We start from the raw sequence: 113,713 nt of genomic DNA on the forward strand, positions 1-113,713 counted from the left end.
GCCGGTGCCCAACCTGCAGACCGCCGACATCGACTGGTCGGTCGAGGGCCCCAAGTACCGCGACCGCATCCTGGCCTATCTGGAAAAGCACTACATTCCGGGGCTTTCGGCGGATCTGGTCACCAGCCGCTTCATCACGCCGGACGATTTCGTGAAGGACCTCAACGCCTGGAAGGGCGCGGCCTTCTCGCTGGAGCCGATCCTGACCCAGAGCGCCTTCTTCCGCACCCACAACCGTGACGACGTGATCCCCAACCTCTATTTCGTCGGGGCCGGCACCCATCCGGGCGCGGGCATCCCGGGCGTGGTCGGCAGCGCCAAGGCCACGGCCGGGCTGATGATCGACGACTTCGCCACCCTGGCCCCGGCCGCCGAATGAGCGCGCTCGAAGCCCAGGATATCGAGGCGCAAAGCCGCGAGGCGATCCAGAAGGGCAGCAAGAGCTTCGCCGCCGCCGCGGCGCTGTTCGACGCCGAGACACGCGCCGACGCCGAGATGCTCTACGCCTGGTGCCGGCACTGCGACGACGTCATCGACGGCCAGACGCTGGGCCACGGCATGAGCCCGGTCGCCGACGCCCCGGCGCGGCTGGAGGCCCTGTACGCCCAGACCCGCGCCGCCCTGGCCGGCGAGACGCCCACCGATCCGGTGTTCGCCGCCTTCCAGGCCGTGGCCCTAGGGCGCAGCATCCCCGAACGCTACGCGCTGGATCTGATCGACGGCTTCGCCATGGACGTCGAGGGCCGCCGCTACGAGACGCTGGAAGACCTGCTGGCCTATTGCTGGGGCGTGGCCGGGGTGGTCGGCGCGATGATGGCCATCGTCATGGGCGTGCCGGCCGAGGACCTGCCGACGCTGCGCCGCGCCCAGGACCTGGGCCTGGGCTTCCAGCTGACCAACATCGCCCGCGACATCGTCGAGGACGCCCGCAACGACCGCGTCTACGTGCCCCGCGCTTGGCTGGCGGAACTGGACCTGCGGGTCGAACAGCTGACCGACCCCGCCCGCCGCGCCGATGTCGCCGCCCTCGCCCGTCGCCTCGTGGACGCGGCGGAGCCCTACTACGCCTCGGCCCGCTGGGGATTGCGCGACCTGCCCGTCCGCTCGGCCTGGGCCATCGCGGCGGCACGCGGCGTCTACCGCCAGATCGGCCTCGACGTGGTCGCCGCCGGCCCCTCGGCCTGGGACGAGCGCGTGGTCGTCAGTGGACGGATGAAGGCCTGGCGAGCGCTGGAGGGCGGGATCGTCGCCCTGCGCTCGGCGACCCTGGACCGGCTGGGACCGCCGCCACAGCGGCCTGCGATGTGGTCGAAGATCTAGGGCCATCGCCACCAACCGATCCCCTCTCTCTTAGAGAGAGGGAGGGGCCCATCGCGGAGCGATGGGAGGGTGAGTGGTTACACCTTCAGCCGGCGTGCCGGCACATCGCCCGCAACAGCGCCAAGATCGTCCAGGGGCTTCGCCTACCCACTCACCCTCCCACGCCTACGGCGCGGGCCCCTCCCTCTCTCCATGAGAGAGGGGCCGCGAGAAACGTCCCCTACCGCTCCAGCTCCCGATCCGGGAACGCCAGCTTGGCCGCCAGGGCCACGAACAGCACCCAGCGGAAGTCGTTGTAGGCCACCGCGATGCTCTCGGTCAGGGCCACCAGGCTGTAGACGACGAGGAACGGGAAGGCGAGCAAGGCGCCCCGGTCGCGGAACACGGCCAGCAGGGCCAGGGCCATGGTCTGGATGTAGAACAGCCCCCAGGCGGCCAGGCCGAACAGGCCCATGCCCAGCCACTGCTCCAGCCAGGAATTGTGGGCGTGCTGGGCCTGGAAGCCGGCGTTCTTGCTGATCCAGGCGAACGGCCCCCAGCCGCTCTTGTCGCCCCAGACGGCGTGATAGCCATAGCCTAGCCAGGGCCGGTCCTGGATCTCGACCATGGCCGCGCTCCAGATCTTGGTGCGGCCGGTCAGGGTGGCGTCCTTGCCCAGGATGGCGAAGAAGACGTCCGAGGCCAGCAGCAGGAAGGCCGCCAGCAGCACGACGCCGGTCACCGCCGTCCAGGTCGCCGCCGCCCCCGCCGCCGGCCCGCGCCGGGCGATCAGCACGAAGCCCAGGGCCGCCACGCCCAGCATCAACGAGACCAGCGAGGTCTTGGAGGTCGACATCAGCACCAGGCCCACCGCCAGGCCCGCGAAACCCCACCACAGCTTGGCCCGCGGCGGGTTCAGCAGGGCCGCCGCCGACAGGATGCAGAAGCCGAAGGCCATCATGCCGCCCAGGCCGTTCTTCTCACGCCACAGGCCGCGCCAGGCGCCGGGGAAGAGCTCGGTCATCACCCCGATGCGCGGCACGGCGATACAGACCACGTAGGAGGCCACGATCAGCACCGCGAAGGTAGCCGCCATCACCTCGGCCAGTTCCCGCCAGCGGAAGCGTCCGGCCAGGGCGACGCCGCACAGGGTGGTGCAGGTCACGGCGAAGGCCCGGCGCGTGGTGACGTCCGGCGCGATCGACCACAGCACCGACAGGCAGACGATGCCGATCAAAGCGAACAGGAACGGCTGGCGCACGGAGACGCGCAGGCTGTTGCGCGGGTCCAGGGCGATCAGGGCGAAGCCCGCGGCATAGGCCGGCAGATAGGCCACGCGCAGGATGGCCGAACCGGCCTCGTCGGCGTTCTCGCCCACCAGCGGCAGTTCCCAGCCGCCGCTGAACAGCAGGAGCAGCAGCACCGAGCCGACGAAGATGGCGATCTGGGGGAAGAGGAGCCTCGGCGGCGCGACGCTGACCGGCCCGCCGTAGGACGAAGTCACGGCAGGATGGCCCGCAGGAAGCTCGGCGGGGTCACCGAGGCCTGGTTGAAGAACACCCCGGCGCAGCGGCCGCCCGCCGAGGCCAGGGCGTCGCGCAGCAGGCCCGGCGGCCGCACGTCGGCCTCCTGGGCGCTGACCACCAGCACGGTCTGGTCCATGTGCTGGGCGATGGTCAGGGCCGCCTGCGAGCGGTCCGCCGACGGGCAGTCGACGACGATGATCTCGGCGTGCCGGCGCAAGCTAGCCCAGTATTCGACGCCGGGCAGGATGTGGGCCTTCTGGCGGCCGCGCAGGGCCTCGCGCTTGAAGCGGGTCACCCAGAAGCGCGGCCCGCCGACGCTGTGGGCGGCCACGTACTTGGCGTCGGGCCACACCCCGCCGTCCGGCTTCGGCGCCGGCGGCTGGACGGTGAAGAACATCGAGCCGTCGGGGCTGGCGGCCGCGCCCGAGCCCAGCGGGCCGTAGCGCTCGGGATCGGCGGCGATGGCCTGGTATTGCGGCGAGGTGGTGAGATCCAGGTCGATCAGCCAGGTGCGGCGGCCGGCGCGCTTGGCGGCGAAGCGAGCGAACTCGCGGGCGGCCGTCGAGGTCCCCTCCCCCCGCCGGGCCGAGACAAATTGGACGACGTGCGCACGGCCGGCCGCGGGGGCGCCAAGCGACCCCCACAGTTCAGCCATCTCGACGTTCAAATCCACCATTCGTCCGAATCGCCGCGCGTTGAAGACCGTAGAAACTAATGCCTAACCATGTTCGCGCGAAAGGCGACCAAATCGCCCATGCCGGAACGAACCTCTAGGCCGCTCGCTTGACGCCGGCCGTGGCCAGCACCGGCAGGCCCAGGGTGCGCGAGGCGGAGGCCGGGGTCTGAAGACCCGGGCGCAGCAGCATCCGCACCAGGCCCGCGCAGGCGGCGGTGAAGGCGGCGAACAGGATGGCCAGCACCAGCACCGGCTTCTTCAGACTCTTGCCCTCCGACGGCGCGACGGCGCGCTGGACGATGCGGATGTTGTCGCTGCTCTCGGCCGACATCTGCCGCTGGGCCTCGTCCTGCTGTTCCTTGACCGTGAAGTCGCGGACGTTGGACGACAGCACGTCGCGGTCGCGGGTCAGCTGGTTGAACTCCGGCTCCAACTCGGACAGGCGCAGCAGGCGCTGGTTCACTTCCTGGGCCTGCAGGGCGTAGGCGCCCTGCGACTGCTTCAGGGCCGCGACCTCGGCGGCCAGGTCGTTGCGGGTCGAGGCCAGGGTCTGCCAGATCGGGTTGGGGCCGCTGCGGCGCGCGCCCTCGCCGTTGGTACGGCCGCTGGCCACGCCCTGCTCCAGCTGTGCGATCTGGGCTTCGATGTCGCGCACCGGCTGGGCGGTCGGCAGGTAGCGCGACAGCAGGTTCTCGCGATCGAGCTTCAGCTGGGCCAGCTTGGTAGAGGCCGACATGTCCTGGTCGCGATAGAGCACGGCCTCAGAAGGCGTGCGCGAAAGTTCCGACTGCACCGAGGCCAGACGGCCCTCGCGGTCCTGGAGTTGGGCCTCGATCGAATACTTCTGGCCCTCGACCTGGGCCTGGAGCTGGGTCAGGGCCGTCTTCTGGGCGGTGAAGTCGCCGATGTCGTTGCTTTGCAGGAAGGCCTGGTAGGCGGTGTCGGTCTCGGCCAGGCGCTGCTGGAAGCTGTCGCGCTGGCGCGACAGCACCTTGTCGTCATCGTTGATCAGCAGGCTGCGGCGATAGATCAGGTACTCTTCGAGCAGGGTGTTGAGCACCTTCTCGGCCGTTTCCGGATCCTGGTGCTGGTAGGCCAGCCGGATGATCGAGTTGTCGGGCGCGGTCTCGATCTTCAGGCTGCGGCCGACGCTGTCGCGCCCCTGGGCGATCATCTTGCGCTTCTGCTCGGGATTGGCCGCGGCGAACTTGCCGGCGGCGTCCGGGAACACGGTGGCGAAGCCCAGCTTGCGGATCACCCGCTCGCGCAGTTCGCCGCTGCCCAGGATCTCGCTTTCCGACTGGATCACCTGGTCGACGTCGGGCACCGCGCCGCGGGCGGCGTCGCCGGCACGCGGCTCGTAGACGTATTCCTGGCCAAGGCGCACGAACAGGCTGGAGCTGGCGGTGTAGGTCTTCTTCAGGGTGAAGGCGAAGGCCGCCCCCAGGAACAGGATCACCAGGAACACGCCGAGCATGAGCCAGCGCTCACGCCATAGCAGCGTGATGAAGTCCGTCGGCGCATAGCGGGCCCGGGCCGCCCAGTCGCGTCGCGACGGCGGGTCGTGCGGCACGCTGGTCCAGGCGCTCGTCGACATGCGAATCCAATGGGTCCAATCTTCAATCGAACCCTGGGGCTTCCGGGCTTAAGGTTTGGTTACCTATGTTTGGTAAGAACCGTCGCATGGATCGGCGCATCGCTCTCTCCACCGCCTTGGCCCTGACGCTCGCGAGCGGCGGCCTATCGGCTTGCGGCCACATCGACGGCGAGCCGATCACGCCCGCCGCGCGGCCCACCGGCCAGTTTCCCAATATCGGTTACGCCGACTGGAGCGAGGCCGAGCCCGCCTACCGGTTCTATCCGGGCGACGAGATCGAGGTGAGCGTACCTTCGGCCACGGAGCTTAATAAGTCGGCCGTGATTCAGCCGGACGGCCGCGTCGCTTTGCCGCTGGTCGGACCGGTCATGGCCGCCGACCGCACGATCGAGGAACTGGAAACCTCGCTGACCCAGGCCTATGGCCGCCAGCTGCTGCGACCGCAGGTGCAGGTCTCGGTCAAGAGCACGGCGCCGCTCAAGGTGTTCGTCGGCGGCGAGGTCGGCAATCCCGGCGTCTACGACATGACCGGCGACGGCGACGCCCTGCGGGCCGTCATCCAGGCCGGCGGCTTCAAGAGCTCGTCCAAGCGCAGCCAGGTGATCATCATCCGGCGGGGCCCCGACGGCCGGGCCATGATGCGTACGGCCAACCTGTTGCAGGGTCTGACCGATCCGCGCGGCGTGGACCTGGTGCCTCTTCGCCGCTTCGACATCGTCTATGTGCCCCGGAGCGGTGCGTCCGAGGCGGGTCTCTTCATGCAGCAGTATCTGCGCGACCTGCTGCCGATCAGCTTCAGCTACGCCATCAACGGCTTAAGCAACTAGTCTCGGAAATCACGGCCGGATCCAGAGGCGTCCGGCCCGAGAAGGTAGAACGGCTGAACCGTGGTTCAGCCGTGAGCCAGCCATTCGCGCGCCTGGCGTTGAGCTTCGGCGACTTCTTCGCTGGCCATCTCTTGCGACAGTTCCTTGCGATAGACCTTGGCTTCGACCGAACCGCGCATGGCGGCCAGGTTGAACAGCATGTGCGCCGAGACGTAGTCCAGCGGCGCGCCGCCCTGGCCGGTCGAATACAGCATGCCCATGCGGAACAGTTCGTCGCCGGTCGACTCGGCGCTCGGCAGCGGCAGGCCCATCACGGCGGCGGGCGGTTCGATGCTCATCATCATGACTTCAATTCCCCAGTCCTCCCGAGCTCACCCCAGTGGTTCAGCTCGGCCATGAACACAGAGAAAACCTCGCTCGCTGAACATATAGTTAAGCGCGCAGAGATCATGAATCGAGGCGCGAATACACGCCTCGTTCATTGAAGTTACGGCTGATAAACTCCGGTATATGGTTGGTTAACGAGCCCGCTGACCAAACAGAACACTGCGGGCCTGTTCCGCAGCTTTTCCAGACGCTTGCAGGCCTCCGGCGCGAAGCTCCGCCCCCAGCTTGAAGCCGCGCTGGACGGCGTCACGCTCGCCGACCCGGTCGAACCAGGCCTTCAAATCCGGAAATTCCTCGATCTGGATGCCCTGATTTTTCCACGGCACGACCCACGGCCAGATCGCGAAGTCGGCGATGGACAATTGGCCGCAGACGAAATCCTTCCCCGCCAGCTGCTTGTTGAGCACGCCGTACAGGCGGTGGGTCTCGTTGGTGTAGCGGATCGCGCCATAGGCCAGCTGCCTCTGGTCGGCGATGATGGCGGGGGCGTACTGGCGGAAATGGTGGGTCTGGCCGGCCATCGGGCCAAGGCCGCCCATCTGCCACATCACCCACTGGTCGATGCCGACCCGGTCGCGCTCGCTGTCGCCATAGAACTGGCCGGTCTTGCGACCCAGGTACTGCAGGATCGCGCCGGACTCGAAGATCGAGAGCGGCTGGCCGTCGGGTCCCTGCGGATCGACGATGGCCGGCATGCGGTTGTTGGGGCTGATGGCCAGGAACTGCGGCTTGAACTGCTCGCCCGTGCCGATGTTCACCGGGATCATCTCGTAGGGCAGCCCCATCTCCTCCAGGGCGATCGAGATCTTCCAGCCGTTCGGCGTGGGCCAATAGTGCAGTTCGATGGGGCTGGTCATGCGCGTCTCCCGAGAACCTCTGTTCTTGCGCGCCAACATGGCCATGCGGGTGCGCGACGCCAAGACGCATCCTGACATGACCGTTCAGCGAGGGTTCAGACGGCGGAGCTCATCGTGGTCATCAAGGTCGAGGGACTTGGCCGCCGGAAGGCGACCGCTGACCACAAGGAGACGTCCACATGAAACGTCTGTTGCTCACCATCGCCGCCGTGGCCTCGGTCGCCGGCCCGATGGCCGCCATGGCCACCGACGCCTCGGCGCAGGGCCGCGGCGGCTGGGACCGTCATGACGACCGCGGCGACCGCCGCGATGATCGTCGGGACGATCGTAGGGATGGCCGCTGGGATCGCCGCGACGATAGGCGCGATGACCGCCGCGACAGCCGCTGGGATCGACGTGACGACCGTCGCGACAACCGCGGCTGGGATGACCGTCGCTACAACGGCTACTACTACCAGAACCGCTGGTACTACGGCGCCCCGCCGGCCCACTACTACGGCCGTCAGGACTATCGCCCCGGCTACAGCGCCTGGCGCCGCGGCGGCTACCTGCCGCCCTACTATCGCGGCGGCGGCTATGTGGTTCACGACTACGGCCGCTACCACCTGCGTCACCCGCCGCGCGGCTACTACTGGTACCGCACCGGCAACGACTACGTGCTGGCGGCTATCGCCACCGGCCTGATCTTCGAGATCATCAACAACTAGATTCCCGTTCACTGAACGGCATTTAGAAGCTTTTGCGGCGCCCCGGGAACTCCACCTGGGGCGCCGTTTTTGCGCCATGCTCGCCGCGCGCGCGTCATGCATGCGGCCGCAAAGCCCGATTGCGGGGTCATTTCGGCCGCAAGCCGCCCCCAGCGTTCGCTCCGCGTCACAGTCCGACGCCGCAGCCACGAAGGCGCTTACCGATGAAGAGCTTGCGCATTACCGCCGCCGTCCTCGCCCTCGCCGCCGCCGGTTACGCCGGATCGGCCCTCGCCCAGCAGGCCCCCGCCGATCCGTCGTCCCAGACCCCGCCCTCGACCGGCGCCGGCAGCTGGGGCTCATCGACCACGACCACCACCGATCCGTCGGCCTCGACCACCGCTCCGGCTACAACCGACAGCACGACGCCGCAGGCCGACAGCGCCACGGGCGCGGCTTCGCCCAGTTCGGCCACCGCGCCGGGCGACACCTCGACCACCACCGCCCCGGCGGCCGAGGACGCGGCCAAGCCCGCCAAGAAGGCCAAGAAGCACAAGAAGTCGGCCGACGACGCGGCCGCCTCCTCGTCCGCGACGCCGCAGGACCCGTCCACGCCTCAATAGAGCGCGTCTGTTCGAGTCCCCCAAAAGAGAAGGGCCCGCCGCTTGCGCGACGGGCCCTTTCATTTTGTCCGCAAGGCTTGAGGATCAGAGACCCAGCTTGGCCTTCAGCAGGTCGTTGACCGTGCCCGGATTGGCCTTGCCGCCGGTGGCCTTCATCACCTGGCCGACGAACCAGCCGATGGCCTGGGGCTTTTCCTTCACCGCCGCGGCCTTGTCGGGGTTGGCGCCGATCAGCTCGTCGATCGCCGCCTCGATGGCGCCGGTGTCGTTGATCTGCACCAGGCCGCGCTTCTCGACGATCTCAGCGGGACGGCCTTCGCCTGCCCACATGTGCTCGAAGACCTCCTTGGCGATCTTCGACGAGATCGTGCCGTTCTCGATCAGCTCGACCAGCTGGGCGATGTCCGACGACGGCAGCGGCGAAGCGGCGATCTCGTGGCCGCCCGACGACAGCTTCGACAGCAGCTCGTTGGTCACCCAGTTCGACACCAGCTTGGCGTCGCGGCCTTTCGCGGCGGCCTCGAAGTAGTCGGCGCGGTCGCTCTCGATGATCAGCACGCCGGCGTCGTAGGCCGACAGGCCGTACTGGCTCTGCAGACGGGCCTTCTTGGCGTCCGGCAGTTCCGGCAGGGTCTCTTCGATCGACTTCACCCAGGCCGGGTCCAGCACCAGCGGCAGCAGATCCGGATCGGGGAAGTAGCGATAGTCGTGCGCCTCTTCCTTCGAACGCATCGAGCGGGTCTCGCCCTTGGTCGGGTCGAACAGGCGGGTCTCCTGGTCGATCACGCCGCCGTCCTCCAGGATCTCGATCTGGCGACGGGCCTCGTACTCGATGGCCTGCTGGATGTAGCGGTAGGAGTTGACGTTCTTGATCTCGCAGCGCGTGCCCAGGTGCTTGAAGCTGCCGGTCTCGCGGAACTTCTCGTAGTCGCCCGGACGGCAGACCGACACGTTGACGTCGGCGCGCAGGTTGCCCTTCTCCATGTCGCCGTCGCAGGTGCCCAGATAGACGAGGATCGTGCGCAGCTTCTTGACGTAGGCGGCCGCCTCTTCCGAGGTGCGCATGTCGGGCTTGGAGACGATCTCCATCAGCGCCGTGCCCGCGCGGTTCAGGTCCACATAGGTCGCGTTCGGGTCCTGATCGTGCAGCGACTTGCCGGCGTCCTGCTCCAGGTGCAGGCGCTCGATGCGCACGTCGAAGGTCGTGCCGTCGTCGCGCTCGACCACCACCACGCCCTCGCCGACGATCGGCTGGTCGAACTGGCTGATCTGATAGCCCTGCGGCAGGTCGGGATAGAAGTAGTTCTTGCGGTCGAAGCGGCTCTTCAGGTTGATCTGCGCCTTCAGGCCCAGGCCCGTCTTCACCGCCTGCTCGACGCAGAAGCCGTTCAGCACCGGCAGCATGCCCGGCATGGCCGCGTCGACGAGGCTGACCTGCTCGTTGGGACCGGCGCCGAAGCCGACGGCCGCGCCCGAGAACAGCTTGGACTTGCTGGCCACCTGGGCGTGGACCTCGAGGCCCAGCACGATTTCCCAGTCGCCGGTGCGACCCTTGATGGTCTTGGAAGCAGCTTCGGTCATGTCTCTTGTCCTCCCTCCGTCGCCGGAAGGCCGGTTAGTGCGGGACAGCGAAGCAGGCCTCGCCGTTTCAGGGGTTCCTCATGCACCGTGGGGGTCGGGGAAGGCAAGGCTGGCGGGGTGGTTTGTTGCGGGGGGGAGTTGATTGCCCTCCATTCTCCGCCTTCATCGCTTCCCTAGTAGATTCCGTCGCCGAAAACGGGCGGCTCGAACGGCAGCAACGCGCCAGTTGCGGACTTTCAGATCGCTCAGAAACTGGACGGGGGCCGCCGCGCGCGCAGGCGGATAGCCGTCGCTTCTTCCTTCGAAGCCCGCCAAAAATCCGACCGCCGAGGGATTGTATTCATGACCATAGTGGATGTGGCGATCTTCCATATCGCGCGCCAATCGCCCATTCCTTGCGCTAAGCTTAGCCGAAAACTATGAGTCGATCTGGAGATCACTAGGGCATGACCCTGGACGGGGTTTTGACTGTGCTGGGTTTGGCTGCGGCAATCTACGCTGTCGTGCCGGCCGTGCCGAGGTTACGCGCTCGGTTGGCGCTTTGGATTCAGCTACCGGTGGCGGTGGCGGCCCTTGGCTTGGTTCTCTATCTTGAGTTCTTCGACGTCGTCGCTCGGCCTTGCGTCTTGCCCTGGTCGAACATCTGCGCGGCGGTGATCATCCCGGAGACGGGCGGCGTGCGGCCGCCGCAAGCCGCTTTCCTAGTCGTGCTGGTCTGGATGGCGGTTGCCTGGACGTTGCACCACCTAGCTAGGCCGGGGGCGGGCGCGCTTAAGGCCATCGCGCGCTTGTCCGAGACGCTGATCTATGAACAGCGCTATGCCGAACTTATCGCCTTCATCGAACCGTACCTGCCGTTCGTCGATGCGGCGGCTCGGCGGAAACTTTACCTCCAGCGACTGGCCGACCAGTGCTCCGTCTGGCGACTGCGCTATACGGAGAAAGGCCGTAGGCAGGCGATCTTCGATCACCGCCCCCAGAAGCCCGACATCGGTTGGGCGTCTTGGCGTCGAGTCTTGCCCATCGTCGGCTGGCTGGGCGTCCTTACACCTCGCCAAAACGGCGCGCAGGAAGCGGCCGAAGCCGTCGTGCGTATACTTTTCAATAGTCCTGGCCTTCGGACCTACCTGATCGAGATGCGGCCCTATTTTGGGATCGCCCTGTTGCGCATGCAGACCTTCACGCCGGTCGACTTTTCCGACCTCTATCTTGGCGGCCTGATCGAAAGGCCCGGCAGCGCACTACACCAAGAACTGGAGCAGACCCAGCAGACCCGCGGTCCCTGCCGGTATGTAATTCCCGACAGCGCTCGCCTGCTTCAGTACCTGTTTGGCGACATCGAGCGAGCCGATAGGCTGGGTGCCTGGAAGCCGATTGGTGATCATGCGCTGGCTGTCCTGCGGGTCGATCCCCAAAATGCTTATCTAGGAAGCCTGCGGAGCAAACCCGACGAGCGGTTCAATGAGACCTGCTGGCGCGACCCGGTTTTCGCTGCTTTTAGCTTCTTCAACCTCATGGTGACCGAGGCCGCGCACCAGGCGCACGGCTACAACATGTGGCTCGACTATGTGCCTATGATCGTCGACCGCCTGGCTCAAGCCTATGACGAGACTGGCCCCGGTGTGGACATCGATGACGAGTTCCCGACCTTGGCGGCGCGCTTGATCTATTCGGCATTCAACATGTTGGGTGAATGGGCAAAGATGGTTCGTCACCTGCCCGAGGATTCCATACACCGCCGGACCGCGCCCGGCCTGCAGCCCGACTCTGGCCACATCCCTAAGTCGGCGGCTATTGCGCTTGGCCGCAGCCTGCGCGCGGTCTTGGCATCGAACGCCATAGGCGATGGCTTTGCCCGGTATATGGTCGAGGTCGTAGCGCGCGACATCAAAGCCTTGCCAGCGGACGGAGAGCTGGGCTGGATGCGCGAGCTGCTCGTACGCGCGGCCTCGTCAGGCGGCGCGCAGCATCGGCGACGACTTCACCTGCTGTTCGAACAGCTCGATCCAGGTTTACGTTACGACGTTCCCGATCTGCAGGCGGTTGTGGCGGCACGCTAACCGCCTTCCAAAGGCGGCGTTGGCCCGACTGGAGTCACCAAAGCGTCAGCCTGGGGCTGAGGCCCGATGCGGTGCAATTCCTGACCCCGCGCCTCAACCCACACTCGCTCCGAGGTGGAAGCCAGCGCCAGGCTGATTGTCGCGATTGGACACTTTGTCCACGACACCTGAACGGACAAAATTGATAGACAGCCCGCGCGTCAGAAAAGCGACCCGCGCGTTTTCGAAAATCTTTGTGGAGTGAAGTCGTGGACTGGGAAAACCTGTTTCCTATCGTTTTCTTCCCACTCAAGATCATCGTGCTGGGCGTCGGCATGTTCTTCTCGATCAAGTGGCATCACGATCAAGCCAAGAAGGACAAGCAGAAAGAGGCCGATCGCCGCGACGCCATGGCCGGCGCTCCGGACGCCAGCGTGAAGACGGCGCTGACCGCCGATCAAGCGCAATAGCGTAGGCGTTCACCTGGGCCGGCGCCGCCAGCCGCCCCTCACGTCCCCCGAGGCTTAGCCCGTGTCGTCGGCGCGGCGCTGGCCGGGTCGTCCGGCCACACATGCCGGGGATAGCGGCCCTTCATTTCCACCTTCACGTCGCGCCAGGAGCCCTTCCAGAAGCCCGGCAGGTCCTTGGTGATCTGGATCGGGCGGTGGGCGGGCGACAGCAGGGCGAGAGTCAGGGGGACCTTGCCGTGGGCCACGGCCGGGTGTTCGGCGATTCCGTACAGTTCCTGCACCCGCACCTCGACGCGCGGACCGCCCTCGGCGGCGTAGTCGATGGCGAAGCTGGAGCCGGTCGGGGCGGTGAAGCGCGCCGGGGCCTGGGCTTCGATCCTGCCCTGCATGTCCCACGGGATCAGCGTCTTGATCGCCGCTTCCAGCGTGCCCTCGTCGAGGCTGGCCAATGACGAGCGGCCGGCCAGCAGCGGCTCCAGCCATTCGTCCAGCCGCGCGACCAGGGCCGCTTCCGACAGGTCCGGCCAGGCCTCGCCGTCATTGGCGCGCAGGAAGGCCACGCGGTCGAGCAGCCCCCTGCCCCGCTCGCCCAGCTTCAGGGCCGCGAGGCCGTCGGCCCGCACCTGGTCGGCCAGGGCGCCGGCGATCAGGGCGGGGTCGGGCTTGTCGATGATCTTCTCGTCGACCACCAGCTTGCCCAGGCGCAGCAGGCGCTTGGCGCGCAGCTTGCCGCCGCCGCTGGTCTCCAGCCGGTCCTCGGCGAGCAGGCGGTCGGCGAAGGCGGCGCGCAAGGCGTCCTCGTCTAGCGGTGCGGCCAGCAGGATGCGGTCGCGGGCCTCGCCGCCGCCCAGCTCGCCCACCGCCAGCCAGGTCTCGCGGGCCAGGGCGTCGGTCGGCTCCAGATAGACGCCGCGGCCGCTGGCCATCTGGTATTCGCCCGACTTGCCCCGCGCCCGGGCCACCCGCTCGGGATAGGCCTCGGCCAGCAGCAGGGCGTCATCCAGCGGATCGGCCCCGCTCGGCTTGCCCGCCTGACGCGACCAGCGCTCGGCCAGGGCGCGGGCGTCACGCGCCCGAGGCGTGCGGTCGCGGCCAAAGCCCTCCAGCCGCTGGCGCAGATCCACGCTGCGCCCGCCCAGCCCCTGCTCGCTGAGCACGGCGGCGATCTCGGCGGCGCGGTGGGCTTGGCCCGAAGCGGCGGCGCGAGCGACCATATGGGCCAGACGCGGGGCCAGCGGCATGTTCGACAGCGCCTTGCCGTGCGCCGTCAGCCCGCCGGCCGCGTCCAGCGCCTGCAAGCGCGTCAGCAGCGACCGCGCCTCGGTGAAGGCCGCGCGCGGCGGCGGATCGAGGAACGCAAGGCCCTCGGCGTCCTTGGCGCCCCAGCGGGCCAGGTCCAGGGCCAGACGCGACAGGTCGGCCTCCAGGATTTCGGGCCGGGCGAAGGGCGTCAGGGCCCGGGTTTCCGGCTCGTCCCACAGGCGGTAGCAGACGCCCGGCTCGGTGCGGCCGGCGCGGCCCCGGCGCTGGTCGGCGGCGGCGCGGGCCACGCGCACGGTCTCAAGCCGGGTCAGGCCACTGGAGGGATCGAAGCGCGGCACGCGCGAGAGCCCTGCGTCGATCACCACCCGCACGCCCTCGATGGTCAGGCTGGTCTCGGCGATCGAGGTGGCCAGCACCACCTTGCGGCGGCCGGCGGGCGCGGGCTGCACGGCGCGGTCCTGCTCGGCCGGATCCAGCGCGCCATATAGAGGGGCCAGATCGACGTCGGGCCGGCGCAGGCGCTCGGCCAGCCAGCTCTCGGCCCGGCGGATCTCGCCCTGGCCCGGCAGGAAGACCAGCACGCTGCCGGTCTCCTCGGCCAGCGCCCGCTCGACGGCGCGGCCGACCCGCTCCTCTAGCCGCAGGCGGTCGTCGCGGCCCAGATAGCGGGTCTCGACCGGGAACATCCGCCCCTGGCTCTCGACCACCGGCGCATCGCCGAGCAGGGCCGAGACGCGGGCGCCGTCCAGCGTGGCCGACATCACGAGGATCTTCAGGTCGTCGCGCAGCAGGCCTTGAGAGTCGCGCGCCAGGGCCAGGCCCAGGTCGGCGTCGAGGCTGCGCTCGTGGAACTCGTCGAAGATCACGCAGGCCACGCCGTCCAGGCCCGGATCGTCGAGAATCATCCGCGTGAAGACGCCCTCGGTGACCACCTCGACGCGCGTTTTGGCCGACACCTTCGACTGCAGGCGCACGCGGAAGCCCACCGTCTCGCCGACGGCCTCGCCCAGGGTCTGGGCCATGCGCGCGGCGGCCGCGCGGGCGGCCAGGCGGCGCGGCTCCAGCATGACGATCTTGCCCTCGCCGACCCAGGATTCCCCCAGCAGCGCCAAGGGAACGGCCGTGGTCTTGCCCGCCCCGGGCGGGGCGACGAGAACGGCGGTCTCGCGGTTGCTCAAGGCGCCTTTGAGCGCGGGAATGGCCTGAAAAATGGGCAGCATCGCGCCGGCTTTAGCTGGGCTGGGGATCAACGCCAAGCAGGACTGGACTAGCCCGCCCACGGGAGAACATTTACGCGCTTCGGCGGCGCGGCCTTGACCCCATGCTCATAAACGGGTCACCGTCCGCAAAATTTTCTAAAGGCGACCCCCGGGGGGGAGTCTTGCCTATCCAGGAGGAACTATGTGGCGCGTAAAATCGCTTGATGCGATCCTAGCGACGGCTGAGAAAAAATCCCTTCATCGCTCGCTCGGACCGATCCAGCTGACGCTGCTGGGGGTAGGCGCGATCATCGGCACCGGGATCTTCGTTCTGACCGCTGCGGCCGCCCAGAAGGCGGGCCCCGGGATGATCTGGAGCTTCGTGATCGCCGGCGCCGTCTGCGCCATCGCCGCGCTCTGCTACTCCGAACTGGCCTCGATGGTCCCCGTCTCGGGCTCGGCCTACACCTACTCCTACGCCGTGATGGGCGAGCCGCTGGCCTGGATGGTCGGCTGGGCGCTGATCCTGGAATACGCCGTCGCCGCCAGCGCCGTGTCGGCCGGCTGGTCGGGCTACTTCCTCGGCCTTATCGAGAACGCCCTGGGCTTCCAGTGGCCAGCCCTGCTTAGAGCCGGTCCGGCCTGGTCGATGCACGGCTTCATCCCGGTCGCCGACTTCAGCGCCGGCATCGTCAACATCCCGGCCATCGTCGTGGCCCTGGCCGTGACCGCCCTGCTGGTCATCGGCACCACCGAAAGCGCCCGCGTCAACGCCGTGCTCGTGGCCATCAAGGTCACCGCCCTGACCGCCTTCATCGTGCTGACCATCCCGGCCATCAAGAGCGGCAACTTCTCGCCCTTCGCCCCCAACGGCTGGTTCGGCCCCGAGGGCACCAGCGGCATGGGCATCGTCGGCGCCGCGGCCTCGATCTTCTTCGCCTATGTAGGCTTCGACGCCGTTTCGACGGCCGCCGAAGAGACCAAGAACCCGCAGCGCAACGTCCCGATCGGCCTGATCGGCAGCCTGGCGCTCTGCACCGTCTTCTACCTGCTGGTGGCCTCCGGCGCGATCGGCGCCATCGGCGCCCAGCCGGTGCTCGGCGCCGACGGTTCGGCCATCCAGCCCGGCTCGGCCGCCTTCCAGGCCGCCTGCTCGCTGGCCGCCAACAAGGACAGCCTGGTCTGCTCGAACGAAGCCCTCGCCCACGTGCTGCGCGAGATCAACTGGCCCGTCGTCGGCAACCTGCTGGGCCTGGCCGCCAACCTGGCCCTGCCCTCGGTCATCCTGATGATGATCTACGGCCAGACCCGCATCTTCTTCGTCATGGCCCGCGACGGCCTGCTGCCGGAGAAGCTCGCGGCCATCCACCCGAAGTTCAAGACGCCGCACATCGTGACCATGGTCACGGGCGTGTTCGTCGCGATCGCGGCCGCCTTCTTCCCGGTCGGCCAGCTGGCCGACATCTCCAACTCCGGCACCCTGTTCGCCTTCTTCATGGTGGCGATCGCGGTGATGGTGCTGCGGGTGAAGGATCCCAAGCGCCACCGTCCGTTCAAGACGCCGCTGGTCTGGGTCGTGGGTCCGCTGGCCATGGTTGGCTGCGCGGCGCTCTACTTCAACCTGCCGCTGGAAGCGATGTTGGTGCTGCCGATCTGGGGCGCCCTGGGCCTGGTGATCTACCTGGCCTACGGCATCCGCAAGAGCCACCTGGGCCGCGGCCTGATCGACGTGCCGGAACTGGCCGCCGAGGCGCCGGGCACCTCGGTTCCGCCGATGCCGGGCGCTCCGGCCCCGGGTTCGCCCGAGGAACGGTCTTGATCTTGAGGCCATAGCCTCTAGTTCAGACGGGCGGGATCTTCGGGTCCCGCCCGTTTTCGTTTGGAGCCCGCCCCCGTGACCAACCCGTCGCCGATCAGCGCCGTCATCGCCCCGGTCACGCCGCTGCAGCAGAACTGCACGATCGTCTGGTGCTCCAAGACCAAGAAGGCCGCCGTCATCGATCCGGGCGGCGAGGTCGACCGCCTGCTGCGCGCCCTGGCCGACCAGGGTCTGACGCTGGAGAAGATCTGGATCACCCACGGCCACATGGACCACGCCGGCGGCGCGGCCGAGCTGAAGGCCAGGACCGGCGTTCCGATCGAAGGCCCGCACAAGGACGACCAGTTCTGGATCGACCGCATCCAGGAGAGCGGCGAGATGTACGGCGTGCCCGAGGCCCGCATCTTCGTGCCCGACCGCTGGCTGGAGGACGGCGACGTCGTCACCCTGGGCGAGACCCAGTTCGAGGTCCTGCACTGCCCGGGCCACACGCCGGGCCACGTGATCTTCTTCCACCGCGAGACCAAGTTCGCCCAGGTCGGCGACGTGCTGTTCCAGGGCTCGATCGGCCGCACCGACTTTCCGCGCGGCAACCACCAGGACCTGATCGACGCCATCACCGGCAAGCTGTGGCCGCTGGGCGACGACGTGCGCTTCGTGCCGGGCCACGGCCCGATGTCGAGCTTCGGCGCCGAGCGCCGCAACAATCCCTTTGTCGGCGACCGTGCGGTCGCCGCCATGAAGGGACCCGGCTACGCGGCTCCGGTGAACCGCTCGCCGGGGTAGCTGCGTGGTCCTCGTCCTTCGACAAGCTCAGGATGAGGACCAATCTGACGACAGTGCAGTAGAAACCTCACCCTGAGCCTGTCGAAGGGCGAGGTTTCGCTTGAACCCTACCGCTGAGGCGGCGGTCCCATGCGGTACTCGTCGCCGGTCAGCTTGCCGTCGTGATTGTTGTCGGCCTTGGCGAACTGGGCGCGGGCGGCGGCAAGAGCCTCGTCCTTGGTGATCTTGCCGTCCTGGTCGGCGTCCTGCGCGGCCAGCTGGGCCAGCATCCGGCCGCCGAAGCCCCCGGGCGGACCCCCGCTCGGGCCGCCATTGCCGCCTTCGCGTTCCTCGAAGCGCTTCTTGAGCGCCTCGATCTCAGCCGCGTCGACGACGGCGTCCTTGTTGGCGTCCAGACGCTCGAAGCGCTGCAGGGCGGAGGCCTCGAACTCGGCGGCGGTGACGACGCCGTCGCCGTCGGCGTCCGGGCCGCGCCCAGGTCCGCCCTGGCCTGGCTGGGCATGGACCGCCCCGGCGGCCAGCAGGGACAAGCCGAAGACGGCGGTAGCGAGTCGGTTCATGGAAAATGCTCCGTGGCGATTTGACGCTAGGGAGTCACGATCAGGTTGCGCGCCTGTTGCAAGCGTGAAATCTGACGGTGACAGGGGCATGAAAGGACGACCGTCATGGACACCTCCCCGACCACAGCACAGTCCGCCGCTGTCGCGGACACCACCAAGGGCGCCGGCGCCCGCATCCTGATCGTCGATGACGATCCGGGCATTCGCGACGTCGTGTCCGACTTCCTCGTCCGCCATGGCTATGTCGTCGACAGCGCCCAGGACGCCCGCACGATGGAACAGGCCCTCGCAAAGGGTCCGGTCGATCTCGTCGTGCTCGACGTCATGCTGCCGGGCGAAGACGGCCTGGCCATCTGCCGCCGCCTCGCGGCGCAGGACGGCCCCGCCATCATCATGCTCTCGGCCATGGGCGAAGAGACCGACCGCATCGTCGGCCTCGAACTCGGCGCCGACGACTACCTGCCCAAGCCGTGCAACCCGCGCGAACTGCTGGCCCGCGTCCGCGCCGTCCTGCGTCGCCGCGCCGAGCCGCGCTCGAGCGACGACACCATGGGCGCGGCCTGCGAATTCGCCGGCTGGCGTCTCGACCTCGTCCGCCGCGAACTGCGCTCGCCGCAGTCGGTGGTCGTGAACCTGTCCAGCGGCGAGTTCTCGCTGCTGCGCGCCTTCGTCGAGCGTCCGCAACGGGTCCTGACCCGCGACCAACTGCTGGACCTGGCCCGCGGCCGCGACAGCGACGCCTACGACCGCGCGATCGACGTCCAGATCAGCCGTCTGCGGCGCAAGCTGGACGACGGCGGCGGCGGCGAACTGATCCGCACGATCCGCAGCGAGGGCTACATGTTCACGCCCAAGGTCACTCGCACGCCATGAAGTTCGCAGTCCCGGGGCGACGCGACGCTCCCCTGTTCGCCCAGGCCCTGGGACTTGTGATCGTCACCCTGGTGGCGGCGCAGCTGATCGCCATCGGGGTCATCTTCACGCTTCCGCCGCCCCCGCCCGAGTTCTATCGCCTCAGCGAGATCACCCGGGCGCTGAAGACCGGCCAGATCGTGCACCCGCGCGACGGACGCCCCCTGGTCATCCGTCATCGCTCGGGCATGAAGCTCGACAACGACGACTCCCCGCGCCGGGCCGAGTTCAAGGCCGCCATCGGCCGCGAGCTCAACCTGCCGGTCGAGCGCATCTCGATCCTCACCGACAACGGTCCGCGCTTCTTCGTGCGCACCCAGCGGCAGAAGTCGCCGCCGCCCCAGGGCGGTCCTGGCGGCGGCCCTGGCGGTCCCGGTGGCCCCGGTCCTGGACCCGGCCCTGGGCCGGACGGCGTGGGCGGCATGCCCGGCCCGGGCGGTCCCCCGCCCGGCATGTCCCCGCGAATGTCTTCGTCGGTCGAACGCCTGGCGGCGATCATGCGCGACGAGCCGTTCCTGTTCGGCGACTTCGAGCTGGGCGTGCGCCAGGCCGACGGCCGCTGGATGGTGGTCGAGCCCAAGCCCACCTTCCGCTTCGACAGCTGGCAGCAGCGCATCCTGCTGATCCTGGCCCTGTCGGTGCTGGCCGTCTCGCCGCTGGCTTGGCTGTTCGCCCGCCGCCTGGCCGGCCCGATCACCGCCTTCGCCGCCGCCGCCGAGCGCCTGGGCCGCGACCCGCGCGCGCCGCCGCTCAGCCTGTTCGGCTCGGCCGAGGTCAACGCCGCCTCCAGCGCCTTCAACAACATGCAGGAGCGCCTGCGCCGCTACGTCGAGGACCGCACCGCCATGATCGGCGCGATCGCCCACGACCTGCGCACGCCGCTCACCCGCCTGCGCTTCCGCATCGAGGCCGCGCCGGAAGACGTGCGCAACAAGCTCGAAGTCGACATCGACCAGATGGAGGCGATGATCTCGGCCACCCTGGCCTTCGTCCGCGACACCAGCCGGGAAGCCGAGCGCACCAAGCTCGAACTGGCCTCGCTGCTGGAAAGCGTCATGGACGAGACCGCCGAGACGGGTGGAAACGCCACGGCCGAGGAAGGCGAGAAGATCGTCGTCGAAGGCGACCCGATCGCCCTCAAGCGCCTGGTCACCAACCTGGTCGAGAACGCCCTGAAGTACGGCGGCGCGGCCCGCGGCCGGGTCTATCGCGAGAACGACTGCGCCGTGATCGAGATCGACGACGACGGTCCCGGCGTGCCGGCCGCCGAGTTGGAGCGGGTGTTCGAGCCCTTCTTCCGCGGCGAGCCCTCGCGCAACCGCGAGACCGGCGGCATCGGCCTTGGCTTGGCCGTCGTGCGCTCGCTGGCCCGCGCCCACGGCGGCGACGTGTCGCTGTCGAACCGTCCCGAAGGCGGCCTGCGCGCCAAGGTCACCCTGCCCGCCTAGACTAGACTGTTGCGGCGGCGACATCAGAGCGCAACGCGGCGCGGCTTCAAGCGGTGGGAAGGAGTTCTTCCATGACCGCACGCGCCTTGCCTCTTCTGGCCCTCGCCGCCTTGTCGCTCGCCGCCTGCGCCAGCGCGCCCCCCAAGGGCGGTCCAGGCGGTACCGGCGGTCGCCCCGGCTTCGGCCCGCCTCCGGGCGAGGACGGACGCGGTCCCGGCGGCCCGGGCGGCGGTCCCGGCGGCAAGCAGGTGTTCATCAGCCCGGCGGGCGAGCCGTTCCGCGCCGACCCCGGCCAGCCCTATCCGGTCGTGGCCTGGTTCGCCGGCGCCGACGCCAACCATGACGGCGCCCTGACCCGCGAAGAGTTCGTCGCCGACTCCCTGCGCTTCTTCGACCGCCTCGACGTCGACAAGTCGGGCGTCGTCGACGGCTTCGAGGTCTCGGCCTACGAGCGCAACATCGCGCCCGAGATCGTCCAGGCCTCGGCCATGCCGCAACAGGCCATGGAAGCCCCGAGCGGCGGCGAAGGCGGCGGTCCGGACGGCGACGGCCCGCGCCGGCGTCCCAACGGCCTTGGCAACATGCTGCTGGGCGCCACGCCCTTCGCCCTGCTGGCCGAACCCCAGCCGGTGATGGGCGCCGACGCCGACTTCAACCGCCGCATCACCCGCGACGAGGCGACCAAGGCGGCGATCTCGCGCTTCAAGCTGCTCGACAAGGACGGCGACGGTCGCCTGACCCTGGCCGAACTGCCCAAGACGGCGATGCAGAAGATCCTCGACGGCGAAGGCGACGAGCGCGGCGGCAAGGGTCGTGGTCGGGGCCGCGGCGGCCCGCCGCCCCGCGGCTAGGGCCGGTCCACAAAACCGTTCCTCCCCGCGAAGGCGGGGATCCAAGCTGGCTTTCAGGATGTGGCGTGGCCGTGGATCATCTCTAACCTCCGCTTGGATCCCCGCCTTCGCGGGGACACTCGGGTAAAGGAGGCCAGAACCCCGGAATGTCGATGAGCTCTAACCGCTCACCACCCCGGCGATGATGTTGATCCCCAGCGCCAGGATCGCGGTGTTGTAGAAATAGGCCGTCACCGCGTGGGCGGTGACGAGGTTGCGCAGGCTCCCGGTGCGCACGTCGTTGTCGGAGACCTGGAAGGTCGCCCCGATGCTGAAGGCCAGATAGACGAAGTCCTTGTAGGTGCGGGCCGGCTCTCCGGGAAAGCCGAACCCGCCCTTCCCCGGCCCGCCGCCGAAATGGCGGTGGGCGTAGTGCAGCACGAACACCGAGTGCAGCACGATCCATGACAAGAGCAGGGTCACCCCCGCGCAGGCCGCCGTCAGGTCCTTGACAGACGCCGCCGCGGAGCGCGCGCCGATCATCGCCGCCACCACCGCCGCCAGGCTGGCGGCGATCGCCGACAGCACGATCAGCAGCATGATCGAGCGCCCCTCGTCCTCGGCCGCGGCCTTGGCGCGAACCTTCGCCTCGTCGGCGGTGAGGAACAGGCGCCACAGCAAAACGGCGTAGATCAGCGCCCCAACGTCCCAGCCGATCAAAATATGCGTGCTTCCGGGCAGATTCATTTGGCGGGCCAAACCCCACCCCAAAAGCCCCGCCAGGGAGCCCGCGAGAAGCTTCCAATGCCTTGTAAACACTGAGGTCTTTTCCACCTTCAAGGCGCCTTTGCTCATCACTCTCAACCTAGCTTTTCGCGCGACAATCGTCCTTAACGCCGCATTTGTCTCGCCTGACACGTGAAACCGAACTCGGCTTCACCGGTTACTTCACCGGAACACCGGAACGACGCCATGACCGACCCCGACTCCCCGCCGCCTCTGGAGCCGCAAACGCCGGACGAACCGCCGGGCTCTCCGCCCGACGAAGTCCCGCAGCAGCCGCCTCCGGTGCAGCCGGGCGACGATCGGCCATACGGCGCCGCGCCGGGCCTGTTTCCTCCCGTGACCAGTCCCGATTAGGAGCAAGACATGGACCTCGACAGCGAACGGCCCCGGGGCCGCCGAGGCTTCGCCGCCATGGATCCGGAACGCCGCCGCGAGATAGCTCGCAAAGGCGGCGCCAGCGTCCCCAGCGAGAAACGCAGCTTCGCCAAGGACCGCGACCTGGCCGCTAACGCCGGCCGCAAGGGCGGTTCCTCGTCGCGCGGCGGCGGCCGCCTCGGCGCTCGCGACCTCTAGCAATGCCGCGGCCGAGGGGGGGACGGGCGGCGCGGCAGAGCGTAGCGGCGCACGTATCAGGATTTTAGAGCCCGGATCGGCTGACCGATCCGGGCTCTTGGGCTGTCCGCCATCCAGCGGCCGGCCGCAGTTTGCTATTCTTCGTAGTGAGGCCGTTTTTCCGGCCAATCCTCAGGACCGCAGCGCGAAGACGCCGAAGGCGGGGTTCTCGCTGATCCAGCGCACCTCGACGCGCCAGCCGGCCCGGCCCGCCATCTCGGCGAAGGCCTCGGGGTCGTACTTGTAGGAATTCTCGGTGTGGATGGTCTCGCCGGCCGCGAAGACGATCGACCGGCCCGCAACCTCCACCGTCTGGTCCTTCAGGCTGACCAGATGCATCTCGATCCGGCTCTCGGCGGCGTTCCACACCGCCCGGTGCGCGAAGGCGTCGAGGTCGAACCGCCCGCCCAGCTCGCGATTGATCCGGACCAGCAGGTTCTTGTTGAAGTCCGCCGTCACCCCGGCCGCGTCGTCATAGGCCGGGATCAGCACGTCCTGCCCCTTGGCGATGTCGGCCCCGACCACGAACAGCGCCCCCGGCCCCAGCAGGCCACGCGCGGCCTTCAGGAACTCGATCGCTTCGTCCGTCGGGAAGTTGCCGATCGTCGAGCCCGGGAAGAAGCCGACCGCGGGACGTCCCCGCGCCGCCGCCGGCAGGCCCAGCGGATGGGTGAAGTCGCCCAGGGCCGGCGCCACCTCCAGGTCCGGATAGTCGGCGCGGATCGCCGCGGCGGCGGCGTCCAGGGCCGAGGCGCTGATGTCCATCGGCGCGTAGACCGCCAGTTGCGGCGCGGCGTCCAGCACGATCCGCGTCTTGGTGCTGGCCCCGCTGCCGAACTCGATCATCGCCGCGCCCCGCGGAATGCGGGCGGCGATCTCCGGCGCGATGGCGCGCAGCAGCGCCGTCTCGGTGCGGGTCGGATAGTATTCGGGAAGCTCGGTGATCGCCTCGAACAGGCGCGAGCCCTCGGCGTCGTAGAAGTACTTGCTGGACAGGCTCTTGGGGCTGGCGCCCAGGCCGGTCAGAACGTCGTCTCGAAAGCTCTTGTCCATCGTCCGCTCACGCCCGCCGGCCCCGTCGCGCGCCAGGCGCACGCCGGCGAACATCCAGCGCTGGCCAGGATGGAAGAAATTGCGATAGCTGGCCCGCGCATGGCCCGGCGGCGTGCCGGCGGCCCCGCCGCGCAGCACCATCTGGCCGACCATGAACTTGCCATTGTACTCGCCCAGCGCCCCGGCGCCGGGCCGGAAGCCGGGATAGGCCGCATAGGCGCTGGCCGTCCACTGCCAGGCCTCGCCCGACATCTGCTCCAGCCGCTCGTCAGAGCGCGCGGCCAGCTCCCACTCGGCCTCGGTCGGCAGCCGCGCGCCCGACCACAGGGCGAAGGCGGCGGCCTCGTAATAGCTGATATGCGCCACCGGCGCGGCCGGATCCACCGGGCGACGACCGGAGAGACCAAACTCGGTCCAGCCGCCGTCCTCTTCCCGGCGCCAATAGAGCGGCGCCTCCCAGCCCTGGACCTGGACCATGGCCCAGCCGTCCGACAGCCAGAACTCCGGTCGCTCGTAGCCGCCGTCCTCCATGAAACCCAGCCACTCGCCGTTGGTCGACAGCCGGTCGGCCAGGCGGAAGGGCTCGATGAACACCCGGTGGCGCGGGCGTTCGTTGTCGAAGGCGAAGCCGCCCTCCTCGGCGCCGATCGTCGCCAGCCCGCCTTCGAAGCCGACGAAGCCCAGGCTTTTGGCCGCCGGACGCGGCGGATCGGGCCGCTCACGATAGGCCGGCTGCAGCGGCGACTGGGCGAAGAGGTGCTGGATGTCCATCAGCAGCAGCTCCTGGTGCTGCTCCTCGTGGGCCAGGCCCAGCTCCAGCCGCTCCAGCATCTCCGGCGACAGCGGACCCGACAGCAGGCGGGCCATGGCCGCGTCGACATGGCGGCGATAGGCCCCGACCTCGGCGCAGGACGGCCGGGTGATCAGGCCGCGCTGCGGCCTCGGCTGACGCGGTCCCAGGGCCTCGTAATAGGAGTTGAAGATGTAGCCGAAGGCGGGGTCGTACGGCTTGTAGCCAGGCTGGAACGGCGCCAGCAGGAAGGTCTCGAAGAACCAGGTCGTATGGCCCCGATGCCATTTGACCGGGCTGGCGTCCGGCATCGACTGCGCCGCCTGATCCTCGGGCGACAGCGGCGCGGCCAGGGCCTCGGTCCGCTCGCGCACGGCGCGGAAACGAGCCAGGGGCGTGTCGGCGGTCGCGGCGACGGCGGACAGGACCAGGGTGTCGTCGGGACTCATGCACGCTCCTGGCGAGGACGCTCCGCTCGCGCGGACAGTTGTTCACAACGGACCGGGAGCTTGGGCGTTCCGCGGGACGAGGGCAATGCGGTCTGCTGCCAGCATGGTGTCATCAGCAGTTCTCAATTCCTATTGAATTGATCTGGATTGCTCCACGCGGCCTGCGAGAGCGACAAGCGGACAAAACCCGCTCCGGCGGCGCCCCGTCTTGAAGAGTTTAGCGATGTCCTTCGCCTCGCCGCCCTTTCCTCACTCGCCCCGCCCCGGCGACACGCCGTCGTCATCAACCCCGGACGATCCGCCGATCCTGATCGTGCCGGGCCTCTACAACTCCGGTCCCGACCATTGGCAGAGCCACTGGGAGCGCGCCCTGCCCAACGCCGAGCGGGTGGACCAGACCGACTGGGAGCGCCCAACCCTCGGCGACTGGACCATCAGCCTGGCCGAGGCCGTGCGCAGCCGTCCCGGCGCGATCCTGGTGGCCCACAGCCTGGGCTGCGCCCTGGTCGGCCACCTGGCCCAGGTCACCGGCGGACGCGGCGTGCGGGGCGCCCTGCTGGTGGCGCCGGCCGACGTCAATCGCGAGGGGCCGGCGGGCCGGCTGCTGATCGGCTTCTCGCCCATTCCCCGCAGCCGCCTGCCCTTCCCCAGCCTGGTGGTCGCCAGCCGCGACGACCCCTATGTCGCCATCGACCGCGCCGAGGCCTTTGCTCGCGGCTGGGGCTCGCGCTTCGTCGATCTGGGCCGGGCGGGCCACATCAACGTCGAGTCCGGCCACGGCGCCTGGCCGCGCGGCCGCACCCTGCTGTCGGAGCTGATCCGCGCCACGGCCGGACACTCGAGCGCGCAGGCGCGGGACAATCCCGCATAGATTGCATTTCCGAAACATTGCGGCATAGTCGAACCCAACGACCGCAAAAACGGGGGGATCGGCCATGGCCACGCGCCGCAACATGCTCAAACTTGTCGGCTTCGGCGGCGGCGCCGTCTTCGCCGGAACCGCGCCGGGCCTGTCGGCCCTCGCCGCACCGCTGCCGGTGCGCAAGGAAATCAATTCGCTGAAGCTGAACGACCCGACGGTCGTGGCCCTGCGCGACGGGGTGAGGATCCTGAAGGCCCGCACCGCCGGCCAGGGCCCGACCTGGACCGACATGGCCAACATCCATGGCACCGACCAGGGCTTCAACAAGTGCCCGCACGGCAACTGGTACTTCCTGCCCTGGCACCGCGGCTACGTGACCATGTACGAGCGCATGATCCGTTCGGTCACCGGCTACCTCGGCTTCGCCATGCCCTACTGGGACTGGACGGCCAACCGCAAGGTGCCCCAGGCCTTCTCCGAGCCCACCTACAACGGCCAGACCAATTCGCTGTACGAGCCCTCGCGCAACAACGGCGTGGTCCTGACCGACGACATCGTCGGCCAGGGGGTGATGGACAGGATCTACAACGAAACCAACTACGAGCTGTTCGGCACCTCGCGCCCGCGCGGCCAGAACAACCTCAATCCCAGCTGGATCACCACCCGCACCGGTACCCAAGGCGTGCTCGAGTCCACGCCCCACAACCTCGTGCACGTTCGGCTGGGCGGCTGGATGCCGACGACGCGCTCGCCGATGGACCCGATCTTCCAGATGCACCACGGCAACATCGACCGCATCTGGTGGCGCTGGAACGGCCTTGGCCGCCAGAACACCCAGGAAGGCCTCTGGCAGAACATGGTCTTCCAGAACAACTACCTGGCCCCGAACGGCTCGTGGTGGTCGACCACCCCCAACCAGGTGCAGCAGGTCACGGCCCTGGGCTACACCTACGGCGCGACTCCCTCCCGCCTCGGCCTGGCTGAAGCCAGCCAGATTTCGGACAAGCGCGTCACCCAGATCTTCGCCCGCGGCTCGGCGACCGCGGCCTCCGATCTTGGCGTGCGCTCCCTGGCCGCCCGCAAGCGCTCGACCGACAACGGCGCCCAGTTCCTGGCCAGCGCCCAGGCCGGCGGCGACCGCCAGGCGCTGCTGGGTGCGACCAAATCCCAGCCAGCCAGCACGCCCCAGGCCCTGCTCGGCTCGCGCGTCCTGGCCCTGATCAGCGGCCTGACTCCGTCGTCCGACAATGTCGAGGTGAAGGTCTATATCGACGGCCCGGGCAGCGGCGGCGGCTCGCGCGAAGGCGATCCCGGCTATGTCACGACCATCGGCTTCTTCGGCTCCGAGGGCCATGCGGGCCACGGCGGCGGCGGCGAAGGGATCTCAGCCTCGAGCGACCTCACCCCGTCCCTGAAGGCCCTGACCGCCGCGGGCGTCACGGTCGGCGACGACATCCGCGTGCGCCTGATCGCGGTCGACTCCAAGTCGGGCGCGGCGGCCCCCGAGACCGTCGCCAACGCCAAGGTCGAAATCGTCATCGTTTGACCACAGGCGGGGGCGAAGCTGAGGCAGGAGACAGGATCATGTCGCGCTTCCTCGCCCTCGCCCCCACCCTTGCCATCTCACTCGGCGTCTTCGCCTGCTCGGCGAACGCCAACGCCACAGCCGTCGTCGGCCGCCCGGCCGAGGCGGCCCTGGCCCGCGACGCGGCCGCCGAACGCTGTCCCGCCCTGCAGCTGGTGGCCCGCGTCGACGGCTACACCCCGCCCCGTTCGGGCCAGGTGGACCTCGTTTTCGCCCTGGTCACCGCCCAGGGCGTGCAGACCCTGGGCCGCACGGCCGTCTTTCCGCAGACCGCCTTCTCGACCGGCAAGGGCGATCCGGCCCAGAGCTTCGGCTTCCGAGTCGACCGCCAGGGCCTGGACGCCGGCAAGGCCCGCCTGCGCCTGACCCTGGAAGCTGTGTCGGGCGACGGCGACGGCGCAACCGCGGTGCTGGGCGAGGCGCGCCTGGCCGCCATCGCCGAAGGCGGCTGCTGAGCTCACGTCCAAAACGAACAAGCCCCGCGAGCCAGAGCGGCTCGCGGGGCTCGTACTGGGTACGGATACTTCGGCCGGGGTCGCGATCCTCAGCGCCTGCTCAAGCCTCCCTACGGGCGAGCGCGCTGTTCCGCGAAGATCCGGTCGTTACGCGATCTCACTAGGCAGCGGCTTGGCGGCTGCGCACTCGGCTCATCCAGTCTTCCGGATAGGTTTCGCGGACGACGATCGACTTGAACTGGCCGACCGGGATACGGGCGGCGTCGCCCGGCTGCAGGTCGCGCGAGGTCGAGTGACCGGCGAACTCTTCGATGATCGTGATCACCTGGCTGCTGCCGGCGGCGTTCTCGATGAGGATCATGGGATGTCTCTCTTGAGAGGCTTGTTGAGGCGCGTCAGAGGACGCGGCGTTCCTGCGGCAGGCTCTGGCGGGTCCAGGCGTCGATGTCGGACGGCGACTGGAAGCGACGGAAGGCCCCCTGGGTGTGATCCGGGCAGTAGGAGGCGCGCTTGCTGGCGGTCTCGCGGCCGCAGAAGCCGAAGTCGCCGGCGTCCGGATTGCCGATCGGCCAGCGGCACGAGTGCATCGACAGGTCGAGAATGCCGGCGGTGGGGGTCAGGTCTTCCATCACCGCGGTCTGCGGGCGGAGCGCCGGACGGGCCTGGGCCGGAGCCGCGGCGCGAGCGCGCGGAGCCTGGCGGGAAACGCGGACGGCGACGGTGCGCGGCCGGACCGGGGTCTCGCGGGCGGTGATGCCCAGGCGGTGGATCTTGCCGATGACGGCGCTGCGGCTGACGCCGCCGAGTTGCCGGGCCACCTGGCTTGCGCTCAATCCTTCGAGCCACAGCTTCCTAAGCGTGGCGGTACGTTCCTCGTTCCAGTCCATGACGCTATCCGCTTTTTTGGGCGCGGGATCAGCCCCCGCCTCTCTTGGGTAGAATCATGGTTAACAACGGTCAAATTCTTCCGTGCATACCCACGGTTCTCGAAATCACATTTCCCCTGCGAATCTCGCTAGATAGCGTGCGTTGTCGCAGGGAGTCCCAAAAGACTGCGGCAAGACCTTGACCGAATAACGTCGTTCTACGATGAATTCACGGGTCAGAAACCGGCTTGGATTTGAATGCGGCGCGGCGTCGCAAGCCTTGCGACATAACGCCTATCGGGGATTGTGATGCGTACCCTCACCGTCGTGGCCGCGGCCATGCTCTGCGTCTCTCTGGCCGCCTGCTCGCCCAAGGGGGAGACTTCCGGCGAAACCGCCTCGGCCCCCGCCGCGCCCGCGACCCCGCCGCCGACCGACGCCGAGAAGGCCGCCGCCGTGGCCGCCCTCCCCGCCCCCTACAACACCGGCGACCTGCTGAACGGCCAGAGCAAGTTCGCGCTCTGCCGCTCGTGCCACACCATCACGCAGGGCGGCCCCAACATGACCGGCCCCAACCTCTACGGCGTCTTCGGCCGCAAGGCCGGCGCGCACCCCGGCTACGCCTATTCCGACGCCGTGAAGGCCGCCGGCTTCACCTGGGACGCCGAGCACCTGGACCATTGGCTGGCCAATCCGCGCACCGCCCTGCCGGGCACCAAGATGACCTTCGCGGGGCTCGCCAATCCCAAGGACCGGATCGACCTGATCGCCTATCTGAAGGTCGAGACGGGCTACAAACCGACGCCCCCGGCCGCTCCCGCTCAATGAACGACCGCGTCGCCCTCCTGACCCGGCTCTACGCGGCCTTCAACCGCGGGGACTTCGAGGCCTTCTGCGCCGAGCTCGATCCGGCGATCGACTGGCCCGACCAGATCGGCGGCGGCCGCGTGCAGGGTCTGGAGGCGATGCGCGACTTCTGGTCCCGTCGCGACGCGATGGTGCGGGTCGAGGCCAATCCGGTCGATTTCATCCCGTTGGACGACGACCGGGTGGCGGTCGCCGCCAAGCAGATCGTCACCAATCTGCAGGGCCGTCTCTGGTCCGACATCCTCGTGCGACATATCTACACCTTCCATGCGAGCCGGGTGGCGCGCATGGATGTCGCCGAAGAGCGTGACGAGGCGTGAGGCATGGCAAAGGCTGAAGTGTTGCTGACCCGGCACTTCGACGCGACGCGCCGCCGGGACCTCGAGGCCGTCGTCGCCCAACTGCACCCCGACATCGCCTTCGCCAACATCCTGGAAGGCGGCGACGTCGTTGGGGTCGAGGCCGCGCGCGGCTATTTCCAGCGCCAGTTCGCCATGGCCGGCGTCGACATCGGCCTGATGCGCGTGCGACCCCAGGCCGACGGCTGGGTCCACGCCGACGTCGAGATCACCCTGCGCCGCCCCGATGGCCGCCTGTGGTCGCAGAACAGCGCCGTGATCGCCTATCTGCTGCGCGACGGCCTGATCGTGGGGATTGACCCGCAGCCGGATCCTGGGACGCGGTAAGGCGTCCACCTTCACCACCGATTTTTGTTCGTCATCCCGGCCGTAGCGAAGCGAAGAGCCGGGACCCAGGGGCCGCCGCAATGCGCCGGTGACCGCTTGAGCGGTAAAGCAACCACCGCGCCCAGTCCCCTGGGTCCCGGATAAGCCCTGCGGGCTTTCCGGGATGGCGGGCTTTGTTGGCGCTGAAGCCTAAGCCAGCAGATCCGCGCAGGCGTCCAGAACCGCCTCCGCATCCAGCCGGTACTTGCCATACAGATCCGGCAGATCCCCCGACTGCCCGAACGTCTCCAGGCCCAGCGCCCGCAGGCGGTGACCGCGCACCGAGCCCAGCCACGACAGCGCCGCCGGCGCCCCGTCGATCAGGGTCACCAGCCCCGCCTCGCGCGGCAGGTCGGCCAGAAGCCGCTCGATCGTCGAGGTCCGCGCCGCGCCGTCGGTCCAGCGCGAGCGGCCCGCCGCCGTCCAGTCGCGGTGCAGCACGTCGGGCGAGGTGACGGCCAGCAGGCCAGCCCCCGGCTCGTCCTCCAGCAGGGCCGCATGGGCTTCCAGGGCTTCAGGGGCCAGGGCCCCGCAATAGACCACGGCCAGCCGGGTGTCGGGCGCCGGGCGCTTGAGCCAGTAGGCCCCCTCGACCACGCCCGTCCGCCAGGCCTCGTCAGCGCGCTCGGCCTGGGCGATGGCCCGGGTCGACAGGCGCAGATAGATCGAGCAGCCGTCCGCCGCCTGGATGCGCTCGAAGGCGTGGGCCATCAGCACCGCCGTCTCGTCGGCGAAGGCGGGCTCGTAAGCGTCCAGCCCCGGCTGGCTCATGCCGATCAGGGGCGACCCGATCGACTGGTGCGCGCCGCCTTCCGGAGCCAGCGTCAGGCCGGACGGCGTCGCCACCAGCAAGAAGCGGGCGTCCTGGTAGCAGGCGTAGTTCAGCGCATCGAGACCGCGGGCGATGAACGGGTCGTAGAGGGTGCCGACCGGGAACAATCGCTCGCCGAACAGCGGCGCGGTCAGGCCCAGGGCCGCCAGGGCGATGAACAGGTTGTTCTCGGCGATGCCCAGCTCGACGTGCTGGCCGGTCTCGCCCATCGACCACACCTGGGCCGAGGGGATGCGGCGACGCTTGAAGACGTCCTCGTGCGCCCGGCGATGGAACACGCCCCGCCGGTTCACGAAGCCGCCGAGGTTGGTCGACACCGTCACGTCCGGCGAGGTGGTCACCACCCGGCCGGCGAACTCGTCCTTGCGGGCGGCGATGTCGAACATGACCTTGCCGAACGCCGCCTGGGTGGACTGCTCTCCGCCGCCCGCGACCGCCGCCAGCAGCTCGTCGGCGCTCGGCGTCGCCACGCTCGGCGCGTCGTAATGACGGTTGTTGGCCGCCGCGAAGGGCGCGCGGGCCACCAGGCCCTTCAGCGCCGTGCGCTCGGCGGCGGAAAGGCCCGACAGGGCGTCCCACTCCTCGCCCTCGACCACGCCCAGCCGCTCGCGCAGCTCGGCGACCTGGGTGGGGTTCATCAGGCCGGCGTGATTGTCCTTGTGGCCCTGGAACGGCAGCCGCAGGCCCTTGACCGTGTAGGCGATGAAGAACCGGGGCGCGTCGTCCTGCGAGGCCCGCTCGAAGGCCTCCAGGATCGTCTCCAGGCAGTGGCCGCCCAGCTCGGTCATCAGCTCGCCGAGATCGACGTCCTTGTAGCCGGCGATCAGCGCCAGGGCGTCGGGTTCGCCGGCCAGGTCGGCGGTCAGGCGCTCGCGCCAGGCCGCGCCGCCCTGATAGGTCAGGGCCGAATAGAGGTCGTTGGGCGCGGTCTCGATCCAGGCCTTCAGCGCCGCCCCGCCTGGCCGCTCGAACGCTTCCCTCTGGCGCTTGGACCACTTCAGCGTCTCGACCGTCCAGCCCGCCGCCTCGAAGATCTCGCCGTAGCGGGTGAACATCCGGTCCTTGGTCGTCGCGTCCAGGCTCTGGCGGTTGTAGTCGACGATCCACCAGGTGTTGCGCAGGTCGTGCTTGCAGGCCTCGATCAGGGCTTCGTAGATGTTGCCCTCGTCCAGCTCGGCGTCGCCCAGCAGCGAGATCATCCGGCCCATGCTCTCGGGCTTCACCGAGCCCCGCGCCGCCAGATAGTCCTGGGCCAGCGAAGCGAAGGCCGTCACCGCCACGCCCAGGCCCACCGACCCCGTGGAGAAGTCGACGTCATCGACGTCCTTGGTGCGCGAGGGATAGGACTGCGCGCCGCCCAGGGCGCGGAAGGCCTTCAGCTTGTCCAGGCTCTGGCGGCCGAACAGGTGCTGGATGGCGTGGAACACGGGGCTGGCGTGCGGCTTGACCGCCACCCGGTCCTGCGGCCGCAGCGCCTTCATGTAGAGCGCCGTCATCAGGGTGGTCATCGAGGCGCAGGAGGCCTGGTGGCCGCCCACCTTCAGCCCGTCGCGGCTTTCACGCAGGTGGTTGGCGTTGTGGATCGTCCACGACGCCAGCCAGAGAATGCGTTCCTCGAGACGCCGCAGCAGCGCTATTTCCTGCCGCCTGGCCGTCAGAGACCCGTCAGCCATGCTTCCTCACCCGTTTTATACGGGTGAGGTATGCCCCTCGCCCGCCTTTTCGCGCGCTTCATAGTCCTCGATCTGCCGCGCCGTCCACTCCGGAGATTTCGTGAAGCGGGCGAGCAGGTTGTAGAACACCGGAACGATGAACAGGGTTAGCAGGGTCGCCACGATCGCGCCGAAGAAGATCACGGCCCCGATCGTCTGGCGGCTTCCCGCGCCCGCCCCTGTCCAGAGAAGCAGCGGCAAGGCGCCCATGGCGGTGGCGATCGAGGTCATGATGATCGGGCGCAGGCGCAGGGCCGCCGCCTCGATCACCGCCTCGGTGACCTTCAGCCCCTCGTCGCGCAGCTGGTTGGCGAACTCGACGATCAGGATGCCGTTCTTGGCGGCGATGCCGACCAGGATGATCAGGCCGATCTGGCTGTAGGTGTTGATGGTCGAGCCGGCCATCAGCAGGCCGAAGAGGCCGCCCAGCACCGCCAGCGGCACGGTCAGCATGATCACCGCCGGGTGGATCCAGCTTTCGAACTGCGCGGCCAGCACCAGGAACACCAGCAGCAAAGCGAGGCCGAAGGCGATGGCGATGCCGCCCGAGCCTTCCAGATAGTCCTTGGCTTGGCCGCCCCACTTGACGCTGACGCCGGGGGTCGGATGGGCCGCGGCCTGGGCCTGGAAGAAGCTCACCGCGTCCTCGACCGTGAAGCCGGGCGACAGCTGGGTGGTCAGGGTCACCGAGCGCAGACGGTCGACACGCGGCCGGTCGGGGGTGTCGCCGCGCAGCTGCGTCTTCACCACCGTCGACAGCGGCACCAGGCCGCCGGCGTTGGTGCGCACCTGCAGCTTGTCGAGGTCGGCCACGCTGCGGCGCTGGTCGAGCTCGGTCTGCAGGATGACGTCGTATTCCTGGCCGTTCTTGATGTAGGTCGTCGCCTGGCGCGAGCCGAACATGGTCTCCAGCGCCCGGCCCACGGCCTGGGCCGAGACGCCCAGGGTGGCGGCCTTGTCGAGGTCGATTTGCACCGACAGGCGCGGCGCGGTCGGCTCGTAGTCGATGCGCGGGCGCGAGAAGCCCGGATTGGCCTGGGCCGCGTCGAGGATCGGCTTCAGCCAGTTCGCCAGCTGGACGTAGTCGTTGCCGACGGCGATCAGATCGACGTTCGTCCCGCCCCCGCCGCCGCCTCCACCGCCGCGCTGGAAGGCGCCGCGCACGCTGGCCACGGCCCGCACGCCGGTGATCTTCGACAGGTCCTTGTTGAGCTCGGCGGCCACCTGGTCGGCGGTCTTGTCGCGCTCGCCCCAGCCCTTCAGCACCACCACGCCGTTGCCCGAGTTGAACTGGCTCTGGCCAAAGCGCGGGATGGTCAGGATGGTGCGCTCGGCGACGCCGTCGTCGCGGTAGCGGCCCATGATCTTCTCGATTCGCGAGCCGATCGCCGAGGTGTAGTCGAAGCCCGCCCCTTCCGGCGCGCTGATCTGGATGTCGACGCGGCCGCGGTCCTCGGCCGGCACCAGTTCCTTGGGCAGGCTGACGAACAGCAGGGCCGCGAAGCCGGCCAGCAGGATCACCGCCCCGCCGGCGGCGAAGGTGGCTGCGCGTCCGCCCAGCAGGCTTTCCAGCGAGGCGCGGTAGCTGTCGCGCAGCTTGCCCATCGCCCAGTCCATGCGCTTGTTGAACCAGCCGCCGCCGTGGGCGCCCTTCAGCAGCTTGGAGGCCATCATCGGCGACAGGCTCAGCGCCAGCAGCGCCGAGAAGGCCACGGCCGCGGCGATGGCCACGGCCAGCTCGACGAACAGCCGGCCGATATAGCCCGGCAGGAACATCAGCGGCGCGAACACCGAGATCAGCACGATGGTCGTGGCCACCACCGCGAAGAACACCTGGCGCGAGCCGCGCTGGGCGGCGATCAGCGGTGGCTCGCCCTCGTCCACCCGGCGCTGGATGTTCTCCACCACGACGATGGCGTCGTCGACCACCAGACCCACGGCTAGCACCAGGGCCAGCAGCGTCAGCAGGTTCAGCGAGAAGCCCAGCGGGGCCAGGATGATGAACGTCGACAGGATGCAGATCGGCGCGACGATCGACGGGATCAGCGCCGAGCGCCAGCTGCCCAGGAAGATCAGGTTCACCAGCGCCACCAGGGCCACCGACATGCCCATGGTGATCCACACCTCGTGGATGGCCTCGGCGGTGAACACCGAGTTGTCCACGGCCACCACCAGCTTGGTGCCGGCCGGCAGGGTCTGGTTGATGACCTCGACTTCCTTGGCCACGGCCTTGGAGATGGCCACGTCGTTGGCCTGCGACTGGCGCGTCAGGCCGATGCCGACCTGGTCGACGTCGTTGCCGCGGAACAGGCGCCGGCGCTCGTCCGGCCCTTCCTCGATGCGGGCCACGTCCGACAGGCGCAGCACGAAGCCGCTGGAGTCCGCGGGCCGCAGCGGCAGGCGGGCGAAGTCCTCGGGCTTGGCGTAGGCGCGGGCCACGCGGATCGTGAAGTCCTTGGCGCTGCTCTCCAGCGAACCGGCCGGCAGCTCCAGGTTCTGGGCGTTCAGCGCGTCCTCGACGTCGCTGACCGTCACGCCGCGGGCGGCCATGGCGTCGGCGTTCAGCCAGATGCGCATGGCGTAGATCTTGGCCCCGAACAGGTTGGCCTGGGCCACCCCGTCAATGGTCGACATCCGCTCGACCAGGTAGCGGTCGGCGTAGTCGGCCAGTTCCAGCGGGTCGAGCGTGGTCGAGGTCAGGTTCAGGATGATGATCGGCGAGCTGTCGGCGTTGGCCTTGGCGATCTGCGGCGGGTCGGCCTGGTCAGGCAGGTTGGCCGACACCCGGCTGACGGCGTCGCGCACGTCGTTGGCGGCGGCGTCCAGGTCGCGGTCCAGGCGGAAGGTGATGCTGATCTGCGAGCGGCCGTCACGCGACGAGCTGTTGACCCGGTCGATGCCCTGGATGCCGGCCACCTGGCGCTCGATCACCTGGGTGATGCGCTCCTCGATGACCTCGGCCGAGGCGCCGCGATAGGTGGTCGAGATCGACACCACGGGCGGATCGACATTGGGCAGTTCGCGGATCGGCAGCGAGCCGAACGCGGCCAGGCCGATGACGCACAGGATGATCGCCGCGACGGCGGCGAATACCGGGCGGCGGACGGAGATGTCGGAAAGCATCAGCCGGCCTTGCGGTCTTGCTTGGCGTGGTCTTGGCCAGGCTGGCCCGCCGGCTTGTTGACGTCACGCACCGCGCCGCCGTCCTGCACGCGGTTGAGGCCGTCGGCCACGATCACGTCGCCGGCCTTCAGACCCGAGCGGATCTCGACATAGCCGCCGGCGGTCAGGCCCGTGGTCACGTTGGTGCGGCGGGCGACATGGCCCTTGTCGCCCTTGGCGACGACGAACACCGAGGCCTGCTGCCCTTCGAACTGCACGGCCGCTTCCGGCGCGGCCAGGCCCTGGCGCACGCCCTGGTCGATGGCGACCTTGACCAGCATGCCCGGCTTCAGCCGGCCGCCGGGATTGGGGAACTCGGCCCGGGCCTTGATGGCGCGGGTGGCCTCGTCGATGCGGGTGTCGATCTGGGCGATGCGACCCTGGAAGGTCTCGCCCGGCAGGGCGTCGGGGGCGGCCTGGATCGGCAGACCCTCACGCAGGGTGGCCAGGTAGCGGTCCGGCACGGCGAAATCGACGCGCACGACCGAGGCGTCGTCCAGGCTGACGATGGCCGTGCCCGGCGCGATCAGCGTGCCCGGGGCGACGTCGGAAATGCCCACCCGGCCGGCGAACGGCGCGCGGATCACGCGGTCCAGCCGCTGGGCCTTGGCCGAGGCGACGCTGGCCTTGGCCGTCTCGTAGGCGGCCTGGTACTGCTCGGCGGTGGCGCGCGGGGCGATGCCCTTGTCGGCCAGGGTCTTCCAGCGCTGATAGGCGCGCTCGGCCTGGTTCAGATTGGCCTGGGCCTCGGCGATGCCGGCGTTTTCCTGGTCGTCCTTCAGCGTCACCAGCACCTGGCCGCGGACCACCTGCTGGCCGTCGCGGAAGTGGACGGCGGTGATCATCTCGGTGGTGTTCGAGGTGATGGTCACCGACTGGCGGCCCTTGGCCACGCCGAGCACCTCGATGCGATCGGTGAACGGACGGCTGTCGACCTTGACCTGCGAGACCGCGGTGGCGCGGCCGCCCGGACCGCCCTGCCCCTCGGCCTTGCCGCCCAGCAGAAGCTTGGCGCCGCCGGCCACGATCATCAGAACCAGGGCGACGCCGGCCGCCATGAGGAAGAAGTGCCTGCGGATCACTAAGGTACGCTCCGGCCCCGTTGAACCGGGCCTCAAAGTCTAGGTTGCGGCGACATATGACCTCACCCTAGACCCGCGTCTAGTGACACTAGAATTACGGTTCATTTCACCATCGCAACACTTTCATGGCGGCGCCTTGACGTAACGTCGGTCGCCAAAGCGCCACCTTGAACGCGCTAGTCCGTGTAGCCCGGGGACTCGCGATCCAGCTGCCTCAGGCACCCCGGCCAGGCCAGGCCGGCGATCATGCCCAGGCCCATGCCGGTCTGGCTTCGCACTTCGGCCTGGGCCGCCTCCGGAGCGAGCAGCACGTGCTCGCGTCCTGCGCTGAGCGCCATCACCTGCTGGGCGCAGGCGCGCTCCAGGAAGAACATCCCAAGCCAGCATTCCGCCGCTGTACGGCCGGTCGACAGGGTGCCGTGGTTGCGCAGCAGCATCAGCCGCTTGTCGCCCAGGTCGGCCACCAGCCGCTCGCGCTCGTCGAGGTTCAGGGCGATGCCTTCGTAGTCGTGATAGGCCAGTTGCGGCGTCACGATCAGGGCGTGCTGGCTCAGCGGCAGCAGGCCCTCGGCATGGGCGGCCACGGCCACGCCCTGGTCGCTGTGCAGGTGCATGACGAACTGGGCGTCTTCCCGCGCGGCGTGGATCGCCGAGTGGATGGTGAAGCCCGCCGGATTGATGAAGTACGGCGTCTTGTCGATGACGTTGCCTTCCAGATCCACCTTCACTAGGCACGAGGCGGTCATCTCGCCGAAGAACATGCCGTAGGGATTGATCAGGAAGTGATGCTCGGGCCCAGGGATGCGGGCCGAGATATGGGTGAAGATCATGTCGTCCCAGCCGTGCAGGGCGACCAGCCGATAGAGGGCGGCCAGATCGACCCGGGCCTGCCATTCGGCCTCGCTGACCTTGTCCTTGATCGATGCGGCGATCGCGCCGGCGCCGTCGGCCATGACGTTTGCTCCCGTAGGTTATCATTGTTGAGTTGAGCGTCGCGCCGACAGGCGCCCCCGTCAAGAGATGGGGTCAAGCGACCCGTGTTCCACGGGAACGGGCTTGCCAGAGCTCCCTGCCCGTCGGACCGTCCTCTCAGATTCGTATACGGGGGATCGTCCGCATGTTGCCCTTGATCGGCGTGGGCGTGATCGTCCTGGGCTTCGCCTTGAGATTCAATCCGTTGCTGGTGGTGGTCTGCGCCGCCATGGCCTCGGGCCTGGCCGCCGGCCTTGGCCCGCTGGAGGTGCTGGCCGCCTTCGGCAAGGCCTTCAACCAGAACCGCTATGTCAGCATCGTCTGGGTGGTCCTGCCGGCCATCGGCGTGCTGGAGCGTTCGGGCCTGCAGGAGCGCGCCCGCACCGCCATCCGGGCCATGAAGGCCGCCACGGCGGGGCGGATCCTGGTCGTCTACCTGCTGGCCCGCCAGCTGACCGCGGCGCTGGGCCTGATCTCGATCGCCGGCCACGCCCAGACCGTCCGCCCGCTGGTCACCCCCATGGCCGAGGCCGCCGCCGAAGGCCAGGCGCCGCTCGATGAGCCGACCCGCGAAGAGGTCAAGGCGATGAGCGCGGCCACCGACAACGTCGGCGTCTTCTTCGGCGAAGACATCTTCATGGCCATCGGCTCGATCCTGCTGATCGTCGGCTTCCTCGACCAGAACGGCCTGATCGTCGAGCCGCTGCACCTGTCGGTCTGGGCCATTCCCACGGCGATCTGCGCCTTCCTGGTGCACGGCGCGCGCCTCCTGCTGTTCGACCGCAAGCTTTCGAAGCGGGAGGTGAAGGCATGATCGGCCTCCCCCTCGTCTACCTGCTCGCCGGCTTCATGTTCACGGCCTTCGCCGTAATGAGCGCCGGCGACAAGGCCAATCCCAAGCGCTGGGGCAACGCCGCCTTCTGGGGGCTGTTCGCGATCAGCTTCCTGCTTGGCGACCGCCTGGGCGACCTTGGCAATGGCTTCCTCGTCGTCGCCTTGGCCCTGCTGGCCGGCACGGGCCGCCTCGGCGTCGGCCAGCCAGCGACCACCAGCGGCGAGGAGCGCGTCGAACTGGCCCAGCGCTTCGGCCTCAAGCTGTTCCTGCCGGCCCTGCTGATCCCGGTCATCGTCCTCCTCGGCACCTTCGCCTTCAAGGCCCTGACCTGGCACGGCCAGCACGTCGTCGATCCCAAGCAGGCCACCCTGGTCTCCCTGGCCGTCGCCGCCGTCGTCGCCGCCATCCTGGCCCAGCGCCTGTTCGGCCAGCCCGCGACCTCCCCGCTGCAGGAGGGCCGTCGCCTGATAGATCTCGTCGGCTGGGCCGCCATGCTGCCGCAGATGCTGGCGGCGCTGGGCGCGGTCTTCGCCCTGGCGGGCGTGGGCCAGACCATCGGCGACATCACCCTGGCCATCACCCCGGTCGACAGCCGCCTGGCCGTGGTCGTCGCCTATTGCCTCGGCATGGCGATCTTCACGGTGATGATGGGCAACGCCTTCGCCGCCTTCCCGGTCATGACCGCCGGCATCGGCCTGCCGCTGGTGATCAACCGCTTCGGCGGCGACCCGGCCGTGGTCTGCGCCATCGGCATGCTGTCGGGCTTCTGCGGCACCCTGCTGACGCCCCTGGCCGCCAACTTCAACCTCGTCCCCGCCGCCCTCCTCCAGCTCAAGAACCGCTACGCCGTCATCCGCGCCCAGGCGCCGACGGCGGTGCTGATGCTGCTGATCAACATGGTCCTGATGTATGTCCTCGCCTTCCGCTGAGACCGCTTCGCGCTTCGCCCAGGCCGCGCTGGGCCACGTCGTCCGCGAATATCCCAACAAGCTCGACCACGTGATGGCCGGCGACGCCGACGCGCAGGGCCCGCGCGCCCTGCACCCGATCTTCTACGGCAGCTTCGACTGGCACTCCTGCGTCCACGGCTACTGGACCCTGGCCACCCTGCTGCGCCTACACCCTGCCCTGCCCGAAGCCCCGGCCATCCGCGCCCTGTTCAATGAGGCCTTCACGGCCGAGAAGGTCGCCGCCGAGGTCGCCTATCTCGCCCGTCCCGAAAGCCGCGGCTTCGAGCGGCCCTACGGCTGGGCCTGGCTCTTGAAGCTGCAAGCCGAGCTCCTCGCCCACGACGCGCCCTGGGCCGCGACCATGCAGCCCCTGGCCGACGCCTTCGTCGCCCGCTACCGCGCCTTCCTGCCGATCGCCGACTATCCGATCCGGGCCGGCGTGCATTCCAACACCGCCTTCGCCCTGGCCCTGGCGGCCGACTACGCCGACGCCACCGCCGACGCCGACTTCCGCGCCCTGCTCGCGGCCAAGGCGGCCGCCTGGTACGGCCAGGACCGCGCCTGCCAGGCCTGGGAACCATCCGGCGACGACTTCCTCTCGCCGGCCCTGATCGAAGCCCTGGCCATGCGCCGCCTCCACCCCGAAACCTTCGCCGCCTGGTTCGCCGCCTTCCTGCCCGACCTCGCCCAGCGCCAGCCGGCGACGCTGTTCTCCCCGCCCAGCGTCAGCGACCGCACCGACGGCAAGATCGCCCACCTCGACGGCCTCTCGCTATCCCGCGCCTGGTGCTGGCGCGCTGTGGCCAAGGATGCGCCTCCCGCCGTGGCCGCCGTAGCGCTCGAAGCCGCCGACCTGCACCTGGCGACAGCCCTGCCCCACGTCACCGGCGACTACATGGGCGAGCACTGGCTGGCGAGCTTCGCCCTGCTGGCGATGCTGGAGAGATGAGCCAGCGATCCTTCTCCCCTTGCGGGAGAAGGTGGCGGCGAAGCCGTCGGATGAGGGGTCTCTCAGACATCCGACATCGCGCCCCGCCTGACCGCTGCACGCGGCTTCGAGTTCTGAGAGACCCCTCACCCGACCTGCTTCGCAGGCCACCCTCTCCCGCAAGGGGAGAGGGATCGTACGGATTCCATTGGTGGAAATGGGACCGCAGGCGTTTCGGAAACTGAAAGCGTCCCCCCCCTCCGGCCCTCCGGGCCACCTCCCCCAGAGGGGGAGGATCATCTAAGTTGCCCCGCCGCCCGCAACCGGATTCGCCTGCCCGTGTCTCAGATCCCCGTCGCCGACCTCACCGAAGCCCAAGCCATCGAGGAACTGGAGCGTCTCGCCGACGAGATGGCCAGCCACGACCTGCGCTACTATCAGGACGACGCGCCGACGATCGACGACGCCGGGTACGACGAACTCAAGCGCCGCAACGCCGAGATCGAGGCCCGCTTCCCGCACCTGATCCGCGAGAACTCGCCGTCGCTGAAGGTCGGCGCCGCGCGCTCGGCCCAGTTCTCGCCGGTCGAGCACGGCGTGCCGATGCTCAGCCTCGACAACGCCTTCTCCAACGACGAGGCGACCGAGTTCGACGCCCGCATCCGCCGCTTCCTGCGCATCGGCGCCGATGAGCCGGTGTTCTACACCGCCGAGCCCAAGATCGACGGCCTGTCGGCCTCGATCCGCTACGAGAAGGGCGTGCTGGTCCAGGGCGCCACGCGCGGCGACGGCCGCGTCGGCGAGGACGTCACGGCCAACCTCAAGACCATCGCCGACATCCCCCACAAGCTGAAGGGCTCGGGCTGGCCGGACGTGATCGAGATCCGCGGCGAGGTCTATGTCGAGCTCGAGGCCTTCGCCGCCTTCAACCGCGCCGCCGAGGAAGCCGGTTCGCGCACCTACGCCAACCCCCGCAACTTCGCCGCCGGGTCGCTGCGCCAGATCGACCCGAAGATCAGCGCCACCCGGCCGCTGCGCTTCTTCGGCTACGCCTGGGGCCTGGCGTCGGAGCCCTTCGCCGCCGGCCAGTGGGAAGCGCTGGAAAAGCTCGAGGAATGGGGCTTCGTCACCACCGCCCCGCCGGCCCAGAAGGTCGAGGGCGCGCAAGGCCTGCTCGACGTCTACGCCCATTTCGAGACCCTGCGCCCGCAGCTGCCCTTCGACATCGACGGCGTCGTCTACAAGGTCGACGACCTGGAGCGCCAGCGCCGCCTGGGCTTCGTCTCGCGCTCGCCCCGCTGGGCCATCGCCCGCAAGTTCCCCGCCCAGCGCGCCAGAACCATCCTGGAAGCCATCGACATCCAGGTCGGCCGCACCGGCGCCCACACCCCGGTCGCGCGGCTGAAGCCCGTCACCGTCGGCGGCGTCTCGGTGACCAACGCCACCCTGCACAACGCCGACGAGATCGCCCGCCTCGACGTCCGCATCGGCGACACCGTCGTGCTGCAACGGGCCGGCGACGTGATCCCGCAGATCGTCGAGGTCGACGTCTCCGCCCGTCCGGAAGGCGCGGCGCCTTACGAGTTCCCGCACGTCTGCGAATGCCCGCTGAAGACGGCCCTGACCCAGGAGATCAACGCCAACGGCGTGGAGTCCGTCGTCCGCCGCTGCACCGGCGAATTCGCCTGCCCGTTCCAGCGCGTCGAGCACCTGCGCCACTTCGTCTCCCGCCGCGCCTTCGACATCGAGGGCCTGGGCGAAAAGCAGCTCCAGGCCTTCTTCGAGGAAGGCTGGATCAACGAGCCGGCCGACATCTTCCGCCTCGCCCGCGACGAGGAGAAGCTGGCAGCCCTGCGTGAGCGCGACGGCTACGGCGAGACGTCCGTCAAAAATCTGATCGCCGGCATCGATGCCCGCCGCACCATCGGCCTCGACCGGATGATCTACGGACTGGGCGCCCGCGACATCGGCGAGACCACCTCGACCGTCCTGGCCCGCCACTTCGACCAGTTCGCCGACCTGCAGGCCGCCTCCGAAGCCGCCGCCAAGGGCCTGCCGGGCGCGACCTATCTGGAGCTGTCGACCGCCGCCGGCGTCGGCCCCAAGGCGCTGGACCTGCTGGTCGAGGCCGGCCGGGCCGGCGTGCCCGCCGATCCCTGGCCGCAGTCGGAAGACCTGGAGCTGAAGATCGGCCAGGTGGTCCCCAAGCTGACCAAGCCGGCCCGCGCAGCCCTTGCCCAGCGCTACGGAACCTGGGACGCCTTCGCCGAAGGCCTGGCCGAGGCCGCCAAGGGCGCGCCGGGCGAGGACTATCTGCACCTGGCCGCCGTCGACGGCGTCGGCCCGGTCGCCGCCCAGTCCCTGGCCCGCTTCTTCGCCGAGGAGCACAACCGCCAGAAGGTCGAGAACCTGCTGGCCCAGCTCGACGTCCAGGCCGTGGCCAAGCCCAAGACCGACACCGCCGTGGCCGGCAAGACCGTGGTCTTCACCGGCTCGCTGGAGAAGATGACCCGCGACGAGGCCAAGGCCCAGGCCGAGGCCCTGGGCGCCAAGGTCGCCTCGTCAGTCTCCAAGAAGACCCACCTGGTCGTGGCCGGCCCCGGCGCGGGCTCCAAGCTCAAGACCGCCCAGGACCTCGGCATCCAGGTGATGACCGAGGACGAGTGGCTGGCCCTGGTCGCCGGCTGATGAAAGTCGTCGCCATCGACTTCGAGACGGCCAACGAGACCCGGTCGAGCCCGTGCTCGATCGGCCTGGCCTGGATCGAGGACGGCGCGGTCGCCCGCGTCGATCACCACTACATCCGGCCGTGGGACATGCGGTTCGCGCCGTTCAACATCGCCTTCCACGGCATCGGCCCGAACCATGTGCGCGACGCCGACGAGTTCCCCGCCGTGCTCGACCGACTGCGCGAGGATCTCGACGGCGCCCTGGTGCTGGCCCACAACGCCGCCTTCGACATCAGCGTCATCCGCCGCACCTGCGAGCACTACGGCGTGGCCCTGCCGGCCTTCGACTACATGTGCACCGTGCAGGTCGCCCGCAGCGTCTGGCCCGACCTCGTGTCGCACAAGCTGAACGTGGTCGGCCGCCATCTCGGGATCGACTTCAAGCACCACGACGCGGCCGGCGACGCCTATGCCTGCGGCGCTGTGGCCCTGGCCGCCGCGACCGAGACCGGCGCGGGCGCCGTCCACGACCTGCCCGGCCGCATCGGCCTGACGCTGGGACGGCTGGACCAGGGCGGCTATGCCCCCTCGCAGAGCCGCCATCTCCCCAGGAAGGCTCCGCCGCCGCCCCGCCCCATCCTGCCGCCCGGCGCCGAGCGCCGGCTGGCCGGCCGCACGGTGGTGTTCACCGGACAGCTCGACACCATGAGCCGCCCCGACGCCCAGGACCTGGCCGCCGCCATGGGCGCGCGGGTCGTGCTTTCCGTGACCAAGGCCACCGACCTCGTCGTCGCCGGCCCCGGCGCGGGCGCTAAGCTGCGCACGGCCCGCGAACGGGGATTGCAGATCCTGAACGAAGAAGCCTGGCTGGCGCTGGTCAGCTAGCCCCTCTCCCCTTGCGGGTCGGGTGAGGGGTCTCTCAGAAATCAAAGCTGCGCGTGGCGGCGACGCCGGGTGAGACGTCCCGTGTTTGAGAGACCCCTCATCCGTCGGCCTTCGGCCGCCACCTTCTCCCGCAAGGGGAGAAGGATCACTTGGCGAGAAACGCCGCCAGCCGGTCCTTCCACAGCACCGCCCAGGTGTGGCTGCCATGCCCCTTGGTCTTCTCGCTGGCCGGCAGCAGCAGGAACTCCCCGCGCTTCAGCCGCTTCACCTCGCGCTCGGCGATCCCCAGTTCCGGCGGGTTGATGAAGTCGTCGGCCGAGTTGATCCACAGCACCGGCACCTCGATCTTCTCCAGTTCCGCCGACGGGTCGTAGTTGCGCGACGCATCCACCTGGTAGAGCAGGTCGTTGGCGTCGAGCCCCGCGATGCGGCGGTTGAAGTCGGCCTCCAGGGCCTTGTCGGTCGCCTCGCGGGTCGGCAGGGCCAGCTGCATCGGCAGGGCCGAGGCGCCGGCGATGATCAGGAAATCGGTCGCCGTCCGCAGGCCCTGCTTTGGCTGCTCCACATAGTCGCCGCCGTTCCAGGCCGGATCGGCCTTGATGGCGTCCATGGTCATCTTGCGCCACATGCGGTTGCGGCCGGCGATGGCCACGGGCTGGCAGGCGAACGGCGCCAGCTTCGCCGCGAAGCCCGGATACGCCTCGCCCCAGACGAAGGCGTGCATGCAGCCCATCGACGTGCCCATCAGCAGCCGCAGGCGATCGACCTTCAATCCCTCGACCAGCAGCCGGTGCTGGGCCTGCACCATGTCGTCATAGTCATAGTGCGGAAACTTCGCGCGCAGCCCGTCCGAGGGCTTGGACGATTTCCCGTGGCCGATGCCGTCGGGCAGGATCACGTACCACTGCGCCGGATCCAGCAGGCCGCCGGGGACCAGCAGTTCGTCGGCGAACTGCGGCGACAGGAACTGCTTTCCAGACCCGCCCGTGCCGTGCAGCACCATCACCGCATTGGTCACCCGCCCTTGGGCGTCCCTCCTGGGCTCGCCCAGCGTCGTGTAGTGCAGCCGCAGCTCCGGCAGGGTCTCGCCCGACCGGAACTTGAAGTCCTTCACGACGAACTCGCCGTCTTTAGGCGCGACGGCCGGAGCGGCGAAGGCGGAAGCGGACAGGAGGCCCGCGCAAAGGGCCAGGCCGGCGGCGAACTTGCGGATCATGCGGGTCCTCATCAGGTCTTCAGGCGCGAATATCTTCGAAGGCTTGCCGCAGCTGCGCCTCGCGCGGCCCCTGCGAGCGGATCATCAGGAACTTGCCCGACCAGACGCCGGGAATGTTCCAGGTCCCCTCGATCTCGGTTCCGTCGTCGCTAACGGTTCCGGCGTAGAACACGTCATGGCTCCAGCCGGCCGAGCCGTCATAGGTCTTGGTGAAGCTTACTGAAGCCCCCTCGCGCGTTCCCAGCAGCGTCGCGAACACCTCGACCGCGCCGGTGTCGTCGTAGGCCACCTCGTGCACCGAGCCGCTGACCCACGCGCCGCTCTCCAGCAGGGTGGCGGTGAACGCTACGGGCGCCATGGCGACGGCGAAGGAATAGAGCCCCTGCCAGACCCCTGTGAGATTTGCGTTCGCGTCGCTCATGGCCCCCGCCCCTCGTCGACTACTTCTTCTCCAGCCGGGCCACGAGGCTGGAGGTGTCCCAGCGGTTCCCGCCCAGCTCCTGCACCTCGCCGTAGAAGCCGTCGATCATCCGGGTCATGTCCAGCGTCGCGCCGTTGCTGGCCGCCTCGTCCAGGGCGATGCCCAGGTCCTTGCGCATCCAGTCGACCGCGAAGCCGAACTCGAACTCGCCGCGCGACATCGTCCCCCAGCGGTTCTCCATCTGCCAGGACTGGGCCGCGCCCTTGGAGATCGCCGCCAGCACGTCGTCGGTCGGCAGGCCCGCGCGCTTGGCGAAGTGCAGGGCCTCGGCCACGCCCTGGACCACGCCGGCGATGGCGATCTGGTTGCACATCTTGGTCAGCTGGCCCGCGCCCGACGGCCCCATGCGGCGCATGGCCTTGGCGTAGACGTTGAGCACCGGCTCGGCCGCCGCGTAAGATCCCTCGTCGCCGCCGACCATGATCGTCAGCTGGCCGTTCTCGGCCCCCGCCTGGCCGCCGGAGACCGGCGCGTCGAGGAAGCCCACGCCCTTGGCGGCGCAAAGCTCCGCCATCTCACGGGCGACCTTGGCCGAGGTGGTGGTGTGGTCGACGATGATCGCGCCGGCTTCCAGCGCCGGCAGGATCTCGGCCACCACCGCGCGGACATCGTCGTCATTGCCAACGCACAGGGCCACCAGTTGAGCGCCCTTCGACGCGCCGGCGATGGTCGGATCGCTGTTGCCGCCGTGCTTTTCCACCCAGCGGGCGGCCTTCTGCGCGGTGCGGTTATAGACGGTCACGTCGTGGCCGGCGGCCTGCAGGTGGCCCGCCATCGGAAAGCCCATCACTCCCAGGCCGATGAACGCCGTCTTCATGCGCGAGACTCCTTGCCGCACCCTGCGGTTTCGGCCCCGTCTCTGGCCCCTCGGGCCTGCGATCGCAACGCCATTTTAACGTCCTGCCTTCAGGTTGCCCCGACAGGGTTAAGCAGGCTTAAGCACGATGGCGTCGACCGGCGAAGCGCCGATCATCATCAAGAAGATCAAGAAGGGCGGCGGTCATGGTCACCATGGCGGCGCCTGGAAGGTCGCCTATGCCGACTTCGTGACGGCGATGATGGCCTTCTTCCTGCTGATGTGGCTGCTCAACACCACGAGCCCCGAGCAGAAGCAGGGCATCGCCGACTACTTCGCCCCCGCCTCGATCTCGTCCAGCACCAGCGGCTCGGGCGGCATTCTCGGCGGCACCTCGCTCGGCGACGACGGCGCCAAGGCCGACGGCAAGATGTCGGTCGTCCAGCAGATGGCCCCCGAGGCTCCCGACCAGACCAACCAGGACGGCCAGTCCTCGACCACCGCCAGCCTCGACTCGGCCAGCGAACAAGCCCTGCGCGACGCCCTGGCCAAGAAGGAGCAGGACAGCTTCGCCTCGGCCGCCCAGTCGCTGCGCCAGTCGCTGCAGGACATGCCCGAACTGGCCGAACTGTCGAAGCAGATCATGATCGACCAGACCCCGGAAGGCCTGCGCATCCAGCTGATCGACCAGGAAGGCCGCTCGATGTTCAAGGAAAACAGCAAGGAGCCCAACGACCGGGCCCGCCTGCTGCTGCGCGCCGTGGCCAAGGTCATCAACCAGCTGCCCAACCGCATCACTGTCTCGGGCCACACCAGCGCCGACGCCCGCGGCCGCAAGGCCGACAGCGACTGGTCCCTGTCGGCCCAGCGCGCCGACTCCTCGCGCCAGATCCTGCGTGGGGCCGGCGTCGACGACGACCGCATCTACCAGGTCTCCGGCAAGGCCAATTCCGAGCCTCTCTACGCCGACGATCCCACCCTGGCCGGCAACCGCCGGATCTCCATCGTCCTGTTGCGCGAAAAGCCCGTCCTGCCCGACAACCTGTGACCGTATGACGCGTCACGCGTTTGTCCTGCTTGCACAACGGCTCGGCATGCCGCCTAATCACCCTTGAGGCATAGGCGGGGGCCTGGCCGGAGGAAGGGGACAAGGACGACGTGACGCAGCATTTTCCGACGCGACAGCTTCGGTTCTTCCTGACGGCGCCGACCCCATGCCCGTACCTGGCCGGCCGCCAGGAGCGGAAGGTCTTCACGCACCTGCCCCTGTCCGACGGCCCCGGCGTCAATGACGGCCTCACCCAGGTCGGCTTCCGCCGCTCCCAGAACATCGCCTACCGGCCCGCCTGCGAGACCTGCCGCGCCTGCCAGTCGGCGCGCGCGCCCGCGGTCGACTACGAATTCTCGCGCTCGGAGCGTCGCGCCCTGAGCCGCAACGGCGACCTCGTTCGCCACCTGGTCGAGGCCGAGGCCACGCTGGAGCAGTTCGAGCTGCTGCGCCGCTACCTCACCGCCCGTCACGCCGACGGCGGCATGGCCGAGATGACCTGGCCCGACTACGTCGCCATGGTCGAGGACACCGCTGTCCGCACCCACCTGATCGAATATCGCCGCCCGTCGGTCGATCGCGGTCCGGGCGAGCTGGTCGCCTGCGTGCTGGTCGACGTGCTCGCCGACGGCCTGTCGCTGGTCTACAGCTTCTACGATCCGACCGAGGTCCGCCGGAGCCTGGGCTCCTTCATCATCCTCGACCACATCGTCCAGGCCCGCCTGACCGGCCTGCCCTACGTCTATCTGGGCTACTGGGTGCCGGGCTCGGAGAAGATGGCCTACAAGGCCAAGTTCTCGCCGCTGGAGATCCTCAAGCCCGGCGGCTGGTCGCTGATGTCGGCCCGCGAACGCGGCGCCCGCCCGCCCAAGGCCGCCCCGGCCCCAGCCGTGCGCGAGGTCGAACTCTCCGACGCCGTACCGCTGACCGAACTGCCGGCGGCGGGGAAGCCCTAAGGCCGGTCCGCCCGGATGATGTTCACCAAGCGGCTGCGCGACCCCGTCATGCGCGGCGAGGTCACCTGCAGCGTCCGCATCTGGCAAAAACCGCGCGTCAAGGTCGGCGGCCGCTACCCGTTGGGCCCCGGCGCGATCCAAGTCACCGCCCTTCGCGAGATCAGTCTGTCCGACATCACGCCGGACCTAGCGCGGCGTTCGGGCTTCCTGGGCGTGGTAGACCTGCTGAAGGTGGCCAAGCACGGCGCCGGCGAGACCGTCTATCTCGTCGAGTTCGAGTACTTGGGCGGCTGAGGCCGCTCATCGACACGCTTGATGCAAAAACAGTGGACGAGTGTCGGTCATCGGCGGGTCCGTTCGTCGTTCCTGTGCGAGGCCCGTTGCGCCTCGGCCAAGGAGACGAGAGATGCGTGTCATGGTTTTCGCTAAGGCGACCGAGGACAGCGAAAAGGGCGCCCCGCCCCCCCTCGAGGCGTTCGAGGCGATGGAGCGATTCACCGAGGATCTGGTTAGGGCGGGCGTCCTGGTGGCCGGCGCAGGCCTCAAGAACTCGGCCCAGGCCAGGCGGATCGTCTTCGACGGCCCGGGTCACACCGTCGCTGAAGGCCCGTTCGGCCCGCCCCAGGACCTCGTCGCCGGCTTCTCGATCTGGGAGGTCGAGAACATGGATGAGGCCGTCGCCTGGGCCCGCCGCAGTCCCCGCCTCGGCCCAGGCCGAACCGTGCTCGAGATCCGGCCATTCATCGAGGTCGAAGACATGGCCGAAGCCCTCGGTCTGGAAGCCCCGGAGGCCGAGGACGGTGAACGCGGCAAACTTGGCGTCGCCTAGCGCGACCAGGCCACCCCGCCATCGACGGTGATCGTAGACCCCATCACATAGTCCCCCGCCCGTGAGGCCAGGTAGATCGCAGCCCCGGCCATGTCCTCGGGCTCGCCGATGCGGCCGGCGGGAATGTGCTTGGCCACGGCGTCGGCGTGGTCCCGGGCGACGCGGTTCATGTCGCTGGGAAAGGCGCCCGGCGCGATGGCCGAGACGGCGATGTTGTCGGCCGCCAGCCGCAGGGCCATGCGCTTGGTCATGTGGATCAAACCCGCCTTGCTGGCGCCGTAGGGATAGGTCTCCTCCTTGGTCACCGACAGGCCGTCGATCGAGGCGACGTTGATCACCTTGGCCACGCGGGCCTTGGCCGCCTCGCGCAGCGGACCGATCAGGGCCTGGGTGAGGAAGAACGGGGTCTTCATGTTGAGGTCGACGGTCTTGTCCCAGCCGGCTTCAGGGAACTCGTCGAAGGCCGCGCCCCAGGCCGCGCCGGCGTTGTTGACCAGGATGTCGAGCTTCGTCTCCCGCTCGGTGATCCGCGCCGCCAGGCCCTGCACGCCTTCCAGGGTCGAGATGTCGCCCGGCAGCGACACGCACTCGCCGAATTCCGACAGCTCCTCGGCCGCCGCGTCGCAGGCCCCGGCCTTGCGGGCGGTGATGTAGACCCTCGCCGCGCCATAGCGCAGGAAACCCTCGGCGATCATCCGGCCGATGCCGCGCGACCCGCCGGTGACGAGCGCCACCCGGCCCTCGAGGGAGAACATTTCCAGCATTAGCGTTTCCTCCGCGCCCGTTCTTCCGGGCTTATTTTTCAGGGTTGGTGAGCGCCTGGTAGACCAGGGTCGCCGTGCGTTCGTCGATGTTGCGCAGGGCCGGATCGCCGTCCTTGCCCAGCACGTGGATCATGCCCAGGAAGATCACGTCGTTGGTCGGGTCGATCCAGAACCAGGTGCCGGCCGCGCCGCCCCAGCTGTAGGTCCCCTTCCCCGCCAGCGTCCCGGCCCGGGCCGGGTCGGTGATGACCATGAAGTCCAGGCCGAAGCCCTTGCCGGTCGCCTTCGAGAACGGAGCTTCGGGGTCGTCGAGGATCACGTCGTCCAGGTGATCGGACGCCATCAGCTTGACGGTGGCCGGCGACAGGATCCGCACGCCGTCCAGTTCGCCGCCATTCAGCAGCATCTGGGCGAAGCGGGCGTAGTCGGTGCTGGTCGAGACGAGGCCCCCGCCGCCCGAGGCCACGACCGGCGGCTTGGTGATGTCCAGCACCATGAAGCCTTCGGCCGGGACGATCTTCTTCTCCTTGCCGTTCCACATGTAGAGGCTGGCCAGGCGCGAGGCCTTGTCGGCCGGCAGCGAGAAGCCGGTGTCCTTCATCTTCAGCGGCGTAAAGATGCGGCTCTGCATGAAGTCCGGCAGGCTCTGGCCCGACAGCTTCTCGACGATGAAGCCCTGGATGTCGACGCCGACGCTGTACTTCCACTGCTTGCCGGGCGGTCCCACCAGCGGCAGCTTGGCGACCTTCTCGACGAACTCCTGGCCGCTCTTGGAGCTCAGCACGCCGGTCGAGACATAGGCCTTGTCGACGGGGTTGTCGGGGTTGAGGCCATAGGCGAAGCCGGCCGTGTGGTTCATGATCTCGCGCATGCTCGGCGGCCGATCGGACGGATCGGTGATGAACGAGCCGTCTGGGTTCACGCCCTTGTAGACGCGCAGATTGGCGAACTCCGGGATGTACTTGGTCACCGGGTCGTCGAGACGCCATTTGCCCTCCTCGAACAGGATCATCATCGCCACGCCCGTGACCGGCTTGGTCTGGGAGTAGATGCGGAAGATCGTGTCCTTGGTCATCGGCGGGCCGCCAAAGCCCTGAGCGCCGTAGGTCTCGAAGCTGACCACCTTGCCGTGTCGCAGCAGCATCGTCGTCGCGCCCGGCAGGTGGCCGGTGGCGACGAGGTTCTTCATGAAGGCGTCCAGCTTCTGCAGCCGCTCGGACGAGACCCCGACGCTCTCGGGCGCGGCGGCCGGCAGGACCGGCTTCGGGGCGGCCAGGACGGGCGATGCGCCCATCGCCCCCCCCATCGCCAGAGAGAAGGCCAGGGCCGTCGCCAACCCGAAACGCCGCCCAAAACCCTGCATCGCCATACATCACCCCAAACAGTCGTTTGGAGGCGACCTTACCGGGGATTGCGACAGGTGCAATCACGCCTTGGAGTCTGGACGGTTCGGGGCTCCACGAGACCTCGTCCCCAAAAGGATCGCCTCCCTCGCCCCTGTGGCGAGGGTCCATGCCGGCGGCCGCCCAGACCCAGGCCATCCTGCAAAGACCTGAGCGGCGGAACGATGGATCCCGGGCACAAGGCCCAGGAAGGCATTTGAATAGAGAGCCCTGTCTACTTCTTCTTTTTGGCGTTCGCGGCCACGGCCAGGAAAATCGTCCCCACGCCGCAGAACACCGCGAACAGGGCGATAAACACCGCCGTCGACTTCTTCGAGTCGCCGTCGGCCGCATGGGCCAGGGTCGGCGCCGCCAGGATGAACACGCCGGCCAGCAGCGACTTGATGGTCTTCATCGGAAAAAGCCCCCTCACACGAATACTGCGGGGAGGTAGCCCGCTTTCCACCATCGCGACAAGCCGACGCCCGACTTCTACTTCGCCGAGAACAGCGCCTTGTCGATTGCTTCGGCCATCAGGGCGTAGCCTGCGTCGTTGGGGTGCAGGTGGTCGCCGCCGTGGGTCTCGACGCGCAGCTGGCTGGGCCTCTCCGGATCGCGCAGCACCGCGTCGAAGTCGACGATTCCGTCGAACTCGCCGCTGGTGCGGATCCAGGCGTTGACCGCCTGGCGCGTGGCCTCGCCCTTCTCGTGGTAATAGGCCGCGCCCTCGAACGGCGGGATGACGCCGCCATAGATCTTCACGCCGCGCGCGTGGGCCCGGGCGATCAGCTGGCGATAACCGGCGATCAGGTCCTCAGGGCTGACCGCATCGGCGGCGAAGCCCGGCTGGGCCGGACGGCCGATGTCGTTGATGCCTTCCAGCAGGAACACCGCCTTCAGGCCCGCCACGCTCAGCACGTCGCGGTCGAAGCGCGACAGGGCGCTGGGTCCCGACACCTCGCGCAGCAGCCGCCCGCCGCCGACGCCCATGTTGACCACGCTCCAGCCCTCGCCGCGCGCGGCCAGCCGCTGGGCCAGCTGCTCGGGATAGCCCTTGTCGGCGTTGGCGGTCGAGCCGGAGCCTTCGGTGATCGAGTCGCCGATCGCCACCAGCACCTGCGCCTCGCCCGCGCCGCGCACCTCGACGCCGCTGACCAGGCCCGGACCGCGCAGGGTCTCCTCGCCGGGGATCTGGCTCTTGGCGACGTGGTTGCCGGGCGGGGCCACGAACAGCCGCACGCGGTGACCGGCCGGAGCCTGGGTCCCGACATAGAAGATCGCCACCGACACCCGGTCCATGGCCTTGACCGGCAGGGCGACCGGATCGGTCAGCAGCGGCGCGCCCGGCGCGATCGTGAACTCGGACTTGCCGCCCACGGTCACCGCGACCGGCGCGCCCAGGATCTTGCCGTCGGCGTCGGCCGGGGCGACCGTGATCGCCCCCACCGCCAGCGGGCGCTCATTGAGTTCGTTCGAAAGCCGCAGCCGCAGCGCCTCGCCGCCGGCGTTCAGCCGCATGACCTGGCGCACCGTGACGTCGGTGAAGGCCCTGGCCTCGCCCGGACGGGCCACGGCCTGCGGCGCGATCGGCGCATTGCCCCAGGCGCTGCGCCAGGCCGGCGCGGTCGCGACGGCGGCGGCGGGACGGGCTTTGGGCGCGGCCAGCAGCGGCGCGCTCGGGGCCAGGGCCAGAACCAGGGCGGCGGACAGAAGAAGTCGTTTCACGGCGTTTCCCCACGCAACGGCGGTTGACGTCCGCCACTTCAGTGATATTCTCAATATATCGATCAATTGTCCATATTGTGAGAATTGATCGTTGGATCGAGTTCGATCCTTCCCCGTTCTGCCTGACCTCGTTCCCCCTGAGGTCGCAGGAGCGCCGGCCTGGCCAGCGCTCCTTTCTTTTTGCCTGGAAGGCTCCCGGCTCTCCCCTTTTCCGTAAAACCCCCGCGAAAGCGGGGGCCTAGGCTTTTTCTGAAACCCGCGGCGCTCAACGATAAAACGCCTGGGTCCCCGCTTTCGCGGGGATTTTACGGGTGGAGACGGTCCCTAAGGCCGCCCAGCGCAGCTGGGCTCGCCGCGCGCCGAGGCGTCGGCCACGCCAGGCAGCACCAGCTTGGAGACCGGAACCTTCGCCCCCCGCAGCCCCTTGGCCACGATGCCGGCCGCCATGCGCGCGCCCAGCTCGTTGGGGTGGGTGGTGTCGTTGACGCCTTCGGGGTGGCTGGCGATCTTGTCGGCCGCCGAATAGATCATGAAGCGCTTGGCGCCCTCGGCCTCGCCCATCTTCTGCAGGGCCGCCTGGCTTTCCTTGTCGAGATCGATCAGCGGCGTCTTCGTCTCGGCCGCCACCCGCCGCACGGTCGCCGAATAGGGACCGTGGGTGTCCTGGATCTGGCCGTCCTTGAAGATCAGCTTGGCGATCGGGGTGATCAGCACCGGCTTGCCGCCCGCCGTCCGCACGTCGGCCACGAACCGGCGCAGGTTGTCGGCATAGGCCCCGTTGGGATCGGTGAAGCGGACGATCTTCTTGGTGTCGGCGTCGTTGTGGCCGAACTGGATCAGGACGGTGTCGTCCTTCTTCAGCTGCGCCATCAGCACCGCCCACAGCCCCTCCTCCTGGAAGGTCTTGGTCGAGCGGCCGCCGCGAGCCAGGTTGACGATCTCCGCCTCCGGCTTCAGCGAGCACTTCAGCACCATGCCCCAGCCCATCTGCGGGAAGCTGCGGGCGCTGTAGTCGGCGGCGGTGGAGTCGCTGGCGATAACGATGCGGTTCGGATCGGCCAGGGCGGCGGGCGCCGCCCCCAGCACGAGAGCGATGGCGAGGGCGGCGGCGGTTTTCATCAGCGGGTCTCCGCCAGGATGGAACGATCGATCTCGGAGACGGAATTGACGCCGGTCAGCGCCATGGCCACCCGCATCTCCTTCTCCATCAGGTCGAGCAGCTGGGTCACCCCCGCCTGCCCGTTGGCGGCCAGGGCATAAACGGCGGCCCGGCCCAAGAGGACGCCCTTGGCGCCCAGGGCCAGCATCCGCACCACGTCGAGGCCCGAACGCACCCCGCCGTCGGCCAGGACCGTCAGCTTGTCGCCCACCGCCTCGGCGATGGCCGGCAGGGCCTTGGTCGAGGACAGCACCCCGTCCAGCTGGCGACCGCCGTGGTTGGACACCACCACCCCGTCGGCGCCGATGTCGGCGGCGGCCTTGGCGTCCTCGGGGTCGAGCACGCCCTTGATGATCAGCGGCCCCTTCCAGGACTCACGGATCCATTCCAGATCCTTCCACTGGATCGAGGGGTCGAAGTTCGCCCCCAGCCAGCCCATGAAGTCCTCCAGGCCCGTATTGCCCTTCAGCACCGGGGCCACGTTGCCCAGGGTGTGGGGACGACCCATCAGGCCGACGTCCCACGCCCATTGCGGCCGGCCCACGGCCTGCAGCATCCGGCGCACCGAGGCGTTCGGACCGCTCATGCCCGAGTGAGCGTCGCGATAGCGGGCCCCCGGCACGGGCATGTCGACGGTGAAGACGAGCGTCGTCGCCCCCGCCGCCGCCGCCCGCGCCAGCAGGTCGCGCATGAAGGCGCGATCGCGCAGCACATAGAGCTGGAACCACAGCGGCCGGCTGGAAGCCGCCGCCACTTCATCCACGTCGCACACCGACACCGTCGACAGGCACAGCGGCACGCCCTTGGCCGAAGCCGCGCGCACCGCCTGGCATTCGCCCCGACGGGCGTACATGCCCGTCAGGCCGACCGGGGCCAGCACCACCGGCATGGACTGCTCCACGCCGAACAGGCTGGTCGCCGTCGAGACCCTGGACACGTCCTTGAGCACCCGCTGGCGCAGGGCCAGGTCGGCGAGATCGGAGACGTTGCGGGCCAGGGTCCGCTCGGCATAGGCGCCGCCGTCGATGTAGTCGAAGAGGAAGCGCGGCAGCTTGCGCCGCGCCGCCTCGCGGAAGTCGGTGGTCGACGAGATGATCACGGGACTACTGCAGGTTCACGAACGCGCCGCCGTCCACCAGCAGGGCCGCGCCGGTGACATAGTTGGCCAGGTCCGAGGCCAGGAACACGATCGGGCCGGCCAGGTCGTCGGGCTCGCCCAAGCGGCCCAGCGGGATGCGGCCGCTCATGTATTCGCGCTTGGCGACGTCAGCGAGGTCTTCCTTGTTGATCGCGGTCTCGATGGTGCCCGGCAGCACCGAATTGCAGCGGATGCCATACTTGCCGAGCGCGATGGCGGTCGACTGCATCAGGCTGTGCACGCCGGCCTTGGTCGGGGTGTAGTGCGTCTGCATGCCGCCGCCGACCAGGGCGCTGATCGAGGAAACGGCGATGATCGAACCGCCATGGCCCTGCTTGACCATCTGGTTGGCCGCCGCCTGCACCATGTAATAGGCGCCGTGCAGATTGACCTTCATGGTCCGCTCGAGAACCTCGGGCGGCATGTCGAGGAAGGCGTGGAACGGGCAGATGCCGGCGTTGTTGACGAAGACGTCGACCTTGCCGAAGGCCGCGACGGCGGCGTCGACGAAGGCCTTGGCGGTCGCGACCTCGGCTACGTCGCCCTTCACGGCGATGGCGCGACGGCCCAGGGCCTCGATCTGCGCCACGGCGTCGGCCGCGCCGGCCTCGTCGGAGTGGTAGTTGATCGCCACGTCGGCGCCATGACGCGCGGCGCCGATGGCGGCCGCCTTGCCGATGCCGCCCGAGGCGCCGGTCACCAGCACCACCTTGTCCTTCAGAAGCATAGTTCCTCCGTCATACATACGCGCGGGAGGCGTCAGGTCTTGGCGCCCGAACCCCGCTTACCGTTCCAGCCCAAATCGCGGCTGATCGCGTCGGCGGCCAGGCGGACGTCGTCCACCAGGCCGGTCATCCGTTCGTCGTCCATGTACTGAGCAGCGCCCGAGACGCTGATCGCGGCGACGATCTGACCGCCCGCCCCGCGCACGGGCGCGGCCACGCAGCGGATGCGGTCTTCATTCTCTTCAAGGTCGAAGGCGACCCCGCGCTGGGAGTAGTCGCGCATCCACGCGATCCACTGCTCTTCGTTGGGCGCGCCGGCGGCGGCCGGGCCTTCCTTGCGATAGAGCGCGCGCCAGCGGGCTTCCTCGTCGTCCAGCACCAGGGCCTTGCCCAGGCCGGTCGAGCGGATCGGCTGGCGATCGCCCACGCGCGAGGAGATGTTGATGCGGCGGCGGCCGGTCAGCTTGTCCAGATAAAGAGCGCGGTCGTCGTCGAGCACGCCCAGGTGGACGGTGTCTTCCAGCTCTTCCCACAGCTTTTCCAGGTGCGGGCGCGCCACGCGCGGCAGGTCCATCTGCTGGCTGGCCAGATAGCCCAGCTCGAGCAGCTTGGAGCCAAGGCTATAGCCTTCGCGCGGCGTTTGGGTGAGCATACGCCGTTCGACCAACGCCGTGGCCAGTCGGTGGGTGGTGCTGCGGGTCAGGCCGAGTCGCGCGGCCAGGGCCGGCAGGCCGATGGCGCCCGCATCGGCCACCACGTCGAGCACGTCCAGGCCGCGAAACAGCGTCTGGCTACCGCTTGGGCTCTTGGTCGCCGCGCCTTCGTCGTCAGCCACTGGTTCCGCTCCCCTTGACGTGCTGGGTTTCATTTTGTAGCACTACCTCTCATAATATGGAACGCAAGACAAGGGCTCGCTTCGCGACTCTTCGGGTCACGGATCTACCGCGGCGAGCGTGTCATACGATGTTCTGGGGAGGTAGCGCGAACATGTGTTCGCGCCGTTCGGCGGCCCCGCTGGCGCGCCCTCCCCCGGTTTGGGGTTGATCCGGTCGAGCGACCGGGCGTTGTTGGAGCACTAAGATGCCGCTTCCCTTGATCAAGCATGTCCGGGCCTTCGTGGTCCGCGGCGGCGGCGCTGATTATCACGACCAGGGCGAAGGCCACTGGATCGACGATCACATCGCCACCCCGATGTCGCGCTATCCGGAATACCGCCAGAGCCGCCAGAGCTTCGGCATCAACGTGCTGGGCACGCTGGTCGTCGAGATCGAGGCCGTCGATGGCACGATCGGCTTCGCGGTGACCACCGGCGGCGAGCCGGCCGCCTTCATCGTCGAAAAGCACCTGGCCCGCTTCCTGGAAGGCCGCGACCCGACCGAGGTCGAGAAAATCTGGGACCAGATGTACTTCTCCACCCAGTACTACGGCCGCAAGGGCCTGGTCGTGAACGCCATCTCGGGCGTCGACCTGGCGCTCTACGACCTGCTGGGCAAGCTGCGCCAGGAGCCGGTCTACGCCCTGCTCGGCGGCAAGGTCCGTGACGAACTTACCTTCTACGCCACGGGCGCGCGTCCGGACCTGGCCAAGGAGATGGGCTTCATCGGCGGCAAGATGCCCCTGCACCACGGCCCGGCCGAGGGCGAAGAAGGCCTGCACAAGAACATCCAGGAACTGGCCACCATGCGCGAGCGCGTGGGCGAGGACTTCTGGCTGATGTTCGACTGCTGGATGTCGCTGGACCTCAACTACGCCACCAAGCTGGCCCACAAGGCCCACGAGCTGGGCCTGAAGTGGATCGAGGAAGCCCTCAGCCCCGACGACTACTGGGGCTATCGCGATCTCAAGAAGAACGCCCCCAAGGGCATGCTGGTCACCACCGGCGAGCACGAAGCCACCCGCTGGGGCTTCCGCATGCTGCTGGAGATGGAATGCTGCGACATCATCCAGCCGGACGTGGGCTGGTGCGGCGGCGTCACCGAACTGATCAAGATCGCCAACCTGGCCGACAGCAAGGGCGTGATGATGATCCCGCACGGCTCGTCGGTGTACAGCTACCACTTCGTCATCACGCGCCATAACAGCCCGTTCGCCGAGTTCCTGATGATGGCCCCGAAGGCCGACGAGGTCGTGCCGATGTTCCATCCGCAGCTGATCGGCGAGCCCGTGCCGGTCAACGGCAAGCTCAAGCTCGGCGACGCGCCCGGCTTCGGCGTCGAGCTGAACCGCGACATCGCCCTGCACCGTCCCTATCCGCGGTAAGCCGCGCCTTTCCTCCCCCATTTCCCCCTAGAGCCAGAAGATCATGAAACTGCTGCGTTACGGCCCGCGGGGCGCCGAAAAGCCCGGTCTGCTCGACGCCGAAGGCAAGATCCGCGACCTGTCGGGCCACGTGTCCGACATCACCGGCGCCGAGCTGTCGCCCGAGGGCCTGGCCAAGATCGCCGCCATCGACCCGGCCACCCTGCCGGTGGTCGAAGGCTCGCCGCGCTACGGCGTGCCGATCGGCAATGTCGGCAAGTTCCTGGCCATCGGCCTGAACTTCGCCGACCACGCCAAGGAAGCCGGCCTCGAGCCCCCGCCCGAGCCGATCTTCTTCACCAAGGCGATCTCGTGCCTGAACGGCCCGAACGACCAGGTCATGCTGCCCAAGGGCGCCGAGAAGGGCGACTGGGAAGTCGAGCTGGGCGTCGTGATCGGCAAGCGCGCCCGCTATGTCGAGCAATCCGAAGCCCTGGACTACGTCGCCGGCTACGTGCTGGTGAACGACGTCTCCGAGCGCGCCTTCCAGAAGGAGCTCGGCTCGCAGTGGGACAAGGGCAAGGGCTGCGACACCTTCGGTCCGGTCGGTCCGTGGGTCGTCACCGCCGATGAGGTCGGCGACTGCCAGAACCTCGACATGTGGCTCGACCTCAACGGCAAGCGCATGCAGACCGGCAACAGCAAGACGATGATCTTCGGCGTCGCCGAGCTGATCGCCTACATGAGCCGCTTCGTCACCCTGGAGCCGGGCGACATCCTGACCACGGGCACCCCTCCGGGCGTCGGCGAAGGCCAGAAGCCGGAAAAGATCTTCCTCAAGGCCGGCGACGTCATGGAGCTGGGCATCGAGAAGCTCGGCAGCCAGCGCCAGGAAGTCATCGCCTGGACCAAGGAAGGCGTCTCGTGACCGTCTACGCCAACCGCTTTGCAAACCGCGCCGCCGTCATCACCGGCGGCGCCTCGGGCCTGGGCAAGGAAACCGCCCGCCGCCTTATCGCCGAAGGCGGCAAGGTCGCCCTGTGGGACGTCAACGCCGAGGCCCTGAAGGCCGCCGCCGAAGAGATCGGCGCCACCTTCACCTACGCGCTGGACGTCTCCGACGAAGCCCAGGTCGCGGCCGCCACGGCCGCCAGCCTGGAGGCCTTGGGCAAGATCGACGTGCTGGTCAATTCGGCCGGCATCACCGGCGCCACCGTGCCGGTGCACGAGTTCCCGCTCGACAGCTGGAAGCGCGTCATCGATATCAACCTGAACGGCCTCTTCTACTGCTGCCGTTCGGTGGTGCCGCACATGCTGGCGGCCGGCTACGGCCGCATCGTCAACGTCGCCTCGGTGGCCGGCAAGGAAGGCAACCCGAACGCCAGCGCCTATTCGGCGTCGAAGGCCGGCGTGATCGGCCTGACCAAGTCGCTGGGCAAGGAACTGGCCGGCAAGGGCGTGATCGCCAACGCCCTGACCCCCGCCACCTTCGAAAGCCCGATCCTCGAGCAGCTGCCGGCCAGCCAGGTCGAGTACATGCGCAGCAAGATCCCGATGGGCCGTCTCGGCGAAGTCGAGGAAAGCGCCGCCATGGTCTGCTTCATGGCCAGCGAAGAGTGCAGCTTCACCACCGCCGCCACCTTCGACACGTCCGGCGGCCGGACCACCTTCTAAGCTTTTGTATCCGGGCTCGCCCGCCCTTCGGGGCGGGCGGGTTCAAAGGGAGGAACCATGGCGTACGCGGGTCCGATCATCGACGCCCACATGCACCTGTGGGACCTCGACAAGCACTACTATTCGTGGCTGCAGGACGACCCGCTGCCCAACAATCCGGCCGGCGACATGAGCCTGATCGCAGGGAAGGACTACCTGCCCGCCGACTACGCCGCCGACGCCCTGCCCTGGCGCGTCCAGAGCCTGGTCCACGTCGAGTGCGGCCTGCCGACCGACAAGCAGCTCTCCGAAACCGACTGGCTGGAAGGCCTGGCCGACGCCGGCGCGCCCATCGGGGCCATCGTCGCCGGGGCCAACCTGGACGATCCCAACGTCGAGCTGCTGCTGGAAGCCCACGCCGAGCGCCCGCGCGTTCGCGGGATCCGCCAGATCGTCAATTTCCACGAGGACCCGGCCAAGACCTACGGTCCGTCCGACCTGCTGCTGAACGACCAGTGGCGCCGGGGTTTCGCCCTGCTCGCCGACCACGGCCTGTCGTTCGACCTGCAGCTCTATCCCTCGCAGATGGCGACCGCCGCCGCGCTGGCCGACGCCCATCCCGACATCCCGTTGATCGTCAATCACGCCGGCATGCCGACCGACCGCGACGAGGCGGGTCTCGCCCTCTGGCGCGCCGGCCTCGCGGACCTCGCCAAGCGCCCCAACGTCTCGTGCAAGATCTCGGGCCTGGCCATGGTCGACCGCGCCTGGACGGTGGAAAGCCTGCGCCCGTTCGTCCTCTACGTGATCGAGGCCTTCGGCGCGGAACGCAGCATGTTCGCCAGCAACTTCCCGGTCGAGAAGGTGCACGGAAGCTTCGACGCCTTCTACAGCGCCTACGACGCCATCACGGCCGATTTCAGCGACGCCGACCGCCAGCGCCTGTTCGCCGGCACGGCCGCCGACATCTACCGCATCGCCTGACAACCATAAAAAGACGCCCGGAGGACACCCCATGAGCAGCAAGATCGAAGGTCGCCCGATCGCCTTCCGCATGCAGCTGAAGGCCGGCGTCGCCGCCGAGTACGAGCGCCGTCACGACGAGCTGTGGCCGGACCTGGCCGAAGCCCTGCGCGGCGCGGGCATCTACGACTATTCGATCTTCCTCGACGAAGAGACCATGAGCCTGTTCGCCGTGCTGCGTCTGAAGCCGGACAACAACAAGGACGCCCTGCCCCTGCAGCCGGTGATGAAGCGCTGGTGGGATTTCATGGCCGACCTGATGGAGGTCCACCCGGACAACAAGCCCGTCGAGTGGCCGCTGAAGCCCGTCTTCTTCTTCGAGGGCTGAAGACCGTGAAGCGCACCGCTTTCCTCGGCCTCGCCGCCGCCCTGCTCGCCACGACGGCTCTGGCCGAGCCGACGCGCTACGTCATGACGGCGTTCACCAACGCCAGCCAGTCGAACATGAGCATCTACGACTCGGCGGACGGCACGCGCTTCACCCTGCAGAAGCCGCTGGCCTACACCCCGCCCAAGGGGCTGATCCGCGACCCCAGCGTGCTCAAGCGCAAGGACGGCTTCTACTACGTCGCCTACACCACCGGCTGGACCGGAAACACCATCGGCCTGGCCCGCAGCAAGGACCTGGTCGACTGGACCTTCCTGCGCGACGTCACCATCGACGTGCCCGGCGTCACCAACAGCTGGGCGCCCGAGTGGTTCGTCGATCAGGACGGCTCCGAGCACCTGATCCTGTCGGTCTCGACCACCGGCATCGGCGGGCAGTTTCAGCCCTATCGGATCACGGCCCAAGACTCCGAGCTCGCCAGCTGGAGCGCGCCGCGCCCGCTGTCGGGCATGGGCCCCAACTACATCGACGCCTTCGTCGTGCGCGAGGGCTCGCAGTACCAGGCCTTCGCCAAGAACGAGACCACCAAGTACATCGAGCTGCTGACCGCCCCGTCGCTGGACGGCCCCTGGCAGGTCAAGGGCGGCGGTGACTGGGCCGGCTGGGGCAAGTTCCTCGAAGGCCCCGCCGTCACGCGCACGCCCGACGGCGCCTGGCGCGTCTATTTCGACGAGTACATGGCCAAGCGCTACTGGTACTCCGACAGCAAGGACGGCTTCCGCACCTGGACCAAGAAGCAGGAGCTGCCCGAGCTTTCCGGCACGGTCCGCCACTTCACCGTCCTCAAGGAAGGCGGCGACCAGGCGGTCGCGGAGAAGCCCGCCGAAGCGCACAAGATCACCTGGGACAAGTACTCCCTGAAGGTCGACGGCGCCCGCATCTATTCCTGGGGCGGCGAGTTCCACCCCTTCCGCGTGCCGAGCCCCGACCTGTGGCGCGACATCCTCCAGAAGATGAAGGCCAGCGGCTACAACACCGTCGCGATCTATATCGACTGGGGCTACCACTCGCCCAAGCAGGGGGTCTACGACTTCAGCGGCGTGCGCGACATCGACCGCGTGCTGACCATGGCCAAGGAAGAAGGCCTCTACGTCATCACCCGCGCCGGGCCCTACGTGAACGCCGAGCTGACGCGCGGCGGCTTCCCCGGCTGGCTGGTCAACCAGCAGGCCCGCGCCCGCACCGACGCGCCGGAATACGTCCAGGCCGCCGACGAGTGGCTGAGCCAGATCAACAAGGTCATCGCCCGCCACCAGCTGACCACCGGCCAGGGCACGGTGATCGCCCACCAGATCGAGAACGAGCTCGACGTCGTCGGCGCCCCGCAGCAGCGCTACATGCAGTGGCTGGCCGACAAGGCCCGCGCCGACGGCATCACCGTTCCCCTGTTCCACAACGACAAGGGCCGCAACGGCTACTGGGTGCCCGAGGACTCCAAGGTCCCCGGCACGGTGGAAGGCCCGACCGACCTCTACGCCTTCGACGGCTATCCGGGCGGCTCGTGCAAGGTCGACTCCACGCCGTCGGCGGCCGGTGTCGCGCCCGACTGGGGCCTCTACGGCGCCGGCGGGGCCAAGGGCGGCGCCTCAGCCAGCCCCAACACCCCCGGCTTCGCGGCCGAGTTCGGCGGCGGCTGGTTCGACTACTGGGGCAGCAACGGCGACTACGACTGCACCGCCATCCATCGCGGCGTCGGCTACCAGCGGGTGTTCTACGGAACCAACATCGCCAACGGCCTGACGATCCAGAGCTTCTACATGACCTATGGCGGCACCTCGTGGGGCTGGCTGCCGGCCCCGGTGGTGTTCAGCTCCTACGACTACGGCTCGGCCATCGACGAGGCCCGCGGCCTGCGCGACAAGGCCCGCGTCATGAAGCAGATGGGCCAGTTCCTGAACGCGGTTCCGGACCTGACCCGCATGGACAAGGGCGAGTTCGTCACCGTCTCGAACGACAAGGTCCGCGTCTACCACAACGTCAACACCGAAACCGGCAGCCACCTCTATGTGGTCGTCCACAATCCCAGCAGCGCCACCGGCGACGAGGCCTTCACCTTCAAGCTGAAGACCCGCGACGGCGAGTACCTGGTCCCCTCGCGGATCAAGGGCCAGGACAGCAAGATGCTGATGGCCAGCTACGATCTGGGCGGCCAGCGGCTGGTCTATTCGACCTCCGAAATCCAGACCCACCTGCCCTGGAACGGCGGCGACCTGGCTTTGCTCTACGGCCGCGCCGGCGAAGCGGGCGAGACCGTGCTGCGCTACGCGCAGGCCCCCAAGGTCGAGGTGCTGGAAGGCGACGTGACGTCGACCTTCGACGCCGCCAAGGGCGACCTGAAGCTGACCTACCAGCACACCGGCCTGGCCCGCGTGCGCATCACCGGCGGCGGTCGTCCGCCGCTGGTGCTGCTGCTGGCCGACGAGGCGACGGGCCAGACCTTCTGGCGCCAGGACACCCCTGCCGGCCCGACCCTGCAGCGCGGCCCCGGCCTCGTCCGCACCGCCGCCGTCAAGGGCGGCGTGCTGTCCCTGACCGGCGACACCGAGGCCGATAGCCCGCTGGAAGTCTTCGCCCCCAAGGGCGTGAAGACCGTCCGCTGGAACGGCGCCGCCGTCGCCGCCAAGGCCACGGCCAGCGGCTCGCTGCTGGCGTCCAAGGCCCTCCCCGGCCCCGCCGCCGTCACCGTTCCCGACCTGGCCAAGCTCGACTGGAAGACCGCCGCCGGCTCGCCCGAGTCGGATCCCGCCTTCGACGACAGCGCCTGGGCCAAGGCCGAGGGCAAGCGCGGCGGCTCCACCGTGCGTCCGCCCACGGGCCAGCCGGCGCTCGACATGAGCACCCACGGCTTCCACAATGGCGACGTCTGGTACCGCGGCCGCTACAAGGGCCGCGCCGACATCGACACCCTGACCCTGCACTACGGCGCCGGCGGCGCGGGGATGCTGCAGGTCTGGCTGGACGGCAAGTTCCTGGGCCAGCACGAACTGGACGGCGGCCTGCCCCGCCCGATCACCACCGGCGTCGCCACCTTCAAGCTGCCGGAAGACCTGCGCGGCGACGGCGAGCACGTGCTGTCGGTGATGGTCCGCAACAACGGCCACAACTGGGACCTCGACGCCGACGACTTCCACAAGGAAGCCCGCGGCCTGGTCTCGGCCTCGCTGTCGAGCCCCACCAGCTACAGCTTCGCCGTGCCGATCGCCTGGAAGATCCAGGGTAACAAGGGCGGCGAAGACATCGCCGATCCGGTGCGCGGCTCGCTGAACGAAGGCGGCCAGTACGGCGAGCGCAACGGCTGGCACCTGCCGGGCTTCCCCGACCAGAGCTGGGCCAAGGCCGACATGGCCGCCACCCAGCCCTACGCCGGCACCACCTGGTATCGCACGAACTTCGACCTCGCCTTGCCCAAGGACCAGGACGTGACCCTGGGCCTGACCATCGGCGATCCGAAGACCCCGCGCTCGCCGGGCCGCTACCGCGTGCTGATCTTCGTCAATGGCTGGAACATGGGCCAGTTCATCGCCCATGTCGGCCCGCAGCGGACCTTCGTCCTGCCCGACGGGATCATCGATCTCCACGGCAAGAACACCATCGCCCTGGCCGTGACCAGCGACGGCGCCCCCGGCGACGCCCTGGAAGCCGTCAAACTCGAAGTGCTGCGCAACGTGGAAGGCGGCGTGCCCGTCGCCCGCGTCCCCGCGCCGAACTACAAACCGTAGGCCCCCGCCTACCGCTAGACCTACCCTTTAGGAGACTACCGTGCCCAATCTCGCACACGGCATCGAGGCCAAGGACGTCAAGGCCAAGATCGCCCTTCTGATCAGCAACCTCGTCGACATCACCGACGAGACGGGCGAGTTCCTGCTGCGCCTCGACGACGGCCGCGTCATCGACACCAAGGGCTGGAACGACTGGGAATGGACTCACGGCGTGGGCCTCTACGGCCTGTGGAAGCAGTACGAGATGTACGGCGACGAGCGCGCCTTCGACATCATGACCAAGTGGTTCGCCGACCGCTTCGAGGCCGGCACCCCGACCAAGAACATCAACACGGTCTCGCCGTTCCTGACCCTGGCCTATCTGTACGAGGCCACCGGCGACCACACCTACATCCCCTATCTCGAGACCTGGGCTGACTACGTCATGTACGAGGGTCCGCGCACCGAGGAAGGCGGCTTCCAGCACATCGTCTTCAACAGCGAGAACCCGCAGCAGCTGTGGGACGACACGCTGATGATGAGCGTGCTGCCGCTGGCCAAGATCGGCCTGCTGCTCGACCGCCCCGACTTCGTCGAGGAGGCCAAGCGCCAGTTCATGGTCCACATCAAGTACCTGGCCGACCGCAAGACCGGCCTGTGGTTCCACGGCTGGACCTTCGAGGGCCGTCACAACTTCGCCGACGCCCTGTGGGCCCGCGGGAACTGCTGGGTGACGATCGCCATCCCGGAATTCATCGAGCTGCTCGACCTGAAGCCGGGCGACGGCCTGCGCGCCTTCCTGATCGACGCCCTGGAAGCCCAGATCAAGGCCCTGACCGAGTACCAGGACCAAGAGACCGGCCTCTGGCACACGATCATCAACGACAAGACCTCGTACCTGGAAGCCTCGGCCACGGCCGGCTTCGCCTACGGCGTCCTGAAGGCCGTGCGCAAGCGCTACATCGGCAAGGAATACGAAGCCGTCGCCATCCGCGCCATCAAGGGCGTGCTGGCCAACATCGACGACGCCGGTGAACTGCAGCAGGTCTCGTTCGGCACCCCGGTGTTCGACACGATCCAGGGCTACAAGGACATCCCGCTGACCTCGATGCCCTACGGCCAGTCGCTGGCCATGCTGGCCCTCGGCGAGTTCCAGCGCGCCTTCATCTAGGACTGACGACTTCTGGGCCGTTCCCAACCACCGTGTGTCCCCGCGAAGGCGGGGACCCAAGCCGAGCCAACCGGGCAAGCCCTGGAAACGCAGCTTGGATCCCCGCCTTCGCGGGGATGATCGGAAAAGGGGACGGCTCAACGCCTAAGGCCCGTCAGAGGCCTTTCTGAATACCTTGGGAATGAAACGAACATGGCCACGCCAGACCCCCGCAAACCGTCCTGGGTCACCTATTGGGGCTGGGGCTCCGGCGACATGCTGGGGGCCGGCGCGCAAGCCGTGATCACCGGCTGGCTGGCCTACTTCTTCATCACCTTCTGCGGACTGTCGCCGGTCGAGACCGGCCTGATCCTGGGCCTGCCGCGCCTGCTCGAGGCGATCACCTGCCCGCTGATCGGCTACATCTCCGACAACCTGCGCCACACCTGGATCGGCCGGAAGGTCGGGCGGCGGAAGATCTTCCTGCTGGCGACCATCCCGCTGCTGCCGGCCTTCGCCCTGATCTTCGTCACCGGCAAGCCGTTCCTCTACTACCTCGTGACCTTCATCTTCTTCGAGTTCGTCTACACGATGTTCCTGATCCCGTGGGAAACCCTCGCGGCGGAAATGACGAAGGATTACAAGGAGAAGGCCAAGTTCGCCGGCGTGCGCATGATGGTCGCCCAGACCTCGGCGATCCTGGCCTCCTACCTGCCGACCCTGATCATCAACCACTTCGGCGGCAAGGACAGCCCCAACACCTTCCTGATCATGGCGGCCATCTTCGGCGGCCTGTTCAGCCTGGTGGTGCTGCTGGTGGTGCTGTTCACCTGGGAGCGCCCCTACACCGAGGAAGAGAAGCTGATCCAGCCCGAGCCGATGGACTGGAGCAAGGCTGCCCTGATCCCGGTCAACATGTTCCGCGACCTGTTCTCGACCCTGAAGCTGAAGGCCTTCCGCCAGCACCTGTCGCTCTATCTGGGCGGCTATATCAGCCAGGACATCTTCAACACCGCCTTCCCGCTGTTCGTGGCCACGGTGATGGTCGGATCGACCCTGGTGATCTCCCAGGCCATGACCATGATGTACGTGGCCCAGCTGATCTCGGTGATGGTCGCCATCCGCGTGATCATCAAGACCGGCCCGACCGCCGCCTACCGCATGGCCATCAGCTTCGTCGGCGCGGCCCTGCTGCTGTTCCTGGGCTTCTACCTGGTCAAGCCGGCCGGCTTCTCGGCCGGCGTGGCGGCGCTGAACGGCAACATCTTCACCGCCCTGCCCGGCGCGGCGGGCTTCAACCCCACCGTCCTGCTGTGGCTGTTCCTGCCGATCATCCTGGCGGGCCTGGGCCGCGGCACGCTGAACTTCGTGCCCTGGGGCGTCTACAACTACCTGCCCGACGTCGACGAGGCCGTCACCGGCCTGCGCCGCGAAGGCATCTTCGCCGGGGTCATGACCTTCGTGCGCAAGATCGCCCAGTCGGGCGCCATCCTGCTGACCACCAGCCTGATCGGGCTGGGCGGCTTCGTCTCGGCCGCCAAGGGCGCCGCGCCCGTCCAGCAGTCGCCGGAAGCCATCCGCGCCCTCGTGCTGGTCATGGTCGGCGGCCCGCTGATCGTGATGATCGCGGGCATGATCATCTCCTGGAAGTTCCGCCTCAACGCCAAGACCCACGAGGTCCTGGTCCACGAAGTCGAACGCCTCCGCGCCGGCGCCATCGAGGCCGAAAGCCCCGAGTCCAAGGCCATCGTCGAAGACCTCACCGGCTGGAAGTACGAGACCCTCTGGGGCCGCGGCGCGAAAGCCAAGCCGGCGGTCGCCAGCGACCAGATCCCGGACATCACCTGACCAAGATCCCTCTCCCCTTGCGGGAGAGGGTGGCCTCCGAAGGAGGTCGGGTGAGGGGTCTCTCAAAAGCAAGACGCCGCGAAAGCTGATCAGCTTTTGCGGCGTTTTCGTTCGTGCAACCCCTCATCCGTCGGCTTCGCCGACACCTTCTCCCGCAAGGGGAGAAGGAAACTTACGCCGCTTCCGCCTGGCTCCAGCGCGCCACCGTCTCCAACAACCGCATCGGGTTGATCGGCTTGCCCAGGTGGTCGTCCATGCCGGCGGCCAGGCAGTTGGCGACCTGTTCGGGCAGGACGTTGGCGGTCATGGCGACGATCGGCGTGTGGCGGCCGGCGTGCTCCAGGGCGCGGATGCGGCGGGTGGCGGTCAGGCCGTCCATCACCGGCATCTGCACGTCCATCAGCACGAGGTCATAGGCCTTGCCGGCCTTGAAGGCGTCGACCGCCCCCACCCCGTCGACGGCCGTCTCCACCTCGACGTCGAAAGGCGCCAGCAGCGCCCCGATCAGCTCGCGGTTGGCCGGATTGTCCTCGACCAGCAGCACCCGGGCCGGCCGCTCCAGCGCCGCAGGCTGGGCGGCGACCGGAATGTCGGCGACCGTCTCGGTGATCGGCAGGTCGACCTCGAACCAGAAGGTCGAGCCCTTGCCCGGCGTGCTCTCCACGCCGATGCGGCCGCCCATGGCGTCGATGATCCGCTTGCAGATCGCCAGGCCCAGCCCCGTGCCGCCGAACCGGCGCGAGACGCCGGCGTCAGCCTGGATGAAGCGCTCGAACACCGCCTCGTGCATGTCGCCCGGCACGCCGATGCCGGTGTCGCGCACCTCCATCCGTAGGCGCTGGCCGACCGCCGAGGTCTCCTGGCTGACCGAGATCAGGATCCGCCCCTCGCTCGTGAACTTCACGGCGTTGGACAGGAAGTTCAGCAGCACCTGGTTCAGCCGCGCGGCGTCGCCGACCAGGGGCTTCAGGCCCGGACCGAACTCGACCAGCACCGGCAGGCCCTTCTCCTGGGCCTGGGTCTCGATCAGGGCGGCGGCCAAGCGGGCCATGTCGCAGGGGCGGAAAGGTTCGGCGTCGAACTCCAGCCCCGCCTCCAGGCGCGAGAAATCCAGCACGTCGTTGATCACGCCCAGCAGGGTGTTGCTGGCCTCGTGGATCAGCCGCACCTGCCGCGCGTCGGTCTCCGACAGGGCCGACGACTGCCGCAGCAGGCCCGAAAAGCCGATGATCGCCGTCAGCGGCGTGCGCAGTTCGTGGGTCATGTTGGCCAGGAAGTCGGCCTTGGCGGCGGCGGCCGACTGGGCCTCCTGCGCGGCCTGGGCCAGGTCTTCGGCCAGGCGCTTGCGCTCGGTAACGTCGCGGCTGGTGGCGATGAAACCGCCGCCGTCCTCGGCCGGCACCAGGGAATAGGTGCTCTCGACCCAGATCACCGCGCCATCCTTGCGGTGGAACTGGTACTCGTGGGTGCCGGTGTCGGTCGGCCCCTTCAGCTGGCGGATCACGGCCAGCGCCTTGGCCCCGTCCTCTGGCGCCACGCCCAGCAGGTTCGGCGCGACCAGGAACTCCTCGGGCGTGTAGCCGGTCAGTCGCTCGATGGCCGGCGAATTGTAGAGCCGCCGCCCCTCGCGGTTCCACAGCGACAGGGCGTCGGTCAGGTTGTTGGCCAGAATGCCGTACAGCGACTCCTGCTCGCGCAGCCGGGCCAGGGCGCGCTCGGCCTCCAGCCGCCGCCGCTCGGCCTCCTCGGCCGACTGGCGCTGCACCCTCAGGCTTTCGTACAGGTCGCGCTTGGCCGCCTTCAGGTTCAGGCGCTGGTGGTGCAGGAAATAGACGAGCGGCCCGCCGGCGATCGCGACGATGGTCATCGTCATCCACGGCGTGAAGATGTACGGCCGCGCCAGCAGCACCACGTTCACCACGTAGTCCGTCCCGACCGCCAGAAGCGCCACGACGGCGATGGTGGCGAGGGTGCGAAGGATGCTGGCTCTGAACATGACCCCAGGATCGACGGCGCGACGGATCGAACGGCTCGATCCACCCCCGTTTGTCCATCATCTAGGAGTCCGAGGTGCTAAAATCGAAGCCTCGGAAGCCTTCGAAACGCCCATCGCGACGCTAGGCCGCAGGCTGGACCGCACCCAAGGTAGCGCTTGTGCTCAAGCTCTCGCGCCCGGGCGTCGGCTAGCCGACCGCCGCCGCGCGGGCGAAGGCGTCCAGCGGCACGATCTTGCCGTCGATCCGCACCGGCGCGCGGGCGTCCAGATTCGCGGTCAGCGCCAGACCGTCGATCGACAGGCCCTTCACGTGCCGCGCCCACAGCCCCCAGGCCGGCGGGTCGCCGAACATCCTGGGCTCGGGATAGGCGTCGGCCAGGTCCGGCGGCTCGACGCCCGCCGCCTTGGCCCCGCCCAGGAACGACAGCTCCAGCCCCTCCAGCCGCACGTCCTCGATCGGCGCGTCAGGCAGGCCCGCCAGGATCACCGGCAGGTCGGCCCGCGCCTCGGATCCCGCCAGGTTCCGCACCCGCACCCGGCGCAGCGCTCCGGCCTTGGTCCCCTCCGGCCCGCGCAGCCGCGCGCCCAGCCGCAGGAACAGCGGCGCGCTGGTCATCTCGACCAGCCGCACGTCCTCGATCTCGACATCCTCGATGGTCCCGCCATCGACCGTCTCCAGCGCCAACCCGCGCGAGCGCTCCAGCAGGCAGTCCTTGATCCGGATCCGGCGGAAGTCGCCGTTGCTCTCGGTGCCGATCTTGATGCGGCCGGTGACCCGGTCCTGGTCCGGCGCGATCGCTTGCGTGCGCCCTAGGCTGCCGTCCAGCACCGTCCCCAGGTCGAAGCCCGAGACGTGGCAGCCGACGATCTCGACGTCCTCGGTCGGCAGGGCCTCGCCCAGGGCCATAGAGGCCTTCAGCACGATGGCGTCGTCGTTGGGCGTGTTGACCCGGCAGTGAGCGATCCGCACCCGCCGGCAGGCGTCGATGTCGAGCCCGTCGCGGTTGGTGTCGATCAGCAGAGTCTCGATCGCCAGGTCCTCGCAGCCCGTCGCCAGCAGGGCGAAATGGCCGCCGCGATGGATCGTGAAGCCCGACAGACGCACCTTGCGGCAGCGCTTCAGGGCGATCGACTTGTTGCCCTGGCCGATCATCGCCGCCCGCTCGGGCACCAGCTCGGCCATGGCCTCGGCCGAGAGACCCACCATGCTCAGCGGAAACTCGCCGGCCTGCCGGCGCCAGCGCGAGCCCGGCCCCTCGCGGGTCAGGCCCTCGCCGTCGATGCGGCCCGGACCGACGATGGCCACGTCCTCCAGGTCCTCGCCCCAGATCAGGCTGTTGCGCCAATGACTATGACCAAAGTCCTGGTAGAGGTCGTGCGGGTTCTCTTCCGGCGGATCATAGGCCCCGCCGTGCCGCGCCGGATCGGCGGCGACGAGCGTGCAGCCCTCGTCCAGCCGCAGGGTCACCCCGCTGGCCAGCCGGATGGAGAAGCTCAGGTAACGCCCGGCCGGCAGTCGCACGATCCCGCCGCCGGCTCCGGACGCCGCCGCGATGGCGGCGTTGATCGCGTCGGTGTCCAGCGCCTGCCCGTCGCCGACGGCGCCGTAGCTCCGGACGTCGAAGGTCACGTGTAGAGGCCGTGGCGGCGCAGGAACGGCGGCAAGAGCTGCGGCCAGCTCATGTCCAGGCCCTTGGGACCGGTCAGACCAAAGCCATGGCCGCCCTTCTCGAACATGTGCAGCTCGCTGGGCACCCCAGCCTTGCGCAGGGCCGAGTACAGCAGCAGCGAGTTGTCGGCCGGCACCACCTTGTCGTCGGCGGCGGTGGCGATGAAGGTCGGCGGCGTGTCGGCCGGCACGTCCAGTTCGAGGGAAATGGCCTTGCGTCGCGCCTCGGAAGCGTCGGCGCCCAGCAGTTCCTTCAGCGAGCCGCCGTGCGCGAACGGCGGCTGCATCGTCACCACCGGATAGAACAGCCCCGCCACCGACGGCCGGGTCGACAGTTTGTCGATGGCGTCGATCGGCGCATAGGTCTGGCGCTTGAACTGGGTCGACAGCCGCCCGGCCAGGTGCCCGCCGGCCGAGAAGCCCATCACGCCCACGCGCTCGGGATCCAGGCCCAGCTCGCCGGCCCGCGAGCGGATGATGCGGATGGCCCGCTGGGCGTCCTGCAGGGCCACGTCCGGCCCCGCCGCCCAGCCGTCGGCCGGCAGGCGATAGGTCATGACGAAGGCGGTGACGCCCTGGTCGGCGATCCACTGGTCGATCGCCCCGCCGGCCTTGCTGACCGCCACGCGCACATAGCCGCCGCCCGGGATCATCAGGATCGCCGCGCCATTGGGGTTCTTGGGCCGGCGCATCATCAGCACCGGATCGTTGATGTGCAGGAAGGCCGTATCGTTGGGATCGCCGCCCGGCGTGCGCAGGATCACCTGCTCCTTGGCGGTGACCTTCTCGCCGCCCGGGGCCTTGCCCGGCCAGATCGGCTGGATCTCCAGGGTCGGCTTGACGGCAGCCGGGGCGGCCTCGGGAGCGGCGCCTTGCGCCAGGGCCGGGCTGGCGGCGGTCGCGCCGGCCAGGGCCAGGAGGGAGCGACGGTCGATCATCGGATACCTCAATTTCCGCGCAGGGCCGCGCTGCTGCGCGCCGCGCTGGGAGCCATGACGAAGCTGTCGGGCGGGGTGGGTTTGGCGGGATCGAACGATCCAACGTCGGCGCTGAGATGGCGCGCCAGCTCCGGAACGCCCGCCTTGACCCCTTCCACGATGCACCGCGCCAGCTCGTAGGCGCCGTAGTTGTCGTGGTGGGTGATGTCCTTGCCGCCGTCGGCGAAGGCCTTGGGCGCCTGCGCCGGCCCCAGGGCCTCGTAGAAGACCTTGCTCATGGCCGCGAGATCAATGACCGGAACGCCCAGCTCCTGGCCCACCGCCAGCACGGCGGCCGGATAGTCGCCGTGGGTGTTGATGATCTTGCCGTCCGCGTCGAAGCGCCGGCGATGCATCGAGGTCACCAGCACGGGCGTGGCCTTCCTGCGCCGGAACTCGCCGACATAGGCCTTGAGGTAGTCGCGATAGGTCGTGGCCGCCTCGACATAGGTCTGGGGCCAGTTTTCCTTCTGGTCGTTGTGGCCGAACTGGATCAGCGCGAAGTCGCCGGCCCGCGTCTGGCTCAGCACCTTGTCCAGCCGGTGCTCCATCAGGAACGACTTCATCGTCTCGCCGGACTCGGCGTGACTGGCCACCGACACGGTCGGGGCGAAGAACCTGGGCAGCATCTGGCCCCAGCCGGCCGCCGGCTCGAAGGGCTGGTCGGTCACCGTGGAGTCGCCCAGCAGGAAGACGCGCGGCACGCTGGCCGGCTCGACGGTCATCCGCGCCACCTTGGGCGCCGGACCGCAGAACTCGACGGTCAGCCTGTCGTCCCAGTTGGGCGTGCCCTTCTCGCGCGGATTGAGGATCACCTCGGTCCCGCCCGGGGCGTTCTTGGGCGGCGGCGGCAAGGCGGCGGTCCGGGTGTTGACCACGAACACCACCTCGCGGCGCTCCTTGGCCTTGGTGCGGACCTGCTCGGCCACCAGCCGGCGGGATTCGGCCTTCACGGTCAGGTCGGCGCCGCCGTCCACCTCCAGCGTCACGCGCCAGTCGCCTTCCGGAACGGCGACCGAGAACGACCGCCCCTCCCCCGGCTCGAAGCCGTAGCCGGCGGCGGGGTCGTACAGGCGATCGGCCGCGACGGCCGTCCAGCCCTCGCGCGGTTTGGCGGTAAAGTCGAATTTGAGGGCGGTCATCGGCGTCTCTCCCGCCAGGGCGGCGGTCGCGGGCGCCAGAATCAGGCCGGCCAGAACGCTGCGTCGCTTCAGCTGCATCCTCGTCGGTCTCCCCCTCGCCCGCGGCTGACGCCGCCGTTCTTCGCCGGACCATTCCCGAATATCGGCGCTCAGCGCAAGATATTTCACATGTCGCCACGTCAAACCAATATGTGGGACAAATAGTGAGACCCACCGGACCGATCCGACGAAACGCGGCTTGCGACGCATGGGAGGCCCGACTATGTTCCGCGCCGCTTCTCACGGCCACCCCCGTGTCGACAGCGGGCCGGTAGCTCAGTGGTAGAGCATTCGACTTTTAATCGAATGGTCCTGGGTTCGAATCCCAGCCGGCCCACCACCTTCCCTTTGAAATCCATCGTGTTTTGAGTTTCCCCTTCGGGGACCCGGGCGCCCGCGACGCCCCTCCCGCCCAAACTGCGCCTTGGTTCGAGGCCAACTCGGCTCAACCATTCGGAAGCCCCGCTCGATTCGTCCTCAACGGCGGATGACGAGTTGGCTTCAGGCGCGTTAGGGTCACGTCATGCGAAGTCTGCTCCTCCTCGCCGCCGCGCTTCCCCTGCTCGCCGCCTGCGCCAGCACCCGTGAACCGGCCCCGGAGCCGCCGCCCGAAAAGATCCAGACCACCTCCGAGGCCAACAAGGACGGCATCGGCGGCGCGGTGACCGCGCCCCTGCGCGACGTCAATCTGATGCGCACCAAGATCCCGCCCGCCCTGCTGGAGGCTATGCAGGATCCCTACGCCCGGCCCATGCCCTCCAGCTGCGGCCAGCTGACCGCCCTGATCAAGCCGCTCGACGCGGCCCTGGGCGTCGACATGGACCAGGTCCCCCCCGGCGAGGACGAGGACCTGATGGACCGGGGCCGCAAGGCCGCCGGCGACGCCGCCCTCGGGGCCATGGCCAGCGCCGCCCAGGACCTGATCCCGATGCGCGGCTGGGTCCGCAAGCTGACCGGGGCCGAAAAGCACGACCGCCTCGTCCAGTCGGCCATGGCCTCCGGCGCCGTGCGCCGCGCCTACCTCAAGGGCCTGGGCGAAGCGCGCGGCTGCATGCCGCCGGCCACGCCCCAGCACCGCGGCGAGCCCCAGCCCGAGCCCAAGAAGCGCCGCTTCCCGTTCATGGGCGGCAATGACGCCCCCCCGCCGCCGCCGCCCAAGCCGGCGCCCTCGGTGGTCGGCCCGACGGTCGAGCCCATCCCCGACGTCCACGCCCCGCCAGCCGAACCCGCCGCGGCCGAAACCGCCAAGGCCAAGCGCAAACCCCGCTACCCCGTCGTCCCCGCCGCCCCGGCCCCGGTGCAGCCCGCGCCGCCGACGGGTCCGCAGGGACCGGTGGGGTAAGTCAGGGGCGGCACGCGCCGGGCATCCCCCTCCCGTAAAATCCCCGCGAAAGCGGGGACCCAGGCTTTTCACCGCCCCACTCCGCCTCCCTCGCCCCTGTGGCGAGGGCCCATGCCGGCGACCGCTCAAACCTCGGCCGTCCTCGACAGGTCTGAGCAGCTGAACGATGGATCCTGGGCACAAGGCCCAGGAAGGCGGTGTTGGGTTGGGCTTACGGGGATTGGCGAGCGTCTATCCCCGGCGATCGCGCCAAAGACGCCAACCAATCCAATCCCTTGCAACTTTCTCAGCGCTCTGGATCAGACGCGCTGAAACCCGCTGCATAATCAGAGCTGTCCCGTCGCAGGGAGAGGGCGCAAGGATCCGGCCCGAAGCGTGCGACGGTGATGCGATCGAGCGGGGCCGCCGGAGCTGCGTGAGCAGGGCCGGGCCAGGCTTAAATGAGGATGGGGGACGTAAACCCATCCATCGGGAGCTTGCCTGCAATAGGCTCCCGCCCGTCCGAGGGTCCGCTCCGGCGCCTTCTGTCTGCACGCGATGGCTAGCGAAGCTTACAGCCCGGTTCCGGGGAAGGCACAAGCCGAAGGGGGTGAAGGGCGGAAGAGGCCCGCGCGCCCCGGCCTGAGGCACAACGATCGCGCGGGGCGTCCAGCTTCGTCGAAACGGTATTCAAACTCACAACTCCGGGCGAAGCCCGGACGCCCCGCGCCCTCTCCGATCAACTCAGCGGTTTACCGCGTGAGATTGTAAACCCGTTCCCTCTCCCCTTGCGGGAGAGGGTGGCCCCGCGGAGCGGGGTCGGGTGAGGGGTCTCTCAGAAATCAAAACCGCGTGCGGCGTACAGACGGGGCGAGGGGTCTTGCATCTGAGAGACCCCTCATCCGTCGGCCTTCGGCCGCCACCTTCTCCCGCAAGGGGAGAAGGATTTAGGACTTTTGCCGCGCCGCGAAATCCCGCCGGAACTGCTCGAACCGCCCTTCGGCGATCGCGGCGCGCATGGCCGCCGTCAGGGCCTGGAAGAAGGCGATGTTGTGCCACGACAGCAGCACCTGCCCCAGGATCTCCTCGGCCTTGAACAGGTGGCGCAGATAGGCCTTGGAGTAGTCGCGGCTGGCCGGGCAGTCGCTGGTCGGATCCAGCGGGCTCTCGTCCTCGGCGAAGCGGGCGTTCTTGATGTTGATCGCCCCGTCCCAGGTCCAGGCCTGGCCATGACGGCCCGAGCGGGTCGGCAGCACGCAGTCGAACATGTCGACGCCGCGCGCCACGGCTTCCACGAGATCGATCGGCTTGCCCACGCCCATCAGGTAGCGCGGCTTGTCGGCCGGCAGCAGGCCCGGCGCGTAGTCCAGCACCTCGCACATGGCCTCGTGGCCCTCGCCCACCGCCAGCCCGCCGATGGCGTAGCCGTCGAAGCCGATCTCCTGCAGGCGCTCGGACGACTCCTTGCGCAGGTTCTCGAAGGTCGAGCCCTGCTGGATGCCGAACAGCGCCTGCGTATCTCGCGTGCCGAACGCGGTCTTCGAGCGCAGGCCCCAGCGCGCCGACAGCTCCATGCCCTGGCGCGCCCTGGCCTCTTCCGCCGGCCAGGCCACGCACTCGTCCAGCTGCATGACGATGTCGCTGCCCAGCAGGTCGGCCTGGATCTCCATCGACCGCTCGGGGGAAAGCACGTGCTTGGTGCCGTCGATGTGGCTGGCGAAGGTCACGGCCTCTTCAGTGACCTTGCTGATCCCCGACAGGCTCATCACCTGGAAGCCGCCGCTGTCGGTCAGGATCGGCTTGTCCCAGCGCATGAACTTGTGCAGCCCGCCCAGGCGCTTCACCCGCTCGGCCGTCGGCCGCAGCATCAGGTGATAGGTGTTGCCCAGGATGATGTCGGCCCCGGTGTCCTTGACCTGGTCGACCGTCAGGGCCTTGACCGTGCCGGCCGTGCCCACCGGCATGAAGGCCGGGGTGCGGATGTCGCCGCGCGGGGTCTTCAGCACGCCCGTCCGGGCCTTGCCGTCCGTGGCTTTGATCTCGAAGGGGAAGGCGGCCATCTAGACGGTCTCGGTCCCATTTTCAGGGTTTGGGGCGCGGAACAGCAACGAGCCGTCGCCGTAGGAATAGAAGCGGTAGCCCGTCGATATGGCGTGCTCATAGGCCGCGCGCATCGTCGCCCGGCCCGCGAAGGCGCTGACCAGCATGAACAGGGTCGACTTGGGCAGGTGGAAATTGGTCATCAGCACGTCGACCGCCCGGAAGCGATAGCCCGGCGTGATGAAGATCGCCGTCTCGTCGGCGAAGGGCCTGATCACCCCGTCCTCGCCCGTGGCGCTCTCGATCAGGCGCAGACTGGTGGTGCCCACGCAGACGATGCGCCCGCCGGCGGCGTGCACGGCGTTCAGGGCGTCGGCCGTCTCTCCGCTGACCTCGCCGAACTCGGCGTGCATCTTGTGCTCGGAAACCTCGTCGGTCTTCACCGGCAGGAAGGTGCCCGCCCCCACGTGCAGGGTCACGAAGTGCAGCGAGACGCCCTTGGCCTTCAGCGCCTCCAGGAGGCCTGGCGTGAAATGCAGGCCGGCCGTCGGCGCGGCCACCGAGCCGTCCTCGCGGGCGTAGACGGTCTGGTAGTCGGCGCGGTCGCGGTCGTCCTCCGCCCGCTTGGCGGCGATGTAGGGCGGCAACGGCATCATCCCATGCCGGGCGATGCCGATGTCGAGGTCGGGCCCCGACAGGTCGAAGGCCAGCACGACCTCGCCGCCCTCGTGCTTCTCGACGACGGTCGCATCCAGGCGCTCGGCCTCGCAGGGCGCCCCGCCCTGGGCGGCGAAGGCCACGCGGTCGCCGGCCTTCAGCCGCTTGCCCGGCCGCATGAAGGCGCTCCAGCGGTCGGGTGCGATGCGGCGATGCAGGGTGGCCTCGACGGCGACGGGCGTACCGTCCGCCCCGCCGGTCGTGCGGCCCTCGCGCAGGCCCGACAGGCGGGCCGGGATCACGCGGGTGTCGTTGAACACCAGGGCGTCGCCGGGACGCAGGAAATCGGGCAGTTCGCGGACGATGTGGTCCTCGAGCGCCTGCCCCGGACGCACGACGAGAAAGCGCGCGCTGTCGCGCGGCTCGGCCGGGCGCAGGGCGATGCTGTCGTCGGGAAGGTCGAAATCGAAATCGGAAAGGCGCATGGGCCGGCTTCAAGGCCACGAAGGGGCGGCAAGGTCAAGGCGCGCCGCGGCCGCACGAGGCGCCGCGCGGTTGCGCAGCACCGCCCTGCCCGGCCTTTCCGGCGTTTGCGGGCTTACGCAACCGTCGTCCACGCGTGCTAAGGCTGGAACATGCAGTTGATCCTCCATCTCGTCCGACTGTTCTTTCGCGGCGCGGCCCTGACCCTGGCGCTCACCGGCCTGGCCATGGGTCTGGCGGGCGTGGGCGGCGCCTTCAGCGACCGGCTCGACATCGTCACCCACGTCGCGCCGCTCTGGCTGGCCCTGGGCGTGGTCGGCGGGCTTCTTGCGGCCATCGTCTCGCGCCGTAGCGAGCGCTGGGCGATCGTGGCCTTCGGGGTCGCGGCCGTCCTGCTCAACAGCGGCCTGATGGCCCCGGAGCTGATCGCCGCCCGCCGTCCGCACGACGCGGGTCCGGCGACGCTGAAGGTCGTGCAGTTCAACGCCTGGGCGCTCAACGAAGACCCCAAGAAGGCGCTGGCCTGGGTGCTCGCCCAGGACGCCGACGTGGTCTTCGTGGAGGAAGGCGGCGGCTGGTCCTGGCCGCTCATCTGGCCGCTGCGCAAGCTCTATCCGTTCTCGGTCTCCTGCGCCGGAAAGAAGCCCTGCGAGACCTGGATCTTCAGCAAGAAGCGGATGATCGACCGCGGCGGCTTCTACGAGGATGGCGATCACTTCTCGGGAACCTGGGCCACCCTGGCCGACGCCGACGGCCCCTTCACCGTGATCGCCGCCCACTATGTCTGGCCGATCCCGGCCGGGCCGCAGCAGGCCCAGACCCGCCGCCTCGCCGACATCCTGACCCGTTTCGACAAGAAGGGCATGATCGTCGCCGGCGACTTCAACTCCACGCCCTGGTCGTGGAGCCTGCGCCGCCAGGACAAGATGTTCGGACTGGAGCGCCGCACCCGCGCCCTGGCCTCCTGGCCGGCCAAGGGCGGCCTGCGGATCGGCGACCTGCCCTCGCCGGTGCTGCCGATCGACCACGTCTACGCCGGCTCGCAGTGGAAGACGGTCAGCGTGCGCCGCGGCCCGTCGATCGGCTCGGACCACCTGCCGGTGGTGATCACGCTCAAGCGGTCCTGAGCGCGGCGACCTCGTCGGCGAGGTTGCGGCGGGCCGCGACATCCAGCGCCTGCGCGAAACCGGGGTCGGGAAACAGCGTCGGCGCGGCCATGAAGCTTTCCAGCACCCGCGCCCGGCCGGCCCGATAGAGGTCCTCGGGCACGGCGGCGTACTCCTCGCGGATAGCCCGGGCATAGTCGGCATAGGCCTTTGGCGACGCGCCCAGGATCGACAGGTCGATCGAGACCATCAATGCGCCCAGCCGGTCGCCGGGCCCGACCGTGTGACCCTTGGTCAACAGGATCAGCCGCTCGATCTCGGCGATGTCGGCTTTGGGAACGCCGGTGGCGACCATGGCCTCGCGCGCCTGTTCGGCGCTCCGGGCCTCGTTGTCGGGTCGCAGCGGGTCATAGACCGCGTCGTGCCACCAGATCGCCTGCGCCAGCAGCTCGCGCTCGTGCGGATCCAGGTCCGGCAGCGCGGCCAGCTTCGCCAGGCAGTCCTCGATATGGACCAGCGTGTGATAGCGCCGATGAGGCTCCTGGTAGGCCTCGCGCGGCGGGGAAGGATAGACGGTCATGCCGCCTCCAAGGAAAAGGGCCCCTCCGTTTCCGAAGGGGCCCTCTTTAAACTCAGGCGTCGGCGGCGATCTTGGCGCTGACGATCTTGCCCGGCGCGCGGGGCGGCTCGCCCTTCGGCAGGCTGTCGACGTGCTCCATGCCTTCGCTGACCACGCCCCAGACGGTGTACTGCTTGTCGAGGAAGGTGGCGTCGTCGAAGACGATGAAGAACTGGCTGTTGGCCGAGTTCGGATCCGGCGTGCGGGCCATCGAGCAGACGCCGCGCACGTGCGGCTCGGCCGAGAACTCGGCCTTCAGGTCGGGCTTGGACGAGCCGCCGCGGCCGGTGCCGGTCGGGTCGCCGCCCTGGGCCATGAAGCCCGGGATCACGCGGTGGAAGACGACGCCGTCATAGAAGCCCTCGCGGACCAGTTCCTTGATCCGCTCGACGTGGCCGGGCGCCAAGTCGGGACGCAGGGTGATGGTGACCGGGCCGGTCTCCAGCGTCAGGATCAGGGTGTTTTCGAGGTCAGCCGACATGGTCGTCCCTTCGGAGTGGAATATTGGGCGCTCTTTAGCCCGTCGAACAGCGGCTGTGAACCAGCCGGTTACCGAACCTCGACGGGAACCTCGAGGTCGCAGACCGAGAAATCCGCGCCCCGCGCCTTGCGAACGGCGGCGATCTGCCCCTGGAACCAGGCGCCCTTCGGGTCGATCACCTTGATCTTCGGGCGCTCGGCCTCGGGGATGTCGGCCAGCAGGCGGACAGTGGTCATCTCGTCCTGCGGGTCGGCCACCGGCTCGCCGGTCTTGATCGCCCGCACCACGTCGAGGCCCGAGATCACCCGGCCAAAGGCGGTGTAGCGCTTGTCCAGCGACGGATAGGGCTGGCGCATCAGGAAGAACTGGCTGTTGGCGCTGTCGGGCGCGTCGTCGCGGGCCATGCCGACCACGCCCGGGCAATAGGTGCCCCAGGCGGCGACCTTCTTGTCGCTGGTCATGGAGCTCCAGGCCCAGCCCTGGCTGACCACCGGCAACGACTTCAGGAAGCCGACCTCGGTCCCCGCCGGCGAGGCGGCGACGACGAACGGCAGGTCCTGGTCGCGGCGGAACGTGAACTCGGCCTTCAGGTTGGGCTTGTCGGTATTGCCCTGCCCCGTGTCCTCCGGATCGCCGGTCTGGGCCATGAACCGGTCGATGACCCGGAAGAAGGTGCGACGGTCATAGACGCCGGCCCGGGTCAGCTCCTGCAGGCGCGCCACATGAGCCGGCGCGACCTCGGGGATCAGCTCGACCAGGATGCGGCCGCGATTGGTGTCGATCACCATCACCGTTTCCGGCGCCGGCGTGCGCCAGTCGGCGGCCTTGGGATCGGAAGCCGCCACGACCGCGACCGCCTTGGCCCGCTTGGCCTTGGACGCGGCCTGCGCTCCCGGGACGACCGCCGCGAAGGCGGCCAGGGAGACGGCGGCGACGGCGATCGGCAGGCGCATCAGGACCTCGGCTTACTTGCTGACCTTGGCGGGCACTTCCACGTCGCAGATGTTGAAGCCGACGCCAAGCTCAGCCTGACGTTTCTTCAGCACTTCGGCGAAGGCCGCGCTGCGGGTGTCCATCACCTGCACGGTCGGGCGCTTGTCGGCCGGGATGTCGGCCAGCACCTTCACGCTGATCATCTTGTCCTGCGGATCGGCCACGGGCTCGCCGGCCTTGATGGCCCGCGCCACGTCGAGGCCCGACAGGATACGGCCGAAGGCGGTGTAGGTCTTGTCCAGCGACGGGTAGTGCTGGCGCATGAAGAAGAACTGGCTGTTGGCGCTGTTGGGATCGCCGGCGCGGGCCATGCCCAGCACGCCCGGACAGAAGTTCCCCCAGGCCTGCACCTTGCCGTCGGCGGTCATGGCCGCCAGCATCGACGACTGGCTGGTCACGGCCAGCGGCCCCACGAAGCCGGTCTCCAGCGAGCCGAGCTTGCCGGCCGGGACGAACGAACCACCGGTCCCGGCGCGGCGGAAGGTGAACTCGGCCGTCAGGTCCGGCTTGTCGGAACCGCCGGTGCCGTCGTTCTTCGGATCGCCCGTCTGGGCCATGAAGGTGTCGATGACGCGGAAGAAGGTCAGGCCGTCGTAGAAGCCGGCGCGGGCCAGTTCGCGCACGCGCTCGACGTGGCCGGGCGCGGCTTCGGGAACCAGCTCGGCGACGATGCGGCCCTTGTTGGTCTCGACCACCAGCACGTTCTGCGGGTCGGGCGTGCGCCATTCGGCCACTTGAGCCGACGCGGCGATGGGCGCGGCCGAGGCCGAAACGAGCGCCAGGGCGGCGACGCCGAGAACGCAGAACGCAGACTTCATGGATTTCCCCGAACAGATCTCCCGCTCCGCGTTAAAGCGCGCGAAGCGGTACGACAAGCGCTGCCGATATGCGCCGACGATTTCGACGACTTGTGGGCGGCTCCCACAATCCTTCTCCCCTTGCGGGAGAAGGTGGCGGCCGAAGGCCGACGGATGAGGGGTCGCGCGGACGGTTCTGAGAGACCCCTCACCCGACCTCGCTCCGCGAGGCCACCCTCTCCCGCAAGGGGGAGAGGGCGTCAGCGGTTCTTGATCTTTCCGATCAGCTCGGCCGCCACGCCGGGCGTGACGAACTTGCCGACTTCGCCGTCGAGGGAGGCGATCTCCTTGACCAGGCGGGAGGCGATGGCCTGGTGGCGCGGGTCGGCCATCAGGAAGACGGTCTCGATCTCGCGATCCATCTGCTGGTTCATCGCCGTCATCTGGAATTCGTACTCGAAGTCGGCCACGGCCCGCAGGCCGCGGACGATCATCTGGGCGCCGACTTCGCGGGCGAAGTGGATCAGCAGGCTGTCGAACGGCCGGACCTCGATCACCGCGCCGCCCAAATGGGCCGTCTCGCGCTGCAGCATGGCGACCCGCTCTTCGAGCGTGAACAGGGGGTTCTTGCCGATGTTCACGGCCACCCCGATGACCAGATGGTCGACCAGCTTGACCGCTCGACCGATGATGTCGAGGTGACCGTTGGTGACCGGGTCGAACGTCCCGGGATAGAGGCCAATGCGCATGAAACCCCCTGCGTCCTCTGACTTACGGGGTCTCATCCGCCCCGCTTGCGTCGCCTTGCCCTTCGTCGCCGCCAGCTTCCGCCAGACGCTCGACGCTCACGACATGCTCGTCTGCCGCCGTGCGGAAGACGGTTACGCCCTGAGTATTCCGCGCCGCAACACGAATTTGCGTGACGGGGCACCGTATCAGCTGACCAGCGTCGGTCACCAGCAGGATTTGGTCGCTCTCCTCGACGGGGAACGAGCCCACCAGCTTGCCGCCGCGCTTGCTCAGGTCCTGGGCCGCCAGCCCCTGGCCGCCACGACCCGTGCGGCGGAAGTCATAGGCGCTGGTGCGCTTGCCGTAGCCTTCCGACGAGATCGTCAGGATGATCTCCTCGGCCGCGCCCAGTTCGGCGATGCGCTCGACCGTCAGGCTGGTCTCGTCGCCCTCTTCCTCGGTCTCCTCCGGCGCCGGGGCGTCTTCGCCCTCCTCGCCCGAGGCGGCGCGCAGCAGGGCGCGCTGGTGCTTGAGATAGGCGGCGCGCTCGGCCGGGGTGGCCGCGACGCTGCGCAGCACGGCCATGGAGATGACGGTGTCGCCGTCGGCCAGCTTCACGCCGCGCACGCCGGTGGAATCGCGGCTGGCGAACACCCGCACCTCTTCGACCGAGAAGCGGATGCAGCGGCCGGCGGCCGTGGTCAGCAGCACGTCCTGGTCGGCGTTGCAGACCGACACGCCGACGATGCCGTCGCCGTCATCGAGTTTCATGGCGATCTTGCCGTTGCGGCGGACGTCGACGAAGTCGCTCAGCTTGTTGCGGCGGACGCTGCCCGAGCGCGTGGCGAACATCACGTCCAGGCCGTCCCAGGTGGCTTCGTCCTCGGGCAGGGTGAGGATCGAGGTGATGGTCTCGCCCGGCTCGATCGGCAGCAGGTTCACGAACGCCTTGCCACGCGAGTTGGCGGCGCCCAGCGGCAGCCTCCAGACCTTCAGCTTGTAGACCTTGCCGCCCGAGGTGAAGAACAGCAGCGGCGCGTGGGTCGAGGCCGAGAACACGCGGGTGACGGCGTCCTCGTCCTTGGTCGCCATGCCGGACTTGCCCTTCCCGCCCCGGTGCTGGGTGCGGTAGTTGGCCAGCGGGGTGCGCTTGACGTAGCCGCCCATGGTGACGGTGATGACCATGTCCTCGCGAACGATCAGGTCCTCGTCTTCCATGTCGGCGTCGCCGTCGACGATCTGGCAGCGGCGCGGGATGGCGAACCTGTCCTTCACCTCGACCAGTTCCTCGCGGACCACGGCCATGATGTTGGCGCGGTCGGAGAGCAGTTCGAGATAGCCGCGGATGGCGTCGGACAGGCTCGCGGCTTCGTTGCCGATCTCGTCACGGCCAAGGCCCGTGAGGCGCGACAGGGTCAGCGCGAGAATGGCGCGGGCCTGCTCGTCGGTCAGGCGGATCAGACCGCCGTCTTCCTGCACGGTGCGCGGGTCGGCGATCAGATCGACCAGGGGCAGCATGTCGCCGGCCGGCCAGGCCTTGGCCACCAGGCGCTCGCGCGCCTCGGCCGGGTCCTTCGACGAGCGGATGATGTGGATGAACTCGTCGATATTGGCGACGGCGATGGCCAGGCCGACCAAGACGTGGCCGCGGTCGCGGGCCTTGCCCAGTTCGAACTTGGTGCGGCGGACGACGACTTCCTCGCGGAACTCGACGAACACCTCGAGCAGCTTGCGCAGACCCATCTGCTCGGGGCGGCCGCGGTTCAGGGCCAGCATGTTGACGCCGAACGAGCTTTGCAGCGCCGTGAAGCGGTAGAGCTGGTTGAGGATCACCTCGCCCGAGGCGTCGCGCTTCAGTTCGACCACGATGCGCATGCCGTCGCGGTTGGACTCGTCGCGGATGTCGGAGACGCCCTCGATCTTCTTGTCGCGGACCAGCTCGGCGATGTGCTCGACGAGGTTGGCCTTGTTCACCTGATACGGGATCTCGGTGATGATGATGGCTTCGCGGCCGGTGCGGATCTCGTCGACCGAGGCCACGCCGCGCATGATCACCGAACCACGGCCGGTCAGCAGCGCCTGGCGCGGGGCGGCCCGGCCGATGATCTCGCCGCCGGTCGGGAAGTCCGGACCGGGCACGAGGTCGAGCAGCTGGTCGGTCGTCGCGTCCGGCTCGTCGATCAGCAGCAGGCAGGCGTCGATGACTTCGCCCAGATTGTGCGGCGGGATGTTGGTCGCCATGCCGACGGCGATGCCGCCCGCGCCGTTGACCAGCAGGTTGGGGATCCGCGACGGCAGGACGGTCGGTTCCTGCTCCTTGCCGTCGTAGTTGTCGGCGAAGTCGACCGTGTTCTTGTCGAGGTCGGCCAGCAGCGACATGGCCGGCGGCGCCATGCGGCACTCGGTGTATCGCATGGCCGCGGGCATATCGCCGTCGACCGAGCCGAAGTTGCCCTGGCCGTCGATGAGCACCAGGCCCATCGAGAACGACTGCGTCATGCGCACCAGGGTGAAGTAGATCGAGGCGTCGCCGTGCGGGTGATACTTACCCATGACGTCACCGACGACGCGGGCCGACTTGACGTACGGACGCTCGGGCGTCTGGCCCTGCTCGTGCATCGAGAACAGCACCCGGCGGTGCACCGGCTTGAGGCCGTCGCGCGCGTCCGGCAGGGCGCGGCTGACGATTACGCTCATCGCGTAGTCGAGATACGAACGGCGCAGTTCGTCCTCGATGTTGATCGGGGCGATGTCTCCGCGCGGCCCTTCAGGGGGCAGAGTGTTTTGATCGTCGCTCAAGGGGATTTTTCGCCGTCAGAATCGAACACGGAACAGTCGGAAACAGTTAGCATTCCACCACGGACGGCGCCACCTTCGCGGCCCCATGCGTCCCTTTGATTGCAGGAGCAGTTTCATGCGTCTGACCGCCCTTTTCCTGGCCGCCGGCCTCGTCGCCGCCACCGCGGCCTCCGCCGCCGAGGCGCCCGCCACGGCGACCGCCGACATCAAGGGCGCTGACGGCAAGTCGATCGGCACGGCGACGCTCACCGAAGGACCGCGCGGCGTGCTGCTGCGCATCGAGGCCAAGGGCCTGACGCCGGGCTGGCACGGCCTGCATTTCCACGAGAAGGGCGACTGCGGAACGCCGGACTTCAAGTCGGCCGGGGCCCACGTCCACGCGGCGACCACGGTGGTCCACGGCCTGCTGAACGCCGAAGGCAACGACAATGGCGACCTGCCCAATCTGCATGCCGGGGCCGATGGCGTGGCGAGCGCCGAGTTCTTCTCGCAGTTGGTCTCGCTGAAGGGCGGACGCGGCCGCCCCGCCCTGCTGGACGCCGACGGCTCGGCCATCGTGATCCACGCCAGCCCCGACGACTACACCAGCCAGCCGATCGGCGGCGCCGGCGCGCGCAGCGCCTGCGGGGTGGTGAAGTAGACCTACCCCTCCCCGGCCCTCGGGCGAAAACAAGAACGGCCTCCGGATCGCTCCGGAGGCCGTTGTCGTATGGGCTTGAAGCCGCTGCTTAGCGCGGCAGCACCAGGGCCGGGTCGACCGGCTTGGCCTTGTCCTTCGGGGTCGGGGCGAAGCGCACCTCGAAGTGCAGCATGGGTTCCGGAGCGTCGCCCGTCTGGCCGACCGTGCCGAGCTGTTCGCCCTGGGCGATCGCCTGGCGCATCTTGACGCTGGTCGTGGACAGGTGGGCGTAGGCCGTCACCCAGCCGTCGGCGTGCTTGATCAGAACCAGATTGCCGAAGCCCGGCACCTGGTTGCCGGCATAGACCACGTCGCCGGCGGCGGCGGCCTTGACCGGCGTGCCGACCGGGGCGCGGATGTCCAGGCCATCGAAGCGCTGACCCGGGCCCTTGGGACCGTAGGCGTTGATCATGTCGCCGCGCAGCGGCCAGACGAAGCGGCCACGGCCGGCGGCGGCGATCTCGGCCTCGGTCGGCGGAGCGCTGCTCTCGATGATCGGACGCGATGGGGCCGACGGCGGCGTCACCGGCAGGGCCGACACCGGGGCGCTCGGGCGCGAATAGGTGGTCGACGGGGTCGAACCCGACGGCGTGTAGGGACGCGGAGCCGACGGCAGGCCGGTGGTCGGCGGCGGGCTGGCCGGCGCCTGGGCCGTCGTGATCGAACCGGCGGGACGCGGCGCGGGCGTGGTCACCGTCGTACGGATCGGACCCCGGTCCTTGTAGCCGTCGGGCAGAACGACCTTCTGGCCCTTCTTGAGCGACGCGCCGGCGCGCAGGTTGTTTTCCTTGGACAGCGCCGAAACGCTGACGTTGAAGCGCTTGGCGACGCCGGCCAGGGTGTCGCCGCTCTCGGCCACATAAGCCTTGTCGGTGGTGGCCGGGCCTTTCAGCTTCTGGCCCGGACGGATGATGTACGGGGCCTTCAGGTCGTTGTCCTCGACCAGGTCCTTGCGGGTGGTGCCGAGGTCGCGGGCGATGGAGTCGATGGCGTCGCCGGACTTCACCGTGTGGATCTTCGGCTTGCCGGCCACCTCGATCACCTTGCCGGCGATGGAGACGGTGGTGGTCGTCGTGGCGGCCGGGGTCGGCTCGGGCTCACGCTCGGCGACGACCGGACGCGAGGGCGGCGGCGCGGTCGGACGCGACGAGCCGATCGGCGGGGCCGAATAGGTCGGTGCGGGCGCGGCGCCGGCCAGCGAGGTCGAGCCGCCGGGGACCGGCTGCATCACCGTGGTCTTGGCCGGACCCTTATCCTTGTAACCCTGCGGCAGGCGGATCTTCTGGCCGGCGCGGATCGAGGCGCCCGACGACAGGTCGTTTTCCTCGGCCAGGGCGGCCGGGGTGACGCTGAAGCGGCGGGAAATCGAGCTCAGGGTGTCGCCGCTCTCGACGACGTAAGCCTTGGCCTTGGTCGACTTGCCTTTCAGCTTCTGGCCGGGCTTCAGACGATAGGGCTCATCGAGGTCGTTCAGCTTGGCCAGCTCGGCGCGCGACAGGCCCATCTTGCGGCCGACGGCGTCGAGGCCCTCGCCCGACTTGACGACATAGGTCTCGGGCGCGCCGCCGACGTCGACGACCTTGCCGTTCGTCGTGGTGACCACGACGGGGCGCAGGGCCGGTTGGGCGGGCGGTTGATGTTGCACGGGCGCCGGCAGCGGACGGCTGTCGGCCGGCGGCGGGGGCGGCGGCGGAATCTCGGCGGTCGTCACCGGAGCCAGCGGCTGGCTCGACACGGCGCCGGCGCCGACCGGGGCGGTCACCGGCGGAGCGTCGTCCTCAGGCGGCGGAGCCTGGGTCGGAAGCGGCGTCTGGGCGGCCGGTGGGGCCTGGACGACAGGCGGGCTGACGCCCTCGCTGGCGCGGGTGGGATACTGCGCGCCGGTCGTCTCGCAGGCCGCGAGCGTTCCAGCCGTCAGGGCGATGACCGCCGCTTGCGTCCACAACTGCCTCATGACCTCTCCTTTCCTCGCGGAGCCTTCAAGTCGCCGCCGCAAGGGTGAATCAAACATTAACCAAACACGCACAGCGTCACCGAACCTGTGGACGCCGAACCCGCACTACTCGCGGGCGACGCCTTCCAGGATCGGGACGAAACGCACTTCGCACAGGACTTCGACCGTGAAGCCCCCCTTCCCGTCGCCGGCATAGCGGCGAAGGCTCTGGACCGGCCCACGTCCGACGGGTGCGACGAGCACGCCGTTGGGCTTGAGCTGGGCCAGGAGCCCCTTAGGTTCTTCTTGCGCCGCAGCCGTGACCATAATGCGGTCGAAAGGCGCCTGCTCGCGCCAGCCTTCCCAGCCGTCGCCGAACTTGGTGATGACGTTGGTCAGACCGAGCACGGCGAAGCGCGCCTCGGCCTCCTTCATCAGGGTGCGATAGCGCTCGACCGTGTAGACGAGGCGCGACACCCGGGAAAGGATCGCGGTCTGATACCCCGAGCCCGTGCCGATCTCCAGCACCCGGCAACGCGGCTCGACCGTCAGAGCCTGGGTCATCAGGCCGACAATGAACGGCTGGCTGATGGTCTGGCCGCAGGCGATCGGCAGGGCCGAGTCCTCCCACGACCGCTCCTTGAAGAGGTCGGGAGTGAAAAGGTCGCGCGGCGTCTTCTCGATCGCCGACAGCACGTTGGGATCGGTCACCCCCTGCTCGCGCAGCGCGTCCAGCAGCCGCTTCAGCAGCGCTTCGGGCGTTTCCGGGCGCTTGGCGCTCGCCATCACAGGCCGGGCTCCGGGCTCTCCGGCTTTTGGGCAAGCTTCGGCGGCGCTCCGCCCAGCACGCCCTTGAGGGCGGCGACGGTGGCGTTGTGCGTCAGGTCGATATGCAGGGGCGTCACCGAGATGCGCCCTTCGTACACGGCCTTCAGATCGGTGCCCTCCGGCGGATTGGACGGCTTCACGGTGAAACCGGTCCAGTAGTAGTCGCGACCGCGCAGGTCCGTCCGCTTTTCCATGCGCCGCAAGTGCGAGTCGCGAAAGCCCTGGCGGGTCACTTCCACGGCATCGACCCGTTCAGGCGGCAGCGGCGGGAAGTTGACGTTCATGACCACGTCGGCCGGCCAGCCGATCTCCAGCAGGCGCTGGACGATGCCCGGCCCGAAGTGCTCGGCGGTCTCCCAGTGGGCGACGACCTCGTCGGCGAAATAGGTCATGGCCTGCGACAGGGCGATCGACGGAACGCCCAGGACCATGCCCTCGATGGCGCCAGCGACGGTGCCCGACAGGGTGACGTCCTCGGCCAGGTTCTGGCCGCGGTTGACGCCCGACAGCACGAGGTCCGGCTTCTTGCCCTCGATCAGTTCCTGGAAGGCCAACGCCACGCAGTCGGTGGGCGTGCCTTCGACGGCGAAGCGGCGCTCGTCGATCTTCCGCACCCGCAGCGGATCGGACAGGGTCAGGGCCCGGCTGGCGCCCGACTGCTCGTATTCCGGCGCGACGATCCAGACGTCGTCCGACAGGGCCGCGGCGATACGCTCCAGGCTTTGCAGGCCCGGAGCGTGGATGCCGTCGTCGTTGGTGAGGAGGATCCTCAAGCCGCGCCCCCGATGTGGGTCAGGCCGCCCATATAGGGCTGCAGTACGGCCGGGATGGCGATGCGGCCGGCTTCGTCCTGATAGTTCTCCAACACGGCCACCAGGGTGCGGCCGACGGCCAGGCCCGAGCCGTTCAGGGTGTGGACGTAGTGCGTGCCCTTCTCGCCGGCCTTCTTGAAGCGGGCGTCCATGCGGCGAGCCTGGAAGTCGCCGCAGTTGGAGCACGAGCTGATTTCGCGGAAGGTCGCCTGGCTCGGCAACCAGACCTCCAGGTCGTAGGTCTTGCGCGCGCCGAAGCCCATGTCGCCCTCGCACAGCAGCATGGTGCGGAATTCCAGCTCCAGCTTCTTCAGCACGGCCTCGGCGCATTCGACCATGCGCTCGTGCTCGGCTTCCGACTGGTCGGGCGTGGTGATCGAGACCAGCTCGACCTTCTGGAACTGGTGCTGGCGGATCATGCCGCGGGTGTCGCGGCCCGAGGCCCCGGCCTCCGAACGGAAGCAATGGGTCAGGGCGGTGAGGCGCAGCGGCAGCTCTTCCTCGCCGGTGACCTGCTCGCGCACGATATTGGTCAGCGAGACCTCGGCGGTCGGGATCAGCCAGTGGTCGCCGGTGGTGCGGAAAAGGTCTTCGGAGAACTTGGGCAGCTGGCCGGTGCCGAACAGGGCCTCGTCCTTGACCAGCACGGGCGGGCTGATCTCGGTGTAGCCGTGCTCGACCGTCTGCAGGTCGAGCATGAACTGGCCGAGCGCGCGTTCAAGCCGGGCGATCTCCTTCTTGAGCACCACGAAGCGGGCGCCGCTCATGCGGGCGGCGGCTTCGAAGTCCATGCCGCCGAGGGCCGCGCCCAGATCGACGTGGTCCTTGGGCGCATTCAGGCGGCCGGCCGGCAGCTTGGAGCGATCGCCCCAGCGGCGCTGCTCGACATTGCCGGTCTCGTCCTCGCCTTCCGGCACTTCGGTGGCGGGAATGTTCGGCAGCGAGGCCAGCAAGTCTTTCAGCTTGGCGCCGACAAGGGCTTCCTCTTCGCCGGCGTCGGCCATGCGACCCTTCAGCGCCTCGACCTCGGCCATCAGACGGGCGGCTTCGGCCTCGTCCTTCTTGGCCTTGGCCGCGCCGATCAGCTTGGAGCTTTCGTTGCGCTTGGCCTGGGCTTCCTGCAGGGCGGTCTGGGCGGCGCGCAGCTGGGCGTCGAGCTTGACGGCTTCCGACGCCGCGCCCGAACGGCCCTTGGCCGACCAGGCGGCTTCATAGGCTTCGGTGTTTTCGCGGATGGCCTTGATGTCGTGCATCGGGAGCGCTCGGAAGGAAGTCGTTAAGAAACGCCCTTCTCTAAGGCGCGTCGCCAAGGGCGCCAACCTTCTTGCACGTCCCCTCTCCCCTTGCGGGAGAGGGTGGCCTCCCGGAGGGAGGTCGGGTGAGGGGTCGCACGAACGAAAAACGCCGCGAAAGCGGATCGGCTTTCGCGGCGTCAGACTTTTGAGAGACCCCTCATCCGTCGGCTTTCGCCGACACCTTCTCCCGCAAGGGGAGAAGGAAGGCGGCCTAGACCGCCACGACGTCCTTGCTCTCTTCGGCTTCGCGCTTCTTGCGGCCGCGCTCGATGATCCAGACGCACCAGATGCCGATCTCGTAGAGCAGGCACATGGGGATCGCCAGGGTCAGCTGGCTGATCGGATCGGGCGGGGTCAGGATGGCGGCGGCGATGAACACGCCGACGATGGCGTAGCGGCGGCCGCCGCGCAGCATCTTGGAGTCGATGATGCCGGCCATGCCGAGCAGCGACACCACGACCGGCAGCTGGAAGCAGAGGCCAAAGGCCAGCAGCAGCGAGGTCACCAGGGTCAGGTAGTCCGACACCTTGGGCAGCAGTTCGACCGAGATGGCGTCGCCGAAGATCTGCTGGTTCATCGAGAACCAGACGATGAACGGCAGCATGACGTAGTAGACCAGCGCCGCGCCCATGACGAACAGCACCGGCGAAGCGATCAGGAACGGCAGGAACGCGCCGCGCTCGTTCTTGTAGAGGCCGGGAGCGACGAAGCGGTAGAGTTGCCAGGCCAGCACCGGGAAGGTGATGACCACCGCGCCGAACGCCGACAGCTTCAGCTTGGTGAAGAACTGCTCCAGCAGCGCCGTGAACACGAACTTCTGGTGAGCAACGTCGGCCGGCGCGTCCTTCAGGCCCGTCAGCACCATGATCAGGTCGAAGGGATTGTGGTGCGCTCCGCCCGCCTTGCTGGCGGCGACCATGCCGGCGGCCACCTCGAACGGGTGGATCAGGAACAGGAACAGCTGGTTCGAGAAGTAGAAGCAGACGCCGAAACCGACGAACAGCGCCACCACGCAGACGATCAGGCGCGAGCGCAGCTCGGTCAGGTGCTCGAGCAGCGGCGCGCGCGAGGCCTCGATCTCCTCTTCGGGATCGTATCCGATCGAATTGGTCACGAGACGATGTCCGAGCTGGAAGAAGCGGTCTTGGTGGTGCGCTTGCGCGGCGGCTTGACGACGGTGGCGGCAGTGCCACCGGCGGCGACGGCTTTAGCCGCCTTGGGGGCCGCGGCCTTCTTGGCCGGAGCCTTGGCGGCGACGCCGACGTCCTTGGACGCGGCCTTGGCGCGCGAGGTCTTGGAAACGATCTCGACGGTCGGCTCGGCGACAGCCTTGGGGGCGCGCTTGCGGACAGGCTTGGCCGGGGCCTGGATGGCGGCCTCAGGCTCTGCCACCGGCTCGGGATTGTACCCGGCGTAGGGATGGGCCTGGACGGCGCCGCTGTTGAGGCTGGCGTCGATGTCGGCGAACACCTCATCGACCGTGGCGTCCTTGGCCTGGTCGACCGCGGCCTGCACCGGGTTGGCGTACTGGCCGGCGCGCATGGCCTCGACCTCGCGGCGCAGCTCGTCGAGCTCCGACTGGCGGGCCATCTCGTCGAAGCTGGCGCGGAATTCGGCGGCCATGCCGCGGACCTTCCCGACGACCTGGCCCAGCTTACGCAGCAGAACGGGCAAGTCCTTGGGACCGACCACGATCAGCGCGACCGCGGCGATAATCAGAAGCTCTACGCCGCCGACTTCCTGAAACATGTATGCGCCTTGAAAGCGGACCCGACCCTCTCGAGGCAGGACGGAGGCCGCGACGATTCAGAAAACGAGACCGCGCCCTCCAGCGGAAGGCGCGGCGAAAACAAACCTTACGACTTGCGCAGGTCTTCCTTCTCGGCCTCGGTGCGCGGCAGCGCGCCCGTGGACTTGTTGTCGGCGACTTCCTGGCTGCTGTCGTCCTTCAAGCCGTCCTTGAACGCCTTGATGCCCTTGGCCGCGTCGCCCATGATCCCGGACAGCTTGCCGCGACCACCGAAAAGCAGGGCGACGACCGCGATCACGATCACCCAGTGAATCCAGCTCATGCTACCCATAACGGCGGTGCTCCTTGCGACAGCGGCGCTTTAGCCGCTGCGGCGTGTCGTTACAATGTCTCAGATAATATAGGCGTCCGCATGGCCATGAGCCAAGCGGCGCAAATCGCGGCGATTGCGCCCCGGCCAAGACAGGCTTGGCCTCAACGCCCCGGCTCTCCGCCCTCCGGCTCGCCCAGGAAATCCTGAGCGAATTCCGGCGTCTCGCCTTCGTCCAGCGGGTCTTCCTCCTCGCCGTCGGCCCGCAGCCCCATCGGATCGGGCACGCTGAAGCCGGGCGGCAGGTTCAGATCGAGCAGGCCCGCGGCCTTCATTTCGGCCACGCCGGGCAGGTCGCCCAGATTCGCCAGGCCGTAGTGCTCGAGGAAAGCGTCGGTCGTGCCGAAGGTCACGGGGCGGCCCGGCGTGCGGCGGCGGCCCCGCATGCGGATCAGGCCCAGCTCCAGCAGCACGTCCAGCGTGCCCCGGCTGGCCTGCACCCCGCGCACGGCCTCGATCTCGGCCCGGGTGACGGGCTGGTGATAGGCGACGATGGCCAGGGTCTCCTGGGCGGCCTTGGACAGGCGGCGGGGCTCCTCGCGCTCCTCGGTCATCAGGAAGGCCAGATCGGCGGCGGTCTGGAAGCGCCAGCGACCCGCCACCTCCACGAGCTCGATCCCCCGCCCATCCCAGCGGGCGCGCAGGTCGGCGATGCCGGCCGGGATGTCGGCGCCGTCCGGGAGACGCTTGGCGAGGTCGGCCACGCTCAGCGGCTCGGCCGCCGCGAACAGCAGGGCCTCGATGCAGCGTTCGGTGAAGAGAGGGTCGAGGGTCATGGATAGAAGCTGTCTCTCAACACGATCACGCCCCCTCCTCCACGTCCGTCCGGGTGCGCAGGTAGATTTCCTCGAACGCGCCCATCTGGCGCACCGTCAGCGCGCCTTCCTTGGCCAGTTCCAGACTGGCCGACAGGGTCGAGGCCAGGTAGCTGGCGGGCGTCGGGCCGTCGGGGTCTTCTTCCCAGCGCTCAACGGGAGCGACGCCGGACAGGGCCGTCCACTCCTCCATCCTCGGCAGGAAGGTGCGCAGGCGGTCGCGGGCGTCTTCCAGCGGATAGGCCTGAGGCGGACGCGGGGCGTAGTGGCGGCCGTGCTCGCGCTTTCGCTGGGAGATGTAGGCGCTCATCAGGGCGTAGAGGTCGCCCTCGAACCGGGTGGAGGAGACGATCTTCACCGCGTCGGGATCGCCGCGCACGAAGACATCGCGCTGGAGCTGCGGACGCTCCTTCAGGGCCTCGACCGACTTGCGCATGGCGTCGAGCTTGGCCAGGCGAAAAGCCAGCAGGGCGGCCATTTCCTCGGCCGGCGGCTCCTCGGCCTTGGGGCGATCGGGCTTGGGCAACAGCAGGCGCGACTTCAGGTAGGCCAGCCAGGCGGCCATGACGAGGTAGTCGGCGGCCAGCGAGAAGCGAACGCGGCGGGCCTGCTGCACGAAGGCCAGGTACTGCTCGGCCAGCTTGGTGATCGACAGCTGGAGCAGGTCGACCTTCTGGTTGCGGGCCAGGGCCAGCAGGACGTGCAGCGGGCCTTCGTAGCCGTCGATGTCGATGACCAGGGCCGCGCCGTCTTCCGCCGCCTCCCGGGCGGCCGCGAAGTCGAATGTGGGCTGGAAGCCCGTGCTCACCCGGCGAACCGGCCGTCGAAGGCGGCGTCGAAGCGGGCGCGGGCCTCGGCGACGTCGAGCGGCTCGTGCACCTTGACCAGACGGCCCATGACCGCCTGAGCGCGGCGGCGGGCTTCCTTGGAAAGCTTGCCGACACCGGCCATCACGGCCTTCATCTCGTCCATGTCGCCGTTGCAGTGCAGGACGACGTCGCAGCCGGCGGACAGGCTGTCCTTGGCCCGCTGCTTGAAGTCGCCCGACAGCGCCTTCATCGACAGATCATCGCTCATCAGCAGGCCGTCGAAGCCGAGCGACTCACGGATGACCTTCTTGATGGCCTTCTTCGAGGTGGTGGCCGGGTTGCGGCGGTCGATGGCCGTGTAGACGACGTGAGCGGTCATCGCCATCGGCATGTCCGACAGCACTCGGAACGGCGCGAAATCACGGGCTTCCAGCTCGGCCAGCTTGGCCTTCACCACCGGCAGCTCCAGATGGCTGTCGCTCATGGCGCGGCCGTGGCCGGGGATGTGCTTGATGATCGGCAGCACGCCGCCGGCCAGCAGTCCCTCGGCCGCCGCGCGGCCCAGGGTCGCCACTTGCTCGGGCGTGTCGCCATAGGCGCGGTCGCCAATGATCTCGTGACCCTTGGGATCGGGCACGTCCAGCACCGGCACGCAGTCGACGTTGATCCCCAGCGAGGTCAGGTCGTGGGCGATCAGGCGCGCCCCAAGGCGGGTGATCTCGCGGGCGACCAGCGGGTCGTTGGCGACGAGATCGCCGTAAGCGCGGCCCGGCGGATACTTCTTCCAGTGGGGCGGCTGCAGGCGGGCGACGCGGCCGCCTTCCTGGTCGATCAGGATCGGCGCGTCAGGACGGCCGACAGTCTCGCGCAGGGCGGCGGTCAGCGCCCGCACCTGGTCGGGCGTCTCGATATTGCGCTTGAAGAGGATGAAGCCCCACGGCCGCACGTCGCGGAAGAAGGCGGCCTCTTCCGCGCTCAGGACGGCCCCGGCGCAGCCGAGGATGGCGGCGGACGACACGCTCATGGGGCTCCCCTCGCCTACTTCACGAAGCAGGATTTGCCGGCGGCCGTCAGGGCGTCGCAGAACGCCTTGGCGTCGGCGCGGCTGGAGAAGCCGGTGACCGAGGTGCGGTAGAGCGTCGAGCCGTTCTTGTCGATCGCCTCGACCTTCTTGCCCTTGCCGGCGGCCAGGCCCGGCGCGATGCGGGCGGCGTCGCCCCAGGCCTTGTCGGCGAGCGCCGTCGACGACAGGGCGCCGATCTGGACGCTGGCCGGACCCGAAGCGGTCGCGGCGGGTTTCGGCGCGGCGGCGGCCGGCTTGGCCGGAACGGCCTTGGGCGGCGCGACGGCGGCGGTGGCGAGGCTCTCGATGCTGGGCGCCGGAGCCGGCTTGGTCGGCGCTGGCTTGGCCGGAGCGGCGGAGACCGGCGCGCTGGGCGCGGCGACGGGCGGCTTGGCCGGCGGCAGGCTGGCGCTCTGCACCGGAGCGGCCGGCGGCGGCGCGGTCGGACGGGCCATCGGCTCTTCCGGCGGCGCGGCGTAGGTCGGCGAGGCCGTCGGGTTCTCGTGGCTGTAGATTTGCAGGCCGGCGGCTTCGTCGGGCTTGTTCTGGTCCGGCGCGGGGGCGGCCTTCATCTCGGCCACGGGCTCGCCCACGGTGCGCGGCGGCTCGTTCGGACCGCGGATGCCGTTGCGATAGACCAGGAACACGCCGACCAGCAGGGTGGCGAGCACCACCGCGCTGATGATCAGGGTCAGAGGCAAGGGCCTCGACCCACGCACCGGCTGGCGCGCATCGAAGGACAGCGGCGCATCGGTGGGCGGCGCATAGGCGCCGCGGTGCGGGTCGGACATCTCACAAGGCTCCAGAATTCCGGCGCTCGCATCGCCATCGGCGAATCACGCGCGCAAGTTCGTACTGTACTGGACCCGATCCCCGTTCAGAACTGTCGCACCCTTGCCGGTTGTGCATGTTCCTTCCGCGGCGGCAGGCCGTCAGTTCCAGACATCCAGATGGAACAGCTTGCGGTGCTCCTCGATGGCGAAACGATCGGTCATGCCGGCGATGTAGTCGCACACCACGCGGGCCCTTCCGGCCTGGTCGCGGTTCTGCGACTTGGCGAACCATTCAGAGGGCAGGACCTCGGGTTCGGCCAAGAAAAGCGTGAACATCTCGGCCAGAATGCGGCGCGCCTGGCTGCGGGTGCGGTTCACTCGCCAGTGGCGGTACATCTTGGCGTGGAGGAACTGGCGAAGGCGGGCCAGGTCTTCCAGCATGTCGGCCGAGAACGACACCAGCGCATGCGGCAGCGCCCGCACATCGTCGGCAGAAGCGACGCCGGTGGCCGCGGCCCGCTGCAGGGTCTCGCCCATGACGTCGTCGACCATGGCGCCGATCATGCGGCGCACGGCCTCCAGGCGGGTGATGCGCGCGTCGAGCTCCGGGCGCTCGCTGCGCACGGCCGCCAGGATCGGGCCGATCAGCGGCACGTCCATCAGTTCGTCCAGCGTGAAGAGCCCCGCCTCCACGCCGTCGTCGATGTCGTGGTTATTGTAGGCGATGTCGTCCGACAGGGCCGCGACCTGGGCCTCGGCCGAGGCCCAGGTGTCCAGCTTGAGGCCGTATTCGGCGTCGTACTTGGAGATCGCCTTCCACGACGGCTCGCCCAGCTTATGGATCACCGGGCCGTTGTGCTTGATGATCCCTTCCAGGGTCTCCCAGGTCAGGTTCAGGCCGATGAAGTCCGGATAGCGGTGCTCCAGCTCGGTCACCACGCGGAAGGTCTGGACGTTGTGGTCGAAGCCGCCGAAGTCCTTTGTCTGCAGTTCCAGCTCGTCCTCGCCGGCATGGCCGAACGGAGGATGGCCCAGGTCGTGGGCCAGAGCGATGGTCTCGGCCAGATCGACGTCCAGCCCCAGAGCCGTGGCCAACGAACGGGCGATCTGGGCCACTTCCAACGAATGGGTCAGGCGGGTGCGGAACTGGTCGCCCTCGTGGGCGACGAACACCTGGGTCTTTTCCTTCAGGCGGCGGAAGGCCGAGGTATGGATGATGCGGTCGCGGTCGCGGGCGAACGGGGTGCGCGTGCGGCTCTCGTCTTCCTGGTATCGCCGACCGCGAGACTTGGCCGGATCCTCGGCGTAAGGGGCGCGGGGGACGGCGAACGGAGACGTCGACATGAGCGGCCTTTGCTGATCGCCCCTTTCCCCGGGGCGCGGACGTCCTCATATAGGCGATAGATGAAGTTTCCACAGCCATGACCGACACCACCGTTACGCTTTCTTCGAACGCCGCCCGCCGGCTGCACGCGCTTTCCGAGGCCGAAGGTCGCGAGGTGATGCTGCGCGTCGCCGTCGACGGCGGCGGCTGCTCGGGCTTCCAATATCGGTTCGATCTGGTCGAGGCCGCGCAGGACGACGACCTCAAGATCGAACGCGACGGGGCCGCGGCCCTGGTCGACGTGATCTCCCTGGCCCTGCTGAAGGGCTCGGAGATCGACTTCGTCGATGAACTGGCCGGCGCCGAGTTCCGAGTGAAGAACCCTAACGCCAAGTCCAGCTGCGGCTGCGGCGTCAGCTTCTCGATCTGATCGCGAAGGCCCGCGGGCCAACGCCGACACCAGATTGAAACGGGCGCGACTTGGCGTCCGTCGCGCTTTTCGGCGCCTGCGACCTGGCGTCGCGATCGTCGCATGACCATTGTAATGCGACGCCCCCTCCCCTATTTGTAAGCGAGCGCTCATTACCTGCGGCTCTCAATGCCGCACGAAAGCGCCATTCTCGCCCTAGCGCCGCCCTGCGGCGCGGGCGGACTTTTCCCCTAATTCGATCATCCGGAACGACGGCATCGTCGTTCCCAAACTGGAACTTTATGAAAACCAACACCACTCGTGCGCCCATCGCTGTCCAAAAGCCGCGCACTCCGAACCTTTCGCCTGCCGTGACTTCCCCGCTCTCGCCCGCCACCCTCTGGGCCTGGCCCGGCCTCACCCGCGCCGAACTGCGCGAACTGATCATCGATCAGATCGGCTAAACGCCCTATCCCCCGAAATCTCCCCTCGGCCGCTTGAGCCCGAGGGCCGCGCCCCCTAGCCTCCGGCGCCTGCTCGGAGCCCGCCATGCGCATCGCCACCTGGAACGTCAATTCGGTCAACGCCCGCCTGGACAACGTCCTGGCCTGGTTCGAGGCCGAGGCGCCGGACGTCGCGGTGCTGCAGGAGATCAAGTGCGTCGACGAGAAGTTCCCGGCCGAGGCCTTCGAGCGCCTGGGCTACAACGTCGTCGTCCACGGCCAGAAGACCTACAACGGCGTCGCCCTGCTCTCGAAGCATCCGCTCGAGGACGTCCGCAAAGGCCTGCCGCTGCTCGACGGCGACGCCGAGGACGAGCAGGCGCGCTATGTCGAGGCGGTGATCTCGGGCCCCAAGCCGGTGCGGGTGGTCGGCATCTACCTGCCCAACGGCAATCCGATCGGCACCGAGAAGTTCGCCTACAAGCTGTCGTGGATGCGCCGCCTGCATGAACACGCCAAGGGCCTGCTCGCCTTCGAGGAGCCGCTGGTGATCGCCGGCGACTACAACGTCATCCCCGAGGCCGAGGACGTGGCCAATCCCGAGGCTTGGGCAGGCGACGCCCTGTTCCAGCCCGAGAGCCGCGCCGCCTTCCGGGCGCTGAAGAACCTCGGCTTCACCGACGCCTACATGCAGTACGACGGCGCGCCGGGCGGCTACACCTTCTGGGACTACCAGGCCGGCGCCTGGCCGCGAAACCTGGGCATCCGCATCGACCACCTGCTGCTGTCGCCCCAGGCCGCCGACATCCTTGAAGACGTGACCATCCACCGCGACGAGCGCGACAAGGAGAAGCCCTCGGACCACGTGCCGGTGGTGGCCAGGCTGGCCCTCTAGAACCATGCGCGGCGGGCGGTAGCCGGCGCCCCTGTCGCGAATCCGCGAACGCCGCTAGTTTCCGAAACCATGAGCGAGTTCTGGCGTCTCCTTGTGCTCGTGGCCATCGCCGGCTCGGCCGTCACCTTCATGGGCAGCGCGGCCATCTGGTTCATGGACGAAGAGCGGCGTATCCGCCGCGCCCTCCGCCACGTGCTGAAGGGCGAACCCGAGACCGTGATCATCGCTCACGGCCGCGGCAAGGGCGCGGGCTTCTCGTTCGACACCAACACCGCCGCCGTCGCCTGGGACAACGGGACCTGGTGCCTGCTCTATCGCATCGACGAGCTGATGGGGGCCGAGCTTTCGGTCGACAACCAGGTGATCGGCCGCGTCTTCCGGGGCGAGCAGCGCCGGGCCATCGACCAGATCGTCCAGCAGGCCAGCCGCGTCTGCCTGCGCATGATCTTCGACGATCCGCGCCACCCCGACTTCGAGTTGGACCTTTGGCTGGAAGGCGACCAGCAGCAGCGCCAGAGCCGCTCGCCCGCCCTGGCGATCCAGGAGGCCAACCGCTGGCTGGCCCGCGCCGAGGCCATCGTCCGCCGCCCGCTGGCGCCGCGCGGCCCCTCGCCCGCTCCGGCCGCCAAGGCCGCCGAGCCCGAGATCGCCCGCCGTCCGGCGTCGGCAGCCGAAACCTTCGAGAAGCCCGCGCCCTACCGTTCGGCGCGCGAGGCCGTGGCGACCGGCGCCGGCGCGAGCGCGGCGGCCGTGGCCACCGCCCCGCTGTTCGAGGAGATCGACGACGGCCCCGAGGCCGCCGATCCGCCCTGGGCGGATCCTGAAGCGCCGATCCAGGCCTGGGCCGACGACGGCGACGACGCCCACACTGACGACGGTCCCGCCTACCAGCCGCCCGAGCGTCCCTACAAGCCGGTGTCCAAGGCCTCGCGCTCGCCCAGGGACGACCAGGACGAGCTGCCCTTCGACCTCGACGACGAGGACTGACGCCTCCCGCCAGGGTTGCGAAAGTCCGTAACTTAGGTCACGCTTCGCCGTCCCGTGGAGACGCGCCATGATCCGCCTCGCCGCCCTCGCCCTGCCGCTCCTGCTGGCCGCCCCGGCCATGGCCCAGCCGATGGCCGCCGTCCCAGCCCAGCAAAAGCTGGTGCTGAACCTCGCCGACCGCGACGGTGACGGCTTGGTCAGCCAGGCCGAGGCCGCCGAACGCCTGGCGATCGCCGAAGCCGAGGCGTTTCCGGCCGCCGCGCAGCCGGAGACCATCGCCAAGCGCCTGCCGATCAAGTTCGTGCCGCCCCAAGAGCGGGACGAAAGCGGCTTTCCCGCCCTGGCGATGAAGCGGCGCTTCGTGGAGGCCAGCGAGTTCGAGCAGGCCCTGGAATATCGCTTCCAGGAAGAGCTGCGCGAACGCCGCAAGTAAAGGTAGGCGATCGGCGCGTCGCCATCCGCCCCAATCCTTCTCGATCGCGCCCATTTTTTGCCATTGCGGCCAGCACGTAGTTGCGAGTCGATCTCAACACCCGTATGACCCGCGCCCTTATTGCGATTGATACGCACAAGCGTTGAGTACGGGGCGAGTGATGAAGCAAGCGATGTTGGCCACCGCGGCGATGGCCGTTGCGTTGGGCGCGGCCGGACAGGCCTGGAGCCAGGACGAACAGGCCGAGCGCCTTCCCAAGGTCAGCATCGAGGCGACCGCCGCCCAGCCGCCGGCCGCGGCCTACGAGGCCGCCGACCCGGTCGATTCCGGCACCTCGAAGATCACCCGCCGCGCCATCGAGGACCGCACGCCCGGCAACGGCGACGTCATCGAGACCCTGAAGATCCTGCCCTACGCCAATTTCGACGCCGACCAGGGCCTGGCGACGCAGGACAGCATCCAGGACCTGCGGCCGGCCAACATCTCGCTCTCGGGCGGCCAGTACTACGACAACTACTTCTCGATCGACGGCGTGGGCGTGAACAGCCGCCTGAACGTGGTCGACCTGTCGAGCAACGCCCAGAACTACAACGAGACGGCCGGCGGCAGCGCCCAGTCGATCTGGCTCGACAGCAACCTGATCGAGAGCCTGACCGTCCGCGACAGCAACATCTCGGCCCAGTACGGCGGCTTCACCGGCGGCATGGTGCAGATCGAGACGCGCCAGCCGGCCCACGTGTTCGGCGGCTCGGTCACCTTCGGCTGCACCAACGACAGCCTGACCTCGTTCAAGATCCCCAACGCCACGCGCGACGCCCTCGGCTCCAGCGTGCCGGCGCACCCGAACTACGAGAAGTGCAAGGTCAACGCGACGGTCGACCTGCCGATCAACGACAAGGTTCGGGTCCTGCTCGGCGCCGGCCGGCAGGAAACCGAGATGACCTACTACCGCGCCGCGGCCTATGGCGGCACGCCCTTCGGTCTCAAGAGCCGCAGCGACAACGTGCTGGCCAAGGTCGAGGCCGATCTCGCGCCCGATCTCGTGCTGCGCGGCCAGATCGCCTACAGCCCCTACACCAGCGAGAACTCGGCCAACAATTCGCGCAACGCCGTCATGACCCAGAAGGGCGGCGGCCTGACCGGCAAGCTCGAACTGGCCGGCAAGCGTGACGAGGCCAACTGGTCGCTGGCGGCCACCTACGCCAAGGCCCAGAGCGGCCGCAAGGCGCCCGATCCGAACTTCTCCTGGCCTTCGGCCTCGACCTACGCCGACTGGTGCTCCAACACCAACTGCACCGAGGGCAGCTTCGGCGACCTCGACCAGTGGCAGGAAGACATCGGCCTGCAGGCCCGCTGGAGCCAGCCCCTGCTGGGCGGCGAGCTGCGCGTCGGCGCCGACTACGGCCACGTCACGGCCCGCAAGCGCCGCCCCGAGGACAACTACGCCTACAGCCAGGGCACGGTCAGCAGCCTGGTCTCGTGCGCCACCGGCGACGTGGCCTGCAAGACCGGCGACGTCGTCCTGACCAGCGCCATCTACTATGCGGCCTATGACGCCGAGGCGAGCCTCGACTCCGTTTCGGCCTTCGCCGAGTACGAGGTCAGCCGCGGCCCGCTGACCGTGCGCGGCGGCCTGCGCTACGACCACGAGAGCCTGCTCGACAACCACAGCTTCGCCCCGCGCCTGTCGGTGGTCTACGAACTGCCGTGGGAGGTCACCGCCACGGTCGGCGCCAACCGCTACTATTCGCGCGACTTCCTCGGCTACGCGATCAAGTCGCAGTACCCGGGCACCAAGGTCTATCGCCGCACCACCTCGACGGTGAACGGCCAGCTGGTGGCCGGCGACTGGTACCTCTATTCGCACTCGGTGACGGCCGGCGTGGCCGGCACCGGCGTCAAGACGCCCTATTCCGACGAGCTGACCTTCGCCCTCTCCAAGCCGGTGTTCGGCGGCGTGGCGCGGATCAAGGGCGTGGCCCGCGAGGCCCGCGACCAGTTCACCGCCGGCGTGGTCACGGTGCAGAGCTATGTCCGCGAGACCAACAACCAGACCTACACCTACAACACCACGCACCTGGGCAACGAGGGCGAGACCTCGTTCCGCGGCTTGTCGGCCGAATGGAGCCGGGGCTTTGGCCGCCACACCGTCACGGTGAACGGCTCGTGGTCGAAGACCGAGGATAACCTCAGCGACAACTACTACGAGGATCCGTCGGACGAGAGCGAGTACGCCGACGAGCTGATCTACTACAAGGGCGAGGTGCGCAGCCTGCTGGGCGTGATCTCCGAGAACCAGCGCCTGAACTACGCCGCCCCGGGCCTGGTCAACGCCGACTGGAGCGCCGACTGGTGGAGCGGCCGCATCCGCACCAACCTGAACGCCCGCTGGCGCTCGGGCTTCGACCAGATCGAGGAGACGGGTACGTACCAGACCGTCAGCAGCGTGCGCTACGCGGTGTGGGACGTGGTCCGCTACAAGGCCCAGACGACCTTCAACGCCAACATCCAGGCGCTGATCGCCAAGACGGCGTACGGCGAGGCCCGCCTCGACCTGCGGATCACCAACCTGTTCGACGTGACGCCGCAGACGGTGACGGCCTCGACGACCAGCCAGCCCTACAAGCTTGGCCGTTCGTTCTGGGTGGGCATGAGCTACAAGTTCTAACCCATGAAGCGCGCGGCGAATCTCCTGCTCCTGCTGGGAACGGCGGCGGCCCTGATCGGGCTAGCGCCGCTTCCCGACGCGAACGCGGTTCGCCGCGCCGCCTTCTCGGGCAAGCCTGAAACCTGGCCGGCCCCGACCCTGCTGCCCGGGGCCTCGTTCACCCCGTTCGGCGCCCTGCCCGCCCCGGTCGTCCCGGCCGACAATCCGCAGACCCCGGAAAAGGTCGCGCTGGGCCAGAAGCTGTTCGAGGATCCGCGGCTGTCGGGCTCGGGCCAGATCGCCTGCGCCTCGTGCCACAATCCCGAGCTGGCGTTCGGCGACGGGGTGAAGACCTCGTTCGGCCACGACCGCCAGCGCGGTCGGCGCAACGCCCCGACCCTGACCGTCGTGGCCTGGCGCACGCCGCTGTTCTGGGACGGCCGGGCCGGCAGCCTGGAGACCCAGGCGCTCGGTCCGCTGGTCGACCACAAGGAGATGGCCGCCGACCCGCGCGAGGTCGAGCGCCGGCTGAACGCCGACCCCGACTACCGCAAGGCCTTCTCGCAGGTCTTCGGCGGCAAGCGCGTCACCGCCCAGGACGCCGCCAAGGCCCTGGCCGCCTACCAGCGCACCCTCAAGCCGCGCAGCAGCAAGTGGGACCGGGTGCTGAGCCTGGGCGGCCGGGTGCTGAGCGACCAGGAACTGCAGGGGCTGGAACTGTTCCAGGGCAAGGCCGGCTGCGCCAACTGCCACAACGGCCCGCTGCTGTCGGACGGCAAGTTCCACAACATCGGCCTCAGCTTCTATGGCCGCAAGCTGCAGGACCTGGGCCGCTACGAGGTCAGCGGCGACCCGGCCGACGTGGGGGCCTTCCTGACCCCGTCGCTGCGCGGGATCTCGCGGACCGGGCCCTACATGCACAACGGCATCTTCCCGACGTTGGAGGGAACGGTGAACTTCTACAACGAAGGCGGCGCCCGGCTGCGGCCCAAGCCCGACCAGGTCGGCGACCGCCTGTTCCCGACCACCACCCCGCTGCTGAAGCCGCTCGGCCTGACGCGCGAGGAGAAGGCGGCGCTGGTGGCGTTTCTGGAGACGCTGTAGCCGCCTGCGGCGGCCCCCTCAGTCGCTCCGCGACAGCTCCCCCAGAGGGGGAGCATCTGAGGAGCCAGGATCCTCCCCCTCTGGGGGAGGTGGCCCAGAGGGCCGGAGGGGGCCAGCGCAGGCATGCGACTTCGCCCTCCCGTGGCGATCCACGAAAGCTGGTGGGGAGGCGCGGAGCGGCCGGGCGGAGCCCGGGGACCGTGATGTTGTTTAGCGTTTCGGCTTCGTCTGACCGCTCCGCCGCACCGTAGGCTCGAAGGACCGGGGGCGCGGGTGCTTTTTCAACCCTGGACCCGGTTGTCCCTCGGACGGGCAGGACCAATAGCCCCGCGGTGATCCGGCGGCGCCTCGGCTGATCCTGTTAGGCCGGTTTGAAACGATCCCGACCCTGTCGACCCGCTTGTCTCGTCACGGAACGGCTGGCGGCCCAATCACGCCTTCTGAGCGATCCTGCAAACCCGCCCTTCCCATGACGCAACAAGCGGCCCCGCTCGATGCGATCTCAGCCGCTAACTCGGGCCGGTACCAAGAGCCCTCCCCATGGCTGGGATGGGTTTGATTATGGGACGGGTTGAGTGGGGGAGGATAAGTTGGGGTTATAAAGTTGTAGGGCGTTGATTTGGTTGGATTCTTTTACGAGTACGCCGTGTGAGCAGCGTGCGTATCACCCGATCCTTCTCCCCTTGCGGGAGAAGGTGGCGGCCGAAGGCCGTCGGATGAGGGGTCTCTCAGACATCCAACATCGCGCCCCGCCGGACCGCTGCACGCAGCTTTCAGTTCTGAGAGACCCCTCACCCGACCTCGCTCCGCGAGGCCACCCTCTCCCGCAAGGGGAGAGGGATCAGCGCCGTGGGTTGCAGAAAAAGCCTGGGTCCCCGCTTTCGCGGGGATTTTACGGGGAGAGGGATCGGGCCCCGAGTCCGGCCTGACCGCTGCACGCGGATTTGAGGTCTGAGAGACCCCTCACCCGCCCCTGCTCCGCAGGGCCACCCTCTCCCGCAAGGGGAGAGGGATCGAGCATTGGATCCAGCCCCACCTTCACGAGGGCTAAGGAGAGGATCTACCCCTTCACCGCATACGCGATCGGGGTCTCGAAGCGGCGGCGGTTCCAGTCGGAGTCGCGGGGGGCCTTGGGGAAGGGGGCGGCGGCGGTGAGGAGGTCCATGGCGGCGGCGTCGAGGGCGTGGTCGCCGCTGCTTTCGACCACCACCGCCCGCGACATTCGGCCGAAACGGTCGAGGGTGAAGGCCACCACGACGACGCCCTGGGAGCGGCGGCGGCGCAGGGCCTCGGGCATGGTCTTGCGGGCCTCGATCCACGACAGCACCTGGGCGGCGTAGGGGTCGTGCAACTTGGACGCATCGCCGCGCACCTGCACCGGCGCGCCGCCGCCGGCCGGGGCAGAGGCGGCCGCGGCGACCGCCGCGACGGGGGTCACCGACGACGAAACCCGGCTCTCGACCGGTTGCGGCGCGACCTGCGGGGCGGCGTACAGCGGCTCGGGCGCGGGGATCGGGACCGGGCGCGGGCGGATCGGCGAGACGCTGCGGGCCTCGCGCGGCACGTCTTGCGCCCGCCGCTCGCTAGACGCCGTAGATGGCGAAGGCTCGGGACTGGGGGTCAGGGCCTCGAACAGCGCCGCCTCCATGGCCGGCGGCTCGGACAGGCCCGGCATGGTGCGCACGAAGCCGACGAGCGCCAGAACGGCGGCCGCGTGCAGGCCCAGGGAAACGCCCGCCGCGAGCGCCTTGTCCCCGCCTCGCCCGCCCGTCCGGGGTCGTCCCACGCCGATAGACTCCACGCACTCAATAAGAATGCGTCGCATCTACAGGAAGGCGCGCCCCGAAACAACGTCCGGACGGCTACGGATCACGCGGCCCACAAAGTCTCCTGCCCAGCCTCTCCGCGAACCTCGGGCCGCACCTCCTCACGGCCTTGGGGCGCGAAGGCCGGATAGAAGGTCGCCAGCATCCGCTCGGCATAGGCCACGAGGTTGCAGAACCCCTCGGCCCGCTGGCGGATCGGCGAGTCGAAGAACGGCGTCAGGATCTGGGCCAGCATGGAAAAGACGATGGCGTCGACGCTGGTCGGCCGCTCGCCCATCATGAAGGCCTTGTCGCCCAGCATCTCCGAGAGCGCGGTCAGCGACCAGGCGGCCAGCTCGACGATCTCGTCCGGGCCGTGGCGACCGATCCCGACGGCTTTCAGATTGGCCTCGACCGCGTCGAGCAGGCCCGCCTTCAGGTCCTGGCGCATGGCCTCCGGCGCGCCGTCGAACCAATGGGCCGGCCCCTTCTCGAAGTTGTCGAAGTCGAAGAAGCGGAAGTAGCAGTTGGCCCAGCCCAGCTGGTTCTCGACCATCCGCTCGATCGCCCAGGCCTGGGCGCGCTCGACCCGGGTGAGACCCGCGTCGAGATCGACGCCATAGCTGCGCTCGAGGTAGGCGCGGATGAAGGTGGAGTCGGCGACCTTGACCCCGTCGTCGTCGATCCAGGGCAACTGACCCTTGGGCGAGGTCTCGGGATGGGCCGGGAGCTTCTGGTAGGCCAGACCCGCCATCATCAGGTGGATCTCGGTCTTGGTGACGTAGGGGCTTCCCTCAGGCAGGCCGTAGGCCGGGCCGGCGGCGTAGAGCGTGATCATCTCGAGGTCCCTCTCGTGCGGTCTTGCGATGAGGACAGACTGCCGCCACCCTGCTGCCAGCATGCTGTCAGCAACGATCCGGCACTGTGGGACCCATGAGACGCGCTGAACGCCTATTCCAGATCATCCAGATCCTTCGCCGCAGCCGGACGCCGGTCACCGCCGACTCCATCGCCGCCGAACTGGAGACCTCCAAGCGCAGCGTCTATCGCGACATCGCCGCCTTGGTCGGTCAGAGGGCGCCCATCCGCGGCGAGGCGGGCGTCGGCTATGTTCTGGAGGCCGGATACGACATGCCGCCCCTGATGCTGACGCCGGACGAGATCGAAGCCGCCGTGCTGGGCGCCCAATGGGTGGCCGGACGTGGCGATCCCGCCCTGGCCACCGCCGCCCGCGATCTGATCGCCAAGATCGCCGCCGCCGTGCCCGACAACCTGCGGCCCTATGTGCTGGAGCCGGCGACCCGCGCCCCCGCGCCGTGGAACCCGACGCCCGACAATATCGACATGGCCCAGACCCGCGCCTGGATCCACGCCGGCCGCAAGATCCGGCTGGACTATCGCGACGAGAAGGGCGCCGTCAGCCAGCGGGTCGTCTGGCCGGTCACCGTAGGCTACCTCTCGACCGTGCGGATGCTGATCGCCTGGTGCGAGCTGCGCAGCGACTTCCGCAACTTCCGCACCGACCGGGTGGTGGCGGCGCAGTTCCTCGACGACCGCCACGGCCAGCGGCCGGCCGTGCTGCGCGCGCGCTGGCAGCGGCAGATGGAGGAGGAATGGGCCGCCTACGACGCGGCCAAGGCGGCGGGACCGGCCCTGCCCTCCTCCTGAACCGGAACGTCGGCATCGAAACTGTGCGCCCAGCGATTACTTTTGCGAATGAGTTTGCATTTGACTCGCAATTGAACGCCCGGTAGCTGCGACCCGTTCTTAGTAACGGGGGAAGTGCATGAGATCGCGGTTGATGATGGCGAGCGCCCTGGGCGCGTGGGCGGCGCTGGCGGGCGTGGTTCGAGCCGAGGAGCCGATCGCGACGGCGCCCGAAGCCCCCACCGCGGTCGACGCCGTGGTCGTGACCGGCGAAAAGACCGCCCGCACGCTGCAGGACACTGTCACCAGCGTGGCCGTGACCACCGCCCGCACGATCGAGCGCGAGCAGATCCGCAGCTTCTACGACGTGGTCGCCCGCACGGCGAACATGAGCGAGACCTACGGCAAGAGCGGCTTCACCATCCGGGGCGTGGCCAACAACAACGTCTCGGGGGGCGGCACCAGCGGCCTGGCCACGGTCTATCTGGACGGCGCGGCCATTCCCGAGCGCGCCATGTACGGCGGCCCGCTGGAGATGTGGGACGTGGGCCAGGTCGAGATCTTCCGCGGTCCGCAGTCGACCCTGCAGGGCCGCAACGCCCTGGCCGGCGCGGTGATCATCCGCACCACCGACCCGAACTTCGACTGGAACTTCAATAGCCAGGTCGCCTTCGCCAGCGGCGACGACCGCTCGATCGGCCTGGCCGGCGGCGGCCCGATCATCGACGACCAGCTGGCCTTCCGGGCAGCCTTCCACGATCGCCAGGCCGACGGCTTCATCTACAACACCGTGCAGAAGCGCGATGACGACGCCGTCGATACCCGCTCGTACCGCGCCAAGCTGCTGCTGACGCCGACGGCGCTGGAAGGCTTCAAGGCGATCGCCACCTACAGCCGCAACGAAAACAAGTCGGGCTATCTCTACACCTACGCCCGCACCGACACGCCGGACTATTACGACCACCGCGTCAGCAAGACCGACACGCCCAACACCAGCGACATCACCACCGACATCTTCAACCTGGAGCTCTCGCAGGCCTTAAGCGAACGCTTCACCCTGTCGGGCGCGTTCTCGTGGAGCAAGGTCGACCTGATGCAGCGCTACGACGCCGACCTGACGCCGCAGACCCTGTCCTATGGCGGCCAGGACGAGCTGACCAAGACCACCAGCCAGGAAGTGCGCCTGAACTACGACGGCGAGCGGCTGAAGGGCCTGGTCGGCCTCTACCACGCCAAGCGCGACTCCGACCGCAAGTCGGCCAGCCTGACCAACGTCACCTTCCCCACCGCCACCCTGGTCAGCGTGCTGACCTCGACCCTGGTGAGCGGCGGAACGCCGCTGGCCACGGCTCAGGCGCAGGCCAACGCCTTCGCGACCATCTATGTCGCCGCCCTGCCGGTGATCCCGGTCGACTATTCGTCGGACGCGCCGGAGATCGTCACCACCACCGCCCTGTTCGCCGACGGCAGCTTCGACCTGACCGCCAAGCTCAGTCTGCTGGCCGGCTTCCGCTACGACCACGAGGAGAACGAGCAGGAGTCGTCTCAGACGGCCGTGTTCGCCGGAACCTATCCGACCCCGGCCAGTTTCGGCGCCTACGCGCCGTACGTGGTGCTGGTGAACAACTTCGTCGCCTCGATGGTGGCCCAGGCCGGCGCCGCCTCGCCCGGCTCGACGCGCAAGTTCGACGCCTTCCTGCCCAAGCTCGGCGTCAAGTACGCCTGGACCGACGACCTCTCGACCAGCTTCGTCGTGCAGCGCGGCTACCGCTCGGGCGGATCGACGGTCAACGTCGCCCGCGCCACCGTCGTGCCCTACGATCAGGAATTCACCTGGAACTACGAACTGTCGCTGCGCTCCTACTGGCCGCAGTGGGGGCTGACGGCCAACGCCAACGCCTACTATGTCGACTGGAGCGACCAGCAGGTGATCGTCAACCTGGGCCTCAACACCTATGACTACCAGGTCGAGAACGCCGGGACCTCGCACCTCTACGGCTTCGAGGTGGAGCTGAACCAGCGCCTGTCGCCGAAGGCCAGCTGGTGGGCCTCGCTGGGCCACACCAAGACCAAGTTCGACGAGTTCCGGGTCGGCACGGGTTCGGACATCCGCGACCTGTCGGGCTCGGAATTCCCCTACGCCCCGCACTGGACCTTCGCGGTCGGCGGCGACTATCGCTGGGACAACGGCCTGGTCGCCAACCTCAACGCCAACTACCGCGCCAAGGCCTATACCGAGGCCGGCGGCGAGCAGGACGGCCGCATCGCCGACGCCCGCACCCTGGTCAACGGCCGCTTCGGCTACGAGGCCGCCCATTGGGGCGCCTATGTGTTCGGCAAGAACCTGCTGAACGAGAAGTACAAGCAGTACACCCGCGAAGACGTGCCGGTGGCCCTGCTGGGCGAGCCGCGCATCCTGGGCGTGACGCTGGAGACCCGCTGGTGATCGGCTTAGGTGGTCTCGCCCTTGCGCCCATCGCCCTGGGCGGCGCGCTGCTGCTGCGGCGCGCCTGGACCCACGCCGACGCCCGCCGGCCCTGGCTGATCGTCGGCGGCTGGGCGCTGCTGGCGGCCACGCTCGTCGCCTCCGCGCCGATCCTCGGGGTCGTGCGCGGTCCGTCGATCATGCTGGCCCTGGCCTCCACCGTCGCCCTGGCCGTGGTCGCCGCCGGGGTCGAGCTGCGCACGGCCAGGCGCAAGGCCCCGCGCGAGCTGGCCCTGGAGCCGTCGGACCGCCGCCGCGTCGCCTGGCGCGGCTGGCTGCGCGGCTTTCTGGCCGGGCCGCTGGGCGGCGCCGCGGCCATGGGCGTCGGCCTTGCCGTCGCCGTCTGCTTCCCGGCCGAGGTCAAGACCCGGCTGATCATCGGCGGCATGCTGGTGCCGTTCCTGTGGGCCGGCGGCATGGCCTGGACCCTGTCGGACGACAAGATCCTGCGCGCCCTGGCCGTGCTGGTCGGCGTCACCGTCCTCGGCTTCGGCGCCGTGTTCCTGAAGGGCTCCCTCTGATGCACGCCCCGCAAGCCAAGCCCAAGCCCGGCAAGCCGATCTGGCCGAAGATCCCCGCCGCCTTCGTGCGCGCCATGCTGGCCGGCCACTCGGCGCTGGGTCTGGCCTTCGCCGCCCTGATCTATCTGGTCTGCTTCTCGGGCGCGGTGGCGGTGTTCACCAGCGAGTTCAATCGCTGGGAGCAACCCACGGCTCCGGTGCTGCACAGCGTGACCCCGGCCGCCGTCGGCGCGGCCTTCGAGGCGGTGCTGGCCAAGAACCCCAAGGCCCACGACCTCTTCATCCGCATGCCCGAACCCGCCCTGCCCCGCCTGTCGGTGCACGGCGACGACGCCAAGGGCGGCGAGCACACCTGGTTCGCCGACGCCTCGGGCAAGATCGTCGCCGAGCAGAGGACGCCGTGGAGCCAGTTCCAGGCCAAGCTTCACACCGCCCTGCACCTGCCGGGAACCTGGGGCTTCTTCCTGGTCGGACTGACGGGCGTGGCCCTGCTGTCGTCGCTGGTCTCGGGCGTGCTGTCGCATCCCCGGGTGTTCAAGGACGCCTTCGCGTTTCGATGGGGCGGCTCCAAGCGCCTGCAGGAGGCCGACCTGCACAACCGCATCTCGGTCTGGGGCCTGCCCTTCCACGTGGTGGTGTCGCTGACCGGCGCGTTCCTGGGCCTTAGCGTGCTGATCGTCGGCGTGCTGGCCATGGTGGTGTTCGACGGCGATCGCGAGAAGGTCTTCGCCCTGTTCAGCGGCCCGCCGGTGGCCGACGACGCCCGTCCGGCCCCGGTGATCGACGTGGCCAGGGGCCTGGCGGTGCTGCAGGCCCAGAACCCCAAGGCCGGCTTCAACTACATCTTCGTCGAGCACCCCGGCGAGACCGGCCAGCACATGAGCGTCAACCGCACGACGCCCGGCAAGCTGTCGCGCGGCGAGATCATCATCGTCGACGGAAACGCCAAGGTGCTGGGCCCGGCCGGCTTCGAGAGCGGCAACCTGGGCATGGCCATCTATTCCAGCCTGACGCCGCTGCACTTCGGCTGGTTCGGCGGCTGGCCGGTGAAGGTCGCCTACTTCCTGCTGGGCCTGGGTCTCACGGCCGTGACCGCCAGCGGCGTGGCCATCTGGCTGGCCCGCCGGCGCGACAAGGGCCGCCCGGCCCCGCGCTGGGAGCGAGTGTGGGTCGCCTTCTGCTGGAGCCAGCCCCTGGCCTACGCCGTCTCGGCCATCGTCGCCCTGCTGGCGCCCAGCGTCCCGCCGGTCGCGGTGTGGGGCGGCGTCACCCTGGCGGCCAACGCCTGCGCGTTCCTGTGGACGCCGGCGACGCTGTCGATCCGCCTGCGCCTGGCCAGCGCCGTGGGCCTGGCCCTCG

Annotated in this window: 102 protein-coding genes and 1 tRNA gene (2 of these 103 running past the window's edge); 50 read left to right on the plus strand and 53 right to left on the minus strand. The window is 68.8% G+C overall.

The window, feature by feature from the left end; translation table 11 throughout:
* Both AC2YHT_RS03680 and AC2YHT_RS03685 read left to right on the plus strand, forming a co-directional pair.
* Positions 1-379: the end of a phytoene desaturase gene (locus tag AC2YHT_RS03680; RefSeq protein ID WP_487288226.1), read on the plus strand. It extends 1,145 nt beyond the left edge of the window; the window shows 379 of its 1,524 coding nt (coding positions 1,146-1,524); the start codon falls outside the window, past its left edge; the stop codon is at positions 377-379.
* Positions 376-1,320: a phytoene/squalene synthase family protein gene (locus AC2YHT_RS03685; RefSeq protein ID WP_487288227.1), complete on the plus strand. Its 945-nt coding sequence runs from the start codon at positions 376-378 to the stop codon at positions 1,318-1,320. Before AC2YHT_RS03680 ends, AC2YHT_RS03685 begins: the two co-directional genes overlap by 4 nt.
* A gap of 220 nt (positions 1,321-1,540) precedes the next feature.
* On the opposite strand, the gene AC2YHT_RS03690 is transcribed toward AC2YHT_RS03685, so the two are convergent.
* From AC2YHT_RS03690 to AC2YHT_RS03700, 3 genes are all read right to left on the minus strand, one after another.
* The gene (locus AC2YHT_RS03690; protein ID WP_110121981.1) at positions 1,541-2,803 is read right to left on the minus strand and encodes an O-antigen ligase family protein; all 1,263 of its coding nucleotides are present in this window, start codon (positions 2,801-2,803) and stop codon (positions 1,541-1,543) included.
* Positions 2,800-3,501 carry a P-loop NTPase family protein gene (locus tag AC2YHT_RS03695; RefSeq protein ID WP_487288228.1) on the minus strand — a complete coding sequence of 234 codons (702 nt, stop codon included), beginning with the start codon at positions 3,499-3,501 and terminating at the stop codon, positions 2,800-2,802. Before AC2YHT_RS03695 ends, AC2YHT_RS03690 begins: the two co-directional genes overlap by 4 nt.
* A 94-nt stretch (positions 3,502-3,595) precedes the next feature.
* Positions 3,596-5,098, minus strand: coding sequence for a GumC family protein (locus AC2YHT_RS03700; protein ID WP_487288229.1), 1,503 nt, complete (start codon positions 5,096-5,098; stop codon positions 3,596-3,598).
* An 86-nt stretch (positions 5,099-5,184) separates the two neighbouring features.
* On the opposite strand from AC2YHT_RS03700, the gene AC2YHT_RS03705 reads away from it, so the two are divergent.
* Complete coding sequence (locus tag AC2YHT_RS03705; RefSeq protein WP_487288230.1) at positions 5,185-5,925, plus strand: polysaccharide biosynthesis/export family protein; 741 nt, start codon at positions 5,185-5,187, stop codon at positions 5,923-5,925.
* Positions 5,926-5,990: 65 nt separating this feature from the next.
* Here the strand turns inward: AC2YHT_RS03705 and AC2YHT_RS03710 are convergent, their stop codons facing one another.
* Positions 5,991-6,269, minus strand: a complete 279-nt coding sequence (locus tag AC2YHT_RS03710; protein ID WP_487288231.1) for a sel1 repeat family protein — start codon at positions 6,267-6,269, stop codon at positions 5,991-5,993.
* Between the two features lie 174 nt (positions 6,270-6,443).
* Positions 6,444-7,169 (minus strand): glutathione S-transferase N-terminal domain-containing protein, encoded by a 726-nt coding sequence (locus AC2YHT_RS03715; RefSeq protein WP_487288232.1) that lies wholly within the window; start codon positions 7,167-7,169, stop codon positions 6,444-6,446.
* Between the two features lie 179 nt (positions 7,170-7,348).
* On the opposite strand from AC2YHT_RS03715, the gene AC2YHT_RS03720 reads away from it, so the two are divergent.
* Entirely contained in the window at positions 7,349-7,876 is a 528-nt protein-coding gene (locus tag AC2YHT_RS03720; protein WP_487288233.1) for an RcnB family protein, read from the plus strand.
* Positions 7,877-8,079: 203 nt separating this feature from the next.
* On the plus strand, positions 8,080-8,478 hold the full coding sequence (locus AC2YHT_RS03725; RefSeq protein WP_487288234.1) for a proteophosphoglycan 5: 399 nt from the start codon (positions 8,080-8,082) through the stop codon (positions 8,476-8,478).
* An 84-nt stretch (positions 8,479-8,562) separates the two neighbouring features.
* Here AC2YHT_RS03725 and gatB read toward each other — a convergent pair whose 3' ends face one another.
* Entirely contained in the window at positions 8,563-10,059 is a 1,497-nt protein-coding gene (gene gatB / locus AC2YHT_RS03730) for an Asp-tRNA(Asn)/Glu-tRNA(Gln) amidotransferase subunit GatB (RefSeq protein WP_487288235.1), read from the minus strand.
* 446 nt (positions 10,060-10,505) lie between these two features.
* Here gatB and AC2YHT_RS03735 point away from each other — a divergent pair, with 446 nt between their 5' ends.
* Together AC2YHT_RS03735 and AC2YHT_RS03740 are read left to right on the plus strand one after the other, a co-directional pair.
* On the plus strand, positions 10,506-12,119 hold the full coding sequence (locus AC2YHT_RS03735; RefSeq protein WP_487288236.1) for a hypothetical protein: 1,614 nt from the start codon (positions 10,506-10,508) through the stop codon (positions 12,117-12,119).
* Between the two features lie 248 nt (positions 12,120-12,367).
* On the plus strand, positions 12,368-12,568 hold the full coding sequence (locus AC2YHT_RS03740; protein WP_487288237.1) for a hypothetical protein: 201 nt from the start codon (positions 12,368-12,370) through the stop codon (positions 12,566-12,568).
* Between the two features lie 38 nt (positions 12,569-12,606).
* Here the strand turns inward: AC2YHT_RS03740 and hrpB are convergent, their stop codons facing one another.
* Complete coding sequence (gene hrpB, locus AC2YHT_RS03745; RefSeq protein WP_487288238.1) at positions 12,607-15,051, minus strand: ATP-dependent helicase HrpB; 2,445 nt, start codon at positions 15,049-15,051, stop codon at positions 12,607-12,609.
* Between the two features lie 181 nt (positions 15,052-15,232).
* Between hrpB and AC2YHT_RS03750 the strand changes: the two genes are divergently transcribed.
* Both AC2YHT_RS03750 and AC2YHT_RS03755 read left to right on the plus strand, forming a co-directional pair.
* The gene (locus tag AC2YHT_RS03750) at positions 15,233-16,849 is read left to right on the plus strand and encodes an amino acid permease (RefSeq protein WP_487288239.1); all 1,617 of its coding nucleotides are present in this window, start codon (positions 15,233-15,235) and stop codon (positions 16,847-16,849) included.
* 75 nt (positions 16,850-16,924) lie between these two features.
* Entirely contained in the window at positions 16,925-17,635 is a 711-nt protein-coding gene (locus AC2YHT_RS03755) for an MBL fold metallo-hydrolase (RefSeq protein ID WP_487288240.1), read from the plus strand.
* Between the two features lie 107 nt (positions 17,636-17,742).
* Here AC2YHT_RS03755 and AC2YHT_RS03760 read toward each other — a convergent pair whose 3' ends face one another.
* Positions 17,743-18,195, minus strand: a complete 453-nt coding sequence (locus AC2YHT_RS03760; protein ID WP_487288241.1) for an EF-hand domain-containing protein — start codon at positions 18,193-18,195, stop codon at positions 17,743-17,745.
* A gap of 105 nt (positions 18,196-18,300) precedes the next feature.
* Between AC2YHT_RS03760 and AC2YHT_RS03765 the strand changes: the two genes are divergently transcribed.
* The 3 genes from AC2YHT_RS03765 to AC2YHT_RS03775 all read left to right on the plus strand — a co-directional run bounded on the left by AC2YHT_RS03765 (position 18,301) and on the right by AC2YHT_RS03775 (position 21,406).
* On the plus strand, positions 18,301-19,068 hold the full coding sequence (locus AC2YHT_RS03765) for a response regulator (protein ID WP_110121993.1): 768 nt from the start codon (positions 18,301-18,303) through the stop codon (positions 19,066-19,068).
* Positions 19,065-20,555, plus strand: coding sequence for an ATP-binding protein (locus tag AC2YHT_RS03770; RefSeq protein ID WP_487288242.1), 1,491 nt, complete (start codon positions 19,065-19,067; stop codon positions 20,553-20,555). The genes AC2YHT_RS03765 and AC2YHT_RS03770 overlap by 4 nt, the downstream gene beginning before the upstream one ends.
* A 71-nt stretch (positions 20,556-20,626) precedes the next feature.
* Positions 20,627-21,406 carry an EF-hand domain-containing protein gene (locus AC2YHT_RS03775; protein ID WP_487288243.1) on the plus strand — a complete coding sequence of 260 codons (780 nt, stop codon included), beginning with the start codon at positions 20,627-20,629 and terminating at the stop codon, positions 21,404-21,406.
* A 159-nt stretch (positions 21,407-21,565) separates the two neighbouring features.
* On the opposite strand, the gene AC2YHT_RS03780 is transcribed toward AC2YHT_RS03775, so the two are convergent.
* Entirely contained in the window at positions 21,566-22,105 is a 540-nt protein-coding gene (locus AC2YHT_RS03780) for a DUF1345 domain-containing protein (RefSeq protein WP_487288245.1), read from the minus strand.
* Positions 22,106-22,534: 429 nt separating this feature from the next.
* Between AC2YHT_RS03780 and AC2YHT_RS03785 the strand changes: the two genes are divergently transcribed.
* Positions 22,535-22,744: a KGG domain-containing protein gene (locus AC2YHT_RS03785; protein ID WP_058350544.1), complete on the plus strand. Its 210-nt coding sequence runs from the start codon at positions 22,535-22,537 to the stop codon at positions 22,742-22,744.
* A 171-nt stretch (positions 22,745-22,915) separates the two neighbouring features.
* Here AC2YHT_RS03785 and egtB read toward each other — a convergent pair whose 3' ends face one another.
* Positions 22,916-25,075: an ergothioneine biosynthesis protein EgtB gene (gene egtB / locus AC2YHT_RS03790; RefSeq protein WP_487288246.1), complete on the minus strand. Its 2,160-nt coding sequence runs from the start codon at positions 25,073-25,075 to the stop codon at positions 22,916-22,918.
* A gap of 223 nt (positions 25,076-25,298) precedes the next feature.
* Between egtB and AC2YHT_RS03795 the strand changes: the two genes are divergently transcribed.
* The 3 genes from AC2YHT_RS03795 to AC2YHT_RS03805 all read left to right on the plus strand — a co-directional run bounded on the left by AC2YHT_RS03795 (position 25,299) and on the right by AC2YHT_RS03805 (position 27,977).
* A complete protein-coding gene (locus AC2YHT_RS03795) occupies positions 25,299-25,946 on the plus strand; it encodes an alpha/beta hydrolase (RefSeq protein ID WP_487288247.1) in 648 nt (215 codons plus the stop codon).
* Between the two features lie 64 nt (positions 25,947-26,010).
* On the plus strand, positions 26,011-27,483 hold the full coding sequence (locus AC2YHT_RS03800; RefSeq protein ID WP_487288248.1) for a tyrosinase family protein: 1,473 nt from the start codon (positions 26,011-26,013) through the stop codon (positions 27,481-27,483).
* A 38-nt stretch (positions 27,484-27,521) separates the two neighbouring features.
* Positions 27,522-27,977, plus strand: a complete 456-nt coding sequence (locus AC2YHT_RS03805; RefSeq protein ID WP_487288249.1) for a hypothetical protein — start codon at positions 27,522-27,524, stop codon at positions 27,975-27,977.
* 160 nt (positions 27,978-28,137) lie between these two features.
* On the opposite strand, the gene AC2YHT_RS03810 is transcribed toward AC2YHT_RS03805, so the two are convergent.
* Positions 28,138-28,338, minus strand: a complete 201-nt coding sequence (locus tag AC2YHT_RS03810) for a hypothetical protein (protein ID WP_487288250.1) — start codon at positions 28,336-28,338, stop codon at positions 28,138-28,140.
* 34 nt (positions 28,339-28,372) lie between these two features.
* On the minus strand, positions 28,373-28,864 hold the full coding sequence (locus AC2YHT_RS03815; RefSeq protein ID WP_487288251.1) for a GcrA family cell cycle regulator: 492 nt from the start codon (positions 28,862-28,864) through the stop codon (positions 28,373-28,375).
* Positions 28,865-29,152: 288 nt separating this feature from the next.
* Between AC2YHT_RS03815 and AC2YHT_RS03820 the strand changes: the two genes are divergently transcribed.
* From AC2YHT_RS03820 to AC2YHT_RS03830, 3 genes are read left to right on the plus strand one after another with little or no spacing between them, the layout of a single operon-like run.
* A complete protein-coding gene (locus tag AC2YHT_RS03820) occupies positions 29,153-29,671 on the plus strand; it encodes a c-type cytochrome (RefSeq protein WP_487288253.1) in 519 nt (172 codons plus the stop codon).
* A complete protein-coding gene (locus AC2YHT_RS03825; RefSeq protein WP_487288255.1) occupies positions 29,668-30,030 on the plus strand; it encodes a nuclear transport factor 2 family protein in 363 nt (120 codons plus the stop codon). The genes AC2YHT_RS03820 and AC2YHT_RS03825 overlap by 4 nt, the downstream gene beginning before the upstream one ends.
* A 3-nt stretch (positions 30,031-30,033) precedes the next feature.
* Positions 30,034-30,396, plus strand: a complete 363-nt coding sequence (locus AC2YHT_RS03830; protein WP_487288256.1) for a nuclear transport factor 2 family protein — start codon at positions 30,034-30,036, stop codon at positions 30,394-30,396.
* Positions 30,397-30,585: 189 nt separating this feature from the next.
* Here the strand turns inward: AC2YHT_RS03830 and AC2YHT_RS03835 are convergent, their stop codons facing one another.
* From AC2YHT_RS03835 to AC2YHT_RS03850, 4 genes are all read right to left on the minus strand, one after another.
* Positions 30,586-32,940 carry a transketolase gene (locus AC2YHT_RS03835; protein ID WP_487288257.1) on the minus strand — a complete coding sequence of 785 codons (2,355 nt, stop codon included), beginning with the start codon at positions 32,938-32,940 and terminating at the stop codon, positions 30,586-30,588.
* Positions 32,941-32,955: 15 nt separating this feature from the next.
* Positions 32,956-36,102: an efflux RND transporter permease subunit gene (locus AC2YHT_RS03840; RefSeq protein WP_487288258.1), complete on the minus strand. Its 3,147-nt coding sequence runs from the start codon at positions 36,100-36,102 to the stop codon at positions 32,956-32,958.
* A complete protein-coding gene (locus tag AC2YHT_RS03845; protein ID WP_487288260.1) occupies positions 36,102-37,223 on the minus strand; it encodes an efflux RND transporter periplasmic adaptor subunit in 1,122 nt (373 codons plus the stop codon). The genes AC2YHT_RS03840 and AC2YHT_RS03845 overlap by 1 nt, the downstream gene beginning before the upstream one ends.
* Before the next feature lie 176 nt (positions 37,224-37,399).
* Positions 37,400-38,176 (minus strand): class II aldolase/adducin family protein, encoded by a 777-nt coding sequence (locus tag AC2YHT_RS03850; protein WP_487288261.1) that lies wholly within the window; start codon positions 38,174-38,176, stop codon positions 37,400-37,402.
* Between the two features lie 164 nt (positions 38,177-38,340).
* Here AC2YHT_RS03850 and AC2YHT_RS03855 point away from each other — a divergent pair, with 164 nt between their 5' ends.
* From AC2YHT_RS03855 to AC2YHT_RS03875, 5 genes are all read left to right on the plus strand, one after another.
* Entirely contained in the window at positions 38,341-39,009 is a 669-nt protein-coding gene (locus AC2YHT_RS03855; protein WP_487288262.1) for a DUF969 domain-containing protein, read from the plus strand.
* On the plus strand, positions 39,006-39,959 hold the full coding sequence (locus AC2YHT_RS03860) for a DUF979 domain-containing protein (RefSeq protein WP_487288263.1): 954 nt from the start codon (positions 39,006-39,008) through the stop codon (positions 39,957-39,959). Before AC2YHT_RS03855 ends, AC2YHT_RS03860 begins: the two co-directional genes overlap by 4 nt.
* Entirely contained in the window at positions 39,940-40,929 is a 990-nt protein-coding gene (locus AC2YHT_RS03865; protein ID WP_487288264.1) for a DUF2891 domain-containing protein, read from the plus strand. Before AC2YHT_RS03860 ends, AC2YHT_RS03865 begins: the two co-directional genes overlap by 20 nt.
* 318 nt (positions 40,930-41,247) lie before the next feature.
* Positions 41,248-43,596: an NAD-dependent DNA ligase LigA gene (gene ligA / locus AC2YHT_RS03870; RefSeq protein ID WP_487288265.1), complete on the plus strand. Its 2,349-nt coding sequence runs from the start codon at positions 41,248-41,250 to the stop codon at positions 43,594-43,596.
* Positions 43,596-44,462 carry an exonuclease domain-containing protein gene (locus AC2YHT_RS03875; protein ID WP_487288266.1) on the plus strand — a complete coding sequence of 289 codons (867 nt, stop codon included), beginning with the start codon at positions 43,596-43,598 and terminating at the stop codon, positions 44,460-44,462. The genes ligA and AC2YHT_RS03875 overlap by 1 nt, the downstream gene beginning before the upstream one ends.
* 145 nt (positions 44,463-44,607) lie before the next feature.
* Here AC2YHT_RS03875 and AC2YHT_RS03880 read toward each other — a convergent pair whose 3' ends face one another.
* Genes AC2YHT_RS03880 through AC2YHT_RS03890 form a run of 3 tightly spaced genes read right to left on the minus strand, consistent with a single transcriptional unit; the run spans position 44,608 to position 46,976 of the window.
* On the minus strand, positions 44,608-45,690 hold the full coding sequence (locus tag AC2YHT_RS03880) for an alpha/beta fold hydrolase (RefSeq protein ID WP_487288267.1): 1,083 nt from the start codon (positions 45,688-45,690) through the stop codon (positions 44,608-44,610).
* Between the two features lie 7 nt (positions 45,691-45,697).
* Positions 45,698-46,099 carry a hypothetical protein gene (locus tag AC2YHT_RS03885; RefSeq protein ID WP_487288268.1) on the minus strand — a complete coding sequence of 134 codons (402 nt, stop codon included), beginning with the start codon at positions 46,097-46,099 and terminating at the stop codon, positions 45,698-45,700.
* Positions 46,100-46,118: 19 nt separating this feature from the next.
* Positions 46,119-46,976, minus strand: a complete 858-nt coding sequence (locus AC2YHT_RS03890; protein WP_487288270.1) for an NAD(P)-dependent oxidoreductase — start codon at positions 46,974-46,976, stop codon at positions 46,119-46,121.
* A 127-nt stretch (positions 46,977-47,103) separates the two neighbouring features.
* On the opposite strand from AC2YHT_RS03890, the gene AC2YHT_RS03895 reads away from it, so the two are divergent.
* The 4 genes from AC2YHT_RS03895 (at position 47,104) to AC2YHT_RS03910 (ending at position 49,788) form a co-directional block, all read left to right on the plus strand.
* Complete coding sequence (locus AC2YHT_RS03895) at positions 47,104-48,003, plus strand: flagellar motor protein MotB (protein WP_487288271.1); 900 nt, start codon at positions 47,104-47,106, stop codon at positions 48,001-48,003.
* A gap of 110 nt (positions 48,004-48,113) precedes the next feature.
* Positions 48,114-48,959: an arginyltransferase gene (locus AC2YHT_RS03900; RefSeq protein WP_487288273.1), complete on the plus strand. Its 846-nt coding sequence runs from the start codon at positions 48,114-48,116 to the stop codon at positions 48,957-48,959.
* Between the two features lie 15 nt (positions 48,960-48,974).
* Complete coding sequence (locus tag AC2YHT_RS03905; RefSeq protein ID WP_487288274.1) at positions 48,975-49,253, plus strand: ASCH domain-containing protein; 279 nt, start codon at positions 48,975-48,977, stop codon at positions 49,251-49,253.
* Positions 49,254-49,374: 121 nt separating this feature from the next.
* Positions 49,375-49,788: a YciI family protein gene (locus AC2YHT_RS03910; protein WP_487288276.1), complete on the plus strand. Its 414-nt coding sequence runs from the start codon at positions 49,375-49,377 to the stop codon at positions 49,786-49,788.
* Here AC2YHT_RS03910 and AC2YHT_RS03915 read toward each other — a convergent pair.
* The 8 genes from AC2YHT_RS03915 to AC2YHT_RS03950 all read right to left on the minus strand — a co-directional run bounded on the left by AC2YHT_RS03915 (position 49,785) and on the right by AC2YHT_RS03950 (position 57,549).
* Positions 49,785-50,552, minus strand: a complete 768-nt coding sequence (locus AC2YHT_RS03915; protein WP_487288277.1) for an SDR family oxidoreductase — start codon at positions 50,550-50,552, stop codon at positions 49,785-49,787. The genes AC2YHT_RS03910 and AC2YHT_RS03915 overlap by 4 nt on opposite strands.
* Before the next feature lie 31 nt (positions 50,553-50,583).
* Entirely contained in the window at positions 50,584-51,846 is a 1,263-nt protein-coding gene (locus AC2YHT_RS03920) for a serine hydrolase domain-containing protein (protein ID WP_487288278.1), read from the minus strand.
* Positions 51,847-52,169: 323 nt separating this feature from the next.
* Positions 52,170-52,349, minus strand: coding sequence for a hypothetical protein (locus tag AC2YHT_RS03925; protein WP_487288279.1), 180 nt, complete (start codon positions 52,347-52,349; stop codon positions 52,170-52,172).
* Positions 52,350-52,426: 77 nt separating this feature from the next.
* Complete coding sequence (locus AC2YHT_RS03930) at positions 52,427-53,659, minus strand: SGNH/GDSL hydrolase family protein (RefSeq protein ID WP_487288280.1); 1,233 nt, start codon at positions 53,657-53,659, stop codon at positions 52,427-52,429.
* 324 nt (positions 53,660-53,983) lie between these two features.
* Positions 53,984-54,778 (minus strand): rhamnogalacturonan acetylesterase, encoded by a 795-nt coding sequence (locus AC2YHT_RS03935; protein WP_487288282.1) that lies wholly within the window; start codon positions 54,776-54,778, stop codon positions 53,984-53,986.
* On the minus strand, positions 54,778-55,917 hold the full coding sequence (gene lldD / locus AC2YHT_RS03940; protein ID WP_487288283.1) for an FMN-dependent L-lactate dehydrogenase LldD: 1,140 nt from the start codon (positions 55,915-55,917) through the stop codon (positions 54,778-54,780). Before lldD ends, AC2YHT_RS03935 begins: the two co-directional genes overlap by 1 nt.
* Positions 55,918-55,921: 4 nt before the next feature.
* Positions 55,922-56,683, minus strand: coding sequence for an L-rhamnose 1-dehydrogenase Lra1 (lra1, locus tag AC2YHT_RS03945; RefSeq protein ID WP_110122023.1), 762 nt, complete (start codon positions 56,681-56,683; stop codon positions 55,922-55,924).
* Between the two features lie 32 nt (positions 56,684-56,715).
* Positions 56,716-57,549 carry an IclR family transcriptional regulator gene (locus AC2YHT_RS03950; RefSeq protein ID WP_110122024.1) on the minus strand — a complete coding sequence of 278 codons (834 nt, stop codon included), beginning with the start codon at positions 57,547-57,549 and terminating at the stop codon, positions 56,716-56,718.
* A gap of 212 nt (positions 57,550-57,761) precedes the next feature.
* Here AC2YHT_RS03950 and rhmD point away from each other — a divergent pair, with 212 nt between their 5' ends.
* The 8 genes from rhmD (at position 57,762) to AC2YHT_RS03990 (ending at position 68,679) form a co-directional block, all read left to right on the plus strand.
* On the plus strand, positions 57,762-58,940 hold the full coding sequence (gene rhmD / locus AC2YHT_RS03955) for an L-rhamnonate dehydratase (RefSeq protein WP_487288284.1): 1,179 nt from the start codon (positions 57,762-57,764) through the stop codon (positions 58,938-58,940).
* A 43-nt stretch (positions 58,941-58,983) separates the two neighbouring features.
* Complete coding sequence (locus AC2YHT_RS03960) at positions 58,984-59,847, plus strand: 2,4-didehydro-3-deoxy-L-rhamnonate hydrolase (RefSeq protein ID WP_110122026.1); 864 nt, start codon at positions 58,984-58,986, stop codon at positions 59,845-59,847.
* Complete coding sequence (locus AC2YHT_RS03965) at positions 59,844-60,593, plus strand: SDR family NAD(P)-dependent oxidoreductase (protein WP_487288285.1); 750 nt, start codon at positions 59,844-59,846, stop codon at positions 60,591-60,593. Before AC2YHT_RS03960 ends, AC2YHT_RS03965 begins: the two co-directional genes overlap by 4 nt.
* A gap of 57 nt (positions 60,594-60,650) precedes the next feature.
* Entirely contained in the window at positions 60,651-61,556 is a 906-nt protein-coding gene (locus AC2YHT_RS03970; protein WP_487288286.1) for an amidohydrolase family protein, read from the plus strand.
* Between the two features lie 31 nt (positions 61,557-61,587).
* Positions 61,588-61,923, plus strand: coding sequence for an L-rhamnose mutarotase (locus AC2YHT_RS03975; protein WP_110122029.1), 336 nt, complete (start codon positions 61,588-61,590; stop codon positions 61,921-61,923).
* A 5-nt stretch (positions 61,924-61,928) separates the two neighbouring features.
* Positions 61,929-65,702: a beta-galactosidase gene (locus tag AC2YHT_RS03980; RefSeq protein ID WP_487288287.1), complete on the plus strand. Its 3,774-nt coding sequence runs from the start codon at positions 61,929-61,931 to the stop codon at positions 65,700-65,702.
* 40 nt (positions 65,703-65,742) lie between these two features.
* Positions 65,743-66,852, plus strand: coding sequence for a beta-galactosidase BglB (bglB, locus tag AC2YHT_RS03985; RefSeq protein WP_109099342.1), 1,110 nt, complete (start codon positions 65,743-65,745; stop codon positions 66,850-66,852).
* Between the two features lie 192 nt (positions 66,853-67,044).
* The gene (locus tag AC2YHT_RS03990) at positions 67,045-68,679 is read left to right on the plus strand and encodes an MFS transporter (protein WP_487288288.1); all 1,635 of its coding nucleotides are present in this window, start codon (positions 67,045-67,047) and stop codon (positions 68,677-68,679) included.
* A 172-nt stretch (positions 68,680-68,851) separates the two neighbouring features.
* Here the strand turns inward: AC2YHT_RS03990 and AC2YHT_RS03995 are convergent, their stop codons facing one another.
* The 4 genes from AC2YHT_RS03995 to AC2YHT_RS04010 all read right to left on the minus strand — a co-directional run bounded on the left by AC2YHT_RS03995 (position 68,852) and on the right by AC2YHT_RS04010 (position 74,541).
* A complete protein-coding gene (locus AC2YHT_RS03995; RefSeq protein ID WP_487288289.1) occupies positions 68,852-70,675 on the minus strand; it encodes a hybrid sensor histidine kinase/response regulator in 1,824 nt (607 codons plus the stop codon).
* Positions 70,676-70,862: 187 nt separating this feature from the next.
* Complete coding sequence (locus tag AC2YHT_RS04000) at positions 70,863-72,305, minus strand: rhamnogalacturonidase (RefSeq protein WP_487288290.1); 1,443 nt, start codon at positions 72,303-72,305, stop codon at positions 70,863-70,865.
* Positions 72,302-73,282, minus strand: coding sequence for an alpha/beta hydrolase (locus tag AC2YHT_RS04005; RefSeq protein WP_487288291.1), 981 nt, complete (start codon positions 73,280-73,282; stop codon positions 72,302-72,304). Before AC2YHT_RS04005 ends, AC2YHT_RS04000 begins: the two co-directional genes overlap by 4 nt.
* Positions 73,283-73,290: 8 nt before the next feature.
* Positions 73,291-74,541 (minus strand): rhamnogalacturonan acetylesterase, encoded by a 1,251-nt coding sequence (locus AC2YHT_RS04010; protein ID WP_487288292.1) that lies wholly within the window; start codon positions 74,539-74,541, stop codon positions 73,291-73,293.
* A gap of 226 nt (positions 74,542-74,767) precedes the next feature.
* Between AC2YHT_RS04010 and AC2YHT_RS04015 the strand changes: the two genes are divergently transcribed.
* Positions 74,768-74,842, plus strand: a tRNA-Lys gene (locus AC2YHT_RS04015).
* A 183-nt stretch (positions 74,843-75,025) separates the two neighbouring features.
* The gene (locus AC2YHT_RS04020) at positions 75,026-75,844 is read left to right on the plus strand and encodes a hypothetical protein (RefSeq protein WP_487288293.1); all 819 of its coding nucleotides are present in this window, start codon (positions 75,026-75,028) and stop codon (positions 75,842-75,844) included.
* Between the two features lie 926 nt (positions 75,845-76,770).
* On the opposite strand, the gene tgt is transcribed toward AC2YHT_RS04020, so the two are convergent.
* The gene (gene tgt / locus AC2YHT_RS04025; RefSeq protein WP_487288294.1) at positions 76,771-77,883 is read right to left on the minus strand and encodes a tRNA guanosine(34) transglycosylase Tgt; all 1,113 of its coding nucleotides are present in this window, start codon (positions 77,881-77,883) and stop codon (positions 76,771-76,773) included.
* Positions 77,884-79,005 (minus strand): tRNA preQ1(34) S-adenosylmethionine ribosyltransferase-isomerase QueA, encoded by a 1,122-nt coding sequence (queA, locus tag AC2YHT_RS04030; protein WP_487288295.1) that lies wholly within the window; start codon positions 79,003-79,005, stop codon positions 77,884-77,886.
* Positions 79,006-79,155: 150 nt separating this feature from the next.
* Between queA and AC2YHT_RS04035 the strand changes: the two genes are divergently transcribed.
* A complete protein-coding gene (locus AC2YHT_RS04035) occupies positions 79,156-80,130 on the plus strand; it encodes an endonuclease/exonuclease/phosphatase family protein (RefSeq protein ID WP_487288296.1) in 975 nt (324 codons plus the stop codon).
* Here the strand turns inward: AC2YHT_RS04035 and AC2YHT_RS04040 are convergent.
* The 6 genes from AC2YHT_RS04040 to gyrA all read right to left on the minus strand — a co-directional run bounded on the left by AC2YHT_RS04040 (position 80,117) and on the right by gyrA (position 86,527).
* Positions 80,117-80,689, minus strand: a complete 573-nt coding sequence (locus AC2YHT_RS04040) for an HD domain-containing protein (RefSeq protein WP_487288297.1) — start codon at positions 80,687-80,689, stop codon at positions 80,117-80,119. The two genes, AC2YHT_RS04035 and AC2YHT_RS04040, sit on opposite strands and share 14 nt — an antisense overlap.
* Before the next feature lie 52 nt (positions 80,690-80,741).
* Positions 80,742-81,209, minus strand: coding sequence for a peptidylprolyl isomerase (locus AC2YHT_RS04045; RefSeq protein WP_110120902.1), 468 nt, complete (start codon positions 81,207-81,209; stop codon positions 80,742-80,744).
* 68 nt (positions 81,210-81,277) lie between these two features.
* Entirely contained in the window at positions 81,278-82,162 is an 885-nt protein-coding gene (locus AC2YHT_RS04050; protein ID WP_487288298.1) for a peptidylprolyl isomerase, read from the minus strand.
* Between the two features lie 12 nt (positions 82,163-82,174).
* On the minus strand, positions 82,175-83,020 hold the full coding sequence (locus tag AC2YHT_RS04055) for a peptidylprolyl isomerase (RefSeq protein WP_487288299.1): 846 nt from the start codon (positions 83,018-83,020) through the stop codon (positions 82,175-82,177).
* Between the two features lie 239 nt (positions 83,021-83,259).
* Positions 83,260-83,748: a pantetheine-phosphate adenylyltransferase gene (coaD, locus tag AC2YHT_RS04060; RefSeq protein ID WP_110120905.1), complete on the minus strand. Its 489-nt coding sequence runs from the start codon at positions 83,746-83,748 to the stop codon at positions 83,260-83,262.
* A gap of 22 nt (positions 83,749-83,770) precedes the next feature.
* Positions 83,771-86,527 (minus strand): DNA gyrase subunit A, encoded by a 2,757-nt coding sequence (gyrA, locus tag AC2YHT_RS04065; RefSeq protein ID WP_487288301.1) that lies wholly within the window; start codon positions 86,525-86,527, stop codon positions 83,771-83,773.
* A gap of 115 nt (positions 86,528-86,642) precedes the next feature.
* Between gyrA and sodC the strand changes: the two genes are divergently transcribed.
* On the plus strand, positions 86,643-87,167 hold the full coding sequence (sodC, locus tag AC2YHT_RS04070; protein ID WP_110120907.1) for a superoxide dismutase[Cu-Zn]: 525 nt from the start codon (positions 86,643-86,645) through the stop codon (positions 87,165-87,167).
* An 88-nt stretch (positions 87,168-87,255) separates the two neighbouring features.
* Here the strand turns inward: sodC and AC2YHT_RS04075 are convergent, their stop codons facing one another.
* The 12 genes from AC2YHT_RS04075 to AC2YHT_RS04130 all read right to left on the minus strand — a co-directional run bounded on the left by AC2YHT_RS04075 (position 87,256) and on the right by AC2YHT_RS04130 (position 98,998).
* Positions 87,256-89,160 carry a LysM peptidoglycan-binding domain-containing protein gene (locus AC2YHT_RS04075; RefSeq protein ID WP_487288302.1) on the minus strand — a complete coding sequence of 635 codons (1,905 nt, stop codon included), beginning with the start codon at positions 89,158-89,160 and terminating at the stop codon, positions 87,256-87,258.
* Positions 89,161-89,265: 105 nt separating this feature from the next.
* Positions 89,266-89,925 (minus strand): protein-L-isoaspartate(D-aspartate) O-methyltransferase, encoded by a 660-nt coding sequence (locus tag AC2YHT_RS04080; protein WP_487288303.1) that lies wholly within the window; start codon positions 89,923-89,925, stop codon positions 89,266-89,268.
* Complete coding sequence (surE, locus tag AC2YHT_RS04085; RefSeq protein WP_487288305.1) at positions 89,925-90,740, minus strand: 5'/3'-nucleotidase SurE; 816 nt, start codon at positions 90,738-90,740, stop codon at positions 89,925-89,927. The genes AC2YHT_RS04080 and surE overlap by 1 nt, the downstream gene beginning before the upstream one ends.
* Positions 90,737-92,032: a serine--tRNA ligase gene (gene serS, locus AC2YHT_RS04090; protein ID WP_487288306.1), complete on the minus strand. Its 1,296-nt coding sequence runs from the start codon at positions 92,030-92,032 to the stop codon at positions 90,737-90,739. Before serS ends, surE begins: the two co-directional genes overlap by 4 nt.
* A gap of 253 nt (positions 92,033-92,285) precedes the next feature.
* Positions 92,286-93,188 (minus strand): twin-arginine translocase subunit TatC, encoded by a 903-nt coding sequence (tatC, locus tag AC2YHT_RS04095; RefSeq protein ID WP_487288308.1) that lies wholly within the window; start codon positions 93,186-93,188, stop codon positions 92,286-92,288.
* Entirely contained in the window at positions 93,185-93,823 is a 639-nt protein-coding gene (tatB, locus tag AC2YHT_RS04100; protein WP_487288309.1) for a Sec-independent protein translocase protein TatB, read from the minus strand. The genes tatC and tatB overlap by 4 nt, the downstream gene beginning before the upstream one ends.
* Positions 93,824-93,930: 107 nt before the next feature.
* Positions 93,931-94,155, minus strand: coding sequence for a twin-arginine translocase TatA/TatE family subunit (locus AC2YHT_RS04105; protein WP_058349436.1), 225 nt, complete (start codon positions 94,153-94,155; stop codon positions 93,931-93,933).
* A gap of 143 nt (positions 94,156-94,298) precedes the next feature.
* Complete coding sequence (gene scpB / locus AC2YHT_RS04110) at positions 94,299-94,970, minus strand: SMC-Scp complex subunit ScpB (RefSeq protein ID WP_487288311.1); 672 nt, start codon at positions 94,968-94,970, stop codon at positions 94,299-94,301.
* Positions 94,971-94,995: 25 nt separating this feature from the next.
* Positions 94,996-95,817, minus strand: coding sequence for a segregation and condensation protein A (locus AC2YHT_RS04115; RefSeq protein WP_487288312.1), 822 nt, complete (start codon positions 95,815-95,817; stop codon positions 94,996-94,998).
* Positions 95,814-96,842, minus strand: a complete 1,029-nt coding sequence (nagZ, locus tag AC2YHT_RS04120) for a beta-N-acetylhexosaminidase (RefSeq protein ID WP_487288313.1) — start codon at positions 96,840-96,842, stop codon at positions 95,814-95,816. The genes AC2YHT_RS04115 and nagZ overlap by 4 nt, the downstream gene beginning before the upstream one ends.
* 14 nt (positions 96,843-96,856) lie before the next feature.
* Positions 96,857-97,672, minus strand: a complete 816-nt coding sequence (gene ftsN, locus AC2YHT_RS04125; protein ID WP_487288314.1) for a cell division protein FtsN — start codon at positions 97,670-97,672, stop codon at positions 96,857-96,859.
* Positions 97,673-97,813: 141 nt separating this feature from the next.
* Complete coding sequence (locus tag AC2YHT_RS04130; RefSeq protein WP_487288315.1) at positions 97,814-98,998, minus strand: deoxyguanosinetriphosphate triphosphohydrolase; 1,185 nt, start codon at positions 98,996-98,998, stop codon at positions 97,814-97,816.
* Positions 98,999-99,075: 77 nt separating this feature from the next.
* Between AC2YHT_RS04130 and erpA the strand changes: the two genes are divergently transcribed.
* From erpA to AC2YHT_RS04160, 6 genes are all read left to right on the plus strand, one after another.
* Positions 99,076-99,408, plus strand: coding sequence for an iron-sulfur cluster insertion protein ErpA (gene erpA, locus AC2YHT_RS04135; RefSeq protein ID WP_110120917.1), 333 nt, complete (start codon positions 99,076-99,078; stop codon positions 99,406-99,408).
* A gap of 528 nt (positions 99,409-99,936) precedes the next feature.
* Positions 99,937-100,725, plus strand: a complete 789-nt coding sequence (gene xth / locus AC2YHT_RS04140) for an exodeoxyribonuclease III (RefSeq protein WP_487288316.1) — start codon at positions 99,937-99,939, stop codon at positions 100,723-100,725.
* A 69-nt stretch (positions 100,726-100,794) separates the two neighbouring features.
* Complete coding sequence (locus AC2YHT_RS04145; RefSeq protein WP_487288317.1) at positions 100,795-101,712, plus strand: hypothetical protein; 918 nt, start codon at positions 100,795-100,797, stop codon at positions 101,710-101,712.
* A 67-nt stretch (positions 101,713-101,779) separates the two neighbouring features.
* Positions 101,780-102,145: a hypothetical protein gene (locus tag AC2YHT_RS04150; RefSeq protein ID WP_487288318.1), complete on the plus strand. Its 366-nt coding sequence runs from the start codon at positions 101,780-101,782 to the stop codon at positions 102,143-102,145.
* Positions 102,146-102,305: 160 nt separating this feature from the next.
* Positions 102,306-104,813, plus strand: coding sequence for a TonB-dependent receptor (locus AC2YHT_RS04155; protein ID WP_487288319.1), 2,508 nt, complete (start codon positions 102,306-102,308; stop codon positions 104,811-104,813).
* Positions 104,814-104,816: 3 nt separating this feature from the next.
* Positions 104,817-105,896, plus strand: coding sequence for a cytochrome c peroxidase (locus AC2YHT_RS04160; RefSeq protein WP_487288320.1), 1,080 nt, complete (start codon positions 104,817-104,819; stop codon positions 105,894-105,896).
* A 1,060-nt stretch (positions 105,897-106,956) separates the two neighbouring features.
* Here the strand turns inward: AC2YHT_RS04160 and AC2YHT_RS04165 are convergent.
* Positions 106,957-107,682, minus strand: coding sequence for an energy transducer TonB (locus AC2YHT_RS04165; protein WP_487288322.1), 726 nt, complete (start codon positions 107,680-107,682; stop codon positions 106,957-106,959).
* An 83-nt stretch (positions 107,683-107,765) separates the two neighbouring features.
* Complete coding sequence (locus AC2YHT_RS04170; RefSeq protein ID WP_487288323.1) at positions 107,766-108,539, minus strand: glutathione S-transferase family protein; 774 nt, start codon at positions 108,537-108,539, stop codon at positions 107,766-107,768.
* A 95-nt stretch (positions 108,540-108,634) separates the two neighbouring features.
* Here AC2YHT_RS04170 and AC2YHT_RS04175 point away from each other — a divergent pair, with 95 nt between their 5' ends.
* The 4 genes from AC2YHT_RS04175 to AC2YHT_RS04190 form a co-directional block, all read left to right on the plus strand.
* Positions 108,635-109,369, plus strand: coding sequence for a helix-turn-helix transcriptional regulator (locus tag AC2YHT_RS04175; protein WP_487288324.1), 735 nt, complete (start codon positions 108,635-108,637; stop codon positions 109,367-109,369).
* 118 nt (positions 109,370-109,487) lie between these two features.
* Positions 109,488-111,794 carry a TonB-dependent receptor gene (locus tag AC2YHT_RS04180; protein ID WP_487288325.1) on the plus strand — a complete coding sequence of 769 codons (2,307 nt, stop codon included), beginning with the start codon at positions 109,488-109,490 and terminating at the stop codon, positions 111,792-111,794.
* Positions 111,791-112,354: a hypothetical protein gene (locus AC2YHT_RS04185; protein WP_487288326.1), complete on the plus strand. Its 564-nt coding sequence runs from the start codon at positions 111,791-111,793 to the stop codon at positions 112,352-112,354. The genes AC2YHT_RS04180 and AC2YHT_RS04185 overlap by 4 nt, the downstream gene beginning before the upstream one ends.
* Positions 112,354-113,713 carry the 5' portion of a PepSY-associated TM helix domain-containing protein gene (locus AC2YHT_RS04190; protein WP_487288327.1) on the plus strand. Its footprint extends 137 nt past the window's final position, so 1,360 of the gene's 1,497 nt are visible here — the first part of the coding sequence; its start codon is at positions 112,354-112,356; its stop codon lies off the right edge, out of view. The genes AC2YHT_RS04185 and AC2YHT_RS04190 overlap by 1 nt, the downstream gene beginning before the upstream one ends.

It is taken from the genome of Caulobacter sp. SRI_008, from assembly GCF_057586355.1.

Bases quoted from the DNA above. Each gene is read 5' to 3' on its own strand.
- AC2YHT_RS03695 (WP_487288228.1), bottom strand. From the start codon at position 3,501: ATGGTGGATTTGAACGTCGAGATGGCTGAACTGTGGGGGTCGCTTGGC.
- AC2YHT_RS03905 (WP_487288274.1), top strand. From the start codon at position 48,975: ATGATGTTCACCAAGCGGCTGCGCGACCCCGTCATGCGCGGCGAGGTC.
- AC2YHT_RS03700 (WP_487288229.1), bottom strand. From the start codon at position 5,098: ATGTCGACGAGCGCCTGGACCAGCGTGCCGCACGACCCGCCGTCGCGA.
- scpB (WP_487288311.1), bottom strand. From the start codon at position 94,970: ATGACCCTCGACCCTCTCTTCACCGAACGCTGCATCGAGGCCCTGCTG.
- AC2YHT_RS03835 (WP_487288257.1), bottom strand. From the start codon at position 32,940: ATGGCTGACGGGTCTCTGACGGCCAGGCGGCAGGAAATAGCGCTGCTG.
- nagZ (WP_487288313.1), bottom strand. From the start codon at position 96,842: ATGAGCGTGTCGTCCGCCGCCATCCTCGGCTGCGCCGGGGCCGTCCTG.
- AC2YHT_RS03895 (WP_487288271.1), top strand. From the start codon at position 47,104: ATGGCGTCGACCGGCGAAGCGCCGATCATCATCAAGAAGATCAAGAAG.
- AC2YHT_RS03960 (WP_110122026.1), top strand. From the start codon at position 58,984: ATGAAACTGCTGCGTTACGGCCCGCGGGGCGCCGAAAAGCCCGGTCTG.
- AC2YHT_RS03710 (WP_487288231.1), bottom strand. From the start codon at position 6,269: ATGATGATGAGCATCGAACCGCCCGCCGCCGTGATGGGCCTGCCGCTG.
- tatB (WP_487288309.1), bottom strand. From the start codon at position 93,823: ATGTTTCAGGAAGTCGGCGGCGTAGAGCTTCTGATTATCGCCGCGGTC.
- AC2YHT_RS03865 (WP_487288264.1), top strand. From the start codon at position 39,940: ATGTCCTCGCCTTCCGCTGAGACCGCTTCGCGCTTCGCCCAGGCCGCG.
- AC2YHT_RS04180 (WP_487288325.1), top strand. From the start codon at position 109,488: ATGAGATCGCGGTTGATGATGGCGAGCGCCCTGGGCGCGTGGGCGGCG.
- AC2YHT_RS03925 (WP_487288279.1), bottom strand. From the start codon at position 52,349: ATGAAGACCATCAAGTCGCTGCTGGCCGGCGTGTTCATCCTGGCGGCG.
- AC2YHT_RS03815 (WP_487288251.1), bottom strand. From the start codon at position 28,864: ATGGACTGGAACGAGGAACGTACCGCCACGCTTAGGAAGCTGTGGCTC.
- coaD (WP_110120905.1), bottom strand. From the start codon at position 83,748: ATGCGCATTGGCCTCTATCCCGGGACGTTCGACCCGGTCACCAACGGT.
- AC2YHT_RS04150 (WP_487288318.1), top strand. From the start codon at position 101,780: ATGATCCGCCTCGCCGCCCTCGCCCTGCCGCTCCTGCTGGCCGCCCCG.
- AC2YHT_RS03785 (WP_058350544.1), top strand. From the start codon at position 22,535: ATGGACCTCGACAGCGAACGGCCCCGGGGCCGCCGAGGCTTCGCCGCC.
- egtB (WP_487288246.1), bottom strand. From the start codon at position 25,075: ATGAGTCCCGACGACACCCTGGTCCTGTCCGCCGTCGCCGCGACCGCC.
- AC2YHT_RS04175 (WP_487288324.1), top strand. From the start codon at position 108,635: ATGAGACGCGCTGAACGCCTATTCCAGATCATCCAGATCCTTCGCCGC.
- AC2YHT_RS03770 (WP_487288242.1), top strand. From the start codon at position 19,065: ATGAAGTTCGCAGTCCCGGGGCGACGCGACGCTCCCCTGTTCGCCCAG.
- AC2YHT_RS04050 (WP_487288298.1), bottom strand. From the start codon at position 82,162: ATGCGCCTGCCGATCGCCGTCGCCGCCGTCTCCCTGGCCGCCTTCGCG.
- AC2YHT_RS03830 (WP_487288256.1), top strand. From the start codon at position 30,034: ATGGCAAAGGCTGAAGTGTTGCTGACCCGGCACTTCGACGCGACGCGC.
- AC2YHT_RS03975 (WP_110122029.1), top strand. From the start codon at position 61,588: ATGAGCAGCAAGATCGAAGGTCGCCCGATCGCCTTCCGCATGCAGCTG.
- AC2YHT_RS04105 (WP_058349436.1), bottom strand. From the start codon at position 94,155: ATGGGTAGCATGAGCTGGATTCACTGGGTGATCGTGATCGCGGTCGTC.
- AC2YHT_RS03735 (WP_487288236.1), top strand. From the start codon at position 10,506: ATGACCCTGGACGGGGTTTTGACTGTGCTGGGTTTGGCTGCGGCAATC.
- AC2YHT_RS03705 (WP_487288230.1), top strand. From the start codon at position 5,185: ATGGATCGGCGCATCGCTCTCTCCACCGCCTTGGCCCTGACGCTCGCG.
- AC2YHT_RS04020 (WP_487288293.1), top strand. From the start codon at position 75,026: ATGCGAAGTCTGCTCCTCCTCGCCGCCGCGCTTCCCCTGCTCGCCGCC.
- gatB (WP_487288235.1), bottom strand. From the start codon at position 10,059: ATGACCGAAGCTGCTTCCAAGACCATCAAGGGTCGCACCGGCGACTGG.
- AC2YHT_RS03715 (WP_487288232.1), bottom strand. From the start codon at position 7,169: ATGACCAGCCCCATCGAACTGCACTATTGGCCCACGCCGAACGGCTGG.
- AC2YHT_RS03840 (WP_487288258.1), bottom strand. From the start codon at position 36,102: ATGCTTTCCGACATCTCCGTCCGCCGCCCGGTATTCGCCGCCGTCGCG.
- AC2YHT_RS03720 (WP_487288233.1), top strand. From the start codon at position 7,349: ATGAAACGTCTGTTGCTCACCATCGCCGCCGTGGCCTCGGTCGCCGGC.
- AC2YHT_RS03995 (WP_487288289.1), bottom strand. From the start codon at position 70,675: ATGTTCAGAGCCAGCATCCTTCGCACCCTCGCCACCATCGCCGTCGTG.
- AC2YHT_RS03910 (WP_487288276.1), top strand. From the start codon at position 49,375: ATGGTTTTCGCTAAGGCGACCGAGGACAGCGAAAAGGGCGCCCCGCCC.
- rhmD (WP_487288284.1), top strand. From the start codon at position 57,762: ATGCCGCTTCCCTTGATCAAGCATGTCCGGGCCTTCGTGGTCCGCGGC.
- tgt (WP_487288294.1), bottom strand. From the start codon at position 77,883: ATGGCCGCCTTCCCCTTCGAGATCAAAGCCACGGACGGCAAGGCCCGG.
- AC2YHT_RS03880 (WP_487288267.1), bottom strand. From the start codon at position 45,690: ATGAGGACCCGCATGATCCGCAAGTTCGCCGCCGGCCTGGCCCTTTGC.
- AC2YHT_RS04035 (WP_487288296.1), top strand. From the start codon at position 79,156: ATGCAGTTGATCCTCCATCTCGTCCGACTGTTCTTTCGCGGCGCGGCC.
- AC2YHT_RS03890 (WP_487288270.1), bottom strand. From the start codon at position 46,976: ATGAAGACGGCGTTCATCGGCCTGGGAGTGATGGGCTTTCCGATGGCG.
- AC2YHT_RS03810 (WP_487288250.1), bottom strand. From the start codon at position 28,338: ATGATCCTCATCGAGAACGCCGCCGGCAGCAGCCAGGTGATCACGATC.
- AC2YHT_RS03935 (WP_487288282.1), bottom strand. From the start codon at position 54,778: ATGAAAACCGCCGCCGCCCTCGCCATCGCTCTCGTGCTGGGGGCGGCG.
- AC2YHT_RS03685 (WP_487288227.1), top strand. From the start codon at position 376: ATGAGCGCGCTCGAAGCCCAGGATATCGAGGCGCAAAGCCGCGAGGCG.
- erpA (WP_110120917.1), top strand. From the start codon at position 99,076: ATGACCGACACCACCGTTACGCTTTCTTCGAACGCCGCCCGCCGGCTG.
- AC2YHT_RS03795 (WP_487288247.1), top strand. From the start codon at position 25,299: ATGTCCTTCGCCTCGCCGCCCTTTCCTCACTCGCCCCGCCCCGGCGAC.
- AC2YHT_RS03950 (WP_110122024.1), bottom strand. From the start codon at position 57,549: ATGAAACCCAGCACGTCAAGGGGAGCGGAACCAGTGGCTGACGACGAA.
- AC2YHT_RS03760 (WP_487288241.1), bottom strand. From the start codon at position 18,195: ATGAACCGACTCGCTACCGCCGTCTTCGGCTTGTCCCTGCTGGCCGCC.
- AC2YHT_RS03850 (WP_487288261.1), bottom strand. From the start codon at position 38,176: ATGGCCGACGGCGCCGGCGCGATCGCCGCATCGATCAAGGACAAGGTC.
- AC2YHT_RS04080 (WP_487288303.1), bottom strand. From the start codon at position 89,925: ATGGCGAGCGCCAAGCGCCCGGAAACGCCCGAAGCGCTGCTGAAGCGG.
- AC2YHT_RS04170 (WP_487288323.1), bottom strand. From the start codon at position 108,539: ATGATCACGCTCTACGCCGCCGGCCCGGCCTACGGCCTGCCTGAGGGA.
- AC2YHT_RS03750 (WP_487288239.1), top strand. From the start codon at position 15,233: ATGTGGCGCGTAAAATCGCTTGATGCGATCCTAGCGACGGCTGAGAAA.
- AC2YHT_RS03885 (WP_487288268.1), bottom strand. From the start codon at position 46,099: ATGAGCGACGCGAACGCAAATCTCACAGGGGTCTGGCAGGGGCTCTAT.
- queA (WP_487288295.1), bottom strand. From the start codon at position 79,005: ATGCGCCTTTCCGATTTCGATTTCGACCTTCCCGACGACAGCATCGCC.
- AC2YHT_RS04160 (WP_487288320.1), top strand. From the start codon at position 104,817: ATGAAGCGCGCGGCGAATCTCCTGCTCCTGCTGGGAACGGCGGCGGCC.
- AC2YHT_RS03805 (WP_487288249.1), top strand. From the start codon at position 27,522: ATGTCGCGCTTCCTCGCCCTCGCCCCCACCCTTGCCATCTCACTCGGC.
- AC2YHT_RS04145 (WP_487288317.1), top strand. From the start codon at position 100,795: ATGAGCGAGTTCTGGCGTCTCCTTGTGCTCGTGGCCATCGCCGGCTCG.
- xth (WP_487288316.1), top strand. From the start codon at position 99,937: ATGCGCATCGCCACCTGGAACGTCAATTCGGTCAACGCCCGCCTGGAC.
- AC2YHT_RS04055 (WP_487288299.1), bottom strand. From the start codon at position 83,020: ATGAAGTCTGCGTTCTGCGTTCTCGGCGTCGCCGCCCTGGCGCTCGTT.
- AC2YHT_RS03855 (WP_487288262.1), top strand. From the start codon at position 38,341: ATGTTGCCCTTGATCGGCGTGGGCGTGATCGTCCTGGGCTTCGCCTTG.
- AC2YHT_RS03920 (WP_487288278.1), bottom strand. From the start codon at position 51,846: ATGGGCGCATCGCCCGTCCTGGCCGCCCCGAAGCCGGTCCTGCCGGCC.
- AC2YHT_RS03970 (WP_487288286.1), top strand. From the start codon at position 60,651: ATGGCGTACGCGGGTCCGATCATCGACGCCCACATGCACCTGTGGGAC.
- AC2YHT_RS03860 (WP_487288263.1), top strand. From the start codon at position 39,006: ATGATCGGCCTCCCCCTCGTCTACCTGCTCGCCGGCTTCATGTTCACG.
- serS (WP_487288306.1), bottom strand. From the start codon at position 92,032: ATGCACGACATCAAGGCCATCCGCGAAAACACCGAAGCCTATGAAGCC.
- AC2YHT_RS04045 (WP_110120902.1), bottom strand. From the start codon at position 81,209: ATGTCGGCTGACCTCGAAAACACCCTGATCCTGACGCTGGAGACCGGC.
- AC2YHT_RS04075 (WP_487288302.1), bottom strand. From the start codon at position 89,160: ATGAGGCAGTTGTGGACGCAAGCGGCGGTCATCGCCCTGACGGCTGGA.
- AC2YHT_RS04040 (WP_487288297.1), bottom strand. From the start codon at position 80,689: ATGACCGTCTATCCTTCCCCGCCGCGCGAGGCCTACCAGGAGCCTCAT.
- sodC (WP_110120907.1), top strand. From the start codon at position 86,643: ATGCGTCTGACCGCCCTTTTCCTGGCCGCCGGCCTCGTCGCCGCCACC.
- AC2YHT_RS03725 (WP_487288234.1), top strand. From the start codon at position 8,080: ATGAAGAGCTTGCGCATTACCGCCGCCGTCCTCGCCCTCGCCGCCGCC.
- AC2YHT_RS03915 (WP_487288277.1), bottom strand. From the start codon at position 50,552: ATGCTGGAAATGTTCTCCCTCGAGGGCCGGGTGGCGCTCGTCACCGGC.
- lra1 (WP_110122023.1), bottom strand. From the start codon at position 56,683: ATGCTTCTGAAGGACAAGGTGGTGCTGGTGACCGGCGCCTCGGGCGGC.
- hrpB (WP_487288238.1), bottom strand. From the start codon at position 15,051: ATGCTGCCCATTTTTCAGGCCATTCCCGCGCTCAAAGGCGCCTTGAGC.
- AC2YHT_RS04130 (WP_487288315.1), bottom strand. From the start codon at position 98,998: ATGTCGACGTCTCCGTTCGCCGTCCCCCGCGCCCCTTACGCCGAGGAT.
- AC2YHT_RS03800 (WP_487288248.1), top strand. From the start codon at position 26,011: ATGGCCACGCGCCGCAACATGCTCAAACTTGTCGGCTTCGGCGGCGGC.
- AC2YHT_RS03825 (WP_487288255.1), top strand. From the start codon at position 29,668: ATGAACGACCGCGTCGCCCTCCTGACCCGGCTCTACGCGGCCTTCAAC.
- AC2YHT_RS03775 (WP_487288243.1), top strand. From the start codon at position 20,627: ATGACCGCACGCGCCTTGCCTCTTCTGGCCCTCGCCGCCTTGTCGCTC.
- AC2YHT_RS04005 (WP_487288291.1), bottom strand. From the start codon at position 73,282: ATGATCGACCGTCGCTCCCTCCTGGCCCTGGCCGGCGCGACCGCCGCC.
- AC2YHT_RS04010 (WP_487288292.1), bottom strand. From the start codon at position 74,541: ATGCAGCTGAAGCGACGCAGCGTTCTGGCCGGCCTGATTCTGGCGCCC.
- AC2YHT_RS03990 (WP_487288288.1), top strand. From the start codon at position 67,045: ATGGCCACGCCAGACCCCCGCAAACCGTCCTGGGTCACCTATTGGGGC.
- AC2YHT_RS03820 (WP_487288253.1), top strand. From the start codon at position 29,153: ATGCGTACCCTCACCGTCGTGGCCGCGGCCATGCTCTGCGTCTCTCTG.
- ftsN (WP_487288314.1), bottom strand. From the start codon at position 97,672: ATGTCCGACCCGCACCGCGGCGCCTATGCGCCGCCCACCGATGCGCCG.
- AC2YHT_RS04155 (WP_487288319.1), top strand. From the start codon at position 102,306: ATGAAGCAAGCGATGTTGGCCACCGCGGCGATGGCCGTTGCGTTGGGC.
- AC2YHT_RS03765 (WP_110121993.1), top strand. From the start codon at position 18,301: ATGGACACCTCCCCGACCACAGCACAGTCCGCCGCTGTCGCGGACACC.
- AC2YHT_RS03875 (WP_487288266.1), top strand. From the start codon at position 43,596: ATGAAAGTCGTCGCCATCGACTTCGAGACGGCCAACGAGACCCGGTCG.